Source organism: Ramlibacter tataouinensis TTB310 (assembly GCF_000215705.1).
Classification (GTDB): domain Bacteria; phylum Pseudomonadota; class Gammaproteobacteria; order Burkholderiales; family Burkholderiaceae_C; genus Ramlibacter; species Ramlibacter tataouinensis.
In genome coordinates, this window is sequence record NC_015677.1 from 3,904,247 (window position 1) to 4,017,191 (window position 112,945).

Sequence of the window (112,945 nt, forward strand, 5' to 3'; positions counted from 1 at the left end):
CCGCGGTCAGCGGCAGGCCGTAGCGCGCGGCCAGCTGCTGCGACCAGAGGTTGCCGCCGCCGTTGACGGTATAGCGCGCGCCGCCCACCTGGCCCAGGTCGCTGAAGCCGTCGCCGAAGGCGACGATACGGCTGGGCTGCAGCTGCGAGACCACGTCGCCGCCGCCGCCGCAGGCGGCCAGCAGCAGGGAGGAAGCGGCCAGCACGAATGCGCGCCGCAACCATTGGAATGCCATGAAGTTCTCCAGGAAAGGCCGGCGGCTAGTGTAGCCAGCGCCAAAGGCCCCGCAGGTTCTAGGTCCCTGCGGCGGCGCGCTCCAGGCGGTCGCGCACGCCGGCCCATTCCGGCGCCTCGGGCGGCGTTTCTATCCAGATCAGCCGCACGGCCTGCTGGTCGAACTCGCGCAGCACGGCGAACAGCTGCCGCGCCGCCTCCTGGGCATCGTCCGGCATGCGCCGGCGCAGTACGCGGCCGGAACGGGTCTGCAGCACCACGCGCGACCAGGTGGCGATCTGCGCCGCGTCCTCGCCCAGCACGTCCAGTGCCGTCTGCAGGGCACGGGCATCCATCAGCCGCACCCGCGCCTGCGGCGCGTAGTGCGAGGCCAGCGTGCCGGAGGCGCGCGGCGCCGTGCCCGCGGCTTCGTGCGGCAGCCACAGCCGCTCGCCGCAGGCCGCTTCGATCCGGGCCTGCGTCAGCACCCCGGGGCGCAGCAGCACGGGCATGGCGCGCGTGCAGTCCACGATCGCCGACTCGATGCCCACCGGGCAGGCGCCGCCGTCCAGCACCCGCAGCCCGTCGCCGAACTCGGAGCGCACATGCTGCGCGGTGGTGGGGCTGACGCGGCCGAAGCGGTTGGCGCTGGGCGCGGCCAGGCCCGCCACCGCGGGCTGCAGCGCGGCGCAGGCGCGCAGCAGGGCCTGGGCCACCGGATGCGAGGGGCAGCGCAGGCCGATCGAGTCCTGCCCCCCCGCCGCGGCCGCGGCCACGCCCTCGCGCCGCGGCAAGATGACCGTGAGCGGGCCGGGCCAGAAAGCCTGCATCAGCCGCCGGGCCACCGGCGGGACCTCGCGCGCGAAATGCTCGGCGCCCGGCGCATCCGGCACATGGACGATCAGCGGGTGGTCGCTCGGCCGACCCTTGGCGGCGAAGATCCCGGCGACGGCGGCATCGCTGCCGGCGTCGGCGCCCAGGCCGTACACCGTCTCGGTGGGAAAGGCCACCAGCTCGCCGGCCGCCAGCGCCTGGGCGGCCTCGGTGATGGCCGGGGGCGAGGCACCGTCCTGGATCATCCAGCCTCCGCCGGTCCTTGGAACCGCTCGATGCCCAGCAGGTCGCAGGCCTGCCAGGCGGCGGCGCGCACCGATTCGATGCCGGCGCCGGTCAGGGTCAGGTGGCCCATCTTGCGGCCCGGCCGCGCCTCGGTCTTGCCGTACAGGTGCAGGTGGGCGCCGGGCAGGGCCAGCACGCCGGCCCAGTCGGGCTCGCGAGCGGTCTCGGCGCCGCCGCGGAACCACAGATCGCCCAGCAGGTTGAGCATGATGGCCGGGCTGTGCTGGCGCGGCTGCACCAGCGGCAGGCCGGCCAGCGCCCGCACCTGCAGCTCGAACTGCGACGCGTCGGCCGCGTCCAGGCTCCAGTGGCCGCTGTTGTGCGGCCGTGGCGCCATCTCGTTGACCACCAGCGAGCCGTCCTGCAGCACGAAGAACTCCACGCACAGCACGCCCACGTAGCCCAGGCCGTCCGCGATGGCTTGCGTGGCCTCAATGGCCTGGCGGCCGCGGTCCGCGGGCAGGTTGCCCGGATGGACCTCGGTCACCGCCAGGATGCCGGCACGGTGCAGGTTGCGCTGCACGGGCAGGTGCGCCATCCGGCCGTCGGCGCCGCGGGCGACCACCACCGAGCACTCGGCCGCCAGAGGCAGCAGCTGCTCCAGCACGCAGGGCACGCGCTGGAGGCCCTCCCAGGCGGCGGCCAGCTCGGCGCGGGTGGCGACGCGCACCTGGCCCTTGCCGTCATAGCCCAGGCGGGCGGTCTTGAGCACGCCGGGCAGCAGCGCGTCGGGCACGGCCGCGAGCTGGGCCTCGTCCTCGATCATCGCGTGCGGCGCGCAGGGCACGCCGCAGCGCGTGAAATGCGCCTTCTCGCGGGCGCGGTCCTGCGCGATGGCCACCGCCTCGGCGCCCGGCGCCACCGGCCGCAGCGCCGCCAGGCGGCCGAGCGCCTGCGCCGGCACGTTCTCGAACTCGGTGGTGACGGCGGCGCTGAGGCGGGCCAGCTCGGCCAGGCCGGCCTCGTCCAGGTAGGCGCTGCGCACGTGGTGGTGGCTGACGCGGCCGGCCGGGCTGTCGGCGTCCGGATCCAGCACGGCGGTGAAGTAGCCCAGCCGTTGTGCGGCATGCACGAACATGCGGCCGAGCTGGCCGCCGCCCATCACGCCCAGCGTGGCGCCGGGGAGGATCATGCTCCCTCCCCCGCTGGGGGAGGGTGGGGGTGGGGGCTCGCCGGCGGCAAGGAGGTGGCCCGCGCCGCCTCGGTCTGGCGGCGGCGGAAGGCGTCCAGTTTCTCCCGCAGGGCCGCGTCGCCCGTGGCCAGCATCGCGACCGCGAACAGCGCCGCGTTGGCGGCGCCGGCGGCGCCGATGGCGAAGGTGGCCACCGGGATGCCCTTGGGCATCTGCACGATGCTGTGCAGCGAGTCCACGCCCTGCAGGTGGCGGCTGGCCACCGGCACGCCCAGCACCGGCACCGTGGTCTTGGCCGCCAGCATGCCAGGCAGGTGGGCCGCGCCGCCGGCGCCGGCGATGATGGCCGCCAGCCCCCGCGCCGCGGCGGCTTCGGCATAGGCGAACATCTCGTCGGGCATGCGGTGGGCGGACACGACCTTCGCCTCGTGGGCGATGCCGAATTCCTGGAGAATCGCCACTGCGTGCTGCAGGGTGTCCCAGTCGCTGCCGGACCCCATCACCACGCCAACCTGGATAGAGCTCATGCGGGCTTCCTAAAGGTTGAATTCTATGTTTTGGCTCCGGGCCCACCTGAAGAATGATCGACGTCACGCTTGAGAACTTCGAAACCGAGGTCATCGCCGCCTCCATGAACCAGCCGGTGCTGGTGGACTTCTGGGCGCCCTGGTCCGGCCCCTGCAAGGTGATCGGCCCCATCCTGGAAAAGCTCGAGCGCGATTACGCCGGCCGCTTCAAGCTGGTGAAGATCGACTCCGACCAGGAGCAGCAGCTGGCCGCGGCGTTCGGCATCCGCAGCATCCCCACCGTGATCCTGCTGATGGGCGGCCAGCCGGTGGACGGCTTCATGGGCGCCCTGCCCGAGGGCCAGGTGCGGCAGTTCCTGGACAAGCACCTGCCGGCGGCAGCCGAGGAGGAGGCGCAGGAGGAGGCCCCCTTCGAGGACACCGCGCCCGCCGACGCCGGCGCGCAGTTGGAGAAACTGCAGCACGCGGTGGCCACCGACCCGGCCAACGACGACGCCCGCTTCGAGTACGTCAAGGCCCTGCTGCTGGCCGGCCGCAGCGACGACGCCAAGGTGGCCTTCGCGCCGGTGATCGCCAAAACGGCCGCGGTGCGCCGCCTCGACTCGCTGCAGCGGCTGATGGATGCCATGGATGTCGCTGCCGGCCTGCCGGACGCGCAGCGCGCGGCCGCCGACTTCGAGGCGAAGATCGCCGCCAACAAGCGTGATTTCGAGGCCCGCTTCGGCAAGGCCCGCCTGCTGATGGCCCAGCAGCGGTGGACGGCGGCGATGGACGAACTGCTGGAAATCCTGATGCGCGACAAGGCCTGGAACGAGGACTTGGCGCGCAAGACCTACATCGCCATCCTGGACATCATCGAGCCGCCCAGGCCCAAGGTCGCCGAAGGGCAGATCCCGCCGGACGACCCGACGGTGGCGACCTACCGACGCCGGCTGTCCAGCGTGGTGCTGAGCTGAACGAATGGCATTGCTTCAGCGCTTGTAGCCGCGCTCGCGCTGGCTGCGCAGCGCCAGCACGTATACCGTGTCCCGCTCGGGATCGAACCGGTACAGCGCCAGGTAACCGCTGGCTCCGGTGGAGATGACGAGTTCGCGCTGACCCAGGGCCACCGGCCGGCCGATCAGCGGGCTGGACTGCAGCACATCGATGGCCTGCAGGATGGCCTCGATGCGAGTGCCGGCGGATTCAGGTGCGTGGTCGAAGAGGAAATCGAAGATGCGGTCGAGGTCTTCGCGCAGCTCGGGCGCGAGGATGATCCGGCTCACCGCCGAGCCTTGGGCGCGCGCCGCTTGGCTTGCTCCTCCTTCAGTCGCTGCTGCACCCAGGTGCGCATCTCGTGCCACTCGACACCGGGCTCCCCGGCCTGCAGCGCCTGGTGGCGACGGTCAGCCTCCTGCTGCATCGCCAGCTTCCACTCGGCCTCGTCGACCTTCTCGGCCAGGGCCTGCACCATGAAGCTGTGCGGCGTCTGATCGGTGGCGCTGGCGATGCGCGCGATGCGCTCGCGCAATTGGTCGTCCAGGCGAAGCGTGGCGGTGCTCATGGGCGGGCTCCTGTGCCACAAATGTAGCACAAGACCGGCGGCCGTCAGCCCGTCAGCCGCTCCAGCGCCTCGCGGTACTTGGCGGCCGTCTTCTCGACCACCTCCTGCGGCAGGCGCGGCGCCGGCGGGGTCTTGTCCCAGGGCTTGCCGTTGATGCGCACCTGCTCCAGCCAGTCGCGCACGAACTGCTTGTCGTAGCTGGGCGGGTTGCGGCCGGCGCGCGCCGCCTCCTGGTAGCCTTCCACCGGCCAGTAGCGCGAGGAGTCGGGCGTGAGCACCTCGTCCATCAGCACCAGCTCGCCTCGGGCGTCCAGGCCGAACTCGAACTTGGTGTCGGCGATGATCAGGCCCTTGCCCAGGGCGATGGCGGCGGCCTCGCGGTACAGGGCGATGCTGATGTCGCGGATGCGCGCGGCCAGGTCGGCGCCGACCATGTCCGCCGTGCGCTCGAAGGGGATGTTCTCGTCGTGCTCGCCCACCGCCGCCTTGGCGGCGGGCGTGTAGATCGGCTCCGGCAGCCTGGCGGCATTGGTCAGCCCCGGCGGCAGCTTCACGCCGCACACCGACCGGCTGTCCTGGTACTCCTTCCAACCGCTGCCGGCCAGGTAGCCGCGCACCACGGCCTCCACCGGCAGCGGCTTGAGCCGCTTGACCACCATGGAACGGCCCACCACCTGCGTCACCTCGGCCGAGCTCACCACGCTCTCGGGCAGCTCGCCGGTCAGGTGGTTGGGGCACAGGTGGGCCAGCTTGCCGAACCAGAACAGCGCCATGTGGGTGAGCAGCTCGCCCTTGCCGGGGATGGGCTCGCCCATGATCACGTCGAAGGCCGACAGCCGGTCGGTGGCGACCATGAGGATGCGGTCGCTGCCGACGGCGTAGTTGTCGCGCACCTTGCCGCGGGCCAGCAGCGGCAGCGAGGTGAGCGAGGAGGTGTGCAGGGCGGAGGTCATGCGAGTTGGAGCTGGGGTTCGATGGAAGCGATCAATTCGAAGTCGCGGTCGGCATGCAGCAGCGGCTCGCCGGCTTCGATGGCACAGGCGGCAATGAGGCAGTCATTGGGGCTGCGCGGCGTGATGCCGCTCCAGCGGCAGCGTGCGAACAGGAGCGCGGCCTGGCGTGCGGTCTCGCACGGGTCGCTCGGCATCCAGGAAGGTGCCGCGTCCAGCATCACCTGCAGCTGCATGAACTGCTGCAGGTTGCCCGCGCCCTGCAGCACCTCCTGGTAGATGACGTCGAGCATGAGAACGGGCTGCAGGCGCTCCAGCGCCTGGCGCAAGCGCAGGTGCGCAGCCGAGCCTGTCGCACGCAGGTACTCGATCCAGGCGGACGAGTCGGCGATCACTTGGACGATCTCTTCCTGCCTGCGCCACGGCCGGCCCCGTGCCGGGCCGCGCTCTTCGTGACGGCGGGTTCGCCGGCCATCAGCGCCTGCTGGTAGCGCGGGTGCGTGGACAGGGTTTTCGGGTCGTAGTCATCGGTGACCAGGCGGCTGCCCTCCAGGGCCAGCAGGCCCGAGTAGTCCGGCTTGCGCACATACGCCCGCAGCGCCGCCTCGACGGCCGCCTTCTTCGTCTTGACGCCGGCACGCGCCATGGCCTGCGCCACAAGCTCGTCGTCGAGAACGATGTTGGTACGCGTGTTCATTCATACACCTTCGATGTGTATCGATTATGCCACCGCGGCACCCATGAAAAAAGCCGCCCGGAGGCGGCCTGGTCGACGGCGCAGCCCCGGCGCTCAGTTCACGGTCTGGGCCAGCTCGCCCTTCTCGTACTGGGCGGCGACCACCTGCAGCGGCCGGCCCTTGATCTTGCCGGCCTGGCCTTCGCAGCCGAACTCGATGTAGCGCTGCTTGCAGATCTGCTTGGCGGCCTCGCGCGCGGGCTTCATCCACTCGCGCATGTCGAACTTGTCGGGGTTCCCGGCCAGGAACTTGCGCACCGCGCCGGTCATCGCCAGGCGGATGTCGGTGTCGATGTTGATCTTGCGCACGCCGTACTTGATGGCCTCCTGGATCTCCTCGACCGGCACGCCGTAGGTCTCCTTCATCTTGCCGCCGTACTCGCGGATGACGGCCAGCAGCTCCTGCGGGACCGAGGAGGAGCCGTGCATCACCAGGTGGGTGTTGGGGATGCGGCGGTGGATCTCCTTGATGCGGTCGATCGCCAGGATGTCGCCGGTGGGCTTGCGGGTGAACTTGTAGGCGCCGTGGCTGGTGCCGATGGCGATGGCCAGCGCGTCCAGCTGGGTCTTCTTGACGAAGTCGGCGGCCTGCTCCGGGTCGGTCAGCAGCTGCTCGCGCGTCATGGTGGCGTCGGTGCCGTGGCCGTCCTCCTTGTCGCCCTTCATGGTCTCCAGGCTGCCCAGGCAGCCCAGCTCGCCCTCGACCGTGACGCCGACCTTGTGCGCCATGCCGACCACCTTGCGCGTGACCTCGACGTTGTAGTCGTAGCTGGCGATGGTCTTGCCGTCGGCCTCCAGGCTGCCGTCCATCATCACGGACGAGAAGCCCAGGTTGATCGCGCCCTGGCACACGTCCGGGCTCTGGCCATGGTCCTGGTGCATCACCAGCGGGATGCCGGGATAGGCCTCGATGGCGGCCAGGATCAGGTGCTTGACGAAGGGCTCGCCGGCGTACTTGCGGGCGCCGGCGCTGGCCTGCAGGATCACCGGGGCGCCGGTTTCCTTGGCCGCTTCCATCACGGCCTGCACCTGCTCCAGGTTGTTGACGTTGAAGGCCGGGATGCCGTAGCCGTTCTCGGCGGCATGGTCCAGCAGTTCGCGCATGGAAACGAGAGGCATGGTGTCGAGGTCCGAAGGTTGGAGGAAAAAGCAGCCCTGCGCGGCCGTAACCGCGTGGTAACCGGTGCCGAATTTTAGCGGCCGCCCCAGCGCGGCGGCGGCGCCATGGCCCGACCGGACTAGGCCGGCTCAGCCGCGCGGCACGCCGATGAAACCCAGCACCTCGTCCAGCACCGGCGCCAGGAAACGCAGCGGCCGGGCGATGGCGCCCAGCACGGTGGCGTGGTTGACGTTCTCGAACAGCCGGACCTGCACCGGCACGCCGGCGGCCGCCAGCCGCTGCCCCAGGTTCACGGTGCCGCGCCGCGGGTCCACCGTGGTGTCGCGCGCCGCGGCCAGCAGCAGCGTGCGCGGCGCCTGCCCCGACACGTGCCGCACGGGCTGGCTGTCGGCCGGGGTTTGGGGCCAGCCGAAGGCCACCTGGGTCGCGCGGTTGCCGATCGGCAGGAAATCGTACGGGCCCGCGATGCCGATCCAGCCGGCCAGGCGCTGCGGCGCCAGGCCCTGGGCGGCCAGCCAGCGCGCGTCCAGCGCCAGCATGGCGGCGTTGTAGGCGCCGGCGCTGTGGCCCATGAGGAAGATGCGGTGCTGCGCCGCGCCCAGTTCGGCGGCATGGTCCCAGGCCCAGCGCGCGGCCAGGGCACAGTCCTGCAGGATCTGCCGCCAGCCCACTTCGGGGCTGAGGCGGTAGTCGGCCACCAGCGCCACGGCACCCTGCGAGGCCAGCGCCTCGCCGACGAAGCGGTACATGGCGCGCTCGCCGCTGCTCCAGTTGCCGCCGTAGAAGAACAGCACCAAAGGTGCATCCCGGGTGGGCTGCAGGGGCTGGAACACGTCCAGCCGGTGGCGCGCCAGCGGCCCGTAAGCCACGCCTTCGCGGCCGCGGTAGCTGTCGCCGGGCACCAGCGCGTCGAGCGCGCCGGTGGCCGAACAACCCGTCAGCAGCGCGCCCAGCGCCGCGAAGACGCCGGTGCGACGCGCCATGCTCACCTCTCGAGAAACGTCCATCCCAGCTCTACGCAGGGACGGCCGCGGCGGTTTCAGCCGACCCGGCAGATCTTGAGCATGTTGGTGCCGCCGGGCGCGCCCATGGGCTCGCCGCAGGTGATGGCGTAGATGTCGCCGCTGGAGACGATGCCGCGCTTCTTCAGGTGCGCCTCGGCCTCGCCCAGGGCCATGTCGCGCTCGGCGCTCTGGTCCATCAGCAGCGGCCGCACGTTGCGGTACAGCGCCATCTTGCGCTGGGTCACCAGCTTGGGCGTGAGCGCGTAGATCGGGATGTGGATGCGGTGCCGGCTCATCCACAGGGCGGTGGAGCCGGAATCGGTCAGCGCCACGATGGCCTTGCAGCCCAGGTGGTGCGCCGTGAACAGCGCGCCCATGGCGATGGACTGGTCGATGCGCTGGAAATCCATGCCGGTGAAGTCGGCGTCCAGCTTGACGTCCTCGGCCATCTCGGCCTCGGCGCAGATGTTGGCCATCTCGATGATGGTCTCCAGCGGGAACTTGCCGGCCGCGGTCTCGGCGCTGAGCATCACCGCGTCGGTGCCGTCCAGCACCGCGTTGGCCACGTCGCTGACCTCGGCGCGGGTGGGCACCGGGTTGGTGATCATGGACTCCATCATCTGCGTGGCGGTGATCACCAGCTTGTCGCACTGCCGGGCCAGCCGGATCATGCGTTTCTGCAGCGCCGGGACGGCGGCGTTGCCCACCTCCACCGCCAGGTCGCCGCGCGCGACCATGATGCCGTCGCTGGCCTTGAGGATGGACTCGAGGTTGGGGATGGCCTCGGCGCGCTCGATCTTGGCGATCAGGCCCGGCTTGTGGCGGTACTCGGCGCCGGCCACGTTGCACAGCTGGCGTGCCATCTCCATGTCGGTGGCGTTCTTGGGGAAGCTCACCGCCACGTAGTCGGCCTGGAAGCCCATGGCGGTGCGGATGTCCTCCATGTCCTTGGCCGTCAGCGCAGGGGCGGTGAGGCCGCCGCCCTGCTTGTTGATGCCCTTGTTGTTGGACAGTTCGCCGCCCAGCTTGACCACGGTGTGCACCTGCTCGCCCTTGACCGCCTCCACGGTGAGCACGATCAGGCCGTCGTTGAGCAGCAGCACGTCGCCGGCCTTCACGTCGCGCGGCAGCTCCTTGTAGTCCAGCCCCACGCCGCGGATGTCGCCGGGCTCGGCGCGCGAGGCGTCCAGCACGAACTTCATGCCGGGCTCCAGGAACACCTTGCCTTCGGCGAACTTGCCGACGCGGATCTTGGGGCCCTGCAGGTCGGCCATGATGGCCACCTCGCGGCTGGCGCGCTGCGCGGCGGCGCGCACCAGCGTGGCCCGGTCGATGTGGTCCTGCGCCTTGCCGTGGCTGAAGTTCAGGCGCACGACGTTGACGCCGGCGCGGATCATCTGCTCCAGCAGGTCGGGGTCGCTCGAGGCGGGGCCGAGGGTGGCGACGATCTTGGTGGAGCGGCGGGCCATGGAGTCTCCTGTCGGTGAGGGCGCCGATTCTCCCACGGCACCCCAGGGCAGGTTACCGCGCGGTTACCGGCCCGACAACCTCAGCCCCTGGCTCGCTTCTCGAGGATCTCGAAGGCAGGAAGCTGCTTGCCCTCCAGCACCTCCAGGAAGGCGCCGCCGCCGGTGGAGATGTAGCCCACGTCCTTCTCGATGCCATACTTGGCGATCGCGGCCAGCGTGTCGCCGCCGCCGGCGATGCTGAAGGCCGGCGACCGCGCGATCGCGTGGGCGATGGTCTCCGTGCCCTTGGCGAAGGCGTCGAACTCGAACACGCCCACCGGGCCGTTCCAGACGATGGTGCCGGCGGCCATCAGCTGCTGCGCCAGCCGCTGCGCCGTCTGCGGACCGATGTCCAGGATCAGGTCGTCCGGGGCCACCTCGGCGGCGGCCTTCACCGTGGCCGGCGCGTCGGCGGCGAACTGCTTGGCCACCACCACGTCGGTGGGGATGGGCACCTCGGCGCCGCGCGCCTTCATGGCCTGGATCACCGCCCTGGCTTCGCCCACCAGGTCGGCCTCGGCCAGCGACTTGCCGATCGGCAGCCCGGCGGCCAGCATGAAGGTGTTGGCGATGCCGCCGCCCACGATCAGCTGGTCCACCTTGTCGGCCAGCGACTTCAGGATGGTGAGCTTGGTCGAGACCTTGGAGCCGGCGACGATGGCCGCCAGCGGCCGCCTGGGAGCGGCCAGCGCCTTGCTGATGGCGTCGATCTCCGCGGCCAGCAGCGGCCCGGCGCAAGCCACCTTGGCGTACTGCGCGATGCCGTAGGTCGAGGCCTCGGCGCGGTGCGCGGTGCCGAAGGCGTCGTGCACGAAGACGTCGCACAGGGCGGCCATCTTCTGCGCGAGCTCGGGGCTGTTCTTCTTCTCGCCCTTGTTCAGGCGGCAGTTCTCCAGCAGCATGACCTGGCCGGGCTGGACCTCGACGCCGTCGACCCAGCGGGCGCGCAGCGGCACCTCGCGGCCGAGCAGCTCGGCCATGCGCTGCGCCACCGGCGCCAGCGAATCCTCGGGCTTGAACTCGCCCTCGGTGGGCCGGCCCAGGTGCGAGGTGACCATCACGGCGGCACCGGCGTCCAGCGCCATCTGGATGCAGGGGATGGAGGCGCGCACGCGCGTGTCCTCGGTGATGCGGCCGGCGTCGTCCTGCGGCACGTTGAGGTCGGCGCGGATGAAGACGCGCTGGCCGCGGACTTTGCCTTGGGCGCACAGATCGGAAAAGCGCAGGATGTTCATGTCGTCTTGGGATGAGCTGCCCTGGGGAGCCGGGCGTATGGGCCGTCATTGTAAAAAACAGCCGGGCCGCGCGGGCCAAGACAAAGGGGCCCGATCGGGCCCCTTCGTTCGTTGCGCGGCAGCTGCTTAGCGCGGCACGGAGGCCGGCGCGGGCCCGAAGGGCACGCCCCCGGGGCCGGCGCTGAAGTTCAGCGGGCTCACGGCGACCTGCTGGCCCATGCCCGGCTGGCTCCAGTCGCACACGCCGGTGCTGAACACCGCGCGCAGCCGCGCCAGCTGGCCGGCATCCAGGCGGCCGGCGTAGTCGGCGTCGTTCACCGGCTTGAGCTGGCACTTGAGCACGTCTTCCCGACGCGGCCCGCCGGCCACCTGGCGCGGCGACAGCGAGGGCTTGAGGAAGGGGTCGGCATCGCAGACCGCCTGGTCCGTCACCTTCACCGACTGCGACGCGTCACCAGGCAGCAGGCAGAAGTCTCTGCTGGAAGCCGGCCGCGCCTGGCGCACCTTCTGGTGCAGCGGCGTGTCCGAGGTGTCGGCCTTGAGCGCGGTCAGCCACTGGTCCATGGTGAGGAAGGCGTCCAGCGCCATGGTGCCGGGCGGCGTGAGGCCGGTGCGGGCGAAGCGCCACAGCGCCTGGTTGTTCGCGTCGCCGGCCTCGGCCGCGATGCGGTCGCGGACGGCGAAGCTGAACCACTGGTGGTGGATGGGGATGGCGTTGGTGCCCGGGGTCTGGCCCGGCGGCACGTTGATGTTGGAGTCGTCCCAGCCGCGCATGTCGATGATGGCGGTCTTGGCCAGCTGCCGGCCGCTGGCCACGATGCCGGCGCGGTAGGCGGTCTCCAGCGCCGCCATGTCGGCCGTGGTGCGCTGGGCACGCGGCGTCGAGTCGCGGTCGATGCCGCCGACGATCTCGTTGAGGGTGACGAACTCCTCGCCGCTGATCGCGCCATCCTGCAGCGCCTTCAGGCCGTACTGCACGCCCACGTTGTCGCGCGTGTCCTGCGCCGCCGGGCTGCCCGGCACCTTGCCCCAGATCGGCTCGGCCCAGCTCCAGGCGTTGCAGCGCGGCAGGTGCGCGGTCGCCGCCGGCCTGGCCGGGTCGTACACCGCGCTGTTGGGCATCTCGCAGTTGTTGGTGGGCGTGGGCCGCTGCACGATGGCGCCGGTGACGTTGTCGGCGACCAGGCGCGGCTGGTAGACACCGGCGCGGCCGTTGCTGCCGAAGGCGTTGTACCAGGCATGGCAGGCGCTCTGGTCGGGATGGCCGTTGATGGCGGCCTTCTTCGCGTTCACCTGGGCCTGCGTGAGCGTGCCCCACAGGGAGGCCATCTGCGGCTTCTGGTAGGCGTCGACCAGCAGCACGCAGTCGCCCACCTCCAGCGTGGTGGTCTCGCTGTCCGGGTAGGTGCAGGTGGTGGTGATGCCGTCCAGCAGCCCCGGATTGATGGACGCATTCATGTTGGAGTTGATCGAGCCGCCCGAGCAGCCCGCGCCCATGGTGTAGCGGATGGGGCCGTAACCGTCGCCGATGCGCTCCTTCATCATCATGACGGTCTCGCTCATCAGCACGCGGTTGGAATTGCGCGCCGAGTCCGTCATGCTGTTCATCACCACCAGCCAGCCGCGGCCGATCTGCGCGCTCAGGCTGGTCCAGGCGGTGGCCGGGCGCACCTGGCGGCGCGGCTGGCCGGTGCTGGCGCCGAAGTTGTAATACACCTTGCCGTTCCACTGCGCCTGCGGCGCCGTTGCGCTCCAGGGGCGGGCCGGATCGAACAGCACGGCGATGTCGTAGATGCCGCGGTTCATGGTGCCGCGCTCGACGCGCACGATGTAGGGCACGGTGCGGTCGTCGTCGGTGGTGGTGGTGGCCATGTCCAGCGGCTGCGGCCCGGCCGGGTCATAGGGCTTGAAGCAGGCGTTGGACGGCGGCGGCACGCTGGCCGCCGGCGCCGTGGCCGTGGGCGGCACCGAGGGCGAGGGGTCGGGCAGGCCGAAGGTGCAGTTGGCCGAGGCGGTGGACCGGTAGTACAGCTTGTACTCGGTGGCGATGTTGCACTGCGCGTCGGGCTGGCCCTGCAGGCCGCTGGCGTTGGTGGCCGGCGTGGCGTTCTCGCCGGTGCCGCCAGTGGGCTGCGGCACCGGAGTCGCGCAGAAAAAGGGCACGACCTGCGTGCCCGAATAAACCGGGCCGCCGCGCGTCGCGTTGGTGAGGGTCAGCTGCGCGCGCCGGCCACCGCCGGCCTGGGCGGTGAGCACGTTGCTGCCCACGCTCAGCCCGGTCACCAGTCCGGTGACGCGGCCGTCGGCGCGCTGGGCGAAGGCATCGCTGACGTCGCGGCCGTTGACGGCCACCTTCAGGGAGGGGAGCGCCGCCCGCTCGGGCAGCACGATCTCCACCAGGGCATCTCCATCCGTGACGAGGTCGGCCCGGTTGCTCACCGTGCGGATCTCCAGTGTTTTTTCCGGCTGGATGCGGCCGGCCTGCGCCTGGCTGTCGCCCGCATCACCGCTGCCGCCGCCGCATCCCGCCGCCAGCAAGGCGGCAATGGCTGCACTCACGCCCAGGCCTGGCCGGCCCGGCTGCATCGACTTCCACATGCGTGTCTCCTGATTTTTGGAGGCGCCAGTCTAGGCAGGCCCGGGCACGAGAAGGGGCTCGGTTACCCCTGGTTTCCCCCAAGGTGTCACCCAGGTGTCACCAGGCGTCTACCAGCCCAGACCCAGGTGCAACGGCAGGTAAACCGCCATGCCGGCTGCAATCGTGGCCAGCACGTCGCGGCGCCAGAAGAAGGCCGCGGCGCCGGCGGTGGCGCCGAACAGGCGCGCGTCCTGCCAGGTCGCGATGAACTGGCCTTGCGTGGTGATGATCTCGGGCACCACCACTGCCGACAGCGCCGCGATGGGCGCGTACTGCAGGCCGCGCTCGGCCCAGCGCGGCAAGGGCCAGGGACGGCTGGAGATGAAGAAGAAGCCGCGCGCCACCACGGTCACTCCCGCCAGGCCCACGATGATGGCGACGGTCCACGGATCGGTGGCGGCCGTCACGGCGCCGCCTCCTTCAGCCGCGGGTGCTTCTCCAGCCCCAGGCACAGGAGCACCGCCACCGCGATCGCCACCACGATGTTCAGCTTCAGCGGCAGCGTGTAGGCCACCACGGCCGCCGCGCCGGCCACGCTGGCCGAGACGATGCGCAGCCGGGTGCTGGCCAGCGAGCACAGGATGCCGACCAGGCACAGGATGCCGGCGAAGCCCAGGCCCCAGTGCGTGGGGATGAAGTTGGCCAGCGCCACGCCCACCACGCTGGCACCGACCCAGCTGGCCCAGTTGACGGCGCAGTTGCCCGCCAGGAAGGCCTCCTGCGCCCGCCGCCCGGCGGCGTCCTGCGCGGGCTGCGGGAAGCGCCGGGTGAAGATCACGTAGCTCAGGTCGGCGGTCAGGTAGCCGTGCACCAGGCGCTCCCGGCGCGGCAGGTGCATCAGGTAGGGCCGCAGGTGCAGGCTGAAGACCACGAAGCGCAGGTTGACGCAAAAGCCCGTGGCCAGGATCACCCAGGCCGGGGCACCGGCGATGATCAGCGGCAGCGAGGCCAGCTGCGAGCTGCCGGCGAACACCAGCACCGACATCAGCAGCGACTCGGTGACCGACAGGCCCGACTTGACCATGGCCACGCCGGTCATCAGTCCCCAGGCCGCGATGCCGGGCGCCTGCGGCGCCATCTGGCGCATGCCGACGCGGAACTCGGGATGGCGGCGCAGGGCCGCGACGAAGAACATCAGGCGGCGCCCTGCGGGGCCCGATCGAAGCGCATGCCCGGCGCCACGGCGAAGCCACGCAGGAAATCGGCGGCCTGCAGGCGCTTGCCGCCGGCGCGCTGCAGCTGCGTGATGCGCAGCACGCCCCGGCCGCACAGCACCGACACGCCCGCCGCATCCGCGCGCAGGATGGTGCCGGCCGCCGCGCCGGGGCTCGGGGCATCGCGATCGACCTCGGCGCGCCACAGCTTGACGGCTTCGCCGTTGAGGACGCCGGAAGCACCGGGGGAGGGATCGAAGGCGCGCACGCGCCGCGCGATCGCCTCGGCGGGCTGCGACCAGTCCACCTGCGCCTCGCCCTTGTCGATCTTGTGCGCGTAGGTCACGCCCTGGGCGGGCTGCGGCACCGGTTTCAACCCGCCGCAGGCCGCCAGTTCCAGCGCCTCCACGATGAGGCGTGCGCCCAGCACGGCCAGCTTGTCATGCAGGCTGCCGGTGGTGTCGTCGGGCGCGACGGGCATGCGCTCGGCCAGCAGCATGTCGCCGGTGTCCAGGCCGGCGTCCATCTGCATGATGGTGACGCCGGTCTCGGCATCGCCGGCCTCGATGGCCCGGTGGATCGGGGCGGCGCCACGCCAGCGCGGCAGCAGCGAGGCATGGATGTTCAGGCAGCCGAGACCCAGGGCCCCCACGCTCCCCGCTACGCGTGGTTCGCTGCCCCCCGAGGCGGCGTTCGCGCCTTGGGACGGCCCGGCGGCGCTCAGCGTATCCAGCACCCATTGCGGCAGGATCAGCCCGTAGGCGGCCACCACCATCACGTCGGCCCGGGCCGCCTCGAGCGCCGTCCGCGCGTCCGCCGCGTCCCCGGGGCACTTGCCGTCCAGCCGCAGGCTGCGTGGCTGCGCCACCGGCAGGCCGTGATCCAGCGCGAACTGCTTGACCGGCGAGGCCTGCAGCTTGAGCCCGCGGCCGGCGGGCCGATCGGGCTGGGTCAGCACCAGGGGGATGTCGAAGCCGGCGGCGTGCAGCCGCTGCAGCGCGGCGCGGGCGAACTCGGGCGTGCCGGCGAAGACGACGCGCATCTAGCCGCGCTCATCACGCACGTTGCGGAACTCCATGGCCGGGTGCGCGCGCCGCACCACGTTCTGTGCGTCCAGGTACACGTGGTAGAACATGTCGGTGTTGACCGCGTCGCGCCAGCGGTAGGTGAGCACCGGGCCGTTCCAGCTGGAGACAGCGTCGACGCGCGCCGGCGGGCCGAACTCGCGCTGCACGTCGATGCCGGTCCACACGCCGGGCTGGATACGCTGGAACTCCCGCTCGGCGAGCACCTGCCGCACCTGCGTCACGCGTCCCATGGCGTCCAGGTCCACCATGTAGGCGTGCTGGCCGAACGGCTGCAGCGAGTACTGCAGGCGCTCGCCGCCACCGGGCAGCGGCACCACGGCCGTGGGCTGGCCGGCCTGCGCGACCACGTCGGCGCGCGGCGTGCCGGGCGCGATGCGGCCGGCGTTGTAGGCATTGCCGGCGCAGCCGGCCAGCAGGGCCGTGGCCAGGACGGCGGACAGCAGGAACTTCATGCGTGTATCTCGGATTGCGGCTCTCAGGCGCGCTCGGTCTCGCGGCGCGCCTTGAGCATCTTGGTCTTGATGCGGTTGCGCTTGAGCGGCGACAGGTACTCGACGAACACCTTGCCCTGCAGATGGTCCATCTCGTGCTGGATGCACACGGCCAGCAGGCCCTGGGCCTCCAGCGTGCGCTCCTGGCCCTTGTCGTCCAGCGCGCGCACGCGGATGGCGGTGGAGCGCTCGACGCCGTCGTAGATGCCGGGCACGGACAGGCAGCCTTCGTCGCCCAGCTGCTTGTCGTCGCTGGCCCAGACGATCTCGGGGTTGATCAGCACCAGCGGCTGGTTGCGCTCCTCGGACACGTCGATGACGATCAGCCGCTCGTGCACGTCGACCTGGGTCGCGGCCAGGCCGATGCCGTTGGCGTCGTACATGGTTTCCAGCATGTCGGCCACGAGTGTCTGGATGCGCGCGTCGATGGCCTGCACCGGGCGGGCCACCGTGTGCAGGCGGGGATCGGGATAAACGAGGATGGGAAGCAGTGCCATGGAGAACCTGTGCGGGTGTCGCTATTTTCGCCACTTTTGCCCGCGCCCACCGGCGCCCGCGGGCATAAACGTTGCCCCATCAAGGGCTTGAGCGCAGAATCGCCAGCGGTTTGTCAAGAAGATCCGAGGACGGGAAGAAACTCATGAAGGCGCATTCCAAGACCGCTCTGGCCTCCCCGCCGCAAGGCTTGAACACGGCGCGGCGGGCCGTCCTGAAGCTGGCCGGCGCCACCCTGACCGTACCGGCCTGGGCCCAGACCTTCCCCGACCTTCCCATCAGCGACGCGCAGCGCGCCACCGCCCAGCAGGTGGCCCAGGCCGGCGTGCCCCTGTCCGAGCTGGCGCCCGACGCACCCGACAGCTACCTGGTCAAGCGCGGCGACACCCTGTGGGGCATCTCGGGCATCTTCCTCGTCAGCCCGTGGCGCTGGCCCGAGCTGTGGGGCATGAACATGGACCAGGTCCGCAATCCGCACCTGATCTACCCCGGCCAGCAATTGCTGCTGGACAAGATCAACGGCATGGCGCGCCTGCGGCTGGCCCAGGGCGAGGGCCCGGACGGTCGGCCCATCGACACCATCCGCGTCTCGCCGCGCACCCGCATCCAGTCGCTGGGCGACCTGGCCTTGCCGACGCTGCAGCCCCATCTGATCGAGCCCTTCCTGGCCGAACCCATCATCGTGGACGAAGGCGTGCTGGAGCGCGCGCCGCGCATCGTGGCCGCGCCCGAGAGCCGGGTGCTGATCACGCGCGGCGACCGCGCCTACGTGCGCGGCGTCGAGCAGGCGCCGCTGCTGCAGGCCCAGCCGGGCCGCGCCGAGGAGTTCCGCGTGTTCCGCAAGGCGCGGCCGGTGCGCGACCCGGTCACGCGCAAGGTGCTGGGCTACGAGGCCCAGTACCTGGGCCGCGCCCTGCTGGTGCGGGGCCAGTCGGTGCAGCCGGTCAGGACCGGCGGCGGAACGCGGCCCCTGCCCGTGCCCGCCACCGTCGACATCGTCGCCGCCCGCGAGGAGATGCGGGCGGGCGACCGCCTGCTGCCCGAGCCGCCGCGGCAGCTGGTGAGCTACGCGCCCCGCGCCCCGCAGGGGCCGGTCGACGGCGCGGTGGCCGCCATGTACGGCGACTCGGTGGCCATGGCCGGCCAGAACCAGGTGGTGGTGATCAACAAGGGGACGGCCGACGGCATCGAGAGCGGCCACGTGCTGGCCATCCTGAAGGACGGCGCGCAGTTCCAGGACCGCTCGCAGCCGGGCGAGCGCCAGCAGATCAAGCTGCCCGACGAGCGCAACGGCCTGATGATGGTGTTCCGCCCGTTCGAGCGGCTGTCGTACGCGCTGATCCTGGAGATCCGCGACGGCGTGGAAGTCGGCGACCGGGTGGTCAACCCGCGCTGAGCCCGCTGCGCGCCGGCGCCTGGCCATGGAGCGCGACGAACTCGCCGCCTGGCTGCGGCTGTCGCTGACGCCGCAGGTCGGCTCCGGCACGGCGCGCCGGCTGCTCGCCGCCTTCGGCCTGCCGCAGAACATCTTCGCCCAGAGCCACGGCGCCTTGCTGGCCGTGGCCGCCCCGGCGCAGGCGCAGGCCCTGCTGGCCGAGCCGCCCGGACTGGCGGCGCAGGTGGAAGCCACGGCCCGGTGGCTGGCGCAGGCCCGGGCCGAGCGCACGCTGCTCACGCTGGCCGACGCCGCCTACCCGGCCGCGCTGCTGCAGACCGAAGACCCGCCGCTGATGCTGTACCTGGCCGGCCGCCGCGACCAGGTGTCGCGAGCCGACGGCTGGCCTCGCGCCATTGCCATGGTCGGCAGCCGCAATGCCACGCCGCAAGGACTGGACAACGCGCGCCAGTTCGCCCGTGCCTTCGCCCAGCAGGGCTGGACCGTGGTATCGGGACTGGCGCTGGGCGTGGACGGGGCGTCGCACGAAGGCGCGCTGGACGGCGCCGCGGCCGGGGCCCTGGCGACCATCGCCGTGGTCGGCACCGGACTGGACCGGGTCTATCCGCGCCAGCACCTGGAGCTGGCGCGCCGCATCGCCGCGCAGGGCCTGCTGGTCAGCGAATACCCCTTGGGCACGCCGCCGTTGCAGCCCAACTTTCCCAAGCGCAACCGGATCATCGCCGCGTTGAGCCAGGGCACGCTGGTGGTGGAGGCGGCGCTGCAGTCGGGCTCGCTCATCACCGCGCGCCAGGCGGCCGAGCAGGGCAAGGAGGTGTTCGCCATCCCCGGCTCCATCCACTCGCCCCAGGCCCGCGGCTGCCATGCGCTCATCCGGCAGGGCGCCAAGCTGGTGGAAACGGCCCAGGATGTGCTGGAAGAGCTGGTACCGCAGCCCACCAGCCGCGCGGCGGTATCCGGCGCTCGCGGCGAGCGCCCGGCGCAGGAGGCCGGCGACGACCCCGTGCTGGAATCGATGGGGCACGATCCCGTGACGCTCGATGCGCTGGTGGCGCGCACCGGGATGCCGCCGCCGGCGCTGCAGGCGCGTCTGCTCGAGCTCGAGCTGCAAGGCCAGGTGGGCCGGCTGCCCGGCGGGCTGTTCCAGCGCGTCGGCTCGGCCTGATGCGCTGCGGCGGCTGTGCAACGCTGGCGGCGGTTACGCCTGCGGCGGGTGCTTCTCGGCTATATTGGGTTCCATGTTTGAAGTGCTGGTGTTCGTTTACGAAAACTACTGGCGCGGCGACGCCTGCCCCCAGCTGCAGCAGCTCGGTCGCAAGCTCAGCGCCCACGGCTTCGAACCCGAGGAGATCCAGCAGGCGCTGACCTGGCTGGACGGCCTCAATCTCGCCGCGCAGAACACCCGCGCAGACGATCTCCCCTCCGAGGAGCGGCCGCTGCCGCTGCAATCTGCGGACAGCCTGCGGGTCTACTCGGTGCTCGAGCAGGACCACCTGGGCGCGCAGTGCCTGGGCTTCATTTCCTTCCTGGATTCGGCCGGCGTGCTGCCGGCGCCCATGCGCGAGATCGTGGTCGACCGCGCCATGGCCGCGCCGGGCGGACCGGTGTCCCTGGACGACCTGAAGATCATCGTGCTGATGGTCTATTGGAGCGTGGGACAGGAGCCCGACGCGCTGGTGCTCGACGAGCTGTGCGAAGACACCCTGGGGCGTCTGCCCCACTAGCTCACGTCAGCAGGCGTTCCGGGTTCGCGTCCAGCTTGGCCAGCGCATCCCGAGTGGCCCGCACCGTCAGCGCCTCTTCCTCGGTCGGCAGCAGCAGGCCCGCCTGCAGGTAGGACGCCAGGCGCCGCGCCTGGATCAGGTAGCTGCGGCCCTCGGACGAGGCGAACAGGTGCAGTTGCCGGCGCTGGCTGCGCCAGGCGTACTGCACGTGGGCGGTCTTGCCGTTGTGGTCCAGGCTGAACCAGTTGCCCAGCTGCAGCTCCTGCGCCCAGGCCAGCATGGCATCGTTGGGCTTGGAGCCGCCGTCGGCCACGACCTCGAGCATGGAAGCGTCGATGCCCAGCATCAGCTCGATGCTCTCGGCGTCCAGCGGCAGGTCGGTGGCCGGGTCGTCGGCGACGTAATCCTCTAGGTTGGCCAGGCGCTTGGCCATGGCGTCGATGCGGGCCTGCGGGATGGCCTCGGTCTTGGACTGGAAGGCATCGGCCAGCGTGTCGCCGATGACCTTGATGTGCGATTCCTGCGCCGGGCCCTGCAGCCCCAGCAGCGACATGCCCTGGCGCAGGCGCTGCAGCAGCCGGGGCAGGTCCTGGATGACGCGGGCGCGCTCGGCCCGGTTGGGCTTGGCGCTGGCGGCCCACACCAGCTCGGCCGCCGACCTCTTCATCGCCACCGTCTCCTCGTGCTGCGGCCCGTTCTTCACGGCGGCCACGGCCAGCACCTCGGCCCAGACCTTGAACAGGAACTCGCGGATCTCCTCGCGCACCGGGATGTCGTTGAGCATCTTGCGCATCTCGATGGTGTACTGGACCGCCATCGTTTCCTTCTGCTCCACCTGCTGCGCCACGCTGACCACGCGCTGGGTGGCGCTGCTGCCGGTGAGGAAGCGCGACAGGAATTGCTGGAACTCGTCGTACACCAGCTGGAACACGCGCCGGCCGGTCTCGGGGTACTGCTCGATCACCTGCACCACCCGCTTGATCTCCGCCTCCAGCGCGCTGCCGCCGATGGCCGTGGCATCGAAGCCCATCACACACGAGCCCATGCGGTCGATCAGCTGGCGCGCCGGGTGCTGCAGGGTGCCGAAGAACTCGGGCTCGGACAGCGCCACCCGCAGCACCGGCATCTGCAGGCGGGCGAACCAGACGCGCACGCCGGGCGGGATGCGCTCCTCGGCCAGGATGCTCTGGAACATCAGCGCCACGATCTCGATGGTCGCCTTCTCGCCCGAGGTGGTGGCCTGCTTCTTGAGTTCGCCGGTGCGCTGGCGCAACTCGACCGCGGCGCGCTGCACCGCCGAGTCGTCGTAGGCGGCTTCGGCCGCGGCGGCGCCCTGCACCTCCGTCTGCACCTGGGTGGCAGCCCCGGGCCCCGCCTGGCCCGCCAGCGCGCTGGCCAGCGCCGGCGAGGGCTGGCCCGCCCGGTCAGGATCGAAATCCGGCACCCGCTCCATGAGCAGGCGCTTGAGCTGGCCGATGACCCCGCTGGCGCGGGCGCGGGCCCGCGCCAGCGGGGTGGTGTTGGTCATCAGCCGGGTCTCGTCGGCCACGCCCCACGCTCCCCCGGCGTTACCGCCCGGCCCCCCGCGGCCACCCGCCGAGTGGCCGCCACCTGAAGAACCGCCGGAAGCGCCGCCCGGCAAGGAGACGCCGTCGGCGCCGCCGCCACCACCACCACCGCTACCACCGCCATTTCCCGCTCCTGCGGCCGACCCGGACCCGGCGGCGCGATCGGTCCCCGCGGCCGAGCGGCCCAGGTTCGCCGATGAGGCCGCGGCGGCCGGCGCGCGCGCGGAGGCGCCGCGCCTGACGCGTGAGCTCAGGTCGATGTCCGGCAGCACGCCCTGGGCCACCAGGGTTTCGTTGACGCGCTTGTACGCCGCCGTCAGGCAGGGCACCAGCTGCTGCTGGATCACGTCGCTGACCAGCACCCAGGTCGGGCGCGGCAACTCGCTGGCCAGCCACTGCTCGATCAGCAGCTGCGACACCGTCTCGGGCCGCAGCACGTCGTCGGCGGCGAGGTCGCTGCCGCCTTCCAGGTGCTGCACGCGCACCTTCAGGTCGTTCAGCTCCCAGACCGCCTTTTCCTGGACGGCCAGGGCCAGCCGGGACGCCAGGATCTTCCTTTCCACCACCTCGTCGCCGATCAGCTCCAGGCTGGCGGCGGCCGGGCGCATCCGCGCCGTCGATGCCGTCGCCGGCACCATGGCGCGGCGCCAGGCCTTGCGGGTGTTGTCGACCCAGCCGGAGCGCAGGCGCTCGAACTCGATCAGGGCATCGCGCCGCTCGTGCATCTCGCGGGTGCTGGCGCCGCTGTTGGCCAGCTCGGTCAGGCGGCTGCGCAGGGCGTCGGACAGCGCGGGAAGCGCCGCTTCCAGGTCGCCCACGAACTGCTCGCGCACCTGGCGGGCCAGCAGAGCGTTGGAGGGCGGCTGTGCGCTGGCCAAGATGTCCTCAGACCGTGGCGCCGGCGTTGGGATCGTTGGGATCCCCTTCCTTCCTGGCCGGCGCCTTGACCAGGTCCTCGCGCTTGACGCCCAGCCACATGGCGATGGCAGCGGCGACGAACACCGAGGAGTAGATGCCGAACAGGATGCCGATGGTCAGGGCCAGGGCGAAGTAATACAGGGTGGCGCCGCCGAACAGCAGCATGGACAGCACCATGATCTGGGTGGAGCCGTGCGTGATGATGGTGCGGCTGATGGTGGAGGTGATGGCGTTGTCGATGATCTCCACCGTGCTCATCTTGCGGTAGCGGCGGAAGTTCTCTCGGATGCGGTCGAAGATGACCACGGACTCGTTGACCGAGTAGCCCAGCACCGCCAGCACCGCCGCCAGCACCGCCAGCGAGAACTCCCACTGGAAGAAGGCGAAGAAGCCCAGGATGATGATCACGTCGTGCAGGTTGGCGACGATGGCCGCCACCGCGAACTTCCACTCGAAGCGGAAGGCCAGGTAGATCATGATGCCCACCACCACCATGGCCAGCGCCTTGAGGCCGTCGGCGGCCAGCTCCTCGCCGACCTGGGGCCCGACGAACTCGGTGCGCCGCAGCGACACGCTGGGGTCCGTGGTCCGCAGCGCGCCGAGCACCTGCTCGCTCTGTTGTGCGGAACTCACGCCTTTCTGGGCCGGCAGCCGGATCATCACGTCGCGCGCGGTGCCGAAGTTCTGCACCTGCACGTCCGAGTAGCCCAGCCCCGCGATCGTCTGGCGGATGCGCTCGACGTCGGCGGCCTGGGCGTAGCCCACCTGCATCACGGTGCCGCCGGTGAACTCCACCGAGAGGTGCAGGCCCCGGGTGACCAGGAAGAAGACCGCGGCGGCGAAGGTCAGGAACGAGATGATGTTGAACACCATCGCGTGCCGCATGAACGGGATGTCCCGACGGATCTTGAAGAATTCCATGTCGTCAGCGGCCCTCAGCCTTGGTTATAGCGCCATCCGCGCCCGGCCGCCAGACCGTGCCGATGGAGACCGACTTGAGCTTCTTCTGGCGGCCGTACCACAGGTTGACCAGCCCGCGCGAGAAGAACACGGCCGAGAACATGGAGGTCAGGATGCCGATCACGTGCACCACGGCGAAGCCGCGCACCGGCCCGGAGCCGAAGGCCAGCAGGGCGACGCCGGCGATCAGGGTGGTGATGTTGGAGTCCAGGATGGTGGCCCAGGCTCGGTCGTAGCCGGCATGGATGGCCGCCTGCGGCGAGACGCCGTTGCGCAGCTCCTCGCGCACCCGCTCGTTGATCAGCACGTTGGAGTCGATCGCCATGCCCAGCGCCAGCGCCATCGCGGCCATGCCCGGCAGCGTCAGGGTGGCCTGCAGCATGGACAGGATGGCCACCAGCAGCAGCAGGTTGACGGCCAGCGCCAGCCCGGAGAACAGGCCGAACAGCGCGTAGTAGACGGCCATGAACGCGACGATGGCGGCGAAGCCCCAGGCCACGCTGTGGAAGCCCTTGGCGATGTTCTCGGCGCCCAGCGTCGGCCCGATGGTGAGCTCCTCGATGATCTCCATGGGCGCGGCCAGCGAGCCGGCGCGCAGCAGCAGGGCCAGGTCGTTGGCCTCGTTCACCGTCATCGAGCCCGAGATCTGGAACCGGTTGCCCAGCTCGCTCTGGATCACCGGCGCCGTGAGCACCTCGCCGCGGCCCTTCTCGAACAGCAGGATGGCCATGCGCTTGCCCACGTTCTCGCGGCTGGTGTCGCGCATGATGCGGCCGCCCTTGGCGTCCACCGTGAGGTCCACCTTGGGCTGCTGGGTCTGGGAATCGAAGCCCGGCTGGGCGTCGGTCAGGCTGTCGCCGGTGAGGATGACCTGCTTCTTCACGATCACCGGCCGGCCGTCGCGCTCGAGGAAGCGCTCGGAGCCGAACGGCACCGGGCCGGTGCCCAGCTCGGCGGCCCGCGCCTCGGCGCTCTCGTCCACCAGGCGCATCTCCAGCGTGGCGGTGCGCCCCAGGATGTCCTTGGCCTTGGCCGTGTCCTGCACGCCGGGCAGCTGCACCACGATGCGGTCCAGGCCCTGCTGCTGGATTACCGGCTCGGCCACGCCCAGTTCGTTGATGCGGTTGTGCAGCGTCAGGATGTTCTGCTTGAGGGCCTGCTCCTGCACCCGCCGGGCCGCCTCGGGCCGGATGGTCGCGGTCAGCAGGTAGTCGGTGCCGGCGGTCGACTCGGCCACCTGCAGGTCCGGGAACTGGTCGGCGACCACGCGGCGTGCCGCCTCCATCGACTGGCCGTCGCGAAAGCGCACCTGCACGGCCTGGCCATCACGGCTGATGCCGGCATGCCGGATGTTGGCCTCGCGCAGCTGGGTGCGCAGGTCGCCGGCGAAGGACTCGGCCTTCTTGGTCAGCGCGCCCTGCATGTCCACCTGCAGCATGAAATGCACGCCGCCGCGCAGGTCCAGGCCCAGGTACATGGGCGCGGCGCCCAGGGCCGACAGCCAGCGCGGCGAGGCCGACAGCAGGTTCAGCGCCACCACGTAGGGCGGGTCGGCAGGGTCGGGCACCAAAGCCTTCTGCAGCGCGTCGCGGGCGCGCAGCTGCGTGTCGGTGCTGTCCAGGCGCACCTTGACGGAGCTGGCGTCCAGGGTGGTGCTCTCGGGCTGGATGCCCGCGGCCGACAGCGCCTGCTCGACCCGCGCCAGCGTGGTCGCGTCCACCTTCACGGTGGCTTTGGCCGAGGACACCTGCACCGCCGGGGCCTCGCCGAAGAAATTGGGCAGCGTGTAGACGATGCCCACCAGCAGCGCGATCACCAGGATCGCGTACTTCCAAAGGGGATACCGGTTCATCGGGGGGAGGTCGAAGATGTGAAGGACGCGCGCTGCGCAGCAGCGGCGCTGACACCTTCTGACACCTTCTCTTACTTGATGGTTCCCTTGGGCAGGACCTGCACCACGGCGCTGCGCTGCACCTGGATCTCCACCCCGTTGGCGATCTCCACCCCCAGGTAGGTGTCGCCCAGCTTGGTGACGCGGCCCAGCACGCCGCCGGCCGTGGCCACCTCGTCGCCCTTGGCCAGCGCTTCGATCATGGCCCGGTGCTCCTTCTGCCGCTTCATCTGCGGGCGGATCATCACGAAATACAGCACCACGAACATCAGCACCAGCGGCAGCATGCTCATGAGCGAGGACTGCATGTCGCCGCCGGCGGCGGCCGGGGCGGTCTGGGCAAAGGCGGAGGAGATCAGCACGGGGGCTCCAGCAGAAGTTGTCGTCGTAAAGCGGCGACCGCCCACGCCGAAGCCAGGCTTCGGCGCCGGACGGAAGAGAAAGATTGTATGCGGGCGCCCGGACACCACGCCCCTGCATCCCTCAGGGGCAAGGGGCCGGGCGCCCCCTCAGGCCGCCAGCCGCGCCTCGCGCGGGGCGCGCCACTGCTGCATCAGGGCGGACCAGCGGACCCGCGCCGGCGCCAGGTGGCGCTCCTTCACATGCCCGAAGCCGCGGATCTGCTCCGGAACGCGCGCGATCTCGACGGCCAGCGCGTGGTTGCCGGCGTCCAGCGAGGCCAGCAGCTCGTCGATGCAGGCGCGGTACTCGGCGATCAGCGCGCGCTCGGTGCGCCGCTCGGAGGTGGCGCCGAACGGGTCCAGCGCGGTGCCGCGCAGGCCGCGCAGCTTGGCCAGGATGCGGAAGCCCAGGCCCATGGCCGGCCCGTACTTGCGCTTGACCAGCTCGCCCTTGGCGTTGCGCCGGGCCAGCAGGGGCGGCGCCAGGTGGTAGTTCACCCGCCAGTCGCCCTCGAACTGCGCGGCGATGCGCTCCCGGAAGCCGGTTTCGGTGTGCAGCCGCGCGACCTCGTACTCGTCCTTGTAGGCCATCAGCTTGAACAGGTTGCGCGCCACCGCCTCGGCCAGGGACGCCTTGCCCAGCGGCGCCTCGGCGGCGCGCACCTTCTCGACGAAGGCCGAGTAGGCCTGCGAATACGCCGCGTTCTGGTAGGCGGTGAGGAACTCGACGCGGCGGGCGATCACGCTGTCCAGCGTCTCGCGCTTCTTGAACTCGACCACCTGCGCGGGGGCCAGCAGCTTCTCGACGCTGGCGGGGTCGTGCGCGGCGCGCCGGCCCCAGGCAAAGGCGGCCTTGTTGGCCTCGACCGCCACCCCGTTGAGCTCGATGGCGCGCATCAGCGCCGCCAGGCCCAGCGGGACCCAGCCCTTCTGCCAGGCATACCCCAGCATCATGGGGTTGGTGTACAGGCTGTCGCCCATCAGCCGGGTGGCCGCCAGGTCGGCGTTGAAGGCCGACAGGCCCTGCGGCCCGACCGCCCGGGCGACCTCGGCCGCGCAGGCGTCCGCGGGGTTGGCCCATTCGGTGTTGCGCACGAAGGCGGCGGTGGGCGTGCTGTGGGCGTTGAGCGCCACGCGCGTGCGGCCTTCGCGCATGCGAAGCACGGTTTCCTTGCCGGCCGCGACGATGGGGTCGCAGCCGATCACCAGGTCAGCACCGGCCATGCCGACGCGGGTGGTGCGGATGTCCTCGGCGCTGTCGCCGATCAGCACATGGCTCCAGGTCGCGCCGCCCTTCTGGGCCAGGCCCGCCGCATCCTGCGTGACGATGCCCCGGCCCTCGATGTGGGCCGCCATGCCCAGCAGCTGGCCGATGGTGATCACGCCGGTGCCGCCCACCCCGGCGACCACGATGCCGTAGGCGCCGTGCGTCGCCGGCAGCGCCGGCTCGGGCAGCTCGCCCAGGGACTGCGGCGACGGCGCCTGCTCCCCGCCCTTGGCTTTCTTCTTCAACTGCCCGCCCTCGATGGTGACGAAGCTGGGGCAGAAGCCCTTGAGGCAGCTGGTGTCCTTGTTGCAGGTGCTCTGGTTGATGGTGCGCTTGCGGCCGAACTCGGTTTCCAGCGGCTCCACCGACAGGCAGTTGGACTGCACGCCGCAGTCGCCGCAGCCCTCGCACACCAGGTCGTTGATCATCACCCGTACGGCCGGGTCGACCATGCTGCCGCGCTTGCGGCGCCGGCGCTTCTCGGTGGCGCAGGTCTGGTCGTAGACGATGGCGGTGGTGCCCGGGATCTCGCGGAATTCGCGCTGGATGCGGTCCAGCTCGTCGCGGTGGAACACCTCGACCCCGGCCGGCAGCTTGGCCACGGCGTACTTTTCGGGCTCGTCGGTCACGATCACCTGCCGGGCCACGCTCTCGGCCTGCAGGCTGTGCACGATCTGGATCACCGAGTGGCCCTCGGGCCGCTCGCCCACCTGCTGGCCGCCAGTCATGGCCACCGCGTCGTTGTAGAGGATCTTGTAGGTGATGTTCACGCCGGCGGCGATGGATTGGCGGATCGCCAGCAGGCCGCTGTGGAAGTAGGTGCCGTCGCCCAGGTTGGCGAACACGTGCTTCTCGTGGGTGAAGGGCTGCTGGCCCACCCAGGGCACGCCCTCGCCGCCCATCTGGGTGAAGCCCAGCGTGGCCCGGTCCATCCAGGTGGCCATGAAATGGCAGCCGATGCCGGCCATGGCGCGCGAGCCTTCGGGCACCACGGTGGAGGTGTTGTGCGGGCAGCCCGAGCAGAACCAGGGCTGGCGGTCGGCCTTGACCTCCAGCGCCTGCATGGCGCGCTCCTTGGCCTGCAGGATGGCCAGCTGCGCGTCCATGCGCGCCGCCAGGGCGCCGTCCACGCCCAGCTTCTTCAGGCGCTGCGCGATGGCGCGGGCGATCAGGGCCGGCGACAGGTCGGCGTTGGCGCGCAGCAGGGTGTTGCCCGTGGGGTTGGGCATGGACCATTCGCCCCCCGAATAGTCGCCCTCGACCTCGTTGAACTTGCCCAGCACCTGGGGCCGCACGTCGGGACGCCAGTTGTAGAGCTCCTCCTTGAGCTGGTATTCGATGACCTGGCGCTTCTCCTCGACCACCAGGATCTCGCGCAGCCCGGTGGCGAACTCGCGGGTGGTCTGCGCCTCCAGCGGCCAGACCACGGCCACCTTGTGCAGGCGGATGCCGATCCGCCGGCAGGTGTCGTCGTCCAGGCCCAGGTCGGCCAGGGCCTGGCGGGTGTCGTTGTAGGCCTTGCCGCTGGCGATCAGGCCGAAGCGGTCGTTCGGCCCCTCGACCACGTTGTGGTTCAGGCGGTTGGCGCGGATGTAGGCCAGGGCGGCATACCACTTGTAGTCGAACAGGCGCGCCTCCTGCTCCAGCGCGGTGTCGGGCCAGCGGATGTGCACCCCGCCCGGCGGCATGTGGAAGTCCTCGGGCAGCCGGATGCGCACCCGCTCGGGATCGATCATGGCGCTGGCGCTGGACTCCACGATCTCCTGGATGGTCTTCATGCCGGTCCACACGCCGGCATAGCGGCTCATCGCGAAGGCGTGCAGGCCCAGGTCCAGGATCTCCTGCACCGAGGCCGGGAAGAACACCGGCAGGCCGCAGGCCTTGAAGATGTGGTCGCTCTGGTGCGCCGCGGTCGAGCTCTTGGCCACGTGGTCGTCGCCGGCCACCGCGATCACGCCGCCCCAGGGCGTGGTGCCGGCCATGTTGGCGTGCTTGAACACGTCCGAGCAGCGGTCCACGCCGGGCCCCTTGCCGTACCAGATGCCGAACACGCCGTCGAACTTCTGCTGCGCCCCGGGGGCGAAGCCCAGCTGCTGCGTGCCCCACAGCGCGGTGGCCGCCAGCTCCTCGTTGACACCGGGCTGGAACACGATGTTCTGGGCCTGCAGGTAGGACTTGGCCTTCCACAGCGCCTGGTCGTAGCCGCCCAGGGGCGAGCCCCGGTAGCCGCTGATGAAGCCCGCCGTGTTCCTGCCCACCAGCGCGTCGCGCTGGCGCTGCAGCATCGGCAGCTTGACCAAGGCCTGCACCCCGCTCATGAAGGCCCGCCCGTGGTCCAGCGAGTACTTGTCGTCCAGCGTGACGGTTTCGAGCGCCTGGCGGATGTGCTCGGGCAGCGGTGCGTTCATGAAGCCTTGTCTCCTGCGTCTGCGTGGGCTGCGTGCCCCGGGACGAGTGTAGGCCGGCCGCCGGCGATATGTCGTTGCTTTTGATGCCGGAAAGTGCCCGGTCAGAGCAATATCGTTGCGTTCACTTGCAGAAACCAGAAGAAGAAAGCCGGCTGAGGCCGGCTTTCTTCTTCAGGCTGCTCGTGCCGTCAGGACCTGTTGCGCAAGGCGGGGCCGTTGCCGCCGATCAGCGCGCCATCGTCGCGGGTGATCACCAGGGTGGCCGAGCGCGGGCGCTTGCCGAGGCCGTAACCGGCGTTCGATGGCCACTGGCTGGTGTACTTGGCGGGATCGTTCACGTCGGCCTTGCTGATCGACTCGCCGGGGTGCTGCACGTTGACGAAGATGGCCTTGCCGTCGGGGGTCTCGGTCACGCCGGTGATCTCGCAGTCGACCGGGCCGACCAGGAAACGCGCCAGCGTGGCTGCGGTCGGCTTGGCACCGACATGGGTCGTGACCTCTGCCGTCGTGCCGTCGGCCCGGGTGTAGTTCAGCGTCACCGGCTGGCCGTCGCCGACGCGGCCCGGCCGGCCGATCAGCATCATGCAGTTGGTCTCGTCGGTGTACGCGCCGTCGTCGGTCTGGATGAAGCACAGCCCGGTCTTGGGGCTGAACCACAGGCCGTCGGGGCTGGAGAAGTCCTGGTCGTCGTTCAGGCCGGACAGGTTCACGCGGGCCGGGTCGGCATCGGCCTCGGCGCCGAACAGGTAGATGTCCCAGGCGAAGCGCGTCGCCGCACCGCGGCCGCCGTCCTCGCGCAGGCGGATGATGTGGCCGTTGACGTTGCGCGCGCTGGCCGGTGCCTCGGTCGCGGCATCGTTGTAAGAGCGCGGATTGGCCGGGTCCACCGGCTGCTGGCTGCCTGTGGGGCTGACCTTGCGGTTGGCGTTGTTGGTCAGCGTGTAGTAGACCTCGCCGGTCACCGGATGCACCGCACACCATTCGGGCCGGTCCATCCTGGTGGCTCCGACCGCGTCGGCGGCCAGGCGGGCGTTGACCACCACGTCGGCCTGGTTGGCGAAGGCATAGGCGGCGTAGCCGGCGACGGCCGGGTTGGCCATGCTCAGCTCGATCCACTCCCCCGTCCCGTCGCCGGCGAACTTGGCCACATACAGCTTGCCCTCGTCCAGGTACTTGTCGCCGGTGGTGATCCGGTTGGCGGGTTCGGCGTCGGCCGGGTTCCAGGGCATCTTGCTCACGAACTTGTACATGTACTCGCCCTGCGAGTCGTCGCCCATGTAGACGGCCAGCGGCTGGCCCGGCGCGCGCAGGCCGAAGGCCGCGCTCTCATGGGCGAAGCGGCCCAGCGCGGTGCGCTTGCGGATGGCGACGTTCTTGTCGTAGGGGTCGATCTCGACGATGTAGCCGTAGGTGTTGAGCTCGTTGCGGTAGTCTTCCGCGGGCCCGGCGCCCACCTGCGAGATGTTCCAGCGCGCATACTTGTCGTCCGTGCCGGCGGTCTCCCAGCGATGGCGGCTGGCACTGCCGGCATTGCGGCCGCTGCGGCGCAGCGAGACGACGCTCTTGGCCATGGGCCCGCCCCGCGCGGCATCGTCCCCGCCGGAGCGGGTGAAGTAGCCGGCCCAGTTCTCCTCCCCGGTCAGGAAGGTACCCCAGGGCGTGTAGCCGGTGCCGCAGTTGTTGATGGTGCCGCGGCAAGTGGTGCCGTCGGGCGAGTACCGGGTGACCATCAGGCCGTCGCCGCGGGCGGGCCCGTGGATCTGCATCGGCGTGAGCGGGGTGACGCGGCGGTTGTACCGCGAGCCCCTGTCGTAAGCGAAGGACTGGCCCCTGCGCTGCACCTCGGCCACCGACACGCCGTGGGCGGCGATCTCCTTGTCCACCTCGGCCACCGGGCGGCCGGCCGTCGCCGTGGCCGCCGTGACGCCGTTGGCATGCAGGAACTGGTCGACCAGGGCCTCGTGGTTCATCACCAGCAGGCCGCGCTTGGACCCGTTGGGGTCGCGGGCGGTGCCGGTGGCGTTCAGGCCGAAGTACTCCATGCCGTCATGCTGGTCGCCGGCGCGGTGCTCGAAGTCGGTGTCCGTGCCGTCGTTGAGGTACTCCGGGACGGTGGCCGCGAGGGGGTCCCCGGTGGCATAGATCGGCGTGGCGGTGTAGCCGCGCGGCACCAGCACCGCATCGGCCTTGCTCTTGGGCACCGGCTGGAAATTCAGCGTCAAGGCCTTGGACTGGACGTCGGCGGCCGCGACATCGGCCGCCTCGGCCACGTCGGAAGCGCCGCCGCAGGCCGCCAGCACCGCGGCACCCGCGCTGCCGACGCCGACGCGCAGCAGGTTGCGCCGCGACAGGCGGGCTTCGACGATGTCGTTGAGCGAGGGGTTCCCGCTGGTGTTGCAGTTGTCCTCGTCGCCGTTGCCGGCCAGGGCCATCTGTTCGGGATGGGTGTTCGCGTTCATGAAGAAGTCTTTCTCGTTGCGTCGTTGCGAAAACGAGGCGAGCGTAGAAAGACTGTGTGACGCGGCCATGGCGGCCGCGTGACAGCTCGATGAAACAGCCGCAGGCGCGCGGCCTCAGCCGCGCACGCAGCGCACCGTCAGCGGCTGCAGCGGGTAGTGGAGCAGGGCCTCGCGTTCGCCCGCCCCCAGGCCGAACTCGGCGCGCATGCGCGGGTTGCTCCACACCGTGTGCCGGGGCGTGGTCCCGCCGGCGTCGCGCAGCAGGAAGTCCTGGCCGCGCGGGCCAGCGTCCAGCACCGCGCTGTCGTCGAGGAAGAGGACGCTGAAATCAAAGCCTTGCTCGCAGCGGTAGCGGATGCCCGGCGGCTCGCTGGGCGGCTCGCCGGGCCGCGGGGTCGCGCAGCCGGCCGCCAGCAGGGCGGCGGCGCAGGCCAGGATGGCGCGCCGCACCGTCAGCCTCCCGCCCGGGGCCACAGCACCCACAGCCTGAGCGGCTGCTTCAGCCGGCCGGCCAGGTCGCCGGCCTCCTCGCCCCAGCCCACGAAATAATCCGCGCGCACCGCGCCGACGATGGCGCTGCCGGTGTCCTGCGCCAGCACCAGGCGCTGCAGCGGCAGCTGCGGCCCGGGCGAGGCCAGCCACACGGGCGTGCCGTAGGGGATGCTCTCCTTGTCCACCGCGATCGAGCGGCCGGGGGTCAGCGCGACGCCCTGCGCGCCGCGCGGGCCCAAGGCGGCGTCCAGCTCGGGCAGGGGTTCCTCGCGGAAGAACACGGTGCGCGGATTGCTCCACAGCATCTCGTTGACGCGCTGCGGGTTGGCCTGGGCCCAGGCCTTGATGCCGGGCCAGGACACGTCGCGCAGCTGGCCCCGCTGCTGCAGCCAGCTGCCGACGCTGCGGTAGGGGTGGTCGTTGGTCGCCGCATAGGCCAGCCGCACGGTGCGCACGCTGCCGTCGGGCTCGGTGATGCGCAAACGGCCCGAGCCCTGGATCTGCAGCACCAGCGCATCCAGCGGGTCGGCCAGCCAGGCGATCTCGCGGCCGCGCAGCTGGGCCCGCGCCTGCGGCGAAGTCTCCATCTCCTGGCGGCTGAACCAGGGCTTGCGCTGGCCCAGGCCGGCCGGCGGCCGGTACAGCGGCACGGTGTGCGTCGCGCTGGGCTGGCGCCGCGCCTGCAGCACCGGCTCGTAGTAGGCGGTCAGCAGGCCCTCGGCCGTGCCCTGCGCGGGCGCGGGCTCGACGCGGTAGGGCTGCAGCGCCTGCTGCATCCAGGCCCGCTGCTCCTCGGGCGTGGCGATGGACAGGCGCCGCACCTGCGGGCACAGCGCCTCCCAAGGCGCGGCCGGCCGCTCGCAGCTCTTGAGCCAGGCATTCCAGGCCTCGTGCAGGGCATCGGCGTCGAAGCCGGGCAGCTCGCTCCAGCGCACCGGCTGCCAGCGGCTCTTGCCGCTGGCCAGGGCGGGCGGCAGCGGCGCGGCGTCCGCCGGCGGCAACGGCGGCGTCACCGCGGCGGGGGCGGAAGGCAGGGTGGGGACCGTGGGCGCGACCGGCGCCTCGTCCGGCGGGGGCAGCGGCACGCTGCCGCAGGCGGCCAGCGTTCCTACAATCGCCGACGCCGCCCAACGCAAAGATGCTCTCATGCTGCTGATTCTGCTCGAAGCCCTGCTCGCGCTGGCCCTGCTGGTGCTGATCGTGTGGTGGACCATGTTCTCCGGCCGGCCCAAGGGCGAGCCGCCGGCGCCGCCGCAGGACGACGCTGCCGGGAAGGAATAGCCCTCAGGTCTTGCGCAGCACGTTGGCCAGCTCGACGGCCGAGCGCACCTCCATCTTGTCGAACACGCGGGCGCGGTGCACCTCGACCGTGCGCACGCTGATGTCCAGCTCGTCGGCGATCAGCTTGTTGGGCAGGCCGCGCGCCACGCGGTGCATCACGTCGCGCTCGCGCTGGGTCAGCTCGGCCAGGCGCGCCTGCACCCGCCGCTGCTCGCGCTGCGCCGCCAGCACCTCGGCCGAGCACGCGATCGCCTGCTCGACGCGGTCCACCAGCGCGTTGTCGGAAAAGGGTTTCTCGCAGAAGTCGAAGGCGCCGCGCTTGACCATGGCCACGGCGGTGGGCACGTCGGCATGCCCGGTCAGGAAGATCACCGGCATCACCTCCGCCAGCCCCAGGGCGGCCAGCCGCTCGAACAAGGCCAGGCCGCTGGTGCCCGGCATGCGCACGTCCAGCAGCAGGCAGCAGGGATGCCGCGGCGCGAAGCCGCGCGCCAGCATCGCCTCGAACGCGTCGCCGCTGGCGAAACCCTCGCTGGGCAGGCGGCGCGAGCGCAGCAGCCAGGCCAGGGCGTCGCGCACGCTGGCGTCGTCGTCGACAATGTAGACGGTGGCGTCGTGCAGCGGCTGCATCAGGCGGCTTCCAGCGCGGCGGCAGGCAGGCCGCCGGGCGCCCCCGCCGGGCCCGCGACCGGCAGCGTGAAGCGGAACACCGTGCCCTGCGGCAGGTTCGGCTCGAACTCCAGCAGGCCGCCGTGCTGCTCCACCACGGTGCGGCACAGCGACAGGCCCAGGCCCATGCCCTCGGCCTTGGTGGTGAAGAACGGCGTGAACAGCCGGTCCTGGATGTCCCGCGGCACGCCGGGGCCGCCATCGGCCACCGAGAACTCCAGCCAGGCCTCGCCGCCGTCGGCGGCCGGCGGGCAGCGGCGCACCTGCAGCGTGAGCGTGGGCCGCGCCACGCCCGCCTCGTCCATCGCCTGCATGGCATTGCGCGCCAGGTTCAGCAGCACCTGCTCGACCATGGTGCGGTCGCACAGCACCGCCGGCAGGCCCTCCGGCAGCCGGGTCAGCACGGTGACCCCCAGCTTGCGCGCCTGCAGGCCCACCAGCGGCATGACGGCGTCCACCAGCGCCTGCGGCGCCACCGCCTCGCGCGCCTGGTCGCGCCGGCGCACGAAGTCGTGCACGCTCCTGATCACCTTGCCGGCGCGCTCGGCCTGCTCGGCGATGCGCCGCATGGCCAGCTCGATGCCGTCCACCGCGCCGCCCTGCAGCAGGTTGAGCGAGCCGGTGGCATAGCTGGCGATGGCCGACAGCGGCTGGCTCAGCTCGTGCGACAGCAGCGAGGCCATCTCGCCGACGGTGGCCAGGCGCGCCGTGGCCTGCAGCCGCTCCTGGCTGGCGCGCGACAGCTCCTCGATGCGGCGCTGCTCGCTGACGTCCAGGAACGCGCTCATCCAGCCGGTCTGCACGCCCTGGGCGTTGATCAGCGGGGCCTCGATGATCAGCACCGGGAAGCGCGAGCCGTCCTTGCGCATGAACACCGACTCGAAGCCCTCGCGCGGCGGCACGTGCTGGCCGGCCAGCCGGACCGCCTGGCGCTTCTGGTACTCGTCCACCAGCTCGGGCGGCCAGTAGGGCGCGGGCGCCGACTTCCCCATCAGCTCCTCGGCCGAAAAGCCCACCATCTGGCAGAACGCCGGGTTGACGTAGGTGATGCGGCCCTGCAGGTCGCGCGCGCGCAGGCCGGTCACCAGGGAGTCCTCCATCGCCTTGCGGAACGCCAGCGCGTCGGCCAGGTCCTGCTCGACGCGCACGCGCCGCCGGGTGTCCTTGCCCAGCAGGGCCAGCACCGCCGCCAGCGCGATCGACATGCCGGTCACCAGCGCGGTGAGCACGTTGGGGAACAGGTCGGGCGCGGCGCGCCAGCTGTCCATGCGCAGCACCAGGGTGTTGCCGGGCAGGTCCAGCAGCTGCTGCGAGCTGAAGATGCGGCTGCCGCGCTGGGCCACGCCGTGCAGCGCCAGGCGCGTGCCGTCCGCCTCGACGAACGAGACCTCCTGGTTGCGCGTGAGCTGCGGGCCGACCAGGCTGGTGAGCATCTCCGCCAGCGAGTAGGTCGCCACCATGTAGCCGGCCAGCTGGCCGGCGACCACGTGCGGCAGGCACAGCTCCATCACCTCCATGCCCAGGCCGCCCGGCTGCGGCAGGAAGTAGCTGGCGGCGTAGGCCGGCCCGCCGCGCCGGCGCGCATTGGCGCAGGCCAGCTGCACGTCGGCCTGCGCGTTCTCGCGCCCCAGCCGGCCGAACGGCGGCGCGCGGTACGGGGTGTCGACCGCCGCCACCGCGACCAGCGCGCTGTCGCGCCACTCGATGCGCACCCACTCGCGGCGTTCGCGCAGCAGCTGGGCCGCCTCCAGCGCCCAGCCTTCGCGCGAGGGCGGGCTGGCCTGCAAGGCCTGCAGGTTGCGCGCCAGGGCGGTGCGGATGTCGCCCGCGGCCTGGGCCGTGTCCACGTCGAGCTTGTCCTGCACCTGGCTGGCCTCGTAGCGCCCGGCCAGCCAGACCAGGATCACCAGCAGCGCCGCCACCAGGCCGACCAGGGCGGCCCACAAGGTCCAGCGCGGTCCGGGTCCGCCCATGGTCACAGCGCGCGGTGGTCCAGGGCCGGCAGCTGGCGCCGCAGCTGGGCCAGGCGCTCGCCGTCAAGCACCGCCATCGCCAGCCCCGGCCCTTCGTCCGCGCGCTGCGCCATGACCACGCCCCAGGGATCGACGACCAGCGAATGGCCCCAGGTGCGCCGGCCGTTCTCGTGCAACCCGCCCTGCGCCGGCGCGGCGACATAGGCCAGGTTCTCGATGGCGCGGGCGCGCAGCAGCGGCTCCCAGTGCGCCTGGCCGGTGGTGTGCGTGAAGGCGCTGGGTACCAGCAGCAGGTCGGCCGCCAGCTGCCGGTACAGCTCGGGGAACCGCAGGTCGTAGCACACCGACAGGCCGACGCGCCAGCGCCCGCCGTCGCGGGCCATCAGCGTGAAGGCCGCCGGCGCGGCACCCGGCTCGATGGCGCGGGCCTCGTCGTAGCGCTCGCGCCCGTCGTCGAAGCGGAACAGGTGGACCTTGTCGTAGCGCGCCGCGCAGGCGCCGTCGGGCGCGAACACCAGGCTGCTGTTGCGCACGCGCCGCTCGTCATCGGCGCGCAGCGGCAGCGTGCCGCCGGCGATCCACAGGCCCAGCTCGCGCGCGGTGCGGGACAGAAAGGCCTGGATCGGGCCGTCGCCGAACGCCTCGCACGCCGCCAGCTTGTCGCCGTCCTGCCGGCCCATCAGGCAGAAGTACTCGGGCAGCACCGCCAGTTCGGCGCCCTGGCGCGCTGCCTGCGTGAGCAGGGCCTGGGCGGCTGCCAGGTTGTCCTGCACGCGCGGTGTCGACACCATCTGGACGGCGGCCACGCTCAATCGCATCGTCGTCATCAATTGCTCCCCTGCACCTGCGCCGGGGGCGGCGCAGACGGGTCGGCGGCGGCGGACGGGCGGCGCGGCACGCGCGTGACCCGCGGGTCGGCCCAGGTGCCGTCCACCAGGAACTCCTGCGTGGCCGCGCGCATCAGCGGCTGGCGCAGGAAGAACTGGGCCAGGAAGGTGCCCAGACCGATCGCCGGGTTGATCACCGTGGCCACCAGCGAGGCCGTGCCGGCGTTGATCTCGGGCACCACCACCACCCGGATGTCCTGGGTCTCGCGCGCGATGTCGGCCCGGCCTTCCATCAGCACGGCCGCGTTGATGCCCTTCATCTGCAGGTTGTTGGTGAAGGCCATGCCCTGCTGGATGCTGGCGTCGCCGCGCACGAAATCGAAGGCAAAGCCCTCGCTGAACACGTCGCGGAAATCCAGCGTCAGTCGGCGCGGCAGCGACTGCAGGCTCAGCACCGACAGCAGCTTGGCCAGCCCCGGGTCGGCCTTGAGGAACTGCCCGGACTCGACGTTGACCGCGAAGCTGCCGTTGAGCGAGGGGTAGTCGGGCGAGAGCGGTGAACCCATCCAGGCCACCTGGCCTTCCAGCCGGCCGCGGCCGCCTTGCACCACGCCCGGCATGCCCAGCCGCGACAACAGCCCGCCGGCGTCGGCCAGGTCCAGCCGGAAGCTCATGACCGAGCGCCGGCGCTCGTCGGCCGGGCGCGGGCCGGCAGGCGGCCCGCCCGGCACCACGGCCTGTGCACCCAGCGCCGCCCAGTTGCCGGTGGCGCTGAACGTGGCCTCGGGCATGCCCAGGCTGAGCTTGTTCAGGCGCCACTCGCGGATGCCTCCCTCGCGCGCGACGGCGCCGGGCCCGCGGTTGACGGCATCGATCTCCAGCCGGCCGAGCTTCTTGCCGCGCAGCTCGAAGTCGTCCACCACCACGTCCAGCGCCGGGATGCTGGACTGCGGCTGCTGCTCCAGGATCGCCTCGACCTCGCCCGCGGCCGCCGCGGCCAGCGCCAGCCGGGTCAGCCGGGCGTACAGCCGCCCGGCGCCGGCGCCCGAGGAGGACTGGCGGTACTCGACATAGCCGTTGAGTTCCGCCGCGTCCACGTTGGCGCGCCAGGTCAGGCCCTCGCGCGAGCCGCCCACCACCACGTCGTGCAGCGTGCGGCCCTGCGCCACCAGCGCGCGCGCGCGCACCGCCAGCGTGGTGGGCAGGTAGCCCGACGCGGCGGCTGGGTCGGCCGGCCGGGCCGCCGGGCCCGCCGTGGCGGGCGGCGGAGGCGGCGAGGGCGGCGGCGTCGCGCCGGCCGCGGCCCCCAGCACCGATTCCCAGGCATCCACGTCCACGGTGGCGAGATGGATGTTGGCGACCACGCCCTGTTCCGGCATCGGCGCCTCCTCGCCCGCCTCCAGGCCGACGGCGATGGCGCCCCGCACCACCTGGGGCTCGGCCCCGGAAACGTCGCGCACGTAGCGCACGCTGGCCAGGCGCCCCAACTCCAGCAACCATCGGTCGTGCGGCCGGGCGGTGCCGTGCACGGCACCGGCTTCGAAGCGCAGCGGCAGCACCGCCTCGGCCGCCTTGTTCAGCGGCGGCGGCAGGCCGAGCGCCAGGCCCTGCAGGTTGCTGCTGACCGAGATGTCGGGCTGGCCGGGACGCAGGGCGATGGTGGCGCTGTAGGCGGCGCCGCCGCTGGCGTTGCGGGCCAGGCCGGCCAGCAGGCCCAGTTCGTGTGCCTGGCGCAAGCCCTCGGCGGTGGCCGTGCCCTGCACCCGCAGCACGGCCGAGGGTTCGGAGGCGCCGGCCGCCGGAGCCTGGCGGCTGCCGCCCTCGATGCGCACCTCGCCGCCCAGGGCACGCGCCTGCACGCCGGCCAGGGAGAAGCCGCGCTCGCTGAAGCCGATCACGCCGCGGGCCCGCGCGAGCGACGGGCTGTCGGGCGTGATCTGCACGTCGTTGCCGGCCAGCGTGACGCTGCCCTGCATCTTGGCGCTCGCCAGGTCGGCCAACGGCAGTGCCAGCTGCAGCCGCACCTCGGCGGGGCCGGTGGCGCTGGCCCGTGCCAGGCCGGAGCCGACCATCGCCGCCAGGGGCGAACCGTTGACCACGGCCAGCGACTCGGCCAGCGGGCCGCGCACCTGCCCCTGCACCATCACCGTGGCGTTGCGCAGGTCCGGGATGCTGGCGTCGGCCTGCACCTGCAGTGCGGGCCCGCTGCCCAGCCGGCCCTGGGCGGCCCCCACCCGCAGGCCGCCGCGCTCGAACACCAGCTCGCCGGACAGCCCGGTGAGGGCCGGCCACGGGGCCGGGCCCGGCACCAGGCTGCGCGGCGCATAGGCGTAGACGGCATCGCGCACCGGGGCGCTGATGCGGAACTCGCCGCGGCGCGCGTCGCTGAAGGGGAAATCATGCAGGTCGCCGCGCACCCGCACGCGGGCGCCTCGCACCTCGCCGGCCAGCACCGCCTCGCGCACGTAGTCGCGCGTGCCCTTGGGCACCCCCAGGGGCAGGTAGCGCCACACGCGCGCGCCGTCGGCCCGCGCCAGGCTGGCCTGCAGGTCCAGCACGCCGGGAAAACGCCGGCCGGGCACGTCGGCCGTGCGCCAGCTGAACTGCCCCTCGCCCTGCAGGTCGGCGTTGGAAAACCGCAGGCCCGAACCCGACAATGACAAGCGTTCGCCGCTGCGCTGCCACTGCAGCTGGGCCTGCAGCTGGTCCACCGGGATGCGCGCCTCCTCCAGCACGCCCGGCAGCGCGACCGCGCCGCGCTCGATCTGCAGCCGGACCTTGCCGCCCTCCTCGGTCAGGTCGAAGTCGATGTTCGCGCCTTCCACCCCGGGCGTGCCCACGCCGGCTTCGCCGGGGCCGGGTCCGACCGCCAGGCCGGTGACCCGGCCGCGCGCCTCGTATTTGTCCGGCCGGCCGGGCGGGCCTTGCCAGCGCGCCTGCACCGTCTCCACCAGGCCGGCGGGCGCATGCGCGGCCAGCGCGGCCGCGGCGGCCGGCTCCAGCGGCAGGTGGGCCGCCAGCTGGCCCAGCGCCGCCAGGTCCAGCCGGTCGGCGCGCAGGCTGCCCTGCTCGGGCCGGCCCTCCTGCGCCGCGGACCAGGCGAGCACCAGGTTGCCGCCCGGCCAGCGCAGCCCGGCCTCGGTGACGAACTGCAGGTCGCGCGTCTCCAGCTCCAGGCGGCCGGCCTGCCACCGGCCGGCCAGCCGGCCCGACAGGGTGGCCAGGGCCAGCGGCGGCTTGTCCGGCGCCAGCGCGGCGCGTGCGCCCTGCAGCGATACATCCGCCGTGCCGCCGGCCACCTGGCCCCGCACCACGTCGAGCCAGGCACGCACCCGGCCCCGCCCGCCGGCCTGCAGGGCCTGCACCGGCCCATGGCGGCCCAGCGGCTCCAGGTCGATCTGCTGGAAGTCGGCATGCAGCTGGCCCTCCCAGTCCCGCCAGCGGCCGGCATGGGCGGACAGCAGCGGCTGGCGGAACTCGCCGCGCACGCTGAAACGCGCGCCCCAGCCGGCTGGCGGCGTCGCGTCCAGCCGCAAGGCATGCCGGCGCGCGGAGTTGCGCACCACGAGGTCGACCTGCTCCAGCACGACCGGGGCCAGCCCGCGCTGTTCGTCGGTCCAGTGCACGGTGCCGCCGCGGATGACGAACTCGCGCTGGCGGAAGAACCAGTCGGCCGCGGCGCTGTCGCCCTCGCCGGACGACAGCCTCAGGCCCGCCACCCACCAGGCGCCGTCGGCACCGCGCCGCGCCCGCAGCTGCGGCCCGTCCACCACCAGCTGGTCGAAGCCCAGATGCCACAGCGAGCGCGGGGACAACGCGCCCCGCACCTGCGCCAGGCGCAGCGCCTCGCGTCCCTGGGCGTCCAGCAGCACCACATCGCGCAGCTCGAACGAAGGCGCCAGGCCGTGGCTGGCGGCGCGGATGTCGCCGATGCGCACCGGCACCCCCAGGGCACGGGTGGCCTGCGCCTCGATCCAGGGGCGGAAGTCGCCGATTCGCGGCACAATCCACGCATGCAGCGCCCCCCAGGCCAGCACCAGCGCCAGCCAGAAGGTGACCAGGAGCCACAACAACCCCTTGGCGGCGGCGCAATAGGCCCGCAGCTTTCCTGAGGGCGTCGGCGAGTCATTCATGGAAGCTTGGAAGTGGCAGGAATTATGACGGCCGGTGCGGCCCCGCGTTCCCCGGGCGGCCCCGAGGCCGTTGCCGGCGACGGCCTTTCGGCCCCTTCCGCGCCGGATCCCGCGTCCGGCCAGTCCCGCTTCGCCCAGCGCCTGCGGCGCCGCTACGCCGGCGAGATGGCGCTGCTGCCCCCCGGCGAACCCACCCCCGACAGCATGGCCCTGGCGTTCGAGCGCCTGCGCGCGCGCGGCGACGGCATCGCCACGGCGCTGCGCATCCTGCGCCAGCTGGTGATGGAGCGGCTGATCGTCCTGGACTGCGACCAGGGCGCCTCCCTGCAGGCGGTGACGCGCTGCGTCACGCAGCTGGCCGAGTTCGCGCTGGACACCGCCTGCCGGGAGGCCTGCGCCCAGCTCGACGCGCAGCATGGCGCGCCGCTCGCGCCGCAGGGCGCGCGGGCGCAGCTGTGGATCGTGGGCATGGGCAAGCTGGGCGCGCGCGAGCTCAACGTGTCCAGCGACATCGACCTGGTCTACGTGTACGACCACGACGGCGAGACCGCCGGCATCGAGGGCCGCGGCCGCATCTCCAACCACGAGTACTTCGGCAAGGCGGTCAAGACCATCTACGCCCTGGTGGGCGAGACCACCGAGCACGGCTTCGTCTTCCGCGTCGACCTGGCGCTGCGGCCCAACGGCAACTCGGGCCCGCCGGCGGTGTCGCAGGACGCGCTGGAGGACTACTTCCAGGTGCAGGGCCGCGAGTGGGAGCGCTTCGCGTGGCTCAAGAGCCGGGTGGTGGCGCCGCGCGGCGCGATCGCGTCCGGCTCGGCCCAGGCGCTGCGCGGCACCGTGCTTCCCTTCGTGTTCCGCCGCTACCTCGACTACAACGTGTTCGATTCGCTGCGCGTGCTGCACCGGCAGATCCGCGAGCATGCGGCGCGCCGCAGCGCCGGCCGGCCCGAGCGCGCCAACGACGTCAAGCTCTCGCGCGGCGGCATCCGCGAGATCGAGTTCATCGTGCAGCTGCTGCAGGTGGTGCGCGGCGGCCAGTTCCCCGAGCTGCGCACCCGGCCCACGCTGGCCGCCCTGCAGCGCGTGGCGGCCGCGGGCCTGATGCCGCAGGCCACCGCCGATGCGCTGGCGGCCGCCTACGAATTCCTGCGCCGGGTGGAGCACCGCATCCAGTACCTGGACGACCAGCAGACCCACGTGCTGCCCCTGGGCTGCGAGGGCGAAGGCGCGGCGGCCGGGGGCGACGACCTGGGCTGGATCGCGCGCACCCTGGGCTACCCGGACTGCTGCCCCTTCCTGCACGAGCTGGACGCGCACCGCGAGCTGGTGGCGCAGGAGTTCGACAAGCTGCTGGGCACCGGCAACGAGTGCAAGGGCTGCGCCGGCCCGAAGACGGCGCGCGGCCCGGCCCCCGAGCTGGAGGCGCTGCTGGAGCAGCTGCCGCCGCAGCTGCGCGAGCGCGTGGCGCGCTGGCGCGGCCATCCGCGCGTGCTGGCGCTGCGCGAGGATGCCCGCGCCCGGCTGTCGCGCCTGGTGGAGCGCACCGGCCAATGGCTGCAGGAAGGCCGGGTCGGCGAGGAAGCCGCGCTGCGCATGGCCGACTGGATCGAGCCCCTGCTGCGCCGCGAGAGCTACCTGGCCCTGCTGCTGGAACGGCCGCGGGTGCACGAGCGGCTGCTGCGCCTGCTGGGCGCGGCGCGCTGGCCGGCGCGCTACCTGCTCCAGCACCCGGGCGTGATCGACGAACTGGCTGGCGAGGCCGTGCTGTCCGAACGCTTCGACGCCGCCGAGTTCGAGCGCGAACTGGAGCGCCGGCGCGAATCGCTGGCCCGCACCGGCGAGGACGACGAGGAGCAGCTGCTCAACCTGCTGCGCCGGGCCCACCATGCCGAGGTGTTCCGCACGCTGGCGCGCGACCTGGAGGGACGGCTGTCGGTGGAACAGGTGGCCGACGACCTGAGCGCGCTGGCCGACGCGGTGCTGAGGGTGACGGCGCGCTGGTGCTGGCGCCGCCTGAAGCAGCGGCATCGCGACGACCCCTGCTTCGCCGTCATCGGCTACGGCAAGCTGGGCGGCAAGGAGCTGGGCTACGGCAGCGACCTGGACATCGTTTTCGTCTACGAGGACGGGCACGAGGCCGCGCCGGAAGCCTATGCCGCTTTCGTGCGCAAGCTGATCAATTGGCTGACCACCAAGACCGGCGAGGGCGACCTGTTCGAGATCGACACCGCGCTGCGGCCCAACGGCAGCTCCGGCCTGCTGATCACCACGTTCGAGGCCTACGCCAACTACCAGCAGAACCGCGGCAGCAACACCGCCTGGACCTGGGAGCACCAGGCCATGACGCGCGCGCGCTTCGTGCTGGGGGAACCGGAGCTGGCGAGCCGCTTCGACGCGGTGCGCGAGACGGTGATCACCGCGCCGCGCGACGTGGCGGCGCTGCGGGCCCAGATCGTGGCCATGCGCGAGAAGGTCCGCGCGGCCCACCCGGTCAAGGCCGGCCGCTTCGACGTCAAGCACAGCCCCGGCGGCATGGTGGACGCGGAGTTCGCGGTGCAGTTCCTGGTGCTGTCGCAGGCCGGAACGCACCGCGAGCTGATCCCCAACCTCGGCAATATCGCCCTGCTGCTGCGGGCCGAGGAAGCCGGCCTGCTGCCGCCCGGCGTGGGCCGCGCCGCTGCCGACGCCTACCGTGGCCTGCGCCGCGTCCAGCACCGCGCCCGGCTCAACGAGGAACCCACCCATGTGGGACCGGCCGAGATGGCCGCCGAGCGCAACGCTGTGCTGGCGCTGTGGCGGGCGGTGTTCGGCTGAAGGTCGGACCCGCCACTCGAAGGTAGCGGGGCTCGGCAGATCATCGACCAGACCACGGTTTAATCAATCGATTGATTAACTGTGGTGTAATGCGCGGCCATGCCTGCCGCACTGCCACTTTCGACTGCTTCAGCCACTGCCTCCGGCCCGCTCCAGCCCTCGGCTACTGCCGAGCAAGCCCGCGACCGCCTGCTCATGGCCGCGCTCAAGCTGTTCGCGGAAAAAGGCTTCGCCAAGACCTCCACCCGCGAGATCGCCCAGGCTGCCGGGGCCAACGTGGCGGCCATCCGCTACTACTTCGGCGACAAGGCCGGGCTGTACCGCGCGGCTTTCGTCGAACCCATGGGCAGCCCGCGCGACGACATCCCGCTGTACGACCAGCCGCAGCTGCCGCTGCGTCAATCCCTGGAAATCTTCATGCGCTGCTTCCTGGAGCCGATGAAGCAGGGCGAGCTGGTGCAGCACTGCACCCGGCTGCATTTCCGCGAGATGCTGGAACCGACCTCGGTGTGGCAGGAAGAGATCGAGAACGGCATCCGGCCGGCGCACGCGGCGCTGGCGCGCATCCTGTGCCGCCACCTCGGCCTGGCCCAGGCGGACGACGAGGTGCACCGCCTGGGCTTCGCCATCGTGGCCCTGCCCATCCACCTGTACATCTGCCGCGACATCATCGACGCGATCAGCCCCCGGCTGCTGGCCGACGAGGCCGCCATCGACCGCTCGGTGCAGCGGCTGGCCGAGCTGGCGATGGCCCTGGTCGAGGCGGAAGCGGTCCGGCGCCGTGCCGCGCCCGCGCAGCCGGCGGAGACTGCGCGATGAGGCCCCGCCGCTGCGGTCTGGCGCTGGCCCTGTGTGCCCCGCTGCTGCTGGCTGCCTGTGCCGTGGCCCGGCCACCGGCCGCCGTGCCGGCCGTGCCGGCGCCGCAGTGGTACGCCGCTGCGCCCCCGCTGCCCCACGACGGCGCGGTGGCCGACCTGTCCCAGTGGTGGCGCCAGTGGGATGAACCGGTGCTGGTCGAACTGATCGATGCCGCGCAGGCCGCCAGCCCCAGCGTATCGCAAGCAGCCACCCGCATCGCGCAGGCGCGCGCCACCCGGGTGGCTGCCGGCGCCGCGCTGCAGCCCGGCCTGGACGCGGTCGCCTCGGCCACGCGCAGCAACACCCAGCCGCCGATCCCGCTGGCCACCACGCTGCAGGCCGGCTTGCAGGCGGCCTGGGAGCTCGACCTGTTCGGCGGCAACCGCGCCACTGCCGATGCGGCCCAGGCCCGGCTGCAGGGCGCCCAGGCCGGCTGGCACGCGGCGCGCGTCTCGGTGGCCGCCGAAACCGCCAATGGCTACATCGCCCTGCGCAGCTGCCTGCGCCAGCTGCAGGTGACCGAGAACGACGCCCGCTCGCGCGCCGAAACCGCGCGCCTGACCCAGTTGAGCATGGAGGCCGGCTTCACCGCCCCGGCCAGCGCCGCGCTCACCCGCGCCAGCGCCGCCGAAGCGGCAGCCCGGATGATCCAGCAGCGCGCGCAGTGCGAGACCGAGCTCAAGAGCCTGGTCGCGCTGACCGGGCTGGCCGAGCCCGAGCTGAGGCGGAAAGTGGCTCCCTTGCCCGTGGAAACCAGCCAGGGTGCGCTGTTCTCCATCGCTTCCGTGCCTGCCGGGCTGCTGGCCCAGCGGCCCGACGTGTACCAGGCCGAGCTGGAGGTGGCGGCCGCCAGCGCCGAGGTGGGCGCCGCGCGGGCCGACCGCTACCCGCGGCTGACGCTGTCCGGCTCGGTGGCCGCGGGCCGGGTGCGGGTGGGCGGCGTGGAGAGCGACGCGCAGACCTGGTCCATCGGTCCGCTGGCCCTGAGCCTGCCGCTGCTGGACGGCGGCCGCCGCGCCGCCAACGAGGAGGCCGCCCGTGCCCGTTACGAGGACGCGGCGGTCCAGTACCGCGCCCGCGTGCGCCAGGCCATCGGGGAGGTCGAGCAGGCCCTGGTCGCGCTGGACAGCGCGCGCAGCCGCAACGACGAGGCCCTGGTCGCCGCCGAAGGCTACCGCGCCTCCTTCACCGCCACCGAGGCGCGCTTTCGCAGCGGCCTGGCCAGCCTGTTCGAGCTGGAGGACGCGCGCCGCAGCCAGCTGGCCGCCGAGACCGCCCTGGTGTCGCTGCAGCGCGAGCGCGCCGCCGCCTGGGTGCAGCTGTACCGCGCCACCGGCGGCGGCTGGCGCCGCGCCGGCGATGACAGCGCGCCCGCAGGGGCCGGCGCGGCCGGCCTCCAGCGCTGATCCCGAATCCCCTGCCAAAGAAGGCACCGCCATGAAAGCCCATCCCCGTTCCATCGCTGCCCTCTCCGCGCTGGCCCTGCTGCTGGCCGCCGGCGGCCTCACCCTGCTGTGGAGCAATGGCTCGCGCGCCGCCGGGGAAACCCCCGCCAAGCCCGTCGCCACCGGCAAGCCCGCGCTCACCGTCGCGCTGGCCACGCCGCAGCGCGTGAGCCTGCCGGTCACCCTGGCGGCCAACGGCAACATCGCCGCCTGGCAGGAGGCCAGCGTCGGCGCCGAGGCCACCGGCCAGCGCCTGACCGACGTCAAGGTGAACGTGGGCGACCGGGTGAAGAAGGGCCAGGTGCTGGCCACCTTCGCCACCGAGACGCTGCGGGCCGAGGCGGCGCAGGCGCGCGCCGCCCTGGCCGAAGCCGAGGCGGCGGCCGCCGACGCCTCGGCCAACGCCGAGCGCGCCCGCAGCCTGCAGGCCACCGGCGCCCTGTCGGCGTCGCAGATCAACCAGTACCTGACCGGCGAGAAGACCGCCCAGGCCCGGGTCCAGGCGGCGCGCGCGACCTTCGAGGCGCAGCAGGTGCGCCTGGGCCAGACCCAGGTGACGGCGCCGGACGACGGCATCATCTCCGCGCGCACTGCCACCGTGGGCGCCGTGGTGGGCAGCGGCACCGAGCTGTTCCGCCTGATCCGCCAGGGCCGGCTGGAGTGGCGCGCCGAGGTCACTTCCACCGAGCTGGGCCGCATCACCACCGGCACCCGCGCCCAGGTGACCGCCGCCAGCGGCGCGCGGCTCGAAGGCCGGGTGCGCACCATCGGGCCCACGGTCGACCCGCAGAGCCGCTCGGCCCTGGTGTACGTGGACCTCAAGCCGCTGCCGGGCCCCGCCGCCGGCAGCGCCCGCGCCGGCATGTTCGCGCGCGGCGAGTTCGAGCTGGGCGCCACGCCGGCGCTGGTGGTGCCGCAGCCGGCCGTGGTGGTGCGCGAAGGCTTCAGCTACGTGATGCGCGTCGGCCCGGACAGCCGCGTCAGCCAGGTCAAGGTGCAGACCGGCCGGCTGGTGGGCGGCCGGCTGGAGATCACCAGCGAGCTGCCGGCCGACGCGCGCCTGGTGGCCTCGGGCGGCAGCTTCCTCAACGACGGCGACCTGGTGCGCGTGGTGGAGGCCAAGCCATGATGAACGTTTCTGCCTGGTCCATCCGCAACCCGATCCCGGCGGTCATGCTGTTCGTGCTGCTGACCTTCGGCGGCCTGCTGGCCTTCAAGGCCATGAAGGTGCAGAACTTCCCGGACATCGACCTGCCGACGGTGAGCGTCACCGCGGCGCTGCCGGGCGCCGCGCCGGCGCAGCTGGAGACCGACGTGGCGCGCAAGATCGAGAACTCGATCGCCACCGTGCAGGGCCTCAAGCACATCACCACCAAGGTGCAGGACGGCGCGGTGAGCATCGTCGCGGAATTCCGGCTGGAAAAGCCGGTGCAGGAAGCGGTGGACGACGTGCGCTCGGCGGTCTCGCGCGTGCGCGCCGACCTGCCGGCCGACCTGCGCGACCCCATCATCGACAAGCTCAACCTGGCCGGCCAGCCGGTGCTGGCCTACACCATCAAGTCCAGCCGGCTGGACGAGGAGGCCCTGTCCTGGTTCGTGGACAACGAGGTCTCGCGCAAGCTGCTGGCCGTCAAGGGGGTGGGCGCGGTCAACCGCGTGGGCGGGGTGACGCGCGAGATCCGGGTGGCGGTGGATGCGCAGCGCCTGCAGGCCCTGGGCGCCACCGCCGCCGACGTGTCGCGCCAGCTGCGCCAGGTGCAGCTGGAAAGTGCCGGCGGCCGCACCGACCTGGGCACCAGCGAGCAGCCGGTGCGCACCCTGGCCACCGTGAAGACCGCGCAGGAGATCGCCAGCCTGGAGCTGGCGCTGGCCGACGGCCGGCGCATCCGCCTGTCCGACGTGGCCGCCGTGAGCGACACCATCGCCGAGCCGCGCTCGGCGGCGCTGCTCAACGGCCAGCCGGTGGTCGGCTTCGAGGTGGCGCGCAGCCGCGGCGAGAGCGAGGTCGAGGTGGGCGCCGGCATCCGCCAGGCGCTGGCCGAGCTCAAGGCCGCCTACCCGCACATCGAGCTGACCCAGGCCTTCGACTTCGTCACGCCGGTGCAGGAGGAGTACGACGGCTCGATCAAGCTGCTGTACGAGGGCGCCATCCTGGCGGTGATCGTGGTGTGGCTGTTCCTGCGCGACTGGCGCGCCACCTTCGTGTCGGCCGTGGCGCTGCCGATGTCGGTGATCCCGGCCTTCCTGGGCATGTACCTGCTGGGCTTTTCCATCAACGTGGTGACGCTGCTGGCGCTGTCGCTGGTGGTGGGCATCCTGGTGGACGACGCCATCGTGGAGGTGGAGAACATCGTGCGCCACCTGCGCATGGGCAAGACGCCGTACCAGGCCGCCATGGAGGCGGCCGACGAGATCGGCCTGGCGGTGATCGCCACCACCTTCACCCTGATCGCGGTGTTCCTGCCCACCGCCTTCATGTCGGGCATCGCCGGCAAGTTCTTCAAGCAGTTCGGCTGGACCGCGGCGCTGGCGGTGTTCGCCTCGCTGGTGGTGGCGCGGGTGCTCACGCCCATGATGGCGGCCTACCTGCTCAAGCCGGTGGTCGCGCACGAGGAGAAGGACGCCGCCTGGATGCGCGTGTACATGAAGGCGGCGCACTGGTGCGCCCGGCATCGCGTCGCCACCGTGGTGATGTCCACGCTGTTCTTCATAGCCTCCATCGCGCTGATCCCGCTGCTGCCCACCGGCTTCATCCCGCCGGACGACAACTCGCAGACCCAGGTGTACCTGGAGCTGCCGCCCGGCGCCACGCTGGCGCAGACGCGCCAGACCGCCGAGCGGGCGCGCACGCTGGTCGCCAGCGTGCCCCATGTCAAGAGCGTCTACACCACCATCGGCGGCGGCAGCGCCGGCAGCGACCCGTTCGCCAGCATGGGCACGGCCGAGACGCGCAAGGCCACGCTCACCATCCTGCTGGACGAGCGCAGCGAGCGGCCGCGCAAGCAGCCGATCGAGAACAACATCCGCGCCGCGCTGGAGCAGCTGCCCGGCGTGCGCAGCAAGGTCGGCCTGGGCGGCTCGGGCGAGAAGTACATCCTGGTGCTGACCGGCGAGGACCCGCAGGCGCTGTCGGCCGCGGCGCTGGCGGTGGAGAAGGACCTGCGCACCATCCCCGGCCTGGGCCAGGTGGCGTCCACCGCCAGCCTGATCCGCCCGGAGATCGCGGTGCGGCCCGACTTCGCGCGCGCCGCCGACCTGGGCGTGACCAGCGCCGCCATCGGCGAGACCCTGCGCATCGCCACCGTGGGCGATTTCGACGTGGCCCTGCCCAAGCTGAACCTGTCGCAGCGCCAGGTGCCCATCGTGGTCCGGCTGGCCGACGAGGCGCGGGCCGACCTGTCGGTGCTGGAGCGCCTGGCGGTGCCGGGCGCCCGCGGGTCGGTGATGCTGGGCCAGGTGGCGACGCTGGAGCTGACCGGCGGGCCGGCGGTGATCGACCGCTACGACCGCTCGCGCAACATCAACTTCGAGATCGAGCTGTCCGGCCTGCCGCTGGGCGACGTGACCACCGCGGTGCAGGCCCTGCCCTCGATCCGCAGCCTGCCGGCCGGCGTGAAGCAGATCGCCGTGGGCGACGCAGAGGTGATGGGCGAGCTGTTCGCCAGCTTCGGCATCGCCATGCTGACCGGCGTGCTGTGCATCTACGTGGTGCTGGTGCTGCTGTTCAAGGACTTCCTGCAGCCGGTGACCATCCTGGCGGCGCTGCCGCTGTCGCTGGGCGGCGCCTTCGTGGGCCTGCTGATCGCGCAGAAGAGCTTTTCCATGCCGTCGCTGATCGGCCTGATCATGCTCATGGGCATCGCCACCAAGAACTCCATCCTGCTGGTGGAGTACGCCATCCTGGCGCGGCGCGAGCACGGCCTGGGGCGCTTCGAGGCGCTGATGGACGCCTGCCACAAGCGGGCCCGTCCCATCGTCATGACCACCATCGCCATGGGCGCGGGCATGCTGCCCATCGCCATCGGCTGGGGCGCCGCCGACCCGAGCTTCCGCTCGCCGATGGCGGTGGCGGTGATCGGCGGCCTGATCACCTCCACAGTGCTGAGCCTGGTGGTGATCCCGGTGGTGTTCACCTACATCGACGACCTGGAGCAGTGGTTCAGGCGGCAGGCGGGCAAGCTGCGGCGCCAGCCGCAGCCGCCCCGGCAGGCACCCGCCGCGGCGCCCTGATCAGGCCGCGCCGCGGATGCGGCGCACCAGGGCCGTGGTGGAGTAACCGTCCACGAAAGGGATGGCCAGGGCGTCGCCGCCCCAGCTGCGCACCAGCCGGGTCTCGGCCAGCTGCTCCATGTCGTAGTCGCCGCCCTTGACATAGAGCTGCGGCCGCAGCTCGGCGAGGAGCTCGACCGGCGTGTCCTCGTCGAACCAGGTGACCAGGCTCACCGATTCCAGCGCGGCCAGCAGCAGCGCGCGGTCGGTCTCGTTGTTCAAGGGGCGGTCCGGCCCCTTGCCCAGGCGCCGCGCGGAGGCGTCGCTGTTGACGGCCACCACCAGGCTGGCGCCCAGCGCCCGCGCCTGTGCCAGGTAGGTGGCATGGCCGCGGTGCAGCACGTCGAAGACCCCGTTGGTGAAGACCACCGGCTGCGGCAGGCTGGCCACGCGCCCGGGCGCGTCGGCGCGGGACGCGAGCTTTTGCAAGAAGTCGGGGGCCACGCCGGACGGCGCGGCGGCAGCGGCCATCAGGCGGCGCTGGGGACGGGCTGACGCTGGCCCAGCGACGCCGTCAGCTCCTTGCGGTAGCGGTTGAGTTCCTGCACGCTCTGGAAGCTGCGGTCCATCAGCAGGCTCATGTTGTGCAGGATGCGCTCGACCACCTTGTTCTCCCACACGGCATCGAACTTGATCTGGGTGTCCAGCCAGTGCTCCAGCCACTCGGGATTGGGCAGGCGGCTCTGGATGGTGTCGCGCGGGAACAGGTTCTTGTTCACGTGCAGGTTGGTCGGGTGCAGCGCCTGCGCCGTGCGGCGCGCGCTGGCCATGAGCACGCCCACCTTGGCGAAGGCGGCCTTGGCCTCGTCGCCGCACTTGTTGATCGCGCGCTTCATGTAGCGCAGGTAGGCGCCGCCGTGGCGCGCCTCGTCCTGGCTCAGCGTCTGGTAGATGTGCTTGATCACCGGCTCGGTGTGCCACTCGGCGGCGCGGCGGTACCAGTGGTTCAGGCGGATCTCGCCGCAGAAGTGCAGCATCAGCGTCTCCAGCGCCGGCGCCGGCTCGAACTCGAAGCGCACCTCGTGCAGCTCCTGCTCGGTGGGCGCCAGGTCGGGGCGGAAACGCTTGAGGTACTCCATCAGCACCAGCGAATGCTTCTGCTCCTCGAAGAACCAGATCGACATGAAGGCGGAGAAGTCGCTGTCGTCCTTGTTGTCACGCAGGAACATCTCGGTGGCCGGCAGCGCCGACCACTCGGTGATGGCGTTCATCTTGATGGTCTGGGCCTGTTCATCCGACAGGCGGCCGGCATCGAAGCGGTCCCAGGGGATGTCCTTGTCCATGTCCCAGCGCACGGATTCGAGTTGTTTGAACAGTTCGGGGTAGAGCATGGCGGTCCTAGAAAACTGCACAGATTTTAAGCGGCGCGTGTGAAGCCCTCTTTACAGTCGGTCGATTCTCTGTTCCAAGTACGCGGCATGGTGTCGGATGGATTCCCGTTCGGATGAGGACAGCCGGCTCAGGTTGCGCACCATCATGGCGGTGCGCGGATTGCCGGCCAGCCAGCGCTGGTGCCGGTCCAGGAAGGCCCAGTAGAAGGTGGTGACCGGGCAGGCCAGCTGCCCGTGCCGCTGCTCGGGCCGGTAGGCGCAGCCCTCGCAGTAGTTGCTCATGCGCTTGATGTATTGCCCACTCGCGATGTAGGGCTTGCTGGTGAAGCGCCCGCCGTTGGCGAACAGGGCCATGCCGGCGGTGTTGGGCAGTTCCGCCCATTCGACGGCGTCCACGTAGACGGCGAGGTACCAGTCGCACACCTCCTGGGGCCGGATGCCGGCGATCAGCGCGAACTGTCCGGTGACCATCAGCCGCTGGATGTGATGGGCGAAGCCATGCGCCAGCGTCTGTCCCACGGCCTGGCGCATGCAGTTCATCCGTGTGTCGGCGGTCCAGTACCACGCCGGCAACTTGCCCTGGTGGCCGAAATGGTTGTCCTGCCCCAGCTGCGGCATGTCCAGCCAGTAGACGCCGCGCATGAACTCGCGCCAGCCCAGCACCTGGCGGATGAAGCCTTCCACGCTCTGCAGCGGCAGCCGGTGCCGGCGCCAGGCGGCCTGCGCCGCGTCGACCACCTCGCGCGGGTGGATCAGGTGCAGGTTCAGGCTGGAGGACAGCAGCGCATGCCAGCCCCAGGGCGTGTCCGTCCACATCGCATCCTGGAACGGGCCGAAGGCGGCCAGCCGCACGTCGATGAAATCCCGCAGCACCGCCAGGCCCTGCTCGCGCGTGACGGGCCAGGCGAAGTGCTCGAGCGAGCCCGGATGCTGCGCAAAGCGCGCGCGCACCAGCGCCAGCACCTCGCGCGTGATCGCGTCGGGCGCGAAGCGCAGCGGCTCGGGGATCAGGCCCGGCCCGGCGGGCCCGTAACCCAGGCGGTTGTCGGCGTCGAAGTTCCAGCGGCCGCCCGCCGGCTGCCGGCCGTCCTCACCTTCCTCCATCAACACCCGGTGGCGCTGCCGCATCTCCCGGTAGAAGAACTCCATGCGCAGCTCGCGCCGGGTGCCGGCCCATGCAGCGAATTCCTCGCGCGAGCACATGAAATGCGTGTCCGGCAGCAGCTTGAGCGGCACTTCGCAGGCCGCCGCCGTGTCCTGCAGCAGCGCCAGCAGCCGCCATTCGCCGGGTTCGCAGCACCACAGCGTCTCGGGGCGCAGGCTGCCCAGCACCTGGGCCAAACGCTCCTGGAAGGACAGCGGCCGGTTGTCGTCGTCCAGGGCCAGGTAGAGCACCGGCCAGCCCTGGTCCCGCAGCGCCTTGCGGAAATGCCGCATCGCCGACAGGAACAGGGCGATACGCGCCTGGTGGCTCCAGACATGCGTGGCTTCGCTGGCGGCCTCGATCATCAGCACCCGGTCGCAGGCCGGATCGAATCCCTCCAGCGCCGGGTTCTCCAGCCAGAGCTGGTCGCCCAGCACCAGCACGAGGCGCCGGCACGTCACGGGCAGGCCGGCAGTCACCGGACCGTCCTGGGCAGCATGCCCCACATCCAACGTAGGCCGAACGACGTACAGGACAATGAAGCTGGACTTTTGAAGGGAGCTGCCATGAAACCATTGTTCCTCACGCTGGCGGGCGCGCTGGCCGCCACGCTGGCGGCTTCGGCCGCCGGCCAGACGCCTGCTGCCGCAGGCAGCGCCCCTGCCGCCGCGGCCAGCTGCCCGGCCACGCTGAACCACACCTTTCCCCGGCTGCAGGACGAGAAGCCCCAGTCGCTGTGCCAGTACACCGGCAAGGTGCTGCTGGTGGTGAACACCGCCAGCTACTGCGGCTTCACCCCCCAGTACCAGGGCCTGGAAGCGCTGTACGGCAAGTACAGGGATCGCGGCCTGGTGGTACTGGGCTTTCCCTCCAACGACTTCGCGCAGGAGAAGGGAAGCAATAAGGAGATCGCCGACTTTTGCGAGAACACTTTCGGCGTGAAGTTTCCGATGTTCGCTGCCTCCAGCGTGCGCGGCAAGGACGCCAACCCGCTGTTCCGCCAGCTGGCCCAGCAGGCCGGCCGCCAGCCGCTTTGGAACTTCCACAAGTACCTGGTGGGCCGCGACGGCAAGGTGATCGCCAACTACACCAGCATGACCGCACCGAACGATCGCTCGCTGGTCGCGGAAATCGAAAAAAGCCTGTCAGCACGCTGACTTGCGTCATCTAAACTCTTCAGTAATAATGGAAACTGATAAGTTCAAATCTGTTCCCGGCATGTTCACAAATCTTTACTACGTCGCCCGCGCCGGCTGGGGAACCCCGGCGCGCCGGGCGGGGTCCATCGGCGCACGAGGAAGGGCTCGACGGGGACACGGTTCTTGTCGCGAAGCCTGCCGGGAGCAGTTGACCCGGTTGCAATCCTGGAGCGACTCTTCTCCTCCTCCCTCCCTCCCTCCTTCGTTCCAGGGCGCTTCGCGGCATTTTTCTCAACTGCCCTCCGGCACACGGGGCCTTCGGTGAAGGTCGCCGTCGTCGGATCCGGCATCTCCGGCCTGGCCGTCTGCCACCAGCTGCGCGGCCGCGCCGACCTCACGCTGTTCGAAGCGGGAGCCTGGTTCGGCGGCCACGCCCACACCGTGGACGTGACACTGCCCGACGCGCAGGGCCGCGCGGTCACGCACGGCGTCGACACCGGATTCCTGGTCTTCAACGAGCGCACCTACCCGCAGCTGATCGCGCTGTTCGAGCAGCTGGGCATCGCGACCGCGCCGTCCGACATGTCGTTCTCGGTCCAGGTGCCGCAGGCTTTCGGCGAGCGCGGCCTGGAGTGGAGCGGCAGCGACCTGAACACGGTGTTCGCCCAGCGCGCCAACCTGTTGCGTCCGCGCTTCTGGCGCATGCTGCGCGACCTGCTGCGCTTCAACCAGCTCGCCACCCGCATCGCCGAGGCTGACCACGAGGCCGAATTGCTGCAGCCCCTGGGCGATTTCCTCGATGCGCACGGCTTCTCGCGCGAGTTCCGGCATTGGTATTTCCTGCCGATGCTGGGCTGCATCTGGAGCTGCCCCACCGACCAGATGCTGCGCTTTCCGGTCGCCACCATGATCCGCTTCTGCCACAACCACGGCCTGATCCAGGTGGCCAACCGGCCGCGCTGGTGGACAGTGGCGGGCGGCGCACGCCGGTACGTGGACAAGATCGTGGCGAACGTGGCCGACGCGCGCCTGAACACCCCGGTGCGCGCCCTGCGGCGCGCGGCCGACGGCGTGCAGCTGCGCACCGATGCCGGCTGGGAGCAATTCGACCAGGTGGTGCTGGCCACCCACAGCGACCAGGCGCTGGCGCTGCTGGCCGACGCCGATGCGGCCGAGCGCGAGGTGCTGTCGGCCATCCGCTACCAGCCCAATCGCGCGGTGCTGCATACCGACGTGTCGGTGCTGCCGCAGCGGCGCATGGCCTGGTCGGCCTGGAACTATGAACGCGGCCCGGGCGCCGACCAGGAAGCCCGCGTCTGCCTGCATTACCTGCTCAACATGCTGCAGCCGCTGCCCTGGGAGCAGCCGATGCTGGTCTCGCTCAACCCGGTGCGCGAGATCGCCGCGCACCGGGTGGTCGGGGAATGGGACTATGCGCACCCGGTGTTCGACGTGGCCGCCATCCGCGCCCAGTCGCAGGTTCCGCAGCTGCAGGGGCGCCGCCGCACCTGGTTCGCCGGCGCCTGGATGGGTTATGGCTTCCACGAGGATGGCCTGAAGGCCGGCCTGGGCGTGGCGCGGCAGCTGATGGTCGAGATAGCACGCGCCCGCATGGGCATGAGCGATCCCGCGCCGCTGGAGCCTGCCCTGTGACGGGCGCGCTGATCGGCTTCGGCCAGGTGCGCCACGCCCGGCTGCGCCCGGCGCGCCATGCCTTCGCCTACCCCACCTGCTTCCTCATGCTGCCGCTGCGGACGCTGCACCGCGAGCGCAGCCCTGCTCCCCTGGCCCACAACCGGCCCGGTGCCCTGAGCTTCTTCGACCGCGACCACGGCGACGGCCGCGACAACGCCGTCGAGTGGCTGGACGAGCTGCTGCGCTCGGAAGGCATCGCCGACGCCACCGGCGAGGCCTGGCTGCACTGCTATCCGCGCGTGCTGGGCTACACCTTCAAGCCGGTGAGCTTCTGGTACTGCCACCGGGAGGACGGGCAGTTGCGCGCCATCGTGGTCGAGGTGAACAACACCTTCGGCGAGCGCCACTGCTACCTGCTGGACGCGCCACGCCTGGGCGCCGAGCTGCGGGCCGCCAAGGTGTTCCACGTTTCGCCGTTCTGCCGCGTCGAAGGCGCCTACCGCTTCCGCTTCATGGTGACGCCGGGGCGCGAGCGCACCGTGGTGCGCATCGACTACGACGACGCGCAGGGCCCACTGCTGCAAACCAGCGTCAGCGGCGCGCTGGAGCCGGTCACCGCGGCCTCGCTGCGACGCGCCCTGTGGCGTCACCCGGTCCTGACGCTGGGCGTGATCGCGCGCATCCACTGGCAGGCGCTGCGCCTGGCGGCCAGGCGGGTCGGCTTCTTCCGCAAGCCGGCCACGCCGCAGGCTTTCGTCACCCGATAAACAGAGATCCCCGACGGACGATGAACACGACCACGGTCAACCACTTCGCCATCCCCCCGGGCGCGCCGGCGGCGGCACGCACCGCGCTGGGGCTGCTGCAGCGCCTGGCGCACGGCACCCTCACCGTGCAGCTGCCCGACGGCAGCCTGCGGCGCTTCGGCAACGGCAACGCCCCCTTCGCCGCGCTGACGCTGCGCAACTGGAACGTCTGCACCGCCGCGCTCAAGTCGGGCGACATCGGCTTTGCCGAGAGCTACATCGCCGGCGACTGGACCACGCCCAGCCTGACCGAGCTGCTGAAGGTGTTCATCCGCAACCGCCGCGAGGTGGAGGACGTGATCTACGGCAGCTGGGCCGGCCGGCTGCTCTACCGCCTGCGCCACCTGCTCAATCGCAACACCCGGGCCAACAGCCAGAAGAACATCCATGCCCACTACGACCTGGGCAACGCCTTCTACGGCCTGTGGCTGGACGGCACGATGAACTACTCCTCGGCCTGGTTCGACGGCGACCTGGCCCAGCCCATGGCGCAGGCGCAGCATGCCAAGGTGCGGCGTGCGCTGCGCCTGGCCGGTGTCCGGCCAGGCGACCGCGTGCTGGAGATCGGCTGCGGCTGGGGCGCGCTGGCGCAGATGGCGGTGGACGAGTTCGACGCCCGCGTCACCGGCGTCACGCTGTCCACCGAGCAGCTGGCTTTCGCGCAGCGGCGGCTGGCGCACCTGCGGCCCGGGGCGGCCGACCTGCGCCTGCAGGACTACCGCGACATCAATGACGGCCCCTACGACGCCATCTGCTCCATCGAGATGGTGGAAGCGGTGGGGCGCGAGTACTGGCCTTCGTACTTCGGCGCGGTGCAGCGTCTGCTCAAGCCGGGCGGCCGGGCATGCATCCAGAGCATCGTGATCGACGACGCGCTGTGGGAGCGCTACATCCGCTCCACCGATTTCATCCAGCAGTACATCTTCCCCGGAGGCTGCCTGCCCTGCCCGCGCGAATTCCGGCGCGCGGCGCAGGACGCGGGATTGCAGGTGGTGGACGAGCTGTCCTTCGGCACCGACTACGCCGAGACGCTGCGGCGCTGGCGCGAGAAGTTCCTGGCCGAGCGGGCACAGGTGCTGCGACTGGGTTTCGACGAAAGGTTCATCCGCATATGGGAGTTCTATCTCGCGTACTGCGAGGCCGCGTTCGCCCAGGCGAACATCGACGTGGTGCAGTACACGCTGCAGAAGGCGTAGCCGCGGCGCGGCTGTGCGCCTGGGCCCTCGCCGCAGGCTGCATGCAGATGCCCGCAGAAGCCCAGCAGCCCCCGGTGCTTGCCGCGGCGGTGCTGGCGCAAGCGCCTGCCGGGCTGCAGGCCGTGGGCCGGGGCCGGCTCACGTTCTGGGGCTTGCAGGTCTACGACGCCGTGCTGTGGGCGGCGCCGGGCTTTCGCGCGGAATCCTTCGAGCAGCACGCCCTGGTGCTGGAGCTGGGCTACCTGCGCGAGCTGGAGGCTGCCGACATCGCGCGCGTGTCGCTGGAGCAGATGCAGCGCCACGAGACCATCGAGCCGGCGCAGGCGCAACGCTGGCAGGCGCAGCTGGCGGCGCTGCTGCCCGACGTGCGCCGCGGCGACCGGCTGGCCGGGCTGCACCGCCCAGGCCAGGGCGCCGCCTTCTTCCACAACGGCCGGGCGATCGGCGAGATCGCCGATGCCCGCTTCGCGCGCCTGTTCTTCGCCATCTGGCTGGGTGAAGCCACCTCGGAGCCGGCGCTGCGCCAGGCCCTGCTGGGCCAGGGCAAGCCATGAGCGCAATGGCCTCGGGCGACACGGCGGCGGCGACCGGCGACCGCGAGGGCGCACCCGTGCCCTTCGGCGCGCGTGACGGGCTGCATTACGGACTGCTGGGCCTGCCGCTGGCCTTCGTCGCGCTGCCGCTGTACGTGCTGGTGCCCAACCACTACGCACGCGAGTTCGGCGTGCCGCTGACGATGCTGGGCGCCGTGCTGCTGGGCGCACGCCTGTTGGATGCCTTCATCGACCCGTTGATCGGCCGCGCCGTGGACCGCTGGTTCGCCCGCTCGCTGCAGTCGGTGCTGCGGGCCGGCGCGGCCGCCGCCGTGGTGCTGGCGGCGGGCTTCGCGCTGCTGTTCTTCCCGCCGGTGCGCGACGTGCAGGCCGCGCTGGCCTGGGCGGCGGTGCTGCTGGTGCTGACCTATGCGGCCTACTCCACGCTCAGCGTGGCGCACCAGTCCTGGGGCGCGATGCTGGGCGGCGACGAGGCCCGGCGCAGCCGCATCGTCGCCTGGCGCGAAGGCCTGGGCCTGGCCGGCGTGCTGCTGGCCTCGCTCGCGCCGACCCTGCTGGGCCTGCCGGCGACGGCGGCGCTGTTCGCCGTGCTGCTGGCCGCGGGCTGCTGGGCCTGGTCGCGCAGCCAGGCGCCCGCGGCGCGGCCGCTCAACGCGCCCGCGCATGCCCTCTGGCTGCCCCTGAGGCGCCCGGCGTTCCGTCGCCTGCTCGCCGTCTTCATGCTCAACGGCATCGCCAGCGCCGTGCCGGCCACGCTGGTGCTGTTCTTCGTGCAGGACCGGCTGCAGGCGCCGCGCAGCCTGGAGCCGGCGTTCCTGGGCACGTACTTCCTGTGCGCCGCCCTGTCCATCCCGGCCTGGCTGGCCCTGGTGCGCCGCATCGGCCTGGCGCGCAGCTGGCTGGCCGGCATGGCCCTGGCGCTGGCCGCCTTCATCTGGACGCTGCAGCTGGGCGCTGGCGACAGCCTGGCCTTCCTGCTCGTGTGCGCGGCCTCGGGCATCGCCCTGGGCAGCGACCTGGCCTTGCCCAGCGCGCTGCTGGCCGGCGTGATCCACGACGCCGGCGACCGCGGCCGGCACGAAGGCGCTTACTTCGGCTGGTGGAACTTCGCCACCAAGCTCAACCTGGCACTGGCCGCCGGGCTGGCCCTGCCGCTGCTCGAACTGGCCGGCTATGCGCCGGGCGCGCGCGAGCCGGCCGCCCTCACGGCGCTGGCCGTCGCCTACTGCCTGCTGCCCTGCGCCCTCAAGCTGCTGGCGGCAGCCGGCCTGTACCTCACCCTCATCCGACCGGAAGGCCCGCCATGAACCGACGTCTCCTGCTTGCCGCCGCGCTCGCTTCCGGCGTGCTCGCCGGCGGCTGCGCCAGCCCCGACATCGCCGACCACCAGTCGGAAAAGCCGGTGCTGGACCTGCGCCAGTACTTCAACGGCACGGTGGATGCCTGGGGGGTGTTCACCGACCGCTCGGGCCGTGTGGTCAAGCGCTTCACGGTGGTGATGGACTGCCGCTGGAACGGCGACGAAGGCGTGCTGGACGAGGCCTTCACCTACTCGGACGGCAGCACCCAGCGCCGGGTGTGGCGGCTCACGCGCGGCGCCGACGGCCGCTACACCGGCCGCGCCGACGACGTGGTCGGCCTGGCCGAGGGCCAGGCGCGCGGCAACGCCTTCCGCTGGCGCTACACCCTGGCGCTGCCGGTGGACGGGCGCGTCTGGAACGTCGCCTTCGACGACTGGATGTACCTGATGAACGAGCGCGTGATGCTGAACAAGGCAAGCATGAGCAAGTTCGGCGTCACCCTGGGTGAAGTGACCCTGGCGTTCACGAAGCGATGATCACCAAGATCGGCCTCAGCCCGGACGCCGCGGGCCCGCCTTATCAACCCAAGCACCGCAGCACCGGTGGCTTTGCGCCGCTGAACCCGCCGCAGGTGGACTGGCGCGGACGCAGCGCCTGGATCGTGGGCGCCTCCAGCGGCATCGGGCGCGCGCTGGCCGCCGCGCTGTATGCGCAGGGCGCGCGCGTGTTCGTCTCGGCGCGCAACCTAGCCGCGCTGGAGGATTTCGCGCGGGAGCACCCGGGCGCGGTGCCGCTGCCGCTGGACGTGACCGACGCGGCGGCGCTGCAGGCCGCCGCCGAGGTGATCTGCCAGCAGGGCCGCCTGGACTGGGTGGTGTACTGCGCCGGCCATTACCGGGCGCTGCGCGCGACCGCCTTCAGCCTGGAGGAGATGCTGCGGCACGACCGCGTCAACTACGGTGGCGCGCTGCACCTGCTGGACGCCGTGCTGCCGCGGCTGCTGGCCCAGCGCAGCGGCCATATCAGCCTGGTCAGCAGCGTGGCGGGCTTCCGCGGCCTGCCCAAGAGCCTGGCCTACGGGCCCACCAAGGCGGCGCTGATCAACCTGGCCGAAACGCTCTACCTGGACCTGCGCGACAAGGGCCTGGGCGTGAGCCTGATCAACCCGGGATTCGTGGAGACCCCGCTGACGGCGGGCAACGACTTCGAGATGCCGGCGCTGATGAAGCCCGAGCAGGCGGCGCAGGCCATCCTGCGCGGCTGGGCGCGCGGACAGTTCGAGATTCACTTCCCGCGCCGCTTCACGCTGTGGATGAAGACGCTGGAGCTGCTGCCGTTCCGCCTGTACCAGGCGGCGGTCCGGCGCTTCACCGGGCTGTAGCCGCTAGGGCCTGCCATCGAATGTTTTGCGGGCGCGAGCGAGCCCAGAACCGCGCCAGGCAAGGCGCCTGACGGACGGCCGGGCTGGGCCGCCCGGCCTAGGAGGGCAACGCTGCATGGCGCGGTTCTGGGCCCGCTCCCTTCGGGTTGCGGCCACAAAGACCGCGCGCCGCGTTGCGCGGCCTTGCCGGGCACCTAGCCCGGCTGCGTCCACGCGCCTTGCGCGCGGCCTTTGTGGCCGCAACGCGTCCCGCAAAACATTCGATGACAGGCCCTAGGCCGGCAGGGTGTCGACGAAGCTGGACCGCTGCATCAGCTTCTCGTGCAGCTTGGCCAGGTTGGGGTAAGGCTCGCGCCAGTCGATGTCCGGGAAGCGGAAGTCCAGGTAGCCCAGCACGCAGCCCACGGCGATGTCGGCCAGGCTGAGGTGGATGCCGGCGCAGAACGGCTTGTCGCCCAGCCCCTGGCTCATCGCCTTGAGGCTGGCCTGCGCCTTGCCGATCTGGCGGTCGATCCAGGCCCGGCTGCGCTGCTCGGGGGCGCGCCCGGCCCAGTGGTTTTCCAGGCGGGCCAGGATGAGCGCGTCCAGCACGCCGTCGGCCAGCGCTTCCCAGGTCTTGACCTCGGCGCGCTCGCGGCCCACCGCCGGGATCAGCTTGCCCACCGGCGAGAGCGTGTCCAGGTATTCGACGATGACGCGCGAGTCGAACAGCGCCTCGCCGCCTTCCATCACCAGGCAGGGCACCTTGCCCAGGGGATTGGATTCGCTGATGCTGGTGGTCGCCGCCCACACGTCCTCCAGGATGAACTGGTAGTCCAGCTTCTTCTCGGCCATGACGATGCGCACCTTGCGCACGTAGGGGCTGGTGGTGGCTCCGATCAGTTTCATGGCAGGGGCTCTGGGGCTGGGTTCGAGTTGGCGCGGCCGCCATTCTAGAAGGAAGTGCCTCGCCGCCGCGCCGCGCCGGACGGCGCGGACAGGGCAAGGGCCCGGGGGGTGGCCCCTACAATCCGCCGCATGACGCTCTCCACCATCGCCGCGCTGTCACCGCTGGACGGCCGTTACGCCGCACGGCTGGCGCCGCTGCGCCCGCTCATGAGCGAGCAGGGCTACATGCACAGGCGCGTGCAGGTGGAGGTCTGCTGGTTCGTCGCCCTGTCCGACGCGGGCTTCGCCGAGTTCAAGCCGCTGTCCCCCGGCGCGCGCACCTACCTGCTCGGGCTGGTGAAGAATTTCTCGGAGGCCGACGCGCTGGCGATCAAGGAGATCGAGAAGACCACCAACCACGACGTCAAGGCGGTGGAGTACTGGATCAGGGCCAAGTTCGAGGCGCGGCCCGAGCTCCTGCGGGCCGCCGAATTCGTGCACTTCGCCTGCACCAGCGAGGACATCAACAACACCAGCCACGCGCTTCAGCTCAAGGGCGCGCGCGACCAGGTGATCCTGCCGGCGCTGGACGCGCTGATCGCCAAGCTGCGCGAGATGGCGCACGCGCATGCCGCCGTGCCCATGCTCAGCCGCACGCATGGCCAGACCGCCAGCCCCACCACCGTGGGCAAGGAGATCGCCAACGTGGTGGTGCGCCTGGCGGCCGCGCGCGAGCGCATCGCCGCCATCCGACTGATGGGCAAGATGAACGGCGCCGTGGGCAACTACAACGCGCACCTGGCGGCTTGGCCGGATTTCGACTGGGAGGCCTTCAGCCGCAAGGTGGTGGAGACGCCCGAGCCCCTGGGGCTGGGCCTGACCTTCCAGCCGTACAGCATCCAGATCGAGCCGCACGACTACATGGCCGAGCTGTTCGATGCCGTGGCGCGGACCAACACCATCCTGGTGGACTGGTGCCGCGACATCTGGGGCTACATCAGCCTGGGGTATTTCAAGCAGAAGCTGCGCGAGGGCGAGATCGGCTCGTCCACCATGCCGCACAAGGTCAACCCCATCGATTTCGAGAATGCCGAAGGCAACCTCGGACTGGCCAACGCGGTGCTCAAGCACCTGTCGGAGAAGCTGCCGGTGTCGCGGTGGCAGCGCGACCTGACCGATTCCACCGTGCTGCGCAACATGGGCGTGGCTCTGGGCTACGCGGCCCTGGCTTACCACTCCCTGGGCATCGGCCTGTCCAAGCTGGAGCTCAGCCAGGAGGCGCTGGCCGCCGACCTGGACGCATCCTGGGAGGTGTTGGCCGAGGCGATCCAGACCGTGATGCGCCGCTACGGCGTGCAGGGCGCGTACGAGAAGCTCAAGGAAGTCACGCGCGGCAAGAGCGTGCTGGCCGAAGATTTGCACCGCTTGATTCGCTCATTGGAAATTCCGGCAGCAGAGAAGGAACGACTGCTCAAGATGACCCCGGCAAGCTACATTGGCGCAGCGACGGACCTTGCCCAGCGATGTTAAGTCAGCTGCTCCAGGGTCGGGTGTCTCGCGGGGAGCCGCCGCTTTGGCTAGAGGGCCAAGGCGGCAGCCTTCGCACCGCCGTCCTGCGGCGAACCGTTGTGCTCGCACTGCTGATAGCGATCGGGTTCGCTGTCTACGGCCTCTACCTGAACAATCCCCTCATCTTCGATGACGTAAATCTGTTCCATAGCGAATGGCTGGCGCGGGCAGCGATCGCACCTTGGGAATTGGGGTCACGTGGGCTACCCTATTTCACTTTGGGGTGGGTTGAAACTCAGTTCGGCAGCTTGCCCGCGCACCGGCTGGTTGGCTTGGCCATACACATCCTGGTGGCCTTTCAGCTGTACCGCCTGTTGGAAGAACTGCTGCAGGCCGACAGGGGGCTCTCGCCCGGCACAGCACTGGCAGGTACCGGGGACGGCATCGTTGCAGCGCTCGTTGCGCTGGCATTTGTCGCCCATCCTGTCGCTGTTTATGGCGCGGCATACCTGGTGCAGCGCACCACCGTTCTTGCAGCGCTGTTCACTCTCCTTTGCCTGCGATGCCTGCTTCAGGGTATTCGCGGCGAGCAATCGACCGCATCAGCTGCGATTCGGGCTGCTGGGTGGGCCTCCCTGGCGATTCTTTCGAAAGAGCATGCCATCGTCATGCCGTTTGCTGCGCTTGCTTTGCTCGTGTTCGTCAACGGCAAGCCGATGTCTTTCCTCAAGTTGATGGGCAGCTTCCTAGCACTCTGTCTGCCTGCCATGATGCTTGCAATGAGGCGCAGCTCTCATGCGTTTGGCCGTGCACACGAACCGGGGCTGCAAGAGCTGGGGAAGGAGGTATGGGGGTTACCCAGCCTGGCAGGCCCCTACCAGACGTGGCTGTTTTCGGCATCCACACAAGCGGAGCTTTACCTTCGGTACGCAGGGCAATGGCTTTTCCCAGATACGCGGCAAATGTCGATCGATCTGCGGGTGGATTTTCTGCGCGATTGGAATCACAGCAGCGCTTGGCTAGCCCTGTCTTTGTTTGCCGCTGTACCGGTAACAGCCTTGGTGCTGGCAATGTGGACCCGGCGCTGCAAGCTGCTCGCTTTTTCGCTGAGTTTTACCGCAGGTTTGTTTGTTGTGGAGCTGGCAACTGTGCGGCTGCAGGAACCATTCGTCCTGTACCGCAGCTACTTGTGGGCTGTCGGCTATGCCGCGCTGGCTGCGGCGGGGTTGCGGCACCTGAATCGCAAGGCATTGTTGCTCGCTTTTGCCGCGATCATTCCAGTGCTTTCAATCCAATCCGCAGACCGTTTGGAATCCATGCGCAGTCGCCTCGCCCTTTGGGAGGATGCTGCTGAGAAGCTTCCCAAACTGGAAATCGCCGGTGCAGCGCGCATTTTCTTCAATCGAGGGCGAGCGCGGTTCTTTGCGGGGGACGTGATCGGGGCAAAAAGCGACATTGATCAAGCCATTCGCTTGAACCCAACCCATGGGCCCTATCGCATCTCACGCGCCGTCACACTGCTGCGAATGGGCCAGCCAACAGATGCGCTCGACGAACTTGACATAGCTCGTCAGTCTATTCCCCAAAGTGCAGACTTGTACTACACGCGCTTTCTGGCTTTGACGGCGCTCGAGCGGACTACGGAAGCTGAAGCCTCCCTTGAGCTTGCCGCGCTTCATGGGAGCTTTTCCGCCAAGCAACGCATCGCCGCACGTCGCTCCAGTGACGGCATCGCGACAGTCGAGATGCAGTAATTCCCATGGCGCTGAAGTCCACCATCTTCAAGGCCCAGCTGCAGCTGGCCGACATCGACCACGGCTACTACGCCGACCATGCGCTGACGCTGGCGCGGCACCCCAGCGAGACCGACGAGCGCATGATGGTGCGGCTGGCGGCGCTGGCGCTGAACGCGCATGCGCTGCAAACCCAGTGCAACGGGGATGGCACGCTGGCCTTCGGCGCGGGCCTGTCCGATCCCGACGAACCCGACGTGTGGCTGCGCGACTTCACCGGCCGCACCCGGCTGTGGATCGAGGTCGGCCAGCCGGAGGACAAGCCGGTGGCCAAGGCCTGCGGCAAGGCCGACCGGGTGTGCGTCTACGCCTTCAGCTACGCGGCCGAGGTCTGGTGGCGTGGCGTCGAGGGCCGGCTCTCGCGCCTGGCCAACCTGGAGGTCTGGCGCCTGCCGCCCGAGGCCAGCCAGGCGTTGGCGCAACTGGCGGCACGCACCATGCAGCTGCAGGCGACGCTGCAGGAAGGCGTGCTGACGCTGGGCGACGGGGAGCGCAGCCTCGACGTGGAACCGCTGCGCTGGAAGTGAGCGCTCAACCCGTGGCGGGCGTTTGGGTCCCGGCGGCGCCGGCCTTGCCCGCGCCCTCCGCCGCGCGCTCGCGGTAGCGGTTGAAGCGCCAGGCATCGCCGTGCAGGGTGATGCGCCGCCAGGTCTGGCGCTTCTCGGCCGGGCTCATCGCCGGCCAGTGCTGGACCTCGTCCTCGGTGCGCCCGCAGCCCTTGCACACCGGGTCGCCCTGGCTGGTGGAGCAGATCGCGATGCACGGCGTGTCGGGCGTGCTGTCGTACCAGGCCTTCCAGGCCTCGTAGGCCTTGGGCGGGAAGCCCCGCTCGGCGGCCTCGTCCTCATGGTAGAAGATCATCAGGGCATAGACCTCGGCCAGGGCGCGCAGCTCGGGCGCGAGCGTCACCCCGTCGGGCGAGGGCTTTTTCTCGCGCCAGAAGTTGATCGCGGCCTCGATGTCGGTGATGTGGATGGCGGCCATGGTTGCGCGGCGGGAGGCGGATGATAGCGCCTGGCCGCCGGCGGCTGCCGGTGCTACGCTCGCGGCATGAAGCTCATCGCCAAGTGGTTGCTCAGCGCGACGGCGCTGCTGTTCCTGACCTATGTGTATGCCGGCGTCGAGGTGCGCAGCTTCGGCGCCGCGCTGCTGGCGGCCTTCGTCATCGGCCTGTTCAACGGCGTGGTGCGGCCGGTGCTGGTGGTGCTGACCCTGCCGGTGACCGTGGTGACGCTGGGGCTGTTCCTGTTCATCATCAACGCCCTGATGTTCTGGGCCGCCGCCGGCGTGCTGGAGAACTTCCACGTGCGCGGCTTCGGCGCCGCGCTGCTCGGGTCGCTGATCTATTCGGCGATCGGCCTCGTCATCGACTCAGCGCTCGAGCGCCTGTTCCCGAAGCAGTGACTCCACCTGCCGCGCGCGGGTGTCGACGATGGAGGCCTCGATGTGGTCGCCCGCCGCGCCGCCGCGGCGGGCCAGTTCCTGCGCCGCCTTGAAGCGGTCCATCGCGGCCGAGTAGTCCAGCCAGGCCACCTGGGCCTCGGCCTCCGCCCGCACCGCACGCAGCGCCTGGCCCTGGGCGCCGTAGGCGGTGGACAGCAGCTGCCAGGCGGTCGCGTCGCGCGGATGCAGCGCCACCCAGGTCTGCAGGCGCTGCGCCGCCTCGGCCGGGCCGCCAGAGCGGATCCTGGCCTGGGCCGAGAGCAGCAGCTCGGGCCGACCGCCGGCGCCCGGGTCCACCGCAACCGCCGCCTTTTGCGCATCCCCGGCCAGCAGCGCCAGTTCGCCGGCCAGCAGGCGCGCCAGGCGATTGGCCTTGGCGTTGTCGGCCAGCAGCGGCGTCAGCCGCTGGAGCAGCCGATCGGCCTGCGGCGCGTCGCGCAACCGGGCAGCCGCCAGCGTCGCGGCGTACAGCACACCGGCCTGGCGCACGCGAGGTGCGTCGGCGGGCAGGCCGCCGGCTTCCCTGAGCAGGCCGCGCTGCGCGTCCACGCCGGCGTTGGTCAGCACGCGCGCCCGCGCGGCCATCAGCGCGTGCTCGAGGTCGGCGGCGCGTTCCGCGGGCGCCCGCCCCGCCAGCTGCTGGCGCGACTGCATGTCGGCCATGCGCTCGGTGGTCATGGGGTGGGTGCGCAGGTAGGGGAAGGCGCCGTTGTCGTTCAGGCGGGAGGCCTGCTGCAGCTTGTCGAACATGGTGACGAAGCCCTGCGGCTCGAAGCCGGCCTGCGTCATGATCGAGTAGCCGATGCGGTCGGCCTCGCGCTCCATGTCGCGCGAGAAGTTCAGCTGGTTCTGCACCGCCAGCGCCTGGCTGCCCGCCACCACGGCGTTGCCGGCGTCGGCGCTCTTGCTGGCGGCCAGGGCGCCCAGGATCATGGCGCCGATGACCCAGGGGGCCTGGCGCTTTTCCTGCGTGACCAGCCGTGCGATGTGGCGTTGGGTCACGTGGCTCAGCTCGTGCGCCAGGACGGAGGCCAGCTCGTCGCGCGAGGTGGTGGCGCTGACCAGGCCCAGGTGCAGCCCCAGCCAGCCGCCAGGCAACGCGAAGGCGTTGATGCTGCGGTCCTTGCCCAGCAGCACCTGCCAGGCGAAGCGCTCGTCCAGCTCCGACGTCAACTCGCCCCGCGCCCGTGCGGCCGCCAGCAGCGGCTGCCACAGGTTCTGCACGTACTCGGCCAGGACCGCATCGTCGATGTAGTCCGGATCGCGGTACAGCTCGCGGGCAATGCGCTCGCCGAGCTTGCGCTCGGCGCCGACGGACATGTCGGTGGAGTCCCCGAGGGTGGGGAGCTGGGCGGAGGCGAGCCTCGGCCCGACCGCCAGGGCGGCCGCGAGCAGCAGGAGCGAGGTCCGGCGGAACACCGGCGCAAACGTCATGAGTTCAGAACGAGTCGATGGGCAGGTAGGCCAACACTTCCGCGGTACGAGCGTCGACCAGAACGGTCCAGAAGCTCTTGCGACCGACCATCGGCAGGTAGGACACGCCAGCAGCCGGACGGTTCATTCTGCCCAGCACTTTATCTATCTCGGCAGCATGAGCAGGAAAACGCCCGAGCAAGTCTGTAACAGGTTTGGAGGCCGCCAGCACCCGGGGTTGGGCTTGTTCGTAGGGCTCCCACAAGTCAGGCCGGGCACCGAGATCGACGCCCTGGAGCGCCGCCATGGTGGCTTCCATCTTCTCTTCCTCGCTGGCGAAGGGCCGCACGGCCATCAGCTTCGGACCTGTCCATGAAAAGGACACCACCTTGTCCGGTGAGGAGGGCAGCAGTTCCGCGGGGACATCGATAGCGTGCACGACGCGGTAGCGGTCGATCTCGAAAACCAGGTGGACCGGCCGGGCGATCGCCACGATCCACAGACCATAAGCAAGCGCGGCCAGCTGCAGCAAGCCGACCACCGTCAGATCGCGCCGCAGCTCGGCGCGTGGCTTGGCCTGATTGAAAATGGCAAAAGTGATCAGGGGGCCCAGGATCACGTCCACCGTCACCAGCAGCAAGAACAGCTCCCGTCCGCCGGAGATCTCCCGGTAAGGATAGGGGTACCAGAGGCCAAAGACGAACATGGCCGCAAGTGCGGCCACCGCGGCGCTGATTGCCAGGTGAATCGCCATCGCGCGCGCGCGTGCGCGCCACTTGAAGGCAGGCTTATGATGACCAGAAATGACAAATGCTTCTTCCATGAGCAACCTCACTCACTTTGATTCACAAGGCCAGGCCCACATGGTGGACGTGGCCGACAAACCCGCCACGCACCGCGTTGCGGTGGCGACCGGGCGGATCGAGATGCTAGCCTCAACGCTGGCGATCATCGAATCGGGCGCGGCGAAGAAGGGGGACGTGCTTGGCATCGCGCGGATTGCCGGGATCCAGGCAGCGAAGAAGACGAGTGACCTGATTCCCTTGTGCCATCCGCTGGCGTTGACCCGGGTGGCGCTGGAGTTTGAAACGCAGTCCCAGCAAGATGAGCGACCGGCTGCTGTCGCCTGCACTGCGAGGGTGGAGACGCTAGGGCCCACGGGCGTGGAAATGGAAGCACTGAACGCGGTCCAGGTGGCACTGCTCACCATCTACGACATGTGCAAGGCCGTGGACCGTGGGATGACGATACAAGCCGTAAGACTGCTTGAAAAACAGGGCGGCAAGTCCGGGCATTTCCTGCGCAAAGAACCCTAGCGCAGGGGACTGCGCGGGCCTGGCGACTGATCATCGGGTCCATCCTGCCGCACCTGCACCATCCCGGGCAGGCGGACAGATGCAAGCTGGGGTTGACGTTGTTGCGCCCGTGCCCACTCCTTCTGGGCATCGTGGCAACTTTTGCGGGACTGCATCTGACAAAGCCGCTGAAGCACGAGCGCAGCCTGTTCCGAAAAGCCCTTGGTCGCCAACGCGATTGCATAGCTGTACATCGTCGAGGGATAGGGATAGCGCTCCGCCACACGTCGAAGCAGTTCCAGTTCATCCGAGTTCACGTTTTCCGGTTCGGCAGCGGCGGCGCTGACCAAGGCGTTCAGCTGTGTCAGGAGCAAGGTATCTGGCGCCGGTTCTCGCCGCAGGTCTCCAATCTGCGCCTCCCTGTATCGAAGCATTCGCCAATGCTCCTCGTAGGGCAGGTAATCGCGCAACATGAGCAGGCCAGCAACCAGAACGAAGCCTGCGCCTGCAAGCAGGGTAGGCTTGGCGAAGCGGCTTTCCAGCGTCTCCAACTCGGGGTTTTTGGTCGCGTGCACCGCTGTCAAGGTACCCATCCACAAACCGACCGGAAGCAGGAAGTAGAGGTAGTGCAGAGGGTACTCGACCATGGCGTGGCTGAAGACCACGCCCACGGCAGCAAGCGTGACGGCCCCTTGAGGGGTGGAACATACCCGCAGCTGATACCGCGTCCATAGCCCCAGCCCCAGCAACACCAGCAGTGCCACGGGAACACCTGCTGCGACTGCCAGGTCGAGGAACACGTTATGGGCGCTCTCGTAGAACTCCAGCATTGGCGGATGGTCGAGTGCTACGGCGGTCTGCGCCACGCCGGCTTGGTTGAAGCCGTATCCGAGCCAAGGTTGGCGGTTAACGGCATCCAGCATCGCTGTCCAGTATGTTTGGCGCAGGCTGGGTTGGCCGAGCCGGTCAAGGGCTGCGTAGGGTGAGGCCAGAAGAAGCCTGTCGTTCAGCCAGGACCAACTGGCCGAAAAGGCAACGAACACGACCAACAGGGCGGCGAGCGCGGCCGGGGTCAATCGGATCTGGCAGCGCCGCCGCATGAACCAGAAAGCCGGAAGGAACCAGGCCAGCATGAGAAGGACCGATCGCGAACCGGTGAGCACCAGACCCACTACCAGCAAGGATGCCGCTGCGAGCGCAGCCGCTGTGTGAAGGCGGGCCGACTCCCAGAGGAACCAAAGGCCCATGCAGCCCAGCAACAGTAAGGTCGACAATTGATTGGGTTGCGCGAGATTGCCGTAAGGTCGCCCCCGCGGCGGCATATCTGCGACGAATGCGCCCAGACGTTGCAGGTCCAGCCACTGGTGCGCTGCGGCGGCTACGGACAGAAGACCTGCCAGAACAAGCCCCCCCCACAGCGGAACCAGTCGATCGAGTCCTGCGGGACCTGCGGCGCCATGCGGGGCAACAACTTGGTGGCCTGCGATAACGGCCAGGCTGAACGCAGCCAGGTAAAAGGCGCTCACCCAGGCATCGCCGGCGAAATGAAGCATGCCAGCCATCCATTGGATCAGCGGAATGCAAGCGAGCATGAGCCCGCCGAGAGCCAAGCGAGGCAAATGGCCGCTCCACACAGCGCCCGCGAGGAGCGGACCGAATGCTGCGACGGCCAGGAACTCCTGGTGCGAAGAGCGCCACGGCGAATAGTGATTCGGCAGCAGAAGGGCGACGCACAGAACGACGCCGAGCCAGCCCAGTGCACGCGTCACATAAGCATTGCTCATTTCGTGGAGAAAGAAAAAAAGGCGCGTACCACGCGCCTTCTTGTTCGCTAGGACCAGCGAGCTGACGCTGATTAACCGCCGCGGCAAGAACCCGGCAGGTACTTCGCCGGCATAGCAGTGGCAGGGGTGCCGCCCGGGCCGCAAACCCACTTGAACACATTGGTGCCGACATCGCCGTTAACGAGCGCCGTATTGGCGTTCTTGTAGGGCACCAGCGTAATTTGCTTGCCCGCAGCGTCCTTCAGATCGACGGCGGTCGTCGGAGTCGACACCGTGATGACACCCGCGTTGTTCGTCGTGATCGAGAACACATACTTGCTTGCAGCGCTGGCGGCGTCTCCGGTGGTGTTCGCCTCACAACCCCACATATTTGCGTCGGGCAGGACGTTGCTTGCAGTGGACTGAACCGTTTCCGTCACGCTGGTGCGGCACTGGGACGCGGCCAGCACGACTTCCGACACCTTGGCGCGGATGGTGTAGTCCTGGTACGCCGGCAGGGCCACGGCGGCCAGGATACCGATGATCGCCACGACGATCATCAGTTCGATCAGGGTGAAACCCTTTTGCAGTTGACGCTTCATAGAACCTCCAGTGTGTTGTCGAAGAAGCGCTGAGGTTTTGCAACTGCTGTGCCAGGACCCTAATTAGAACCAAAATACTATTATTGGATCAACATCCTGGTCATCAGGAACAATTTTGTCCCTCGGCGGGCGCGTTACTTGATGCACACCGACCTGACCTGCTTCAAATCCGTCAGCCCCATCATGATCTTTTCCATGCCGTCCATCTTGAGGGTGCGCATGCCGGTCTCGACCGAGGCGGCGAACAGCTCCGCCACCCGGGCCCGCTCCTGGATCAGTTTCTTGACCTGCTCGTCGGCCACCAGCAGCTCGTGCAGCCCCAGCCGGCCCTTGTAGCCCGTCTTGCCGCACTTGTCGCAACCCACCGACCGGTAGAACTTGAGCTGGCCGTCCTCGCCGTAGGTATCGACCCAGTCCTCGTACAGCTTCTGCGCCTCGCCGCCGGGGTCGGCCTTCCAGGCGGCGGAGTGCCGCAGTTCCTCGGAGTACTCCTTGATGAAGGACCTGAGCTCCTCGGACGAGGGCACGTAGGCCTCCTTGCACTCGCACAGCTTCTTGGCCAGCCGCTGCGCCAGGATGCCCAGCAGGGCGTCCGCGAAGTTGAACGGGTCCATGCCCATGTCCAGCAGGCGGATGATGGATTCCGGCGCCGAGTTGGTGTGCAGGGTCGAGAACACCAGGTGGCCGGTGAGCGAAGCCTCCACGCCCATGGACACCGTTTCCTTGTCGCGCGACTCGCCCACCATGATGATGTCCGGGTCGGCGCGCAGGAAAGCCCGCATGACCAGCGCGAAGTCGATGCCGGCCTTCTTGTTGACCTGCACCTGGCGCAGGCCCTTCTGCGTGATCTCGACCGGGTCCTCCGCCGTCCAGATCTTGGTGTCGGGCGTGTTCAGGAACTTCAGGATGGAGTGCAGTGTGGTGGTCTTGCCCGAACCCGTGGGGCCGCACACGTAGAACAGGCCGTAGGGCTTGCTCACGGTCGTTTCCAGGCGGTCCTTGTTGTGCGGCGTCAGCCCCAGCTTCTCCAGCGGGATGGGCTCGCCCGAGGCCAGGATGCGCATCACCACGTCCTCGACGCCGCCCGAGGAGGGGATGGTCGCCACGCGCAGCTCGATGTCCAGCGGCCCGAATTTCTTGAACTTGATCTTGCCGTCCTGCGGCTTGCGCTTCTCGGAGATGTCGAGGTCGCACATGATCTTCAGGCGCGTCACCAGCGCCTGGCGGAAATGCGAGGGCACCTCGATGTAGGGCAGCAGCCCGCCGTCCACACGGAAGCGGATGCCGGTCTTGGCCTTGCCGGGCAGCGGCTCGATGTGGATGTCGGAGGCGCGCTGGTTGTAGGCGTCGACGATGACCTTGTTGACGAACTTCACCAGCTCGTTGTCGGCGGCCGCGGACTCCAGGGAATCGTCGTTCTCGTCGTCCAGCGGGCCGCTCAGGTCGGCCAGCAGTTCGTCGATGGAGGCTCCTTCCGAGGCGCCGTACAGCTGGGCCAGGGTTTCCTCGAACTCCGTGTGCGTGGTGACCCGGTAGGCGAACTTGGTGTAACGCTGGAAGACCTGCGGAACCACGCGCGAACCGCGCACGGCCTCCGGGTCCAGGCACATCACCAGCAGGCCTTCCCGCGTGTCCTCCAGCGGGATCCAGCCCTGCTCCTCGACGAACTCGCGCTTGAGCGGACCCTGGATGATTTCCGATCGGATGCGCCCGGCGTTGAACGGCTCGTAAGCCACGCCGAAGTACTTGGCCAGCGAGGGACCGATCTGGGCCGGGCGGACCTGGAAGTCCGACATCAGCACGTTCTCGACCGACCGGCCCTCCTCCCGCGCCTTCTGGATGCAGCGCCGCAGTTCGTCGGCCGTCAACACCCCGTCGACGACCAGGCCGTCGTACTTGGTGGCCCTGCGCCGCTGGCCCTCCTGCGCCTTCTGCATGCGCTGGCGGATGGCCGTCGCCAGCGTCTTGCACAGCTGGGTGGCGCCTTCCACCTCCAGCTCGCCGAAGGTCTGGTCGCTCTTGTTGTTGATCACCTGCAGCACGCCGTGCAGGTCGTCGGCATCGATGATGGGCAGCACCAGCATCTGCTTGGTGCGGTAGCCCGAGCGCTTGTCCACCTCCTGCAGGAAGGTGAGCGTCGGGTGGATGCGGCGCAAGGCGTCATCGTCGTACACGTCCGCGATGTTGAGCATCTGGCGGCTCAGGGCGGCATAACCGGCGATGCTCTGCGCGCTGACCGGCAGCTTCAGTTCGCGGCTGGTGTTCAGCCCGGTCTTCACCTTGGAGACGATGGCGCTGCGGTCCTCGTTGACGGCATACAGGGTGAGCCGGTCCGCATTGAGCAGCTTGCAGATGTGCGGGCTCACCTCGAGCATGATCTGCTCCAGGTTCTCGGTCTCGTGGATCCGCGTGGTCACCTGCTGCAGCTGACGGTAGAACAGGGCCTCGAACGAAACGCCGCGCTTGTCGGGCGGCAGCTGCTGCGAATCGAAGAAGGCCTGCTCGGAATCCCGAGCCGGCTTGACGACGGCGCTCATAACTCGAACTCCTGGCCGGCGCGCAGCCAGCGGATGTCGTGGGAGACATCGGGACCGAAAGGCTGCGTCTGGTCGAACTTCTGGATCTCGGCCATGATCAGCTCGGTCTCGGCGGGTTTGGTGTGCGTGATGTAGATCGGAAAGCCCTTGGCCTTGTCGATGCAGTCCAGCTCCTGGGCCAGCGCCAGCGGCGACAGATGGAGGCTGCGCCGGGCCAGTTCCTGCTCCCGGTTGCTGAAAGCGGTTTCGATCACCAGCGCGGCCACGTCCAACTGGTTGATCCGTTGCCAGAACGCGGGGTTGCGCTCGGTGTCGCCGGTGAACACCCAGCTGGCACCGCCCGCGCTGACGGCGAAGCCGACCGCCGGAACCGTGTGGACGGCCGGCAGGACCTCCACGGCCTTGCCGCCCAGCTGCAGCACCTGGCCGACCTGCAGCTCGTGGAAGCTGATGAAAGGGGCCTCCGGGCTGGGGATGCGGCTGAAATCGGGCCAGATCACGTTGTTGAAGACATGGTCCTTGAGCGCGCCTATGGTGCCGGCCAGCGCATGCACGCGCACGGGTTCGGTGAGCTGTGACGCCACCGCGTCGATCATGAGCGGCAGCGCCGCCACGTGGTCCAGGTGGGAATGGGTCAACAGCACGTGCCTGACCTTGCGCATCTCGTCCAGCGTCAGGTCGCCCACGCCGGTGCCGGCATCCACCAGCACGTCCTCGCCGACCAGGAAGGAGGTGGTGCGACAGCCTCTCGCGATGGCTCCAGAGCAGCCCAGCACCCGCACCTTCATCGCACTGCTCCTCACTTGGTTTCGAAGTTGGCGGCCCCGTCCCACCCGGGGTCGAACGGACGCAGCCCCGTCGAGGCTACACGTCGCGGATACAGCTCGTAAAGGTAGTTTTTGCTTACACGCGCCGAAGCGAGGAGATCGGAACACCGCTCCGAAGCGTCAGGCCGCGGGGGCACGCCGGCACCTCAGGCCTGGACGAACTGCATCTGGGTGCCGGCCAGTTCGAGCATGTCGCCGTTCTTCAGGGTGACGGGCTCGGCGCCGATGGCGGCTCCGTTGAGCGTTGGCTTGTTGCCGCCTTCGACATGCGCCACCACGAACCCATGGGGGCGCTTGGTGATGGCGGCCACCGCCACCCCCGGCTTGCCGATGGTGGTGACCACCTTCACCAGCGGCACCTCGCGGCCGGCGGCGGCGCCTGACAAGACCTTGATGGCTGCATTCACGCCGCTCAGGTCCGCTCCCGTGGCATCGATCCGCCCGGCGGACGCCGCCGCGGCAAGGCCTCCAGCACCGGCCTTGAAGATCATGGTCTTCTCGAAATTGGCCCCGGGCGCCTCGTTGACGTACTTGATCTTGTACTTGCCGATCTCGACCGTGTCGTTGTTCTGCAGCAACTGCTTCTTGACGGCCTTGCCGTTCACATAGCTTCCGTTGGTGCTGTTGAGGTCCTCAAGATAGACGTCGCTGCCGGTCATCTGCAGCACGGCGTGCTCGCCGCTGACCGCGAGGTTGTCGATCACGATGTCGTTGTACGGCCGGCGACCGAGCGTCGTGCGGTCCTTGGTGAGCTGTACTTCCTTGATGACGACACCGTCGATCGAAACGATCATCTTCGGCATGGTCGACTCCTGTATGGCTTTCGTTCGAATGGGTGCTTCGGGCTATTTTCCCAGCAATCGGGAGATCAGCCCTCTTTTCGCGCTGCCGGTGTTGGCGCGAGCAAGCAGGACGGAGATGTTGTCCCTGCCCCCATTCGCATTCGCCGCGTCGATCAACTGGTTGGCCTTTTCCTGGAGAGAGGCGTCGGCGGCCAGGATGCGCGCGATCGCGAAGTCGTCCAGCATGTCGGACAGACCGTCCGAGCACATCAGGTACAGGTCGCCCGCTTCCACCCGGTGTTCACCGACGTCCAGCAGCACCGCATCCTCCACGCCCAGCGCGCGGGTGACCAGGTTCTTGTTGGATGAGGTGGCGGCCTGTTCGGGCGTGATCAGGCCCGCGTCCATCTGCTCCTGGAGCAGCGAGTGGTCCTTGGTGATCTGGGCGAACTCGCCGGCCCGCATCCGGTAGCAGCGCGAGTCGCCGATGTGGCCCAGCATCAGCCGCGCGTCCTGGAACACGCCCACCACCAGGGTGGTGCCCATGCCGCTGTACTGCGGATTGGAGTTGGCGGCATTGAAGATGGACCGGTTGGCGTTGTCCACGCAGATCTCCATCGCCCGCCGCACCTCGCGCGCGTTGGCATGGCGACCGGCCTGCGCGAGCCAGCGACCGAGCTCCGACTTGATGAAGGTGGTGGCCATGCCGCTGGCGATCTCGCCCGCGTTGTAGCCGCCCATCCCATCGGCCAGCACGGCCAGGCGCGTCGGCTCGTCGACGGCAACGGAGTCCTCGTTGTTCTCTCGGGCCAGACCAGGATCGGTTTTGAGGCAAAACTCGTAGTTCATAGATCACCCGGTCAGGCCTGCTCGTCGGCTTCGCCCTGGGTCGTGGACGGCACGGCGGCGCGTCCCGGGACCGGCGCCCGCTCGAATGCGGCTGCTTTTCTTGCCTCCACTGTGCGGGTCGCATCATAGCCGCCCGCTGCCGACGGGGAAGCGGCCGCAGCGGCCACCGCCAGCGCCGCCACCGAGGCGCGCAGGTCCGCCGCGAACTGCTCTCCATCCTGGTAGCGGGCCTCGAGCCGCTTGCTCAAGGACAGGGCCACCACCTCGGCCAGCCGGTCGGGCAGCTCGGGACGCACGGAGCGGACATCGCGGGCGTCCTCGTTGGCGATCTTGTAGGTCAGCTCGGCCATCGATTCGCCGCGGAAAGGCAGGGTGCCGGTGAGCATCTGGAACAGCATCACCCCCAGCGAATAAAGGTCCGAACGGCCGTCCACCCGCTTGCCGGCGATCTGTTCGGGCGACATGAAACTGGGCGTGCCCAGCACCATGCCGGTCCTGGTCTTGCTCGAGTCGATGACGCGGGCGATGCCGAAGTCGGTGATCTTGAGGTTCTCGGTGTCCGGCTCGTACATGATGTTGGCCGGCTTGATGTCGCGGTGCACCACGCGTTGGCGGTGGGCATAGGCCAGCGCCTCGGCCACGCGCGCCACGATGGACACGACGCGCGGCACCGGCAGCAGCCGGCCGGGCTTGCAGAAATCAGCCAGGTTGCGGCCCTTGAGGAATTCCATGGCGATGTAGGCCAGGTCATGCTCCTCGCCGGCATCGAAGATGGTGACGATGTGCTGGTGCTGCAGCCCGCCCGCGGTCTCGGCCTCGCGGAAGAAGCGCTCCCGGGCGTCCTCCAGCTCGTTGCCCTCGAACTCCCGGCCAAGCGCCAGGGTCTTGATGGCGACCACGCGGCCGATCTTGGGGTCTCGGCCGAGATAGACCGCGCCCATGGCGCCCTTGCCCAGCTCCCGCTCCAGCTGGTAGCGCCCGAGCATGGGCTTTTCCACCGCGCCACCGGCCAGCAGGTTGCCACCCAGGTGGTGGCTGCCGCCCAGGATGATGGTTTCCGAGAGGTTCTTGGCGCGATGGAGCTTGCTTTGCAGGTCCTTGTAGCCGGAACTCCAGGCGGCCATGTGCTCGTACACCGCCTGGGCCTTGTTGAACTGGCGCTTGCGCTCGAAATCCAGCGCCAGGCTGTAGAGGTTGTCCATGACGGCATCGCCCAGCGGCACCCGGCGGAAGCGGTCGAAAGCCATGTCGAGCTGGCCCTGGCCCTGCAGCGCCAGGCCCATCATGCGGTTGGTCTCGGCGGACTCGTCGTCGGCCTTGAGCTTGCCGGCTTCGGTGACGAGAAAGCGCTTGGTCGTCAGGGCCAGATGGCCGAGGGCCAGCAGGCTGGCCGGGAACACCAGCTCCAGCCACAGCGACGCGCCGGCCAGCAGCAGGAACTCCGATCCGATCAGAAGCGCGAACACGCCCGCGGTGGCGGAAGCGCCCATGCCGGCGGACAGGCGCGGCAACAGGGCGACCAGGTAACCGGCCACGGCAAGGAAGGCAGCGAAGGCGGTCCAGGTCGCCCAGGCGGGCTGCACGATGAAGTGTTCGCGCAGGATGCTGGATGTAATGTGGGCCATCATCTCCGCCGGGGAGAGGCCGGCATGGCCCGGCACGGGAAAGGTCGTGCCCACGCCGGCCGCGGTGGCACCGATCAGCACGATCTTGTCGGCGTATTTGGCCGCGGGAATCTTGCCGCTCAGCACGTCGTAAAAGGAGTCCACCGCGAAAGGCGCCTTGCCATCGCGTGCCGGATAGAACTGCGGCAGCATGCGGCCGAGCTCGTCGGTCCGGACGCGCAGCTTGCCCACCTGCACCGACTCGCCGGGATACAGCCGGATGTCGGCGAGGCCCAGGTTCAGGCTGCGGGTCGCCGCCAGCAGGGCCAGTGATGGCAGCGCCTGGCCGAAGTAGTTCACCAGCAAGGGGTCGTCGCGCACCGCCCCGTCCACGTCGTTGAGCTGGTTCAGATGCCCTATCCCGGCGGCCGCGCTGCCGATCAGCTCGATCGGGTACTGGCCCCGCACCGCCGGCACGGAGAAGCCCGCCGCATCCTCGACCGCATTCCTGGCGACGTAGGGCGGCAGCGGCGCGTCGGGATTGCCCTGGGGCTGCGCCAGCTCGAAGACCGAGGGCACCAGCACGTTGCCGGCCTTGCGCATGCTCGCGGCCAGCTTGGCATCCGCGTCCAGGGCCTGTTCCGCCTCGGCGATCAGCGCGGCGGCCCTTCCGCTGGCGCCGCTGCCGAGCGCCTGCTTGATCCTGCGGATGAAGGCGAGACCGCGATCGGCCTGCGGTTCGAAGAAGAAGGTCGTGTGGACGATGGTCTTGGCCTGGGCGGCCGCCAGCCGGTCGATCAGCTGGGCATGGATGTCGCGGGGCCAGGGCCAGCGGCCGATGTTCGCGATGCTCTGGTCGTCGATGGCGATGATCACGATGCGATCGGACGGCTGGCGCGAGGTGTGGGTGCTGGCGAAATCGTAGAAACGGCGCTCCAGCGTGGCGATGGCGTCGGTGCCCTGGTGCAACCCGACCACGGCCACCACCACCAGGATGGCCAGCAGCCAGTCACGACGCCAGAAACTGCCGCGCTTGCCCGATAAAGAAATGCCCAATTCCCCCGCCCATGTCAGATTGCAGCTGATGGATGCGGAAGCACCGCCGCCGCACACTGACCCGCCTCACCATGATGGGCTGCAGGACTTTCGCGGACCAAAGTTAACAGAGCGCACTGGCGCGGACAAGGGAGTTTGTCACGCGGCCAGTACGTTTGGTTGCAGACGACTCAGTTGCCGGTGGCCGGTGTGGCGGCCCGTCCCCGCCGCTGCATCAGCTTGCCGATGATCAGCACCAGCAGGGCGCCCACGACCGCCGCCGCGTACTCCCAGGTCTTGGCCGCCGGAACATAGGGTGCGACGCCCGGATCGGTGTAGATCATCTGGCCGGCGATCCACCCCAGCAGCATCGCGCCCAGCGTGATGATGATGGGGAAACGATCCATCAGCTTGAGCACGATCTGGCTGCCCGCCACGATGATGGGGATGCTCACCACCAGGCCGAAGATGACCAGGAACAGCTGGTGGTCGCCGGCGCCCTGGGCGGCGCCCGCGATGGCCAGCACGTTGTCGATGCTCATCACCAGATCGGCCACGATCACGGTCTTCACCGCACCCCAGAGCTTGTCCGTCGGGTTGATGTTGGCGTGGTCGTCTTCGTCGTGCGGCACCAGCAGCTTGACGCCGATCCACACCAGCAGCGCGCCGCCGACCAGCTTGAGGTAGGGGATGGCCAGCAGGGCCAGCGCGAAGGCGATCAGGATGACGCGCAGGATGATCGCGCCGGCCGTGCCATAGATGATGCCCATCTTGCGCTGCTTCGGCGGCAGGCCGCGGCAGGCCAGGGCGATGACGACGGCGTTGTCGCCGCCGAGCAGGATGTCGATCAGGATGATCTGGCCGACGGCAACCCAGAACGACGGGTTGGACAGTGCTTCCATCATGTTCGGCTTCTCCTCAGAGCAGCGACTTGAGCAGCTTGGCCATTTCGGACGGGTTGCGCGTCACCTTGAACCCGCTCTCCTCCATCACCGCCAGCTTCGCATCGGCCGTGTCGGCTCCGCCGGAGATCAGCGCCCCGGCGTGGCCCATGCGCTTGCCGGGAGGCGCCGTCACGCCGGCGATGAAGCCGACCACCGGCTTCTTCATGTTCTGCTTGCACCAGCGGGCGGCGTCCGCCTCGTCGGGGCCGCCGATCTCGCCGATCATGATCACGGCGTCCGTTTCCGGATCGTCGTTGAAGGCCTTCATCACGTCGATGTGCTTCAGGCCGTTGATCGGGTCGCCGCCGATGCCGACCGCGCTGGACTGCCCCAGGCCGATCTCGGTGAGCTGCGCCACCGCTTCATAGGTGAGCGTGCCGGAGCGCGAGACCACGCCGATGCGGCCCTTGCGGTGGATGTGGCCGGGCATGATGCCGATCTTGATCTCGTCTGGCGTGATCAGGCCGGGGCAGTTGGGGCCCAGCAGCAGCGTCTTCTTGCCGCCCTTGGCTTCCTTGGCCTTCATCCTGCTGCGCACTTCCAGCATGTCGCGCACCGGGATGCCCTCGGTGATGCAGATGGCCATGTCCAGGTCGGCCTCGACCGCCTCCCAGATGGCGGCGGCGGCGCCGGCGGGCGGCACGTAGATCACCGAGACGGTGGCGCCGGTCTGCTGCTTGGCTTCCTTGACCGAGGCGTAGATCGGGATGTTGAAGATCTTCTCGCCGGCCTTCTTGGGGTTCACGCCGGCGACGAAGCAGTTCTTGCCGTTCGCGTATTCCTGGCACTTCTCGGTGTGGAACTGGCCGGTCTTGCCCGTGATGCCCTGGGTGATGACCTTGGTGTCCTTGCTGATGTAGATCGACATGTCTTGTCCCTTAAACCTTCTTCACCGCAGCCACGACCTTTTGCGCGGCCTCGGCCATGGTGTCCGCGCTGATGATGGGCAGACCCGACTCGGCCAGCATCTTCTTGCCCAGCTCCTCGTTGGTGCCCTTCATGCGCACCACCAGCGGCACGTTCAGGTTGACGGCGCGGCAGGCGGTGATCACGCCCGTGGCGATGGTGTCGCACTTCATGATGCCGCCGAAGATGTTGACCAGGATGGCCTTGACCTTGGGGTTCTTCAGCATGATCTTGAAGGCCTCGGTCACCTTCTCGGGGGTGGCGCCGCCGCCCACGTCCAGGAAGTTGGCCGGCTCGGCGCCGAACAGCTTGATGGTGTCCATGGTCGCCATGGCCAGGCCTGCGCCGTTGACCAGGCAGCCGATGTTGCCGTCCAGGCTGATGTAGGCCAGGTCGAACTTGCTGGCCTCGATCTCGGCCGGGTCTTCCTCGTCGAGGTCGCGCAGCGCCACGATCTCGGGATGGCGGAACAGCGCGTTGGAGTCGAAGTTGAACTTGGCGTCCAGCGCGATGATGTTGCCCTTGCCGTCGCGGTTGAGCGGATTGATCTCCACCAGCGACGCATCGGTGTCCATGTAGCAACGGTACAGCTTCTTGAGGACGTCCGTGGCCTGGGCGGTGGAGTTCGCGGGCAGGCCGATGCCGCCGGCGATCTCCCTGGCCTGGGCGTCGGTCAGGCCGGTGAGCGGATCGACGAACACCTTGATGATCTTCTCGGGCGTGGCATGGGCCACTTCCTCGATGTCCATGCCGCCCTCGCTGGAGGCGATGAAGGCCACCTTCTGCGTGGCGCGGTCGGTCACCACCGAGACGTAGTACTCCTTCTGGATGTCGGCACCGTCCTCGATGTACAGGCGCCGCACCTTCTGGCCTTGCGGGCCGGTCTGGTGGGTCTTGAGCTGCATGCCCAGGATCTCGCCGGCCAGGCGCTTGACGTCGTCGACCGACTTGGCCACCTTGACGCCGCCGCCCTTGCCGCGGCCGCCCGCATGGATCTGCGCCTTCACCACCCAGACCGGGCCGCCGAGCTTCTGCGCGGCTTCCACCGCCTCCTGGACCGTGAAAGCCGGAATGCCGCGCGGCACGGGCACGCCGAAGCTGCGCAAGATCTCCTTGCCCTGGTACTCGTGAATCTTCATTGAGGTGTCTCTTGAGGAACTTTGAGGGTGGCCCGGCGCGGGACTGCAAGGCCGGGCCCGCGGGAGCGGAAAAGAGCCTTGAACTGTATCATGCTGCAACGCAACAAAGGCCTGCGCTGGCTTACAGTGGCCATACGCAGTTTCCACAGGACAGACCATGCCCAAAGTCTTCATCGACGGTGAGGCCGGCACCACCGGCCTGCAGATCCGTGAGCGGCTGGAAAGGATGCCGGCGATCGAGCTGGTCAGCATCGCGCCGGAGCGCCGCAAGGACCCGGCGGCCAAGCGCGAGCTGATGAGCGGCGTGGACCTGGTCATCCTGTGCCTGCACGACGACGCGGCGCGGGAGTCGGTGGCCATGGTCGACCAGATCGGCCGCAGCGGCCGGGCCCCGCGCGTCATCGACGCCTCGACGGCGCACCGCACGGCCGAGGGCTGGGTGTTCGGGTTTCCTGAACTGCAGGCCGGCCAGCGCGAGGCCGTCGCCGCGGCGCCGCGGGTCAGCAATCCCGGCTGCTATGCCACCGGGGCCATCGCGCTCATCCGCCCGCTGGTCGATGCCGGCATCGTGCCTCCGGACTTCCCGCTGGCGCTGCCGTCGGTCAGCGGCTACAGCGGCGGCGGCCGCAGCATGATCGAGGCCTACGAATCCGGCCACGCGCCGGCCTACGAGGTCTATGCCCTGGGGCTCAAGCACAAGCACCTGCCCGAGATCATGAAGTACACCGGCCTGACGCGGCGGCCGATCTTCATTCCTTCGGTGGGCAATTTCGCCCAAGGCATGCTGGTGCAGCTGCCGCTGCACCTGGACACGCTCCCCGGGCACCCCCGGCCGGCCGACCTGCACGAGGCACTGGCCGCCCACTACCGCGGCAGCGAATGGGTAGCGGTGGAGCCGCCGACGGAAGACGGCAAGCTCGACCCCCTGGCGCTGAACGGCACGAACAAGATGGAGTTGCGGGTCTACGCCAACATGGACCACCACCATGCCGTGCTGGTGGCCCGGCTGGACAACCTGGGCAAGGGCGCCAGCGGCGCGGCGGTGCAGAACCTCAAGCTGATGCTGGGGTTGTAAGCGCCGCCTTATCCAGCGGCATCGTCCTCGTAGCCACCGGCCAGCACCCGGTGGATGACCTCGCCGCCGAAGCCCCGGGCCGCCAGGAACCGCGCCTGCCTGCCGCGTTCGGCGGCGTCGCGCGGCGGGCCGTCGAACTTGCGGCGCCATACCTCGCGCGCGCGCTGCAGCTCGGTGCCCTTGAGCTGGGCCAGGGCCTGCTGCACCAGCTCGCCGTCCAGCCCCTTGGCCTGCAGCTCCTGGCGGATGCGCCCGGCGCCCAGCCGGGGGGCACGGCGGTTCAGGACCGACTCGGCCACCCGCTGGTCGCTGATGAAACCCTTGCCTTGCAGCTCGTCCAGGATACGGCGCAGCTGGCCCGGCGCTTCCTCGTGCGGGGCCAGCTTGCGCTCCAGCTCGGCACGGGAGTGCTCCCGGCCGCTGAGCAGGCGCAGGGCCCGCCCCTTGAGCGACGGCGGGCCCCCCAGCGGCATGGAGGATTACTCCGCCTCGGCGTCGGCCGGCAGCAGCGGGATGCCCAGCGACTCGCGCACCTTGTTCTCGATCTCGCGGGCCAGCTCCGGGTTCTCGCGCAGGAACTCGCGCGCGTTGTCGCGGCCCTGGCCGATCTTCTCGCCGTTGTAGGCATACCAGGCGCCGGACTTCTCGAGGATGCGGGCGGTGACGCCCATGTCGATGATCTCGCCATGGCGGCTGATGCCCTCGCCGAACAGGATGTCGAACTCCGCCGTCTTGAACGGGGGCGAGACCTTGTTCTTGACCACCTTGACCTTGGTCTCGTTGCCGATGGCCTCCTCGCCCTTCTTGATGGTGCCGGTGCGCCGGATATCCAGGCGCACCGAGGCGTAGAACTTCAGCGCGTTGCCGCCGGTGGTGGTCTCGGGGCTGCCGAACATCACGCCGATCTTCATGCGGATCTGGTTGATGAAGATGACCATGCAGTTGGTCTTCTTGATGGTGGCGGTGAGCTTGCGCAGCGCCTGGCTCATCAGGCGGGCCTGCAGGCCGGGCAGGGAGTCGCCCATCTCGCCTTCGATCTCCGCCTTGGGCGTGAGCGCCGCCACCGAGTCGACGACGATCAGGTCCACGGCGCCCGAGCGCACCAGTGAATCCACGATCTCCAAGGCCTGTTCGCCGGTGTCCGGCTGGCTGATCAGCAGGTCGGACAGGTTCACGCCCAGCTTCTGCGCGTACTGCACGTCCAGCGCGTGCTCGGCGTCGACGAAGGCGCACTGGCCGGCCTGGCGCTGCATCTCGGCGATGACCTGCAGGGTCAGCGTGGTCTTGCCCGAGGATTCCGGGCCGTAGATCTCGATCACCCGGCCGCGCGGCAGGCCACCCACGCCCAGGGCGATGTCCAGGCCCAGCGAGCCGGTGGACACGACCTGGATGTCCTCCAGCTTCTCGCCTTCGCCCAGGCGCATGATCGTGCCCTTGCCGAACTGCTTCTCGATCTGGGCCAATGCCGCCTGCAGGGCCTTGTTCTTTTCGGTGTCGCCGGCGATCCGGGTACCCTTGACTTGTGCATCCATGGAAAGCTCCTTGTGAATCAATGAGTTGCGTCAGTTCATCCCGGTGGTCATATCCACAGCCTGGATGCTTGACCAGTACTCTAACGGTCGGCAAACGGCGAAGCAATCGATTTTTTGGTCAGTTTGCCTTACGATCCGGCCATGACCGATGACCGCTGGCGCGAGACCCACCTGGGCCGCCTGCTGGGCCATGCTTCGCGGCGCTTCGACGAGCGCGTGCTCCACCTCATGGCGCACAACGTGGAGGTACCGCTGGCCCTGTCCAACCTGGCGGCGCGCGCCCAGGTAGGCGCCGCCCACATCCACATCACCCGCCACCTGGCGCTGGAAGGCTCGCGCCTGACCGATCTCGCGGCCCAGGCCGGCATGACCAAGCAGGCCATGGGCGACCTGGTGACGCAGTGCGAGGCCTGGGGCCTGGTGGTGCGCGAGAGCGACCCGCACGATGCCCGCGCCCGCCGGGTGCGCTTCACCGCGGTCGGCCTGGCCTGGCTGCAGGCCTTCAAGGACGCGGTCGCGCAGGCCGAGGCCGAGTTCCGGGCCGAGGTGGGCGAGGCCGTGGCCACCGTGGTCGGCATGGGCCTGGAAGCCTACGCCGGCCCGGCCGCCTAGAATTTTCCCCAGGGCGCCCGGCAGACGGCGTTGCATCAACAGGAGACAAGCCATGCGCATCCTCATCGCGGAAGACGACCAGGTCCTGGCCGACGGCCTGCTGCGCAGCCTGCGCGCCTCGGGCGCCGCCGTGGACCATGTGGCCAGCGGCACCGAGGCCGACGCCGCGCTCATGACCAACAACGAGTTCGACCTGCTGATCCTGGACCTGGGCCTGCCGCGCATGCACGGCCTGGAGGTGCTGCGCAAGCTGCGCGGCCGCGGCTCGTCCATGCCGGTGCTGATCCTTACGGCCGCCGACAGCGTGGAGGAACGCGTCAAGGGCCTGGACTACGGCGCTGACGACTACATGGCCAAGCCGTTCTCGCTGCAGGAGCTGGAGGCGCGGGTGCGGGCGCTCACCCGCCGCGGCATGGGCGGCACCAGCAGCGCCATCCGGCACGGCCCGCTGGTGTACGACCAGGCCGGCCGGGTCGCCACCATCGACGGCAGGATGGTGGAGCTGTCGGCGCGCGAGCTGGGGCTGCTGGAGGTGCTGCTGCAGCGCGCGGGGCGCCTGGTCAGCAAGGACCAGCTGGTCGAGCGACTGTGCGAGTGGGGCGAGGAGGTGAGCAACAACGCCATCGAGGTCTACATCCACCGGCTGCGCAAGAAGATCGAGAAGGGCCCGATCCGCATCGCCACGGTGCGCGGCCTGGGCTACTGCCTGGAAAAGATCCAGGCCTGAGCCAAGTGAAACTGTTCCAGCGCGAGCAGCGCTCCCTTTTCGGCGAGATCCTGGACTGGATGCTCACGCCGCTGCTGCTGCTGTGGCCGGTGAGCCTGGCGCTGACCTGGCTGGTGGCCCAGGGCATCGCCGGCAAGCCGTTCGACCGCGCGCTGGAATACAACGTGCAGGTGCTTTCGCAGCTGGTCACGGTGCAGCAGCAGCGGGTGGCGTTCAACCTGCCGCAACCGGCCCGCCAGATCCTGCGGGCCGACGACACCGACCACCTGTACTACCAGGTGCTGGGCACGCGCGGCGAGCTGCTGGGCGGCGAGCGCGACCTGCCGCTGCCACCGCCCGACGAGGCGCCGGTCTCCGGCGAGGTGCGCCTGCGCGACGCCGAGCTGCGCGGCGCCGAGGTGCGGGTGGCCTACACCTGGGTGCGCACGGATTTGCCCGGCGCGCCGCCGGTGCTGGTGCAGGTGGCGGAGACGCGCGAGAAGCGCTCGGTGCTGGCCACCGAGATCATCAAGGGCGTGATGCTGCCGCAGTTCGTCACCCTGCCGCTGGCGGTGCTGCTGGTGTGGCTGGCGCTGGTGCGCGGCATCAAGCCGCTGTCGCAGCTGGAGGAGCGCATCCGCGCGCGCCGGCCCGACGACATGTCGCCGCTGGACGAGAAGGCCGTGCCGCTGGAGGTGGCGCCGCTGGTGTCCTCGGTCAACGACCTGCTGACGCGGCTGAAGGACTCCATCGCCACGCAGAAGCGCTTCCTGGCCGACGCCGCCCACCAGCTCAAGACGCCGCTGGCCGGCCTGCGCATGCAGGCCGACCTGGCCCAGCGCGAGGGCTTCAGCGCCGACGACCTCAAGCAGTCGCTCAAGCAGATCGGCCGCTCCAGCATGCGCGCCACCCACACCGTCAACCAGCTGCTGGCGCTGGCGCGCGCCGAAGGCAGCGGCCGGCCGCTGGCGCTGCAGGCCTGCGACATCGCCGAACTCACCACCGAGGCGGTGCAGGACTTCCTGCCGCGCGCGCTGGACCGTCGCATCGACCTGGGCTACGACGGGCCGCGGGCCGGCAGCGCCGGCCTGGCGGTGGAGGGCAACCGCACGCTGCTCAAGGAGATGATCAGCAACCTGCTGGACAACGCCCTGAACTACACGCCGTCCAGCGCCGAGCACCCGGGCGTGGTCACCGCCCGCGTCCTGCCTGACCCGTTCGGCCAGGGGCTGGTGCTGCAGGTGGAAGACTCCGGTCCCGGCATCCCCGTTGCCGAGCGCGAGCTGGTGTTCCAGCCTTTCTACCGGGTGCTGGGCAGCAACGTGGACGGCAGCGGGCTGGGCCTGTCCATCGTGCGCGAGATCGCGCGCCAGCACGGCGCCGAGATCGAGATCGACGACGCCCACCCCGGCGCCACGCCGCCCGGCACGCGCGTGAGCCTGCGCTTCGTGCGCCAGCGCGCCATCACCCGCCAGCCGCCGGCGCCGGTACCGGCACCGGCACCGGCCGATCAGCCTGCCTTGTAGACGTTCAGCTGCAGCCGCTCGCGCTCGATGACGCGCGCCACCGCCGGCAACTGCGCCACCTTCTGCACATGGGCCCACAGCGCCGGAAAGCCCGTGGGATCGATGCCGGCGAAGCCGCCCCAGCGCAGCAGGGTGAGCGCATAGGCGTCCAGCGGGCCGAACTGCGCGCCACCCAGCCAGGCCTGGCCGCGGCCGGCCGCCGCCTGCGCCAGCGCCTCGATCTCGCCCAGCATGGGCCGGTACAGGCCGGTGTTGTAGGCCTTGATCGCCGCCTGCGCCTCGGGCTGGTCGGTGAACTTGAACGGCATGAACACGTGGGTGAAGGTGGGATGCACCGTGTTGTTCATCCAGGCCAGGGTTTCCATCACCTTGGCGCGCGCCAGCGGCTCGGCCGGCAGGAAGCCGTGCCGCGGGAAGCGCTCGTGCAGCCAGCCCACGATGGCCACGATCTGGGTGATCACCTGGCCGTCGGCCACCAGCACCGGCACCTGGCCGCGCGGGTTGACGGCCTTGTACTCGGGGCTTTGCTGCTCGTTCTTGTGCAGCTTGACCAGCACCGGTTCGAACGGCTCGCCGGTGGTCTCCAGCAAGGCATGCGGCACGAACGAGCAGGCGCCGGGCGAGAAGTAGAGCTTGAGGGTCATGGCCGTCCAGTCTCCTTGATGAGATTCAGCGGCAGGGCCGCAGGGTCGCGCCGCCCAGGGTGGTGCGCAGTTCGTCCAGACGCGGTCGCAGCAGCTCGTCCACGGCCGGCAGCCGCAGCGCCACCCCGTTCAGCTCGGGCCGCTCCTGCACCACCCGGGCAGTGCGCACGCCGCGCCGGGCCAGCAGGTCCAGCGCGCGCTCGGCGGCCGCCTGCGTTCCATAGCCGCCCAGGGACAGCCCTGGCTCCAGCGCTTGGTTGGCCAGCGGCTCGAAGCTCACACCCAGCTGGCGCAGTTCGGCCTTCTTGCGTTCCACGCCATCGGGCGCCGGGTACCTGCCCATGTAGACGATCCAGCGGCCCGGCTCGATCGCGGGGTCCAGGCTCCAGCTGCCGGCGGGCCAGGCGGCCAGCGCGGGGCGCAGCGTGCCGGCCAGCGCGTCGTCCAGCGGGCCGGCCTGCAGGCACTCGCTGGGCCGGGCGATCACCACCACGGTCTCCAGCCGCGCCAGGTCCTCGGCCGACACGATGCGCACGGCATCGGGCCGGATCTGCTGCTCCAGCCGCTGCGGTTCGGACTGCTGGGCCGGCGCCAGGCCCCAGGACTGCAGCCGGCCCTCCGACCAGGCGTAGTAGGCGACATTGGCCAGCAACAGGAGCAGGACGACGAAGCGCAACATGGCCGGGCCGGGCGTTCAGTCCGCCACCGACCCGGGCGGCACGGGCCTGACGCTGACTTCGGAACTGGTAACGCTTTTCATGCCGGCCGCAGTATGCACCAGCAGGGCGCCGTCGTCGCCTACGCCATGGGCCGTGCCGGCCGTGCCGTCGCTGAGCGCCACGGCGCGTTCGCGCAGCGCGTCGCGCGCGGCGTAACGGGCCTGGAAGGGCGCGAAACCGTGCTGCTCGAAGCCCTGCAAGGCCTGCACCAGCGGCAGCGCGATGCGGTCCAGGGCGGCGGCCGCGTCGGCTTCGGGCCACAGCTCGCGCAGGCTGGCCGGCGGCGTGGACAGCCCCTCGGCCGGCCGAGGCGCGATGTTGATGCCGATGCCGACCACCGCGTAGCGCCCGGCGCCGGGCGCCGCGCCGGCGGCCGACGCCGTCTCGACCAGGATGCCGGCCAGCTTGCGGCCGTCCAGCCACAGGTCGTTGGGCCATTTGAGCGCGATGCGCGGATGCAGGGCCTCGGCCACCGCCACGCCCACCGCCAGCGACAGCCCCGACCAGCCGGCCGGCGCATAGGGCAGGCCCAGCGAGAACGTCAATGAGTCGCCCGGGGCGCTGGCCCAGGCGCGCCCCAGCCGGCCGCGGCCCGCGGTCTGCCGCTGCGCCACCAGCAGCACGGGCTCGGCGCGGCCGGCGCGCGCCCGGCGCATCAGCTCGGTGTTGGTGGAGTCCAGCTCGGGCAGGATCTCCACGGTGAAGCCGGGCAGCCGGGGCGCCACCCGCTCCCACACCGCTTCGGCCGGCCAGCGCATCCCGCCGCCCTCAGCGCCGGCGCTTGGGCGCCAGCAGCGTCCCGCGGCAGCCCCTGGCGCCGCACCAGCAGGGGTACTCGGCCTTGAGCTTCTTGGTGTAGGGCTCGTCGATGATCAGCCCGTAGTCGTAGTTGAGCTCCTCGCCAACGCGGATGTTGCGCAGCGCCTTGATGAAGACGCGGCCGTCCTCCTCGTCGGCCTCGCAGTTCGGGTCGCAGGAATGGTTGATCCAGCGCGAGGAATTGCCGCCGTACAGGGCGTCGATCACCCGGTCCTCGTCGACATGGAAGTAGAAGGTGTGGTTGGGGTCGCCGGGGTCGTGCGGGTGGCGGCGCTGCGCCTCCTTCCAGCTGATGATCTCGCCCACGTATTCGATGATGGTCTCGCCTTCGGCGATGTCCTGGACGGCGAACACGCCCTTGCCATGGATGCCCGACCGCCGGACCTGGATTTTCCGGCCGGCGCCGGCGCCGCCCCCTGCTGCTGTTGCTGGCATTCGCGAAACTCTGATAAGTTGAGATGTGCACATGCGCGCGTACGCGTACGTACGCGCGAGAGCCGAGATTGTAGAAATGTCCAAGACACTCATCATTGCCGAGAAGCCTTCCGTCGCGCAGGACATCGTGCGCGCCCTCACGCCCGTGGCCGGCAAGTTCGACAAGCACGACGAGCACTTCGAGAACGACCGCTACGTGGTCACCAGCGCCGTCGGCCACCTGGTGGAGATCCAGGCGCCCGAGGAGTTCGACGTCAAGCGCGGCAAGTGGAGCTTCGCCCACCTGCCGGTCATCCCGCCGTACTTCGACTTGAAGCCGGTGGACAAGACCAAGGGCCGGCTCAACGCCGTGGTCAAGCTGGCCAAGCGCAAGGACGTGACCGAACTGGTCAACGCCTGCGACGCGGGCCGCGAGGGCGAGCTCATCTTCCGGTTGATCGAGCAGTTCGCCGGCGGCGGCAATCCGCTGGGCAAGCCGGTGCGGCGGCTGTGGCTGCAGTCCATGACCCCCCAGGCCATCCGCGACGGCTTCGAGCAGCTGCGCACCGACCGCCAGATGGAGGGCCTGGCCTCGGCCGCGCGCTCGCGCTCCGAGGCCGACTGGCTGGTGGGCATCAACGGCACGCGCGCCATGACGGCCTTCAACTCGCGCGACGGCGGCTTCTTCCTGACCACCGTGGGCCGGGTGCAGACGCCCACGCTGGCCGTGGTGGTCGAGCGCGAGGAGCAGATCCGCAGGTTCGTCAGCCGCGACTACTGGGAGATCCACGCCAGCTTCCTGGCCGAGGCCGGCGAGTACCCGGGCAAGTGGTTCGACCCCAAGTGGAAAAAGAACCCCGACGACGCCGAGCAGAAGGCCGACCGGGTCTGGACGCTGCAGGAGGCGCAGGCCATCGCCGACGCGGTGCGCGGCAAAGCCGCCACCGTCACCGAGGAATCCAAGCCCACCACCCAGGCTTCGCCGCTGCTGTTCGACCTGACCTCGCTGCAGCGCGAGGCCAACGGCCGCTTCGGCTACTCGGCCAAGACCACGCTGGCACTGGCGCAGTCGCTGTACGAGCGCCACAAGGCGCTGACCTACCCGCGGACCGACTCGCGCGCCCTGCCCGAGGACTACCTGGGCACCGTCAAGCAGACCATGCAGATGCTGGCCGCCAGCGGCATGCGCCACCTGGCCCCGTTCGCCCAGCAGGCCATCGACGGCAACTACGTCAAGCCCACCAGGCGCGTCTTCGACAACAGCAAGGTCAGCGACCACTTCGCCATCATCCCCACGCTGCAGGCGCCCAGCGGGCTGTCGGATGCCGAGCAGAAGCTGTACGACCTGGTGGTGCGGCGCTTCCTGTCCATCTTCTTCCCCAGCGCCGAGCACCTGGTGACCACCCGCATCAACCAGGTGGTGGGCCACCACTTCAAGACCGAGGGCAAGGTGCTGGTCAAGCCGGGCTGGCTGGCCATCTGGGGCAAGGAAGCCGACGTGGAGGGCGACGAGAACAGCAAGACGCTGGTGCCGGTGAAGCCCGGCGAGATGGTCCGCACCGAGTCGGTGGAGGCCAGGGGCCTGAAGACCCGGCCGCCCGCGCGCTACTCGGAAGCCACGCTGCTGGGCGCGATGGAGGGAGCCGGCAAGCTGGTGGAGGACGACGAGCTGCGCGAGGCCATGCAGGACAAGGGCCTGGGCACGCCGGCCACCCGGGCCGCCATCATCGAGGGCCTGATCAACGAGAGGTACATGTTCCGCGAGGGCCGCGAGCTGATCCCCACGGCCAAGGCCTTCCAGCTGATGACGCTGCTGCGCGGGCTGGGCGTGGAGGAGCTCTCCCGCCCCGAGCTGACCGGCGAGTGGGAGTACAAGCTGGCGCAGATGGAGCGCGGCCAGTTGAGCCGCGACGCCTTCATGCAGGAGATCGCCGAGATGACGAAGCACATCGTCAAGAAGGCCAAGGAGTACGACCGCGACACCGTCCCGGGCGATTACGCCACGCTGAAGACGCCCTGCCCCAACTGCGGCGGCGTCGTCAAGGAGAACTACCGGCGCTACAGCTGCGTCGGCCGCAAGGGCGACGGCAGCGACGCCTGCGGCTTCTCGTTCACCAAGATCCCGGCCGGCCGGGCTTTCGAGCTGCACGAGGTCGAGCAGTTCCTGCGCGACAAGCGCATCGGCCCGCTGGAGGGCTTCCGCTCCAAGGCGGGCTGGCCGTTCACCGCCGAGATCGCGCTCAAGTACGGCGAGGAAGAGAAGAACTGGAAGCTGGAGTTCGACTTCGGCGACGAGCAGGACCCGAGCGAGACCGGCGAGCTGGTGGACTTCGGCGCGCAGCAGCCGCTGGGCCCCTGCCCCAAATGCGCCGCCCGGGTGTTCGAGTTCGGCAAGAACTACGTCTGCGAGCGGTCCGTGCCCACGCCGCAGCAGCCCACCCCCAGCTGCGACTTCAAGACCGGCCAGATCATCCTGCAGCAGCCCGTCGAGCGCGAGCAGATGCAAAAGCTGCTGGCCACCGGCCGGACCGACCTGCTGGACAAGTTCGTCTCCATGCGCACGCGCCGCCCCTTCAAGGCGCGCCTGGCCTGGGACGCCGAAGCCGGCAAGGTGAATTTCGAGTTCGAGCCGCGCGAGAGCAAGTTCCCCCCGCGCAAGGGCGCGGGCGCGGCGCGGCCGGCAACGGGCAAGACCGCGCCGCGCAAAGCAGCTGTCGGCAGGAAGGCAGGCGCGGCCATTCCTGCCGACAAGGGCACTGCTGCCGCCAAGAAGGCCGCCGGCGCGAAGCCTGTGGCTGCCGCCAAGAAAGCCGCGGCACCCAAGGCACCCCGCAAGACCGGTCCCGGCCTCACGCCCAGCCCGCAGCTGGCCGCCGTGGTGGGCGCCGAGCCGGTGGCCCGCACCGAGGTCATCAAGAAGCTGTGGGACTACATCAAGGCCAACGGCCTGCAGGATGCCGCCAACAAGCGCGCCATCAACGCCGACGCCAAGCTGGCCGCGGTGTTCGGCAAGCCACAGGTGACCATGTTCGAGCTGGCGGGCATCGTCGGCAAGCACCTGTCGTAGGCACGGCCGTTCACGGCATCGTGCGCCGCGGACGGCATGCCTGCCTACAGGAGCGGCGGCGGTCCGGCGCTAGATTGCGGCCGGGGGTATCGACATGCTCAAGGCTCTGGCGCTCAACTGCACGCTGAAGAAATCCGGCGCGCCGTCTTCCACCGACCGGCTGCTGTCCGAGCTGCGGGACGCCTTCGCCGGCCAGGGCGTGGAGACCGAGGCCCTGCGCGTGGTGGACCTGAACATCCTGCCGGGCGTCAGCTCGGACGAAGGCCCCGGCGACGACTGGCCGCGGGTGCGGCAGAAGATCGTGCAGTCGGACATCCTGGTGCTGGGCACGCCGATCTGGCTGGGCCAGCCCTCCAGCGTGGTCAAGCGCGTGCTGGAGCGGCTGGATGCCTTCCTGGGCGAAACGGACGAGCGCGGCCACATGCCCAGCTACGGCAAGGTGGCGGTGGTGGCCGTGGTGGGCAACGAGGACGGCGCGCACCATGTGGCGGCCGAATTGTTCCAGGCGCTCAATGACGTGGGCTTCACCATCGCGGCCAGCGCCAGCACCTACTGGGTGGGCGAAGCCATGGGAAAGACCGACTACCAGGACCTGCCGCAGCGGCCCTCCAACACGGCCCAGACCACCGGCATCGCCGCGGTCACCGCGGCGCATCTGGCGCGGCTGCTGAAGACGGGCGCCTACCCGCCCATCCCCAAGGGCTGAGCGGCCGGGCTCAGGCCTTGGCGCGCGCGGCCGCGTTGCGCTTGCGCGTGGCCGCCGCCTTCCTGGCCGAGGCGGAGCGTTCTTCCGGCGAGCGTGCCGCCGAAGCGCGGCCGCCCGCCTTGCCGCCCTTCTTCGACGGGTCGGTGTTCATGGGCTTGCCGCGGCCGGAGCCGCTTTTCTTGCCACCGCCGGTCTCCTTGTTGACGGTGGCCCAGGCGCGGCGCTCGGCCTCGTCCTTACCGAGGCCGCGGCTTTCGTAGCTCTCCTCGATGTGCTCGGCCTGGCGTTTCTGCTTGTCGGTGTACGCCGATTTATCTCCACGTGGCATGGGAACCTCCGGTGCTTGCTGCCATCGCAAAGAGTAGGGCCGCGCGCCGGCGCCGCCGCGTCGGTGGGCGGCGTTACGGCTTGTCGGCCACGTCAGGGACGCTGTCGGCGCCCTGTCCGACACGCCGGGCGCCGCGTCGCCGCGTACCCCGTTCACGGCCTTCGTTAGTGGGGCCGGATCTTCACGGAGAAAAGCACCATGTTCAGACTTCTTCTTTCTACCGGCCTGGCCGTTTTGCTGGCAGCCTGCTCAAGCATGTCGGGTGGTGGTGGCGGCTCCAGCGCCGGTTCAGCAAGCGACACCCGCACCATGGGCGGCTCGGACGGTTCCATGCGGACTCGCAGCCCGCATGGCACCGGCGGCCCCGTGGGCGCCAGCGGCGGCGGGCCGAGCTGAGCGGCAAAGCTGCTCAGGCGGGGCGCCGCAGGTGCCAGGCCTTGGGCCGGGCAAAGGCCTGGATGCCGTAGCGCGACAGCGTGAGCCCCACGCCGGAGTCGCCGACCCCGCTCCACGGCAGGCGTGGGCTGACGCGGTCGCAGCAGTTCCAGTACACGCTGCCGGCGTGGACCTGCGCCAGCAGCTGCCGCGCGCGCCGCTCGTCCGGCGTGTAGACGCCGGCCGTCAGGCCGTAGCGCGTGTCGTTCATCAGGCGCACCGCCTCGGCGTCGTCCCGCACCTTCTGGATGCCGATCACCGGCCCGAAGCTTTCCTCGCGCATCAGCTGCATGCCATGGTCCACGCCGCTCAGCACGGCCGGCGCGAACCAGTGGCCCGGCCCGGGCAGGCGCCGGGCGCTGCCGGTGTGCAGCAGCGCACCCTTGTCCACCGCCTGCGCCACCTGCGCCTCCAGCACCGCCAGCTGGGCGCCGCGCGTGAGCGGGCCGATGTAGGTCTCCTCGCTCATGGGCGGCCCGAGCCTGAAGCCCTGCACCGTGCGCACGAAGGCCGCGACGAAGGCGTCGTGCACCTGCTCGTGCACGTAGATGCGCTCGACCGAGCAGCAGCTCTGGCCGGTGTTGTACATGGCGCCGTCGGCCAGCGCCTGGGCGGCCGCCTCGGGGTCGGCGTCCTCGCAGACGTAGGTCGGGTCCTTGCCGCCCAGCTCCAGCTGCAGCTTGACCAGCCGGGGACCCAGCGCCTGCGCGATGCGCTGGCCGGTGGCATGCGAACCGGTGAAGAACAGGCCGTCGATGGGCTGCGCCAGCAGCGCGCCGCCGACCTCGCCCGTACCCACCAGGGTGCGGAACACGCCCGGCGGCACGCCGGACTGGTGCAGCAGGCGCTGGATCTCCAGGCCGGTCATGCTCGCGTACTCGGACGGCTTGTACAGCACGGCATTGCCGGCCAGCAGCGCTGGCACGATCACGTTGCAGCCGACGAACCAGGGGTAGTTCCAGGCCGAGATGTTGGCCACCACGCCCAGCGGCACCTGCTCGATCTGCTCGGTCATGGCGCCGTCGGCCCAGACGGTTTCGCTGGCCAGGGCGCGGGGCGTCTCCTCCAGGAAGAAGTCGAGGCGCGCCATGAGGCCGTTCAGCTCGTTGCGGGACATGCGGACGGGCTTGCCCGTCTCGCGCGTCATGACGGCGGCCAGCGATTCCAGCTCGCCGCGCACCGCCTCCCGGAAACGGCCCAGGCAGGCCAGCCGCTGGTCCAGCGGCTGCATCGCCCAGGCCGGCTGGGCGGCACGCGCCGCGATGGCCGCCGCCTGCACCGATGCCGCGTCGTCGCAGGCCAGCTCGGCGATGCGCTGGCCGTCGGCCGGGTTGATCACCTGCAGCGTGCTCACTGCCGCAGGCTCCCGCGTTCCTTGGCCGCGGACACCGCGGCCAGGAAGTCCTGCAGCAGCGCCGCGTCGTCGATGGTGGCCATGTCCGGCTGGTGGAACTCGGGGTGCCACTGCACGGCGGCGATGTACGGCTTGTCCGGGTCCTTGCGGCGGATGGCCTCGACCACGCCGTCCTCGTGGCTCACCGCCTCGGCCACGAACTCGTCGGACAGGCGCTTGATGCCCTGGTGGTGGATGCTGTTGACCCGCGCCCGCTCCACGCCGGGGTAGAGCTGCGACAGCCGGCTGCCGGGGAGGATCTCGATGCTGTGGTGGTTCAGGTCGTAGATGTCGGGGTCGCGGTGCCGCAGCGAATCCGGGATCTGGGTGTTGATGTCCTGCCACAGCGTGCCGCCGAAGGCCACGTTGAGCAGCTGCAGGCCGCGGCACACGCCGAACACCGGCTTGCCGTGCGACTCGAACGCGGCCACTAGGGCCTTGTCGTACTCGTCGCGGATGCGGTCGCCGCTCCAGCGCTCCTCCAGCGGGACCTCGCCGTAGCTGCCGGGCCAGACGTCGGCGCCGCCGTGCAGCACCAGCCCGTCCAGCCACTGCGCGTAGTGCTCGTAGGTCACGTCGCCGCGCGCCGTGCTGCCGGTCGGGCAGGGCACCATCACGACCATGGCGCCGGAGGACATGATCCAGTGCGCGATCGACTGCTCCACGTACTGCAGCGTCTTGTTGGTGAAGAGCGAGCGCGTGGGGTCGGCGTGGGAGAAACAGGCGGACAGGCCGATCTTCAGGCGGCTGGCGGCGATCATGGACGCTTCCTGGGCTCCTTGCGGTCTACAGCGCGGTCTCGAACAGCCGCCGCAGGTCGGCGGGCGTGACGGGCCGCGGGTTGGTGTGGTGGCAGATGTCGGCCGCGGCGATCTCGACCAGCTGCGGCAGCTGCCGCGCCTGCACGCCGTGCGCCGACAGCCGGCCGGTGATGCCGACGCGGGCCTTGAGCTGCTGCAGCCAGGGCACGAAGGCCGCGCCGCCGCCCGCGACCTTGCAGGCGTGCGCCAGTTCGTCGAACTTCTCCGGCACGGCCTCGTGGTTCCAGGCCAGCACGGTGTCGATCATCAGCGCATTGGCCAGGCCGTGGTGCAGGTCGCAGACCGCGCCCAGCGCATGGGCGCAGGCATGCACCGCGCCCAGGTCCTTCTGGAAGGCGATGGCGCCCATCATCGACGCCATCATCATGTCGGCGCGGGCCTGCAGCCGGGAGGGCTCATGCACGGCGATGGGCAGGGAGCGCGCCGCGATGCGCGCGCCTTCCAGCGCGATGCCGTCGCACAGCGGGTGGTAGGCCGGCGAGAGGTAGCTCTCGATGTTGTGGGTGAGCGCGTCCATGCCGGTGGCCGCCGTGACATGGGGCGGCAGCCCCAGCGTCAGCTCGGGGTCGGCGAACACGCAGCGCGCCAGCACCCGCGGGCTGAAGATGACGCGCTTGAGGTGGGTGGCGTCCTCGCTGATCACCGCCGAGCGGCCCACCTCCGAGCCGGTGCCGGCGGTGGTCGGCAGCGCCACGAAGTACGGCAGCTCGCCCGCGATCGGCCGCACCTGCGGGTGGTCCCAGGCGTATTCCAGGATGTCGCCCTCGTGGGTGGCGGCCAGGCCCACCACCTTGGCCACGTCCAGCGCCGCGCCGCCGCCGAAGCCGATCACGCAGTCGGCGCCATGGGCCCGGTAAGCCGCGGCGCCGTCCATCACCTGCCTGGCGGTCGGGTTGCCCGCCACGCCGGCGTAGAGCGCTACGTCCAGGCCCTGCAGGTGGGTGCGGAACTCCGCCAGTACCGGCAGCGCGGCCAGCGCCTTGTCCGTCACCAGCAGCGGGCGTTGCAGGCCCTGCTCACGCAGGTGGGGCGCCACTGCCTTGCGGGCGCCGGCGCCGAAGCGGATGTCGGTGGGGAATGCGAAGCGGCTCAGCTCCATCGCGGCCTTCTCAGATGATCTCGAAGTAGCGGCGGCGCTCCCAGTCGGTCACGCCGTCCAGCCATTGGCGCCACTCCCAGTCGCGCGTGGCGGCGAAGTGCTCGACGAAGGTGTCACCCAGCCAGTCGCGCGCCACCTCGGAGCGCTCGAAGATGCGGGTGGTCTCGATCAGCGTGCGCGGCGCGCGCGGCACGTTCTCGGCGCCCTGGTTGGTGCCGGTGATGGGCGGCGCCGTGAGCTTGAGCCCCTTCTCCACGCCGTGCAGTCCGGCCGCGATCACCGCCGCCATGGCCAGGTAGGGGTTGACGTCGGCGCCCGGGCAGCGCGTCTCCAGCCGCGTGCTCTTGGGCCCGCCCGCGATGACGCGGAAGCTTGCCGTGCGGTTGTCCACGCCCCAGGTCGGCTTGACCGGCGCCCAGAAGCCGTCGACCAGGCGCTTGTAGCTGTTGATGGTGGGCCAGAACAGGGGCGCGAACTCCATCAGGCAGGCCACCTGGCCGGCCAGGTAGCTCTCGAACACCGGGCTCATCCCGCGCTGGCTGCCCTTGCCGTAGAAGACGTTGGCCTGGCCGTCCGACAGGCTCTGGTGGATGTGGCCCGAGCAGCCCGGGTAGTGCTCGCTCCACTTGGCCATGAAGCTGGGCATGATGCCGAAGCGCGCGCCTATCTCCTTGGCGCCGGTCTTGAACAGGATGGCGCGGTCGGCCTGCTCCAGCGCCTGCGAGAATCCCAGCGCCGCCTCGTACACGCCGGGGCCGGTCTCGGTGTGCAGCCCCTCGATCGGCACCTTGAAGGCCAGCATCTCGTCCATCAGCGCGTTGAAGTACTCGCGGTGCTGGTTCATCCGCAGCAGCGAGTAGCCGAACATGCCCGGGGTGATCGGCTCCGGCGCCACCCCCTGCTTGGCGGCCCAGCCCTGCGGCGTCTCGCGGAAATTGAACCACTCGTATTCCATGCCGGTGAAGACCTGGAAGCCGAGCTTCTCGGCGCGCGCCAGCACGCGCTTGAGCGTCTGGCGCGGACAGACCGCGTAGGGGCTGCCGTCCGGGTTGATGAACTCGCCCAGGAAGAAGTCGATGCCGCCGTCCCAGGGCACGTTGCGGTGCGTGCCCAGGTCCAGCCGCGCCAGCGCGTCGGGGAAGCCGTGCTGCCAGCCGGTGACCCGGGTGTTGTCGTAGGGGTTGTCGTTGCAGTCCCAGCCGAACACCACGTCGCAGAAGCCGAAGCCGCCGTCCGCCGCGCCCTCGAACTTGCTGGCCTGCAGGACCTTGCCGCGCAGCACGCCGTCGATGTCGCTGCACGCCACCTTGACCTTGGCCACGCCGCGCTGGCGGATGCCCGTCACGGCGGGGTGGATGGGATGTTCGCTGGCGTCCATGGAAACGCTCCGGGCTGTCGTCGTGCGGACAGCCTACGCCAGATGGGCCGGCCCGTGGGGCCGGCGCTTGCAGGACAAAGCCGCGTTCGCGTGCCGCCTGCTGCGCGCTGACCTCAGCCGGCGCGGTCGTCCCAGGTGCGGTTCTTCGAGGGCACGGGCGTCAGGTCCTCCTGGTGCGCCGCCTCGATGCTGCCGCCTGCCGGGTCGCGGTTCAGCCGGGCCAGCTGCGACTGCAGCATCCTGCGCTGCAGCGGCCGTCCCAGTTCCTTGGTGTAGTAGGCCACCTCGAACTCCTGTCGGGTGGCGGATGGGCGGCCCTTGGGCTCGCCCTTGTCCTTGCGCGAACTGTCCATCCCTCAACGGTAGCGAGCGGGCACTCACGCCCTGTAGGACCCCGCCGATGGGACGCTACGGACAGGAAGCCGGTGCCATGCAGGGCGTTCGGCAACGCTATCGCATTGATAGCTGCGCACGCGCGGCATGGCGCGAGCGGGGCTCATCAGGAACTCAGGTACCGATGAGCCCGCCGTCCAGGCGGCGGATCACCACCGTGGCCGACCGCGGCCGGCCGCCGGGACGGTGGTCCGGCCAGGTGGAGCGCCCCGTGCCGCCGCGCTCGGACGGGTTTTCGCCGGGATGCTGGATATTGACGAACATCGTGCGGCCGTCCGGCGCCATGGTGGCGCCGGTGACCTCGCAGCCGGGCGGACCCACCAGGAAGCGGCGGACCTCGCCGGTGCGCGGGTCGGCCGCCAGCATGGCGTTGTGGCCCAGCCGGGCGAATTCGCCGCGCCCCATGACGGCGGCGGACATGTCGGTCTGGATCCACAGCACGCCGCGCGCGTCGGCCCACAGCCCGTCCGGGCAGGCGAAGGCGTCGCCGCGCACGTTGCCGCGGGCCTCGGCCCGCGGGTTGGCCGGGTCGCCCGCCAGCACGAAATGGTTCCACCGGAAGCGCAGCCCGTCGAAGTCGCCTGCCTCCTGCCAGCGCAGGATGTGCCCCATGGCATTGCCGGCGCGCGGGTTGGCGGCGTCCGCCGGCGGCTGCCCCACGCTGCCGCGCGCGCTGTTGTTGGTCAGCGTGCAGTACACCCAGCCGTCCGCCGCGACCGCGATCCATTCGGGCCGGTCCATGCGCGTGGCGCCCAGCCGGTCGCTGGCCTGGCGGGTCTTGACCAGCACCTCGCCTTGGTCGGCGAAGCCGTTGGCGGCGGTGAGCGGCCCCTGGCCATGCACCAGCGGCAGCCAGCGCCCGCTGCCGTCAGCGCCGAAGCGGGCGGCGTACAGCGTGCCGTGGTCCAGCAGGCCGGCGTTCCCGCGCCGGCCGCCGGGGCGGATGCGATCCCGCGAGACGAACTTGTAGAGGTACTCGAAGCGCGCGTCCTCGCCCGAGTAGACGACGGCGCGGCCGTCGCGCGTGACCGCCACCGTCGCGCCCTCGTGCGCGGCGCGGCCCAGGGCGGTGCGCTTGACCGGCGTGGAGGCGGGGTCGAACGGGTCGATCTCGACCACCCAGCCGAAGCGGTTCGGCTCGTTCGGGTGCCGGCGCGCGTCGAAGCGCTCGTCGTGCTCGTGCCAGCGGAACCAGCCGCCGGTGGGGCCGATGCCCCAGCGCGCCTCGTGCCCGCCGGGCCGGTCGGGCCCGCGGAAGTAGAAGGCGAAGTTCTCCTCGCAAGTCAGGTAGGTGCCCCAGGGCGTGCGGCCGCTGCCGCAGTTGTTCAGCGTGCCCAGCGGGCGCAGGCCGGCCGGGTCGGCCGCGGTGCGCAGCAGGGCATGGCCGGCGGCCGGCCCGCCGAAGGCCATGGGCGTGCGCGCCGTGATGCGCCGAGCCCAGCGCGAGGGCCGCACCACCTGCCAGCCGCCGTCCGGCTGCTGGCGGACCTCGATCACCGAGACGCCATGCGCGGCCTGCGACTTGCGGACCTTCTCGGCGTTCCAGGTGCGAAAGCCGTCCGGGTGCAGCAGGCCGTCGTCGGTGTACTCGTGGTTCATCGCGAGCAGGCCGCCTCGGCCGCCTTCCAGGGCAAAGAAGTGCATGCCGTCGTGGTGCATGCCCAGCTGGGCCTCCTGTTCGGCCGCGGTGTTGGAAGCGTCCGGCCGGAACGGCGGAAGCCGGCCGGGCAGGCCGACCGGCTCGCCCCAGGCGGCCAGGGCCTGGGCAACATAACCCTGCGGCACGGTGACCCGGTCTTCGGTGCTCACCGCCACGCTTCGAAAGCCCAGCAAGGGGCCGGTGCCGGCCGGCGCCGGGCCGGCGGCCGGCTGCGGCGCGGCGCCGGCAGCCAGCGGCGCCAGCAGGCCGCCCAGGCCGCCCCGCAGCACCGTGCGCCGGGAAGGCAAAGAGACCTCGTGGATGCTGGGGTTGGAGGACCGGTTGCTGTCCTCCATCGAGTCGTGATCCTTGGCCATGGCCGCCGATTGTGGGCGCGAACCGCCCGGCGGCCCAGCCGCCTGGCCGCGCGCTACACCGGCTGGAAGTCGGCGATCACGAAACGATCGCGCGGCAGCGCCGGCAGCCGGCGCATGTCGATGGCCAGGTTCTGCGGCGGCAGGCGGTAGCGCGAGCGCTGCACCAGCAGGCGCAGGGCCAGTTTCATCAGCGCCAGGGTCACCCCTTCGCCCGGGCAGCGGTGCTGGTCGTCGGCGCGGCCGCCGCCCTGCGGCACCAGCTCGAACAGGCCGGGGATGCGGCCCATGAAGCGCTCGGGCCGGAACTCGCCCGGGTGCGGCCACAGCCGGCCGTCGTGGTTGGTGCCGTACAGGTCCAGCAGCACGCGCCGGCCCTGCGGGAAGTGGTAGCCCTCCCAGACGAAGTCGCGCCGCACGCGCGCGGCGATGGCGGGGAAGAACGGGTAGAAGCGCCGCACCTCCTGCACGAAGGCGTCGGCGCCCAGGTCGCCACCGGCGGCCAGGGTGGGCGCCCAGCCGGGATGGTGGTGCAGCGCGTGCGCGGCGAACACCACGAACACCGACACCGCCACGGTGGGCCGCAGCACGTTGAGCAGCTCGACGGCGGCGATGCGCGCGGGCAGCGGCTCGCCGCGCTCGTCGGTCAGCTCGGCCGCCGCCTGCAGCAGGGTGCGCCCGGCCACGCGCCGGCGCCCGTCGCGGATCTCCTGGACCAGGCCGGCCAGCCAGGTTTCGGCCTGCCTGCGCGCCCGCCGCGCGCGCAGGTGCGCGCCCAGGCCCGACGCGGCGCTGTCGAACAGCGCGGCGAGCTGGCCGGTGCGCAGCTGCACCTCGTGCTCGGGCAGGGGCACGCCGGCCCAGGCGCAGACCGAGCGCGTCAGCCATTCCTGCGCCGAGGTGTAGAGCACCAGCTGGGGCTGACTGCGCCAGTGCGAGGCCATGGTCAGCCAGGTGACCTCGGCCTGGCGCACCAGCGCGGCCACGCGCGCGGGCGCCGTGGCCTCCAGGAAGAAGGCCTTGCGCCGCAGGTGGGCCGACCCGTCCAGCGTCTGCACCGCGCCCTTGCCGAAAAGGGTGGCGCGCAGCGGCTCGGGCGCGGCGCCGGCGCGCACGAAGCGCTCCTTGTCGTAGAACAGCTGGGCCGCCGGCGCGCCGGTCAGGAACAGGGTGGGCGCCAGCAGCAGCCGGCCCTGCGCCACGTCGGTGTGGCGGGCGGCGCATTCCCGGCCGATGAAGCGGTAGGGATCGGCCGCGAACGCCAGCGTGTGGTCCGGGCCGGCCAGCACCGGGATGGGACGGGCGGGTTTGGGCGCCGTGAAGAAACGGTTCATCGCAAGCCTTCGCGTGCAGCCATCACACGCGGCGTGCCAGCCGGTTGCCCAGCAGCAGGCCCCCGGCCACCACGCCGGCGACCAGCGCCATGGAGCTGGCCGGCATGGCGCGCGCCATGTCGGCAGCCAGCCGGCCGCTGCGCGGCGCCAGCAGCGCCAGGCGCCGCTGGGTCATCTTGCGGCCCAGCTCCCCCAGACGGTCCTGCAGCAGGCGCTCGGCCTCGGGCAGGATGGTGGTCTCCTCGTCGGCCACGTGGTGCATCACATCGCGCATCAGCTCCATCAGCGTGTCGTCGTAGCGCGCGTCGGTGGGCTGCATGGCGCGCAGCTGGGCGATCAGGCGCTTCATCTCGTTGTGTTCGGGCACGGCCTTGCGCAGCGCCTCGTTGTCGGTGACGGCGCGCAGCGCGGGGTAGAAGATCTCCTCCTCCAGCTGGGCGTGGATCTCCAGCGCCAGGCAGATGGTGCCCGCCAGGCCCTGCTTGACGCGCGGCGCGCTGGTGGTCTTGTACTGGTGGAAGGTGGCCAGCACATGGGTGTGGTCCATGCGGATCATGTTGGTGGCATACGGCGACAGCCGGTCGAGGACGGTGGTCATGGCGTCTCCTTGGGGATTGCAGCGGGGGATGCCACGTTCTAGCCGCGGCGCGGGCCCGGCCGTGTAGGCAAGGGGCTCGTTCACCTCCCGTTTTTGGCGAACACCCCGCTAAGATCACGCTCTGCTCAACCGTGGAGGAGCGGCCCTCCGGCCGGCGCCCGTGACCGTCACCGAAATCTTCCTGATCGCCATGGCGATCATCTTCACCCTGCCCTACCTGATCTGGCGGCTGGGACGCACCGAGTACTTCGCGCCGCTGGTGGTGGTGCAGATCCTGGCCGGGCTGCTGCTGGGGCCGGGCATCCTGGGCAAGCTCTACCCCGACTACTACCAGTTCGTCTTCAGCGCGCCGGTGGTGCAATCCCTCAACGGCGTGGCCTGGTGGGGCGTGACGCTGTTCATCTTCATCGCCGGCGTCGAGCTGGACCTGCGCAAGGCCTGGCAGCACCGGCGCGAGAGCGGCATCACGGCGGCGCTGTGCCTGGGCACGCCGCTGGTGCTGGGCTGCGGCGCGGCGCTGGTGCTCCTGGGCATGGGCGGCTGGATGGGCGCGGCGGCCCGGCCCTGGCAGTTCGTGGCCGGCGTGGGCATGGGATGCGCGGTGACGGCGCTGCCCATCCTGATCCTGCTGATGGAGAAGATGGGCATCCTGCGCTTGGCCCTAGGCCAGCGCATCCTGCGCTATGCCAGCCTGGACGACATCGCCATCTGGGGCGTGCTGGCCCTCATCCTGATGGACTGGCAACGAATGGGCAAGCAGGCCGCGTTCATCGCCGCCTTCGCCGCGCTGGCCTGGGGGCTGCGCGTGCTGATGCGGCGCCTGCCGGCCGCGGACCGCTGGTTCGTGGCCCTGATCTGGCTGATCCTGTGCTCGCTGGGCGCCGACTGGGCCGGCCTGCACTACATGGTGGGCGCCTTCCTGGCCGGCGCGGTGATGGACAGCGAGTGGTTCGAGCAGGCGCAGATGGACCTGCTGCGGCATCACGTGCTGCTGGTGCTGATGCCGGTGTTCTTCCTGTCCACCGGCCTGCGCACCGAATGGGACGTGGGCGGCACGGCCGTGTTCTTCGCTGCCGGCCTGCTGCTGGCGGCCTCGGTGGCGGGCAAGCTGCTGGCCGCGCAGCTGGCCGGCCGCGTGCTGGGCTGGGCGCCGGGCGAGGCCTCCATCATCGGCTGGCTGCTGCAGACCAAGGGGCTGATCGAGATCATCTTCGCCAACATCCTGCTGGACAAGAGGATCATCACCGGCGACACCTTCACCGCGCTGCTGCTGATGGCGGTGGCCAGCACCATGCTCACGGTGCCGATGGTGGCGCCCAGGCTGGCGAGCACCCGGGAGCTGGTGGCCCGCGCCAGCTGAGCGAGGCGCCGCGCAGGGCGCCCAGACCACCCGCAGGCCCACGCTACATTGGCGACACACGCCGCCAGACAGGGCCGGTGGCGCAGCTGGATCGTCAACCAGGGAGGCAAGGCCATGAGGAATCTGCAAGGGAGGGTCGCCGCGGTCACGGGAGCCGGCAGCGGCCTGGGCCGCGCGCTGGCCCACGAGCTGGCGCGCCGGGGTGCGCACCTGGCGCTCGGCGACGTCGACGATGCGGGGCTGCGCGAGACGGCCGCACAGCTGCGCGACTGCGGGGTGCGTGTCACTGCCGCCGCGGTGGACGTGGCGCAGCGCAAGGCGGTGTTCGCCTGGGCCGACGCCTGCGTGCGCGAGCATGGCCGCGTCAACCTGGTCTTCAACAACGCGGGCGTCGCCCTGTCCGCGCCCGCCGACGCGGTGCACCCGGTGGACTTCGAATGGATCATGGGCATCAACTTCTGGGGCGTGGTGCACGGCACGCAGGCCTTCCTGCCGCACCTGCGCGCCAGCGGCGAAGGCCACGTGGTGAACATCTCCAGCCTGTTCGGCCTGATGGCCATGCCGACCCAGGCGGCCTACAACGCCAGCAAGTTCGCGGTGCGCGGCTACACCGAGGCGCTGCGCATGGAGCTGGACATGGAAGGCGGCCGCGTCAGCGCCAGCTGCGTGCACCCGGGCGGGGTGGCCACCAACATCGCGCGGGCCCAGCGCATCGACGAGGAGCTGGTCCGCCGCACCGGCGTCGCCGCGCAGGCCCAGCGCGAGCGCGGCGACGCGCTGATCAGGGTCACGCCGCCCGACGCGGCCGCGCGGCAGATCCTGGATGGCGTGCAGCGCAACGCCCGCCGCATCCTGGTCGGGCCGGACGCGCGCCGGCTGGACCGGCTGGTGCGCCTGCTGGGGTCGGCCTACCAGCCGCTGGTGGTGCGGCAGGCGCGCAAGCTGCTGCGGGGGCGCCATGCCGGCTGAACCGGTTTTCTTCGACGTGGTCGTGGTGGGCGCGGGCCTGTCGGGCATCGCCGCCGGCTACCACCTGCAGGCGCGCTGCCCGGGCCTGCGCTACGCCATCCTGGAGGCGCGCGAGGCGATCGGCGGCACCTGGGACCTGTTCCGCTATCCGGGCGTGCGCTCGGATTCGGACATGTACACCCTGGGCTACAGCTTCCGGCCCTGGCCCAGCGACGCCTCGTTCGCCTGCGGCCCCGACATCCGCGAGTACGTGGCCGGCACGGCGCGCGAGCACGGCATCGACCGGCACATCCGCTTCGGCCAGCGCGTCACCGCGGCCAGCTGGGACTCGGCGCAGGCGCGCTGGACGGTGAGCACCACCTCCCCGTCCGGCCAGGAGGCGCGCTTCGAATGCCGCTTCCTGTTCTTCTGCAGCGGCTACTACGACTACGAGCGCGGCCACGAGCCGCAGTGGGCGGGCACGGCGGACTTCCGCGGCCGCATCGTGCACCCCCAGCACTGGCCGCAGGCGCTGGACGTCAGCGGCCGCCGGGTGGTCGTCGTCGGCAGCGGCGCCACCGCCGTGACCCTGGTGCCCGAGCTGGCGACCGCCGCCGGGCACGTCACCATGCTGCAGCGCTCGCCCAGCTACATCGCGGCGCTGCCGGCGCGCGACCGCATCGGCGCGGCCTGGCGGCGCTGGCTGCCGGCCGGCGCGGCGCACCGGCTGATCCGCTGGAAGAACATCGCCCTGTCCATGGCCCTGTTCCAGTTCGCGCGGCGCAGGCCCGAGGCGACGGCCCGCTGGCTGCTGCGGTCCGCCGCCAGCCTGCTCGGCCCGGGCTTCGACGTGGAACGCCACCTCAAGCCGGCGTACAAGCCCTGGGACCAGCGGCTGTGCATCGCGCCCGACGGCGACCTGTTCCGGGCGGTGCGCAGCGGCAAGGCGTCCATCGTGACCGACCGCATCGAGCGCTTCACCGAACGCGGCATCCTGCTGGCCTCGGGCCAGGCGCTGGAAGCCGACATCGTGGTGGCGGCCACCGGGCTGAAGCTGAAGCTGCTGGGCGGCGCCAGGCTGACCGTGGACGGGCGGCCGGTGGACCTGGCGCAGACCGTGTCGTACCGGGGCCTGATGTACGGCGGCATCCCCAACCTGGCCACGGCGATGGGCTACACCAATGCCTCGTGGACGCTCAAGTGCGAGCTGATCGCGCGCTACGTGTGCCGCCTGCTGAACCACATGCAGGCACGGGGCTGGGACATCTGCGTGCCTTCGGCGGACGGGCCGGCCGCGATGGCCACGCGTCCCGCCATCGACCTGAGCTCGGGCTATGTGCAGCGCGCCGCGGACCTGCTGCCGCGGCAGGGCGAGCGCCGGCCCTGGCGCATCCACCAGAACTACCTGCAGGACCTGCTGTCGCTGAGGTTCAGCCCGCTGCGCGACGGCGCCATGCGCTTCGCCCGGCGCACCGGCGGCACCTAAGCGGCGGGCAGCATCGCCCGCACCGCGTCCGGTTCCAGGCCGTACATCTCGGCGAAGGACTCGACGTCCTGGCCGCTGGCGCGGAAGGCGCGCAGCAGCGCCTCGCGCCGCGCCGCCTGCTCGGCCACCAGGGCGAACGCCTCGTCCAGCAGCGCGAGCGCGGTGTCGTCGCCGGTGCGCACGCGTTCCAGGTAGTCCTCGCGCGACAGCCCGCTGGCCTGGATCGCCTGCGCCAGCCGGTGCACGGCCCAGGTGCGCGCCTTCTGCGCGTCGCGTGCCTGCCGGCGGCGGAACACCTCCAGGATGGCGTGCTGCACGTGCTCGGGCGCCACATCGTCCACCGGGTTGCCGTCCAGGTCGTGGCGGCGGTCGCCCTCGGCCACGGCCTCCAGGTAGCGGGTGGAGCGCACGTGCTGGCCCAGCGCCTGCTTGAGCTCTTCCTTCTGGAACTGTCCGGGGTGCCTCGCCATCAGGTCCTCGAACACGCCCAGCTTGAGCGGGCGGAAACGGGCACCGAACAGCCGCGGGTGCAGCTGCCACAGGCGCTGCAGCAGCGGGTGCACCTCGCGCGGGGGCCGGGGCTTTTTCTTGTCCTGCTTCTGCGGGACGGAGGACGCGGTATCACTCATGAGCCCGCCACTGTAGCCCGGCACGGGCGACAATCGCCGCCATGAAGATCGAAAAAGACACGGTGGTGACCCTGCGCTGCCGCATCGCCGACGACCAGGGCCGCCTGGTGCAGGACGGCAAGCAGCCCATGGTCTACCTGCACGGCGGCTACGACAACACCTTCCCCAAGATCGAAGCGGCACTGGAAGGCCGGGCCAGCGGCGACGAGCTGACCCTGGTGCTGGCGCCGGCCGACGCCTTCGGCGAGCGCGACGAGGCGCTGCTGCGCACCATCCCCAAGCGCGAGTTCCCGCCCGGCGTCAAGGTGGGCGGCCAGCTGGAGCTGCCCGGCCCCCAAGGCGCGCCGCAGGCCTTTACCGTGAGCAAGATCAAGGGCGACGCCGTGCACCTGGACGGCAACCACCCGCTGGCGGGCCGCACGCTCAAGCTCGCCATCAAGGTCATCGGCGTACGCGCCGCCAGCGCCGAGGAGATCGCGCACCGCCACGTGCACGGCGAGCACGGGCACCACCACTGAGGCTGGCAATGAGCCCGCTCCCGCAGTTGAACCGGCGTGCCACGCTGCAATGCTTGGGCCTGGCGCTGGCCGGTCTGCCGCTGGCCGTGATCGCGCAGGAAGCGCCGCAGCGCTACCGCCGCGTTGCGCCTAGCCCCGACGGCATCGGCAAGGTCTACATGGGCCGCGAGATCTCGGGCGTGATGGGCTGGCAGGGCGCCGCCTGGCTGGAACGCGGCGAGCGCGAGCGCGAGGAGCGCACCGACCTGCTGCTGCGCGAGCTGGCGCTGCGGCCGGGTCAGCAGGTGGCCGACGTGGGCGCGGGCTCGGGCTACCTCACCCGCCGCATGGCGCCGCAGGTGGCGCCCGGCGGCACCGTGTGGGCGACCGACGTGCAGCCCGAGATGGTGCGGCTGCTGCGCCAGGATGCGGCGCGCGCCGGCCTGGGGAACGTGCGCCCGGTGCTGGGCACGCCGACCGACGTGAACCTGCCGCCCGCGACGCTGGACCTGGCCGTGCTGGTGGACGTCTACCACGAGCTGGAGTTTCCGTTCGAGGCGATGGACAGCCTGGTGCGCGCCCTCAAGCCCGGCGGCCGCGTGGTGCTGGTGGAGTACCGCGCCGAGGACCCGAAGGTGCCCATCAAGCCCTTGCACAAGATGAGCCAGGACCAGGTGCGGCGCGAGATGGCGCCGCACGCGCTGGCGTGGGAACGCACGGCGGACGTGCTGCCCTGGCAGCACCTGATGGTTTTCAGGAAGACGGCCCGGCCGTCCTAACCGGCGCCGGCCTCAGACCACCATGGGCCGGGCCGCGCCGTCCATGGACACCTGGGCGCCGGTGACGTAGCTGGCGCAAGGCGAGGCCAGGAACAGCACCACGTTGGCGACCTCCTCGGGCTGGGCCAGTCGGCCCAGCGGCACGTCCTGCGAGGCGCGCCGCAGCGCCTCCTCCACCGGGATCCGGCCCATGCGCGCGGCCACTTCCAGGCCCGACTTCAGGCGGTCGGTGACGGTGGCGCCCGGGTTGACCGCATTGACCCGCACGCCGCGCGGCCCGTAGGCGGCGGCCAGCCCAGCGCTGACCAGCATCAGCGCGGCATTGGCGGCGCCGCCGGGCAGGTGGTGGGCGCTGGGCGTCTTGCCGCCGGCGCCGATCACGTTGACGATGGCGCCCGCGCCGCGGGCGCCCATGCGCTTGGCCACGGGGTCGGTCATGTGGATGTAGGTGAAGAACTTGGCGTCCATGGCGTCGTGCCAGGCCTGCGCATCGAGTTCGTCCGGCACCGTGCGCTGCGCCGCGCCGGCGGAGTTCACCAGCACGTCGACCGCGCCGTGGGCGGCTTCGGCCTGCTCCAGCGCCTGCAGCGCCTGCTCGGGCCGGCGCAGGTCGGCCGCCACCAGGGCCACACGCCCGGCCGATGCGGGCTGCTGCGCCTTCAGCAGGGACAGGGCCGCGTCCAGGTGGGCGCTGTTGCGCGAGACCAGGCTCACCGTGGCGCCTTCGCGCAGGAAGCCCTGGGCGCAGGCCAGCCCGATGCCCTTGCTGCCGCCGGTGATCAGCACATGCTTGCCGCCGAGCTGGAGGTCCATGGATGCAATCTCCGCCGCGGGATTCAGTCGATCTTGATGCCGGCCGCCTTGACGACCTCGGCATAGCGCGCCAGGTCGCGCCGCATCTCATCGCGGAACTGCTCGGCGCTGCCCGGCGCCGCCTCGATTCCCAGCACGCGCAGCTTGTCGCGGGCCTCCGGGTCGTTCAGCACCGCGTTGAGCGCGGTGTTCAGGCGGGCGGCGATGGCCGGCGGCAGGCCGGCGGGCGCCAGCAGGCCGACCCAGGAGTTGACGACGAAATCCGGCACGCCCGCCTCGATGAAGGTGGGCACGTCCGGCAGCGCCGGCGTGCGCTGCGCGCTGGAGACGGCCAGCGCGCGCAGCTTGCCGTTCTTGACGAAGCCGTGCGCGCCGGCGACGGCGGTATAGACCAGCGGGATGGTGCCGCCCACCACGTCGGTCAGGGCCTGGCCGCCGCCCTTGTAGAGGACGTGGGTCAGGTTGGCGCCGGTGCGCATCTTCAGCAGCTCGCCCGCGATGTGCGGCGTGCCGCCGGTGCCCGAGGTGCCGAACGACAGCCCGCCGGGGCGGCTCTTGGACACCGAGACGACGTCGGCCACCGTCTTCAGCGGCGCCTCGGGATGCGCCACCAGGATCAGCGTGGCGTCGCCGATCTTGCCGATGGGCGTGAAGTCCTTGAGCGTGTCGAACGGCAGCTTGCTGAACACGTGCGGGTTGATCACCATGGTGCCGTCGAAGCCCAGCACCAGCGTGTAGCCGTCCGGCGCCGCATCCTTGACCAGGGCGCTGCCGATGTTGCCGGAGGCGCCCGGCTTGTTGTCCACGATCACCTGCTGGCCGAGCCGGCGCCCCAGGTACTCCGCGACCAGGCGGCCGCTGGTGTCGGTGACGCCGCCGGGCGTGAACGGCACCACCAGGCGGATCGGCCGGGTCGGCCAGGCGTCCTGCGCCAGGGCGGGCAGGGCGCCGGCGCCCAGCGCCAGCGCGCCGGCGGCCACGGCCATCCAGCGGCGCCGGCGCAGGCCCGTCGGGGCGAAAAGGTGCTGGGGGGTCATGTCTGTCTCCTTTGTCGGTGTTGGATCGGAAGGATAGGCGCGGCCGCGCGGCTCAGGGGATCTCGGCGTGGCGCCGGTCGAAGGCCCAGACCTCCTCGAAGCCCATCAGCTTGGTCAGGTCGCTGAAGGGCATCAGCGGCATCGCCAGGCCGGCCGAGGAGCCCTGCTCCTTGAGCTGGGCGTACACCCCGCGCATGGCCTCGGTGGCGGCCAGCAGCGCCGTCACGGGGAAGATGGCGATCTTGTAGCGCAGCGCCTCCAGCTGGGCGCGGTCCAGCACCGGCGTGCGGCCGCCTTCCACCATGTTGGCCACCAGCGGCAGGTCGGTGCTGCGGCCGATGCGCTCCATCTCCTGCACCGATTCGGGCGACTCGACGAACAGGACGTCCGCGCCGGCCCGGGCATAGGCCTCGGCGCGCCGCAGGGCCTCGTCCAGGCCCAGCGTGGTGCGCGCGTCGGTGCGAGCGATGACGAGGAAGTCGCGGCTGGCGCGCGCCTCGCAGGCGACCTTGATCTTGCGCACCATGTCGGCCATCGGGATCACCCGGCGGCCCGGCGTGTGGCCGCATTTCTTGGGGAATTCCTGGTCCTCCAGCTGGATGGCCGCCGCGCCCGCCGCCTCGTAGCCGCGCACCGTGTGGCTCACGTTCAGCAGGCCGCCGTAGCCGGTGTCGCCGTCGGCGATCAGCGGGGCGCGCGCCATGGAGGCCATGGCTTTGACGCGATGGACCATGTCGGTGTAGGTGGCGATGCCGGCATCCGGCAGGCCCAGGTAGCTGGCCACGGTGCCGAAACCGGTCATGTACAGGGCCTCGAAGCCGAAGGTGTCCGCCAGCCGCAGGGACACCATCTCGTGCACACCGGGCGCCACGACCAGCCCCGGCTGCCTGAGCCGTTGCGCCAGCGTGGAGGAAGAGGGGGAGTGAACGGGTGGGGCCATGGGATCGTGCCTGCGGTACAGCTGTCTCGAAGCCACCTGCTTTGCACGAGGCGTGCCTGCGCACCAGGCCCTTGAATTTGCTGGGGAAACGGACGGTGGCGACCGCCCGCATGCGACATGTTGCGACACGACCCTGTTTCATTGCAACATAGCGCCTTCCCCCCATGGACACCTTGCACCACCCTCCTGCCCGTCGGCCCCGGCTGTGCTTCCTCAGCTACCGGCAGATCCGCGCCTTCGCCATGCCCATCGTGGCGGAGTACGCCGGCCGCGCCGACATCGAGGTGGTGGACGGCAGCTTCGACGCGGCGCTGGGGCTGGCCCAGGAGCGCATCGACAA

102 protein-coding genes (2 of these 102 cut by a window edge) are annotated in these 112,945 nt (G+C 70.5%); 35 read left to right on the forward strand and 67 right to left on the reverse strand.

Annotated features, from left to right (window positions below; genetic code table 11):
• The 4 genes in view from RTA_RS18795 to purE are tightly spaced (at most 58 nt apart) and all read right to left on the reverse strand, a layout consistent with a single transcriptional unit that may run on beyond the window.
• Positions 1-235, reverse strand: partial view of an SGNH/GDSL hydrolase family protein gene (locus tag RTA_RS18795; protein ID WP_013903016.1) — the 5' end (the start) only. 719 nt of this gene lie to the left of the window's left edge; the window shows 235 of its 954 coding nt (coding positions 1-235); it begins with the start codon at positions 233-235; the stop codon falls past the left edge of the window.
• Positions 236-293: 58 nt separating this feature from the next.
• A complete protein-coding gene (locus tag RTA_RS18800) occupies positions 294-1,292 on the reverse strand; it encodes an L-threonylcarbamoyladenylate synthase (RefSeq protein ID WP_013903017.1) in 999 nt (332 codons plus the stop codon).
• Positions 1,289-2,464: a 5-(carboxyamino)imidazole ribonucleotide synthase gene (locus tag RTA_RS18805; RefSeq protein ID WP_013903018.1), complete on the reverse strand. Its 1,176-nt coding sequence runs from the start codon at positions 2,462-2,464 to the stop codon at positions 1,289-1,291. Before RTA_RS18805 ends, RTA_RS18800 begins: the two co-directional genes overlap by 4 nt.
• A complete protein-coding gene (gene purE, locus RTA_RS18810) occupies positions 2,461-2,991 on the reverse strand; it encodes a 5-(carboxyamino)imidazole ribonucleotide mutase (RefSeq protein WP_013903019.1) in 531 nt (176 codons plus the stop codon). The genes RTA_RS18805 and purE overlap by 4 nt, the downstream gene beginning before the upstream one ends.
• 53 nt (positions 2,992-3,044) lie before the next feature.
• Between purE and trxA the strand changes: the two genes are divergently transcribed.
• The gene (gene trxA, locus RTA_RS18815) at positions 3,045-3,947 is read left to right on the forward strand and encodes a thioredoxin (RefSeq protein WP_013903020.1); all 903 of its coding nucleotides are present in this window, start codon (positions 3,045-3,047) and stop codon (positions 3,945-3,947) included.
• 15 nt (positions 3,948-3,962) lie between these two features.
• On the opposite strand, the gene RTA_RS18820 is transcribed toward trxA, so the two are convergent.
• From RTA_RS18820 to def, 15 genes are all read right to left on the reverse strand, one after another.
• Positions 3,963-4,256, reverse strand: coding sequence for a type II toxin-antitoxin system RelE/ParE family toxin (locus tag RTA_RS18820; RefSeq protein ID WP_013903021.1), 294 nt, complete (start codon positions 4,254-4,256; stop codon positions 3,963-3,965).
• Positions 4,253-4,534, reverse strand: coding sequence for a CopG family ribbon-helix-helix protein (locus tag RTA_RS18825; RefSeq protein ID WP_013903022.1), 282 nt, complete (start codon positions 4,532-4,534; stop codon positions 4,253-4,255). Before RTA_RS18825 ends, RTA_RS18820 begins: the two co-directional genes overlap by 4 nt.
• Positions 4,535-4,578: 44 nt before the next feature.
• Positions 4,579-5,487: a phosphoribosylaminoimidazolesuccinocarboxamide synthase gene (locus RTA_RS18830; protein WP_013903023.1), complete on the reverse strand. Its 909-nt coding sequence runs from the start codon at positions 5,485-5,487 to the stop codon at positions 4,579-4,581.
• Entirely contained in the window at positions 5,484-5,879 is a 396-nt protein-coding gene (gene vapC / locus RTA_RS18835; protein ID WP_013903024.1) for a type II toxin-antitoxin system VapC family toxin, read from the reverse strand. Before vapC ends, RTA_RS18830 begins: the two co-directional genes overlap by 4 nt.
• Positions 5,876-6,181 (reverse strand): type II toxin-antitoxin system VapB family antitoxin, encoded by a 306-nt coding sequence (locus RTA_RS18840; protein ID WP_013903025.1) that lies wholly within the window; start codon positions 6,179-6,181, stop codon positions 5,876-5,878. The genes vapC and RTA_RS18840 overlap by 4 nt, the downstream gene beginning before the upstream one ends.
• A 93-nt stretch (positions 6,182-6,274) precedes the next feature.
• A complete protein-coding gene (fba, locus tag RTA_RS18845; protein WP_013903026.1) occupies positions 6,275-7,339 on the reverse strand; it encodes a class II fructose-bisphosphate aldolase in 1,065 nt (354 codons plus the stop codon).
• Between the two features lie 129 nt (positions 7,340-7,468).
• Positions 7,469-8,323 (reverse strand): alpha/beta hydrolase, encoded by an 855-nt coding sequence (locus tag RTA_RS18850; protein WP_013903027.1) that lies wholly within the window; start codon positions 8,321-8,323, stop codon positions 7,469-7,471.
• A 56-nt stretch (positions 8,324-8,379) separates the two neighbouring features.
• Positions 8,380-9,813, reverse strand: coding sequence for a pyruvate kinase (pyk, locus tag RTA_RS18855; RefSeq protein WP_013903028.1), 1,434 nt, complete (start codon positions 9,811-9,813; stop codon positions 8,380-8,382).
• Between the two features lie 80 nt (positions 9,814-9,893).
• Positions 9,894-11,087, reverse strand: coding sequence for a phosphoglycerate kinase (locus tag RTA_RS18860; protein WP_013903029.1), 1,194 nt, complete (start codon positions 11,085-11,087; stop codon positions 9,894-9,896).
• 126 nt (positions 11,088-11,213) lie between these two features.
• On the reverse strand, positions 11,214-13,685 hold the full coding sequence (locus RTA_RS18865) for a DUF6351 family protein (RefSeq protein WP_013903030.1): 2,472 nt from the start codon (positions 13,683-13,685) through the stop codon (positions 11,214-11,216).
• 108 nt (positions 13,686-13,793) lie between these two features.
• Positions 13,794-14,132, reverse strand: coding sequence for an AzlD domain-containing protein (locus RTA_RS18870; protein WP_013903031.1), 339 nt, complete (start codon positions 14,130-14,132; stop codon positions 13,794-13,796).
• Positions 14,129-14,860, reverse strand: coding sequence for an AzlC family ABC transporter permease (locus tag RTA_RS18875; RefSeq protein ID WP_013903032.1), 732 nt, complete (start codon positions 14,858-14,860; stop codon positions 14,129-14,131). The genes RTA_RS18870 and RTA_RS18875 overlap by 4 nt, the downstream gene beginning before the upstream one ends.
• Complete coding sequence (gene fmt / locus RTA_RS18880; RefSeq protein WP_013903033.1) at positions 14,860-15,921, reverse strand: methionyl-tRNA formyltransferase; 1,062 nt, start codon at positions 15,919-15,921, stop codon at positions 14,860-14,862. The genes RTA_RS18875 and fmt overlap by 1 nt, the downstream gene beginning before the upstream one ends.
• A complete protein-coding gene (locus RTA_RS18885) occupies positions 15,922-16,419 on the reverse strand; it encodes a hypothetical protein (protein ID WP_013903034.1) in 498 nt (165 codons plus the stop codon).
• A 23-nt stretch (positions 16,420-16,442) separates the two neighbouring features.
• Positions 16,443-16,955 (reverse strand): peptide deformylase, encoded by a 513-nt coding sequence (gene def / locus RTA_RS18890; RefSeq protein WP_013903035.1) that lies wholly within the window; start codon positions 16,953-16,955, stop codon positions 16,443-16,445.
• Between the two features lie 143 nt (positions 16,956-17,098).
• Between def and RTA_RS18895 the strand changes: the two genes are divergently transcribed.
• The 3 genes from RTA_RS18895 (at position 17,099) to RTA_RS18905 (ending at position 20,073) form a co-directional block, all read left to right on the forward strand.
• Complete coding sequence (locus tag RTA_RS18895) at positions 17,099-18,349, forward strand: LysM peptidoglycan-binding domain-containing protein (RefSeq protein ID WP_013903036.1); 1,251 nt, start codon at positions 17,099-17,101, stop codon at positions 18,347-18,349.
• A gap of 25 nt (positions 18,350-18,374) precedes the next feature.
• Complete coding sequence (gene dprA / locus RTA_RS18900) at positions 18,375-19,514, forward strand: DNA-processing protein DprA (RefSeq protein ID WP_013903037.1); 1,140 nt, start codon at positions 18,375-18,377, stop codon at positions 19,512-19,514.
• A 73-nt stretch (positions 19,515-19,587) separates the two neighbouring features.
• Positions 19,588-20,073, forward strand: a complete 486-nt coding sequence (locus tag RTA_RS18905; RefSeq protein ID WP_013903038.1) for a Smg family protein — start codon at positions 19,588-19,590, stop codon at positions 20,071-20,073.
• Between the two features lies 1 nt (position 20,074).
• Here RTA_RS18905 and RTA_RS18910 read toward each other — a convergent pair whose 3' ends face one another.
• The 8 genes from RTA_RS18910 to mltA all read right to left on the reverse strand — a co-directional run bounded on the left by RTA_RS18910 (position 20,075) and on the right by mltA (position 33,585).
• Complete coding sequence (locus tag RTA_RS18910) at positions 20,075-22,519, reverse strand: DUF1631 domain-containing protein (protein WP_013903039.1); 2,445 nt, start codon at positions 22,517-22,519, stop codon at positions 20,075-20,077.
• Between the two features lie 7 nt (positions 22,520-22,526).
• Positions 22,527-23,480 carry a protein translocase subunit SecF gene (secF, locus tag RTA_RS18915; protein ID WP_013903040.1) on the reverse strand — a complete coding sequence of 318 codons (954 nt, stop codon included), beginning with the start codon at positions 23,478-23,480 and terminating at the stop codon, positions 22,527-22,529.
• 4 nt (positions 23,481-23,484) lie between these two features.
• Complete coding sequence (gene secD / locus RTA_RS18920; protein ID WP_041675763.1) at positions 23,485-25,371, reverse strand: protein translocase subunit SecD; 1,887 nt, start codon at positions 25,369-25,371, stop codon at positions 23,485-23,487.
• 71 nt (positions 25,372-25,442) lie between these two features.
• On the reverse strand, positions 25,443-25,772 hold the full coding sequence (gene yajC, locus RTA_RS18925; protein WP_013903042.1) for a preprotein translocase subunit YajC: 330 nt from the start codon (positions 25,770-25,772) through the stop codon (positions 25,443-25,445).
• A gap of 147 nt (positions 25,773-25,919) precedes the next feature.
• Entirely contained in the window at positions 25,920-29,486 is a 3,567-nt protein-coding gene (locus tag RTA_RS18930; protein WP_013903043.1) for an indolepyruvate ferredoxin oxidoreductase family protein, read from the reverse strand.
• Positions 29,487-29,674: 188 nt separating this feature from the next.
• Complete coding sequence (locus RTA_RS18935; RefSeq protein WP_013903044.1) at positions 29,675-31,945, reverse strand: PhoX family protein; 2,271 nt, start codon at positions 31,943-31,945, stop codon at positions 29,675-29,677.
• Between the two features lie 114 nt (positions 31,946-32,059).
• Entirely contained in the window at positions 32,060-32,395 is a 336-nt protein-coding gene (locus tag RTA_RS18940) for a hypothetical protein (RefSeq protein WP_143763010.1), read from the reverse strand.
• 2 nt (positions 32,396-32,397) lie between these two features.
• Positions 32,398-33,585, reverse strand: a complete 1,188-nt coding sequence (gene mltA, locus RTA_RS18945) for a murein transglycosylase A (protein ID WP_226986093.1) — start codon at positions 33,583-33,585, stop codon at positions 32,398-32,400.
• Here mltA and RTA_RS21390 point away from each other — a divergent pair.
• Positions 33,584-33,718, forward strand: a complete 135-nt coding sequence (locus RTA_RS21390) for a hypothetical protein (RefSeq protein ID WP_264361956.1) — start codon at positions 33,584-33,586, stop codon at positions 33,716-33,718. The two genes, mltA and RTA_RS21390, sit on opposite strands and share 2 nt — an antisense overlap.
• Positions 33,719-33,721: 3 nt before the next feature.
• Here the strand turns inward: RTA_RS21390 and RTA_RS18950 are convergent, their stop codons facing one another.
• The 4 genes from RTA_RS18950 to RTA_RS18965 are packed head-to-tail and all read right to left on the reverse strand — an operon-like array spanning position 33,722 to position 41,320.
• Positions 33,722-34,348, reverse strand: coding sequence for a response regulator transcription factor (locus RTA_RS18950; protein WP_013903047.1), 627 nt, complete (start codon positions 34,346-34,348; stop codon positions 33,722-33,724).
• On the reverse strand, positions 34,348-36,360 hold the full coding sequence (locus tag RTA_RS18955) for a two-component system sensor histidine kinase NtrB (RefSeq protein WP_049871342.1): 2,013 nt from the start codon (positions 36,358-36,360) through the stop codon (positions 34,348-34,350). Before RTA_RS18955 ends, RTA_RS18950 begins: the two co-directional genes overlap by 1 nt.
• 2 nt (positions 36,361-36,362) lie before the next feature.
• The gene (locus RTA_RS18960; RefSeq protein ID WP_041675765.1) at positions 36,363-37,172 is read right to left on the reverse strand and encodes a carbon-nitrogen hydrolase family protein; all 810 of its coding nucleotides are present in this window, start codon (positions 37,170-37,172) and stop codon (positions 36,363-36,365) included.
• Between the two features lie 14 nt (positions 37,173-37,186).
• Positions 37,187-41,320: a YhdP family protein gene (locus RTA_RS18965; protein WP_041675766.1), complete on the reverse strand. Its 4,134-nt coding sequence runs from the start codon at positions 41,318-41,320 to the stop codon at positions 37,187-37,189.
• A 24-nt stretch (positions 41,321-41,344) separates the two neighbouring features.
• Between RTA_RS18965 and glnE the strand changes: the two genes are divergently transcribed.
• The 5 genes from glnE (at position 41,345) to RTA_RS18990 (ending at position 50,670) form a co-directional block, all read left to right on the forward strand.
• Complete coding sequence (gene glnE / locus RTA_RS18970; protein WP_013903051.1) at positions 41,345-44,137, forward strand: bifunctional [glutamate--ammonia ligase]-adenylyl-L-tyrosine phosphorylase/[glutamate--ammonia-ligase] adenylyltransferase; 2,793 nt, start codon at positions 41,345-41,347, stop codon at positions 44,135-44,137.
• 195 nt (positions 44,138-44,332) lie between these two features.
• Positions 44,333-44,956 (forward strand): CerR family C-terminal domain-containing protein, encoded by a 624-nt coding sequence (locus RTA_RS18975; RefSeq protein WP_013903052.1) that lies wholly within the window; start codon positions 44,333-44,335, stop codon positions 44,954-44,956.
• Positions 44,953-46,401: an efflux transporter outer membrane subunit gene (locus RTA_RS18980; RefSeq protein WP_013903053.1), complete on the forward strand. Its 1,449-nt coding sequence runs from the start codon at positions 44,953-44,955 to the stop codon at positions 46,399-46,401. The genes RTA_RS18975 and RTA_RS18980 overlap by 4 nt, the downstream gene beginning before the upstream one ends.
• 31 nt (positions 46,402-46,432) lie before the next feature.
• The gene (locus RTA_RS18985) at positions 46,433-47,569 is read left to right on the forward strand and encodes an efflux RND transporter periplasmic adaptor subunit (RefSeq protein ID WP_013903054.1); all 1,137 of its coding nucleotides are present in this window, start codon (positions 46,433-46,435) and stop codon (positions 47,567-47,569) included.
• Positions 47,569-50,670, forward strand: coding sequence for an efflux RND transporter permease subunit (locus RTA_RS18990; protein ID WP_041676602.1), 3,102 nt, complete (start codon positions 47,569-47,571; stop codon positions 50,668-50,670). Before RTA_RS18985 ends, RTA_RS18990 begins: the two co-directional genes overlap by 1 nt.
• Here the strand turns inward: RTA_RS18990 and rfaE2 are convergent, their stop codons facing one another.
• Genes rfaE2 through RTA_RS19005 form a run of 3 tightly spaced genes read right to left on the reverse strand, consistent with a single transcriptional unit; the run spans position 50,671 to position 53,663 of the window.
• On the reverse strand, positions 50,671-51,180 hold the full coding sequence (rfaE2, locus tag RTA_RS18995; protein WP_013903056.1) for a D-glycero-beta-D-manno-heptose 1-phosphate adenylyltransferase: 510 nt from the start codon (positions 51,178-51,180) through the stop codon (positions 50,671-50,673). It lies immediately after the preceding gene.
• Entirely contained in the window at positions 51,180-52,040 is an 861-nt protein-coding gene (locus tag RTA_RS19000; RefSeq protein ID WP_013903057.1) for a ferritin family protein, read from the reverse strand. Before RTA_RS19000 ends, rfaE2 begins: the two co-directional genes overlap by 1 nt.
• 51 nt (positions 52,041-52,091) lie before the next feature.
• Positions 52,092-53,663 carry a cryptochrome/photolyase family protein gene (locus RTA_RS19005; RefSeq protein WP_013903058.1) on the reverse strand — a complete coding sequence of 524 codons (1,572 nt, stop codon included), beginning with the start codon at positions 53,661-53,663 and terminating at the stop codon, positions 52,092-52,094.
• Positions 53,664-53,750: 87 nt separating this feature from the next.
• On the opposite strand from RTA_RS19005, the gene RTA_RS19010 reads away from it, so the two are divergent.
• The 8 genes from RTA_RS19010 (at position 53,751) to RTA_RS19045 (ending at position 61,196) form a co-directional block, all read left to right on the forward strand.
• The gene (locus RTA_RS19010; protein WP_013903059.1) at positions 53,751-54,341 is read left to right on the forward strand and encodes a glutathione peroxidase; all 591 of its coding nucleotides are present in this window, start codon (positions 53,751-53,753) and stop codon (positions 54,339-54,341) included.
• Between the two features lie 303 nt (positions 54,342-54,644).
• Positions 54,645-55,976: an NAD(P)/FAD-dependent oxidoreductase gene (locus RTA_RS19015; RefSeq protein WP_013903060.1), complete on the forward strand. Its 1,332-nt coding sequence runs from the start codon at positions 54,645-54,647 to the stop codon at positions 55,974-55,976.
• Positions 55,973-56,725, forward strand: coding sequence for a DUF1365 domain-containing protein (locus tag RTA_RS19020; protein ID WP_013903061.1), 753 nt, complete (start codon positions 55,973-55,975; stop codon positions 56,723-56,725). The genes RTA_RS19015 and RTA_RS19020 overlap by 4 nt, the downstream gene beginning before the upstream one ends.
• A 20-nt stretch (positions 56,726-56,745) precedes the next feature.
• A complete protein-coding gene (locus RTA_RS19025; RefSeq protein ID WP_013903062.1) occupies positions 56,746-57,960 on the forward strand; it encodes an SAM-dependent methyltransferase in 1,215 nt (404 codons plus the stop codon).
• A gap of 41 nt (positions 57,961-58,001) precedes the next feature.
• Positions 58,002-58,514 carry a chalcone isomerase family protein gene (locus RTA_RS19030; protein WP_143763011.1) on the forward strand — a complete coding sequence of 171 codons (513 nt, stop codon included), beginning with the start codon at positions 58,002-58,004 and terminating at the stop codon, positions 58,512-58,514.
• A 5-nt stretch (positions 58,515-58,519) separates the two neighbouring features.
• Positions 58,520-59,821, forward strand: a complete 1,302-nt coding sequence (locus tag RTA_RS19035; RefSeq protein WP_143763105.1) for an MFS transporter — start codon at positions 58,520-58,522, stop codon at positions 59,819-59,821.
• Positions 59,818-60,351 carry a DUF3833 domain-containing protein gene (locus RTA_RS19040; protein WP_013903065.1) on the forward strand — a complete coding sequence of 178 codons (534 nt, stop codon included), beginning with the start codon at positions 59,818-59,820 and terminating at the stop codon, positions 60,349-60,351. The genes RTA_RS19035 and RTA_RS19040 overlap by 4 nt, the downstream gene beginning before the upstream one ends.
• Positions 60,348-61,196 (forward strand): SDR family NAD(P)-dependent oxidoreductase, encoded by an 849-nt coding sequence (locus RTA_RS19045; RefSeq protein ID WP_013903066.1) that lies wholly within the window; start codon positions 60,348-60,350, stop codon positions 61,194-61,196. The genes RTA_RS19040 and RTA_RS19045 overlap by 4 nt, the downstream gene beginning before the upstream one ends.
• A gap of 273 nt (positions 61,197-61,469) precedes the next feature.
• On the opposite strand, the gene RTA_RS19050 is transcribed toward RTA_RS19045, so the two are convergent.
• Positions 61,470-62,084 carry a glutathione S-transferase family protein gene (locus RTA_RS19050; RefSeq protein WP_013903067.1) on the reverse strand — a complete coding sequence of 205 codons (615 nt, stop codon included), beginning with the start codon at positions 62,082-62,084 and terminating at the stop codon, positions 61,470-61,472.
• A gap of 129 nt (positions 62,085-62,213) precedes the next feature.
• On the opposite strand from RTA_RS19050, the gene purB reads away from it, so the two are divergent.
• The 3 genes from purB (at position 62,214) to RTA_RS19065 (ending at position 65,892) form a co-directional block, all read left to right on the forward strand.
• Positions 62,214-63,593 carry an adenylosuccinate lyase gene (gene purB / locus RTA_RS19055; RefSeq protein WP_041675769.1) on the forward strand — a complete coding sequence of 460 codons (1,380 nt, stop codon included), beginning with the start codon at positions 62,214-62,216 and terminating at the stop codon, positions 63,591-63,593.
• Between the two features lie 98 nt (positions 63,594-63,691).
• Positions 63,692-65,326 (forward strand): tetratricopeptide repeat protein, encoded by a 1,635-nt coding sequence (locus RTA_RS19060; protein WP_013903069.1) that lies wholly within the window; start codon positions 63,692-63,694, stop codon positions 65,324-65,326.
• Between the two features lie 5 nt (positions 65,327-65,331).
• Positions 65,332-65,892 (forward strand): YaeQ family protein, encoded by a 561-nt coding sequence (locus RTA_RS19065; protein ID WP_013903070.1) that lies wholly within the window; start codon positions 65,332-65,334, stop codon positions 65,890-65,892.
• Positions 65,893-65,896: 4 nt separating this feature from the next.
• On the opposite strand, the gene RTA_RS19070 is transcribed toward RTA_RS19065, so the two are convergent.
• Positions 65,897-66,349 carry a DUF3717 domain-containing protein gene (locus RTA_RS19070; RefSeq protein WP_013903071.1) on the reverse strand — a complete coding sequence of 151 codons (453 nt, stop codon included), beginning with the start codon at positions 66,347-66,349 and terminating at the stop codon, positions 65,897-65,899.
• Positions 66,350-66,415: 66 nt separating this feature from the next.
• Between RTA_RS19070 and RTA_RS19075 the strand changes: the two genes are divergently transcribed.
• Positions 66,416-66,769: a phage holin family protein gene (locus RTA_RS19075; RefSeq protein WP_013903072.1), complete on the forward strand. Its 354-nt coding sequence runs from the start codon at positions 66,416-66,418 to the stop codon at positions 66,767-66,769.
• On the opposite strand, the gene RTA_RS19080 is transcribed toward RTA_RS19075, so the two are convergent.
• A complete protein-coding gene (locus RTA_RS19080) occupies positions 66,737-68,242 on the reverse strand; it encodes a M48 family metalloprotease (RefSeq protein WP_013903073.1) in 1,506 nt (501 codons plus the stop codon). The two genes, RTA_RS19075 and RTA_RS19080, sit on opposite strands and share 33 nt — an antisense overlap.
• Positions 68,243-68,246: 4 nt before the next feature.
• Complete coding sequence (tfpZ, locus tag RTA_RS19085) at positions 68,247-69,044, reverse strand: TfpX/TfpZ family type IV pilin accessory protein (RefSeq protein WP_013903074.1); 798 nt, start codon at positions 69,042-69,044, stop codon at positions 68,247-68,249.
• Here tfpZ and moaC point away from each other — a divergent pair.
• The gene (gene moaC, locus RTA_RS19090; protein WP_041675771.1) at positions 69,043-69,537 is read left to right on the forward strand and encodes a cyclic pyranopterin monophosphate synthase MoaC; all 495 of its coding nucleotides are present in this window, start codon (positions 69,043-69,045) and stop codon (positions 69,535-69,537) included. The genes tfpZ and moaC overlap by 2 nt on opposite strands.
• Here moaC and RTA_RS19095 read toward each other — a convergent pair.
• The 10 genes from RTA_RS19095 to sucC all read right to left on the reverse strand — a co-directional run bounded on the left by RTA_RS19095 (position 69,534) and on the right by sucC (position 82,504).
• Positions 69,534-71,300, reverse strand: a complete 1,767-nt coding sequence (locus tag RTA_RS19095; protein ID WP_081466324.1) for a PglL family O-oligosaccharyltransferase — start codon at positions 71,298-71,300, stop codon at positions 69,534-69,536. The genes moaC and RTA_RS19095 overlap by 4 nt on opposite strands.
• A 71-nt stretch (positions 71,301-71,371) precedes the next feature.
• Positions 71,372-71,881, reverse strand: a complete 510-nt coding sequence (locus tag RTA_RS19100; RefSeq protein WP_013903077.1) for a pilin — start codon at positions 71,879-71,881, stop codon at positions 71,372-71,374.
• A 134-nt stretch (positions 71,882-72,015) separates the two neighbouring features.
• Positions 72,016-74,418 carry a GspE/PulE family protein gene (locus RTA_RS19105; protein ID WP_013903078.1) on the reverse strand — a complete coding sequence of 801 codons (2,403 nt, stop codon included), beginning with the start codon at positions 74,416-74,418 and terminating at the stop codon, positions 72,016-72,018.
• On the reverse strand, positions 74,415-75,206 hold the full coding sequence (locus RTA_RS19110; protein ID WP_013903079.1) for a 3',5'-cyclic-nucleotide phosphodiesterase: 792 nt from the start codon (positions 75,204-75,206) through the stop codon (positions 74,415-74,417). The genes RTA_RS19105 and RTA_RS19110 overlap by 4 nt, the downstream gene beginning before the upstream one ends.
• Positions 75,207-75,391: 185 nt before the next feature.
• Positions 75,392-76,048 carry an FHA domain-containing protein gene (locus RTA_RS19115; protein ID WP_013903080.1) on the reverse strand — a complete coding sequence of 219 codons (657 nt, stop codon included), beginning with the start codon at positions 76,046-76,048 and terminating at the stop codon, positions 75,392-75,394.
• Positions 76,049-76,090: 42 nt separating this feature from the next.
• Positions 76,091-76,876, reverse strand: a complete 786-nt coding sequence (locus RTA_RS19120; RefSeq protein ID WP_013903081.1) for a Stp1/IreP family PP2C-type Ser/Thr phosphatase — start codon at positions 76,874-76,876, stop codon at positions 76,091-76,093.
• Between the two features lie 11 nt (positions 76,877-76,887).
• Entirely contained in the window at positions 76,888-79,536 is a 2,649-nt protein-coding gene (locus tag RTA_RS19125) for a CHASE2 domain-containing serine/threonine-protein kinase (protein ID WP_049871343.1), read from the reverse strand.
• A gap of 170 nt (positions 79,537-79,706) precedes the next feature.
• A complete protein-coding gene (locus tag RTA_RS19130) occupies positions 79,707-80,417 on the reverse strand; it encodes a TerC family protein (RefSeq protein WP_041676608.1) in 711 nt (236 codons plus the stop codon).
• A 16-nt stretch (positions 80,418-80,433) separates the two neighbouring features.
• A complete protein-coding gene (gene sucD / locus RTA_RS19135) occupies positions 80,434-81,327 on the reverse strand; it encodes a succinate--CoA ligase subunit alpha (RefSeq protein ID WP_013903084.1) in 894 nt (297 codons plus the stop codon).
• A 10-nt stretch (positions 81,328-81,337) separates the two neighbouring features.
• The gene (gene sucC, locus RTA_RS19140; RefSeq protein WP_013903085.1) at positions 81,338-82,504 is read right to left on the reverse strand and encodes an ADP-forming succinate--CoA ligase subunit beta; all 1,167 of its coding nucleotides are present in this window, start codon (positions 82,502-82,504) and stop codon (positions 81,338-81,340) included.
• A gap of 157 nt (positions 82,505-82,661) precedes the next feature.
• Between sucC and argC the strand changes: the two genes are divergently transcribed.
• Positions 82,662-83,579, forward strand: coding sequence for an N-acetyl-gamma-glutamyl-phosphate reductase (argC, locus tag RTA_RS19145; protein ID WP_013903086.1), 918 nt, complete (start codon positions 82,662-82,664; stop codon positions 83,577-83,579).
• Between the two features lie 8 nt (positions 83,580-83,587).
• Here the strand turns inward: argC and recX are convergent, their stop codons facing one another.
• Positions 83,588-84,052 carry a recombination regulator RecX gene (recX, locus tag RTA_RS19150; protein WP_013903087.1) on the reverse strand — a complete coding sequence of 155 codons (465 nt, stop codon included), beginning with the start codon at positions 84,050-84,052 and terminating at the stop codon, positions 83,588-83,590.
• 6 nt (positions 84,053-84,058) lie between these two features.
• Positions 84,059-85,111: a recombinase RecA gene (recA, locus tag RTA_RS19155; RefSeq protein WP_013903088.1), complete on the reverse strand. Its 1,053-nt coding sequence runs from the start codon at positions 85,109-85,111 to the stop codon at positions 84,059-84,061.
• A gap of 141 nt (positions 85,112-85,252) precedes the next feature.
• On the opposite strand from recA, the gene RTA_RS19160 reads away from it, so the two are divergent.
• From RTA_RS19160 to RTA_RS19170, 3 genes are read left to right on the forward strand one after another with little or no spacing between them, the layout of a single operon-like run.
• The gene (locus RTA_RS19160; RefSeq protein ID WP_041675774.1) at positions 85,253-85,723 is read left to right on the forward strand and encodes a MarR family winged helix-turn-helix transcriptional regulator; all 471 of its coding nucleotides are present in this window, start codon (positions 85,253-85,255) and stop codon (positions 85,721-85,723) included.
• Positions 85,724-85,775: 52 nt separating this feature from the next.
• A complete protein-coding gene (locus RTA_RS19165; protein ID WP_013903090.1) occupies positions 85,776-86,450 on the forward strand; it encodes a response regulator in 675 nt (224 codons plus the stop codon).
• A 5-nt stretch (positions 86,451-86,455) separates the two neighbouring features.
• Complete coding sequence (locus RTA_RS19170; protein WP_013903091.1) at positions 86,456-87,955, forward strand: sensor histidine kinase; 1,500 nt, start codon at positions 86,456-86,458, stop codon at positions 87,953-87,955.
• On the opposite strand, the gene RTA_RS19175 is transcribed toward RTA_RS19170, so the two are convergent.
• From RTA_RS19175 to RTA_RS19190, 4 genes are read right to left on the reverse strand one after another with little or no spacing between them, the layout of a single operon-like run.
• The gene (locus tag RTA_RS19175) at positions 87,940-88,599 is read right to left on the reverse strand and encodes a glutathione S-transferase family protein (protein WP_013903092.1); all 660 of its coding nucleotides are present in this window, start codon (positions 88,597-88,599) and stop codon (positions 87,940-87,942) included. The genes RTA_RS19170 and RTA_RS19175 overlap by 16 nt on opposite strands.
• Positions 88,600-88,624: 25 nt before the next feature.
• Entirely contained in the window at positions 88,625-89,278 is a 654-nt protein-coding gene (locus tag RTA_RS19180; protein ID WP_013903093.1) for an SPOR domain-containing protein, read from the reverse strand.
• Positions 89,279-89,293: 15 nt separating this feature from the next.
• Positions 89,294-90,076, reverse strand: a complete 783-nt coding sequence (locus tag RTA_RS19185) for a biotin--[acetyl-CoA-carboxylase] ligase (protein WP_013903094.1) — start codon at positions 90,074-90,076, stop codon at positions 89,294-89,296.
• A 10-nt stretch (positions 90,077-90,086) separates the two neighbouring features.
• Positions 90,087-90,572, reverse strand: a complete 486-nt coding sequence (locus RTA_RS19190; RefSeq protein WP_013903095.1) for an SET domain-containing protein — start codon at positions 90,570-90,572, stop codon at positions 90,087-90,089.
• Positions 90,573-90,648: 76 nt separating this feature from the next.
• Between RTA_RS19190 and RTA_RS19195 the strand changes: the two genes are divergently transcribed.
• Both RTA_RS19195 and RTA_RS19200 read left to right on the forward strand, forming a co-directional pair.
• Positions 90,649-93,618: a DNA topoisomerase III gene (locus RTA_RS19195; protein WP_013903096.1), complete on the forward strand. Its 2,970-nt coding sequence runs from the start codon at positions 90,649-90,651 to the stop codon at positions 93,616-93,618.
• Positions 93,619-93,712: 94 nt separating this feature from the next.
• Positions 93,713-94,324, forward strand: a complete 612-nt coding sequence (locus RTA_RS19200) for a flavodoxin family protein (RefSeq protein ID WP_013903097.1) — start codon at positions 93,713-93,715, stop codon at positions 94,322-94,324.
• Positions 94,325-94,334: 10 nt separating this feature from the next.
• On the opposite strand, the gene RTA_RS19205 is transcribed toward RTA_RS19200, so the two are convergent.
• From RTA_RS19205 to RTA_RS19245, 9 genes are all read right to left on the reverse strand, one after another.
• Positions 94,335-94,652 carry a hypothetical protein gene (locus RTA_RS19205; protein WP_013903098.1) on the reverse strand — a complete coding sequence of 106 codons (318 nt, stop codon included), beginning with the start codon at positions 94,650-94,652 and terminating at the stop codon, positions 94,335-94,337.
• A gap of 409 nt (positions 94,653-95,061) precedes the next feature.
• A complete protein-coding gene (locus RTA_RS19210) occupies positions 95,062-96,441 on the reverse strand; it encodes an aldehyde dehydrogenase family protein (protein ID WP_013903099.1) in 1,380 nt (459 codons plus the stop codon).
• Positions 96,438-97,241: a gamma-glutamyl-gamma-aminobutyrate hydrolase family protein gene (locus RTA_RS19215; RefSeq protein WP_013903100.1), complete on the reverse strand. Its 804-nt coding sequence runs from the start codon at positions 97,239-97,241 to the stop codon at positions 96,438-96,440. The genes RTA_RS19210 and RTA_RS19215 overlap by 4 nt, the downstream gene beginning before the upstream one ends.
• A gap of 25 nt (positions 97,242-97,266) precedes the next feature.
• On the reverse strand, positions 97,267-98,400 hold the full coding sequence (locus RTA_RS19220) for an iron-containing alcohol dehydrogenase (protein WP_013903101.1): 1,134 nt from the start codon (positions 98,398-98,400) through the stop codon (positions 97,267-97,269).
• 10 nt (positions 98,401-98,410) lie between these two features.
• Positions 98,411-99,778, reverse strand: coding sequence for a glutamine synthetase family protein (locus RTA_RS19225; protein WP_013903102.1), 1,368 nt, complete (start codon positions 99,776-99,778; stop codon positions 98,411-98,413).
• A 113-nt stretch (positions 99,779-99,891) separates the two neighbouring features.
• Positions 99,892-100,131 (reverse strand): hypothetical protein, encoded by a 240-nt coding sequence (locus RTA_RS19230; RefSeq protein ID WP_041675777.1) that lies wholly within the window; start codon positions 100,129-100,131, stop codon positions 99,892-99,894.
• A gap of 154 nt (positions 100,132-100,285) precedes the next feature.
• Positions 100,286-102,187 (reverse strand): PhoX family protein, encoded by a 1,902-nt coding sequence (locus RTA_RS19235; RefSeq protein WP_041675778.1) that lies wholly within the window; start codon positions 102,185-102,187, stop codon positions 100,286-100,288.
• A 53-nt stretch (positions 102,188-102,240) separates the two neighbouring features.
• The gene (locus RTA_RS19240) at positions 102,241-103,518 is read right to left on the reverse strand and encodes a cytochrome P450 (RefSeq protein ID WP_013903105.1); all 1,278 of its coding nucleotides are present in this window, start codon (positions 103,516-103,518) and stop codon (positions 102,241-102,243) included.
• A 22-nt stretch (positions 103,519-103,540) separates the two neighbouring features.
• The gene (locus RTA_RS19245; protein WP_013903106.1) at positions 103,541-104,116 is read right to left on the reverse strand and encodes a hemerythrin domain-containing protein; all 576 of its coding nucleotides are present in this window, start codon (positions 104,114-104,116) and stop codon (positions 103,541-103,543) included.
• A 160-nt stretch (positions 104,117-104,276) separates the two neighbouring features.
• Here RTA_RS19245 and RTA_RS19250 point away from each other — a divergent pair, with 160 nt between their 5' ends.
• The 3 genes from RTA_RS19250 (at position 104,277) to RTA_RS19260 (ending at position 107,910) form a co-directional block, all read left to right on the forward strand.
• A complete protein-coding gene (locus tag RTA_RS19250; RefSeq protein ID WP_013903107.1) occupies positions 104,277-105,476 on the forward strand; it encodes a cation:proton antiporter in 1,200 nt (399 codons plus the stop codon).
• A gap of 114 nt (positions 105,477-105,590) precedes the next feature.
• Positions 105,591-106,445 carry an SDR family NAD(P)-dependent oxidoreductase gene (locus RTA_RS19255; RefSeq protein WP_013903108.1) on the forward strand — a complete coding sequence of 285 codons (855 nt, stop codon included), beginning with the start codon at positions 105,591-105,593 and terminating at the stop codon, positions 106,443-106,445.
• A complete protein-coding gene (locus tag RTA_RS19260; protein WP_013903109.1) occupies positions 106,435-107,910 on the forward strand; it encodes a flavin-containing monooxygenase in 1,476 nt (491 codons plus the stop codon). The genes RTA_RS19255 and RTA_RS19260 overlap by 11 nt, the downstream gene beginning before the upstream one ends.
• Here RTA_RS19260 and RTA_RS19265 read toward each other — a convergent pair.
• Positions 107,907-108,539: a ProQ/FINO family protein gene (locus tag RTA_RS19265; RefSeq protein WP_013903110.1), complete on the reverse strand. Its 633-nt coding sequence runs from the start codon at positions 108,537-108,539 to the stop codon at positions 107,907-107,909. The genes RTA_RS19260 and RTA_RS19265 overlap by 4 nt on opposite strands.
• Positions 108,540-108,580: 41 nt before the next feature.
• On the opposite strand from RTA_RS19265, the gene RTA_RS19270 reads away from it, so the two are divergent.
• The gene (locus RTA_RS19270; RefSeq protein ID WP_013903111.1) at positions 108,581-109,057 is read left to right on the forward strand and encodes an FKBP-type peptidyl-prolyl cis-trans isomerase; all 477 of its coding nucleotides are present in this window, start codon (positions 108,581-108,583) and stop codon (positions 109,055-109,057) included.
• Between the two features lie 8 nt (positions 109,058-109,065).
• Positions 109,066-109,815 carry a class I SAM-dependent methyltransferase gene (locus tag RTA_RS19275; protein WP_013903112.1) on the forward strand — a complete coding sequence of 250 codons (750 nt, stop codon included), beginning with the start codon at positions 109,066-109,068 and terminating at the stop codon, positions 109,813-109,815.
• Between the two features lie 12 nt (positions 109,816-109,827).
• Here the strand turns inward: RTA_RS19275 and RTA_RS19280 are convergent, their stop codons facing one another.
• Genes RTA_RS19280 through RTA_RS19290 form a run of 3 tightly spaced genes read right to left on the reverse strand, consistent with a single transcriptional unit; the run spans position 109,828 to position 112,605 of the window.
• A complete protein-coding gene (locus RTA_RS19280) occupies positions 109,828-110,628 on the reverse strand; it encodes an SDR family oxidoreductase (protein WP_013903113.1) in 801 nt (266 codons plus the stop codon).
• 23 nt (positions 110,629-110,651) lie between these two features.
• Entirely contained in the window at positions 110,652-111,665 is a 1,014-nt protein-coding gene (locus RTA_RS19285) for a Bug family tripartite tricarboxylate transporter substrate binding protein (protein ID WP_013903114.1), read from the reverse strand.
• A 52-nt stretch (positions 111,666-111,717) separates the two neighbouring features.
• Entirely contained in the window at positions 111,718-112,605 is an 888-nt protein-coding gene (locus tag RTA_RS19290; RefSeq protein ID WP_081466325.1) for an isocitrate lyase/PEP mutase family protein, read from the reverse strand.
• A 164-nt stretch (positions 112,606-112,769) separates the two neighbouring features.
• Here RTA_RS19290 and prpR point away from each other — a divergent pair, with 164 nt between their 5' ends.
• Positions 112,770-112,945, forward strand: the start of a protein-coding gene (prpR, locus tag RTA_RS19295; protein WP_013903116.1) for a propionate catabolism operon regulatory protein PrpR. The gene runs 1,762 nt beyond the window's last position; the window shows 176 of its 1,938 coding nt (coding positions 1-176); it begins with the start codon at positions 112,770-112,772; the stop codon falls past the right edge of the window.

Bases quoted from the DNA above. Each gene is read 5' to 3' on its own strand.
- RTA_RS19025 (WP_013903062.1), top strand. From the start codon at position 56,746: ATGAACACGACCACGGTCAACCACTTCGCCATCCCCCCGGGCGCGCCG.
- RTA_RS19265 (WP_013903110.1), bottom strand. From the start codon at position 108,539: ATGAGTGATACCGCGTCCTCCGTCCCGCAGAAGCAGGACAAGAAAAAG.
- RTA_RS19215 (WP_013903100.1), bottom strand. From the start codon at position 97,241: ATGATCGCCGCCAGCCGCCTGAAGATCGGCCTGTCCGCCTGTTTCTCC.
- RTA_RS19235 (WP_041675778.1), bottom strand. From the start codon at position 102,187: ATGGCCAAGGATCACGACTCGATGGAGGACAGCAACCGGTCCTCCAAC.
- fmt (WP_013903033.1), bottom strand. From the start codon at position 15,921: ATGCGCGTCGTCTTCGCCGGCACGCCCGAGTTCGCCCGCGCCGCGCTG.
- RTA_RS18975 (WP_013903052.1), top strand. From the start codon at position 44,333: ATGGCCGCGCTCAAGCTGTTCGCGGAAAAAGGCTTCGCCAAGACCTCC.
- RTA_RS19205 (WP_013903098.1), bottom strand. From the start codon at position 94,652: ATGCCACGTGGAGATAAATCGGCGTACACCGACAAGCAGAAACGCCAG.
- secD (WP_041675763.1), bottom strand. From the start codon at position 25,371: ATGAACCGGTATCCCCTTTGGAAGTACGCGATCCTGGTGATCGCGCTG.
- RTA_RS19260 (WP_013903109.1), top strand. From the start codon at position 106,435: ATGCCGGCTGAACCGGTTTTCTTCGACGTGGTCGTGGTGGGCGCGGGC.
- RTA_RS19035 (WP_143763105.1), top strand. From the start codon at position 58,520: ATGGCCTCGGGCGACACGGCGGCGGCGACCGGCGACCGCGAGGGCGCA.
- RTA_RS19095 (WP_081466324.1), bottom strand. From the start codon at position 71,300: ATGAGCAATGCTTATGTGACGCGTGCACTGGGCTGGCTCGGCGTCGTT.
- RTA_RS19240 (WP_013903105.1), bottom strand. From the start codon at position 103,518: ATGAACCGTTTCTTCACGGCGCCCAAACCCGCCCGTCCCATCCCGGTG.
- purE (WP_013903019.1), bottom strand. From the start codon at position 2,991: ATGAGCTCTATCCAGGTTGGCGTGGTGATGGGGTCCGGCAGCGACTGG.
- sucC (WP_013903085.1), bottom strand. From the start codon at position 82,504: ATGAAGATTCACGAGTACCAGGGCAAGGAGATCTTGCGCAGCTTCGGC.
- RTA_RS19110 (WP_013903079.1), bottom strand. From the start codon at position 75,206: ATGAAGGTGCGGGTGCTGGGCTGCTCTGGAGCCATCGCGAGAGGCTGT.
- RTA_RS19070 (WP_013903071.1), bottom strand. From the start codon at position 66,349: ATGGCCGCCATCCACATCACCGACATCGAGGCCGCGATCAACTTCTGG.
- RTA_RS19075 (WP_013903072.1), top strand. From the start codon at position 66,416: ATGAAGCTCATCGCCAAGTGGTTGCTCAGCGCGACGGCGCTGCTGTTC.
- recX (WP_013903087.1), bottom strand. From the start codon at position 84,052: ATGCCGCTGGGGGGCCCGCCGTCGCTCAAGGGGCGGGCCCTGCGCCTG.
- RTA_RS19225 (WP_013903102.1), bottom strand. From the start codon at position 99,778: ATGGACGCCAGCGAACATCCCATCCACCCCGCCGTGACGGGCATCCGC.
- trxA (WP_013903020.1), top strand. From the start codon at position 3,045: ATGATCGACGTCACGCTTGAGAACTTCGAAACCGAGGTCATCGCCGCC.
- RTA_RS19270 (WP_013903111.1), top strand. From the start codon at position 108,581: ATGAAGATCGAAAAAGACACGGTGGTGACCCTGCGCTGCCGCATCGCC.
- RTA_RS18850 (WP_013903027.1), bottom strand. From the start codon at position 8,323: ATGGCGCGTCGCACCGGCGTCTTCGCGGCGCTGGGCGCGCTGCTGACG.
- RTA_RS19165 (WP_013903090.1), top strand. From the start codon at position 85,776: ATGCGCATCCTCATCGCGGAAGACGACCAGGTCCTGGCCGACGGCCTG.
- RTA_RS18800 (WP_013903017.1), bottom strand. From the start codon at position 1,292: ATGATCCAGGACGGTGCCTCGCCCCCGGCCATCACCGAGGCCGCCCAG.
- RTA_RS18825 (WP_013903022.1), bottom strand. From the start codon at position 4,534: ATGAGCACCGCCACGCTTCGCCTGGACGACCAATTGCGCGAGCGCATC.
- RTA_RS19180 (WP_013903093.1), bottom strand. From the start codon at position 89,278: ATGTTGCGCTTCGTCGTCCTGCTCCTGTTGCTGGCCAATGTCGCCTAC.
- RTA_RS19290 (WP_081466325.1), bottom strand. From the start codon at position 112,605: ATGGCCCCACCCGTTCACTCCCCCTCTTCCTCCACGCTGGCGCAACGG.
- RTA_RS19040 (WP_013903065.1), top strand. From the start codon at position 59,818: ATGAACCGACGTCTCCTGCTTGCCGCCGCGCTCGCTTCCGGCGTGCTC.
- RTA_RS18985 (WP_013903054.1), top strand. From the start codon at position 46,433: ATGAAAGCCCATCCCCGTTCCATCGCTGCCCTCTCCGCGCTGGCCCTG.
- RTA_RS19000 (WP_013903057.1), bottom strand. From the start codon at position 52,040: ATGCTCTACCCCGAACTGTTCAAACAACTCGAATCCGTGCGCTGGGAC.
- RTA_RS18865 (WP_013903030.1), bottom strand. From the start codon at position 13,685: ATGTGGAAGTCGATGCAGCCGGGCCGGCCAGGCCTGGGCGTGAGTGCA.
- RTA_RS19030 (WP_143763011.1), top strand. From the start codon at position 58,002: ATGCAGATGCCCGCAGAAGCCCAGCAGCCCCCGGTGCTTGCCGCGGCG.
- RTA_RS21390 (WP_264361956.1), top strand. From the start codon at position 33,584: ATGCTGCTGATTCTGCTCGAAGCCCTGCTCGCGCTGGCCCTGCTGGTG.
- RTA_RS19105 (WP_013903078.1), bottom strand. From the start codon at position 74,418: ATGAGCGCCGTCGTCAAGCCGGCTCGGGATTCCGAGCAGGCCTTCTTC.
- RTA_RS18930 (WP_013903043.1), bottom strand. From the start codon at position 29,486: ATGAACGCACCGCTGCCCGAGCACATCCGCCAGGCGCTCGAAACCGTC.
- RTA_RS19285 (WP_013903114.1), bottom strand. From the start codon at position 111,665: ATGACCCCCCAGCACCTTTTCGCCCCGACGGGCCTGCGCCGGCGCCGC.
- def (WP_013903035.1), bottom strand. From the start codon at position 16,955: ATGGCACTGCTTCCCATCCTCGTTTATCCCGATCCCCGCCTGCACACG.
- RTA_RS18935 (WP_013903044.1), bottom strand. From the start codon at position 31,945: ATGAACGCGAACACCCATCCCGAACAGATGGCCCTGGCCGGCAACGGC.
- RTA_RS19120 (WP_013903081.1), bottom strand. From the start codon at position 76,876: ATGAACTACGAGTTTTGCCTCAAAACCGATCCTGGTCTGGCCCGAGAG.
- RTA_RS18875 (WP_013903032.1), bottom strand. From the start codon at position 14,860: ATGTTCTTCGTCGCGGCCCTGCGCCGCCATCCCGAGTTCCGCGTCGGC.
- RTA_RS19115 (WP_013903080.1), bottom strand. From the start codon at position 76,048: ATGCCGAAGATGATCGTTTCGATCGACGGTGTCGTCATCAAGGAAGTA.
- RTA_RS19200 (WP_013903097.1), top strand. From the start codon at position 93,713: ATGCTCAAGGCTCTGGCGCTCAACTGCACGCTGAAGAAATCCGGCGCG.
- RTA_RS19065 (WP_013903070.1), top strand. From the start codon at position 65,332: ATGGCGCTGAAGTCCACCATCTTCAAGGCCCAGCTGCAGCTGGCCGAC.
- RTA_RS19100 (WP_013903077.1), bottom strand. From the start codon at position 71,881: ATGAAGCGTCAACTGCAAAAGGGTTTCACCCTGATCGAACTGATGATC.
- RTA_RS19130 (WP_041676608.1), bottom strand. From the start codon at position 80,417: ATGGAAGCACTGTCCAACCCGTCGTTCTGGGTTGCCGTCGGCCAGATC.
- RTA_RS19175 (WP_013903092.1), bottom strand. From the start codon at position 88,599: ATGACCCTCAAGCTCTACTTCTCGCCCGGCGCCTGCTCGTTCGTGCCG.
- dprA (WP_013903037.1), top strand. From the start codon at position 18,375: ATGGAGCGCGACGAACTCGCCGCCTGGCTGCGGCTGTCGCTGACGCCG.
- RTA_RS19245 (WP_013903106.1), bottom strand. From the start codon at position 104,116: ATGACCACCGTCCTCGACCGGCTGTCGCCGTATGCCACCAACATGATC.
- RTA_RS18990 (WP_041676602.1), top strand. From the start codon at position 47,569: ATGAACGTTTCTGCCTGGTCCATCCGCAACCCGATCCCGGCGGTCATG.
- RTA_RS18955 (WP_049871342.1), bottom strand. From the start codon at position 36,360: ATGGGCGGACCCGGACCGCGCTGGACCTTGTGGGCCGCCCTGGTCGGC.
- RTA_RS18805 (WP_013903018.1), bottom strand. From the start codon at position 2,464: ATGATCCTCCCCGGCGCCACGCTGGGCGTGATGGGCGGCGGCCAGCTC.
- argC (WP_013903086.1), top strand. From the start codon at position 82,662: ATGCCCAAAGTCTTCATCGACGGTGAGGCCGGCACCACCGGCCTGCAG.
- RTA_RS18885 (WP_013903034.1), bottom strand. From the start codon at position 16,419: ATGAAGTTCCTGCTGTCCGCCGTCCTGGCCACGGCCCTGCTGGCCGGC.
- RTA_RS19280 (WP_013903113.1), bottom strand. From the start codon at position 110,628: ATGGACCTCCAGCTCGGCGGCAAGCATGTGCTGATCACCGGCGGCAGC.
- tfpZ (WP_013903074.1), bottom strand. From the start codon at position 69,044: ATGGAAGAAGCATTTGTCATTTCTGGTCATCATAAGCCTGCCTTCAAG.
- rfaE2 (WP_013903056.1), bottom strand. From the start codon at position 51,180: ATGGCCGCTGCCGCCGCGCCGTCCGGCGTGGCCCCCGACTTCTTGCAA.
- moaC (WP_041675771.1), top strand. From the start codon at position 69,043: ATGAGCAACCTCACTCACTTTGATTCACAAGGCCAGGCCCACATGGTG.
- RTA_RS18895 (WP_013903036.1), top strand. From the start codon at position 17,099: ATGAAGGCGCATTCCAAGACCGCTCTGGCCTCCCCGCCGCAAGGCTTG.
- RTA_RS18950 (WP_013903047.1), bottom strand. From the start codon at position 34,348: ATGCAGCCGCTGCACGACGCCACCGTCTACATTGTCGACGACGACGCC.
- RTA_RS19230 (WP_041675777.1), bottom strand. From the start codon at position 100,131: ATGGACAGTTCGCGCAAGGACAAGGGCGAGCCCAAGGGCCGCCCATCC.
- mltA (WP_226986093.1), bottom strand. From the start codon at position 33,585: ATGAGAGCATCTTTGCGTTGGGCGGCGTCGGCGATTGTAGGAACGCTG.
- sucD (WP_013903084.1), bottom strand. From the start codon at position 81,327: ATGTCGATCTACATCAGCAAGGACACCAAGGTCATCACCCAGGGCATC.
- RTA_RS18840 (WP_013903025.1), bottom strand. From the start codon at position 6,181: ATGAACACGCGTACCAACATCGTTCTCGACGACGAGCTTGTGGCGCAG.
- RTA_RS18830 (WP_013903023.1), bottom strand. From the start codon at position 5,487: ATGACCTCCGCCCTGCACACCTCCTCGCTCACCTCGCTGCCGCTGCTG.
- RTA_RS19010 (WP_013903059.1), top strand. From the start codon at position 53,751: ATGAAACCATTGTTCCTCACGCTGGCGGGCGCGCTGGCCGCCACGCTG.
- RTA_RS18980 (WP_013903053.1), top strand. From the start codon at position 44,953: ATGAGGCCCCGCCGCTGCGGTCTGGCGCTGGCCCTGTGTGCCCCGCTG.
- recA (WP_013903088.1), bottom strand. From the start codon at position 85,111: ATGGATGCACAAGTCAAGGGTACCCGGATCGCCGGCGACACCGAAAAG.
- RTA_RS18860 (WP_013903029.1), bottom strand. From the start codon at position 11,087: ATGAACATCCTGCGCTTTTCCGATCTGTGCGCCCAAGGCAAAGTCCGC.
- RTA_RS19160 (WP_041675774.1), top strand. From the start codon at position 85,253: ATGACCGATGACCGCTGGCGCGAGACCCACCTGGGCCGCCTGCTGGGC.
- RTA_RS19190 (WP_013903095.1), bottom strand. From the start codon at position 90,572: ATGCCAGCAACAGCAGCAGGGGGCGGCGCCGGCGCCGGCCGGAAAATC.
- RTA_RS19080 (WP_013903073.1), bottom strand. From the start codon at position 68,242: ATGACGTTTGCGCCGGTGTTCCGCCGGACCTCGCTCCTGCTGCTCGCG.
- pyk (WP_013903028.1), bottom strand. From the start codon at position 9,813: ATGGCCCGCCGCTCCACCAAGATCGTCGCCACCCTCGGCCCCGCCTCG.
- RTA_RS19275 (WP_013903112.1), top strand. From the start codon at position 109,066: ATGAGCCCGCTCCCGCAGTTGAACCGGCGTGCCACGCTGCAATGCTTG.
- glnE (WP_013903051.1), top strand. From the start codon at position 41,345: ATGACGGCCGGTGCGGCCCCGCGTTCCCCGGGCGGCCCCGAGGCCGTT.
- RTA_RS19255 (WP_013903108.1), top strand. From the start codon at position 105,591: ATGAGGAATCTGCAAGGGAGGGTCGCCGCGGTCACGGGAGCCGGCAGC.
- RTA_RS18905 (WP_013903038.1), top strand. From the start codon at position 19,588: ATGTTTGAAGTGCTGGTGTTCGTTTACGAAAACTACTGGCGCGGCGAC.
- RTA_RS19050 (WP_013903067.1), bottom strand. From the start codon at position 62,084: ATGAAACTGATCGGAGCCACCACCAGCCCCTACGTGCGCAAGGTGCGC.
- RTA_RS19185 (WP_013903094.1), bottom strand. From the start codon at position 90,076: ATGCGCTGGCCGGCCGAAGCGGTGTGGGAGCGGGTGGCGCCCCGGCTG.
- secF (WP_013903040.1), bottom strand. From the start codon at position 23,480: ATGGAATTCTTCAAGATCCGTCGGGACATCCCGTTCATGCGGCACGCG.
- fba (WP_013903026.1), bottom strand. From the start codon at position 7,339: ATGCCTCTCGTTTCCATGCGCGAACTGCTGGACCATGCCGCCGAGAAC.
- purB (WP_041675769.1), top strand. From the start codon at position 62,214: ATGACGCTCTCCACCATCGCCGCGCTGTCACCGCTGGACGGCCGTTAC.
- RTA_RS19220 (WP_013903101.1), bottom strand. From the start codon at position 98,400: ATGGAGCTGAGCCGCTTCGCATTCCCCACCGACATCCGCTTCGGCGCC.
- RTA_RS19195 (WP_013903096.1), top strand. From the start codon at position 90,649: ATGTCCAAGACACTCATCATTGCCGAGAAGCCTTCCGTCGCGCAGGAC.
- RTA_RS19045 (WP_013903066.1), top strand. From the start codon at position 60,348: ATGATCACCAAGATCGGCCTCAGCCCGGACGCCGCGGGCCCGCCTTAT.
- RTA_RS18965 (WP_041675766.1), bottom strand. From the start codon at position 41,320: ATGAATGACTCGCCGACGCCCTCAGGAAAGCTGCGGGCCTATTGCGCC.